Below are 115343 nucleotides of genomic sequence, written 5' to 3' on the forward strand. Positions count from 1 at the left end.
CTTGCTCAAACCGGCGGCCTGGATTGCGGCGTGGGGTTCCCCGGTGGCGCTGCGCATGGGTCGTTCCCTTCCCGGACGGCGAATATCACTGCCGACCAGGCTTCCCGGCGCACCTGAGGAAAAGGTACTCCCACTCCCCCCTCGGCACCAGCCTCACCGTCGGCGTCCCGGCGGTCAGGAGATCTTGCGGCGGTAGGTGATCGTGGCGAAGAAGTACGCCACGACGAGGAGACCGGCGCACCAGGCGAGCGCGGTCCAGATGTCGGTGCCGACCGGACCGCCGGAGAGCAGGGCACGGAGGGCGTTCACGATCGAGGTCACCGGCTGGTGCTCGGCGAAGGCGCGTACCGGGCCGGGCATCGTGGCGGTGGGCACGAACGCCGAACTGAGGAAGGGCAGGAAGATGAGCGGGTAGGAGAACGCGCCCGCACCGTCCACGGATTTCGCGGAGAGACCGGGGATCACCGCCAGCCAGGTCAGCGCGAGCGTGAACAGCAGCAGGATGCCGGCCACCGCGAGCCAGGTCGCCACTCCCGCTCCCGAGCGGAAACCCATGACGAGGGCGACGCCTATGACGATCACGAGTGAGACCAGGTTGGCGACGAGCGAGGTCAGTACGTGTGCCCACAGCACGCCCGAACGCGCGATCGGCAGGGACTGGAAGCGTTCGAAGATCCCGCTCTTCAGGTCGGTGAAGAGTCTGAGCGCGGTGTAGGCGACACCCGACGCGACCGTGATCAGCAGGATGCCGGGCAGCAGGTAGTTCACATACGAGTCCGTTCCGGTGTCGATCGCACCGCCGAACACGTAGACGAACATGAGCATCATGGCGACCGGCATCATCGCGGTCGTGATGATGGTGTCCATACTGCGCGTCACGTGTTTCACCGAGCGTCCCAAAAGGACGGTGGTGTCGCCGAAGAAGTGCTTGTTCATCGTGTGCCCCCTACTTGTCCGCGCCGACGATGGCCAGGAAGATGTCCTCCAGCGACGGTTGTTTCTCGACGTACTCCACCTCGGCGGGCGGGAGCAGCCGCTTGAGTTCGGCGAGGGTGCCGTTCACGATGATCCGTCCTTTGTGGAGTATCGCGATCCGGTCGGCGAGCTGCTCGGCCTCGTCCAGGTACTGCGTGGTCAGCAGCACCGTCGTGCCACGGGCGGCGAGTTCCTTCACCGCGGCCCACACCTCGATACGCGCCTCGGGGTCGAGCCCGGTGGTCGGCTCGTCGAGAAAGATCACCGGCGGATTCCCGATGAGGCTCATGGCGATGTCCAGCCGCCTGCGCATGCCACCGGAATACGTCGAGACCTTCCGCGCGCCCGCCTCGGTCAGCGAGAACCGTTCGAGCAGGTCGTCCGCGACCTTGCCCGGCTGTTTCAGATGCCTCAGCCTGGCGACGAGTACGAGATTCTCGCGTCCGCTGAGGATCTCGTCGACGGCGGCGAACTGACCGGTGAGGCTGATGACCTCCCGCACGCTCGCCGGGCGAGTGGCGACGTCCAAGCCGTCGACACTCGCCGTCCCCGCGTCCGCCTTGAGCAACGTGGACAGGATCCTCACCACCGTGGTCTTGCCCGCCCCGTTCGATCCGAGAAGGGCGAAGATGCTGCCCCTTTCCACATCGAAATCCACCCCTCGCAACACATGCAGTGTCTTGTACGACTTCTCCAGGCCTCGCACCCGGATCGCCTGAGCCGGCGTCGCCATCAGGCCACCCCCTTCCGCACTACTCAGCATCACTGACTACCGGTACATAGTAGCGCTGACTACTACCGGATGCGCAAGCCCCGTGTAGTGGTGCCGTCAAAACAGCACAGTTCGGCATGCGAAGGCCGTCAGCGGTTCTTCAGCCGGCGGCTTCGGCGAGTTCAGCTGTCGGGATGCGTACCGCACGGCGGATCCCGGTCTCCGCCTTGATCAGTCGCTCGTTTCCGTGTTGCTCATGGTCGCGTGCTTGTCCCGGGGTGTCAGTGCGGCATCGGGTTCACCCGATTCGGTGTCAAGAACCCGTCAACGTGCTCGAACCGAAGACGAGCGGAACCCCACGCTGACGGCGTGATCACGACACTCACCCGTCCCGAGAGCGGAACCGGCCGCTCCGAACGCCACCGCCTCTCCGTCGTCGGCGGGCTCGCCGCACTTTCCTTGGACGCGATGGCGTCGGTCGCCTACGGACCCGAGGCCATCGTCATCGTGCTGGCCGTCGCCGGCGGCGCGGGACTGGGCTTCACCCTGCCGGTCACCCTCGCGATCGCGGTACTGCTGGGCGTGTTGACGCTGTCCTACCGCCAGGTGATCGCCGCGTTCCCTGACGGCGGCGGCGCCTACGGGGTCAGCCGGACCTACCTCGGGCGCCGGGCCTCACTGGTGGCGGCGGCATCGCTGATCGTCGACTACGTGCTCAACGTCGCGGTGTCGGTGGCGGCCGGGGTGGCCGCGCTGACGTCGGCCTTCCCCGGCCTGCTGCCGTACACGCTGTGGTTGTGCCTCGGCGTGCTGGCGCTGGTCACCGGCGTGAACCTGCGTGGCATCGCCGAGAGTGCCCGGGTGTTCGTCGTGCCCACCGTGATCTACGTCGGCGCGATCCTGACCGTGATCGTCGCCGGCCTGTTCCGTTCCGGCCCTGCCGCGGCGGTCGTCGCGCCGGACCACGCGCGGAACCTGCAGACGGTCGGCGTTCTGTTGCTGCTCAAGGCTTTCGCGAACGGCTGCGCGGCGCTGACCGGGGTCGAGGCGATCGCCAACGCCGTACCGTCGTTCCGCAAGCCCCGGGTACGGCGCGCGCAGCACGCGGAGATCGCGCTGGGCGGCCTGCTCGGCGTGATGCTCCTCGGGATCGCCGTGCTGATCGGGAAGTTCGCCATCCATCCGGTGGACGGCGTCACCGTGCTCTCGCAGGTGACGACCGCGGCACTGGGCGACGGTTTCGGCTTCTACCTGGTGCAGTTCTCGACCGTGGTGCTGCTCGCGTTGGCCGCGAACACCTCCTTCGGCGGCCTGCCCGTGCTGGCCCAGTTGCTCGCCAAGCACAACAAGCTGCCGCACGTGTTCGCCCTGCGCGCCGAACGCCAGGTGTACCGCTACGGCGTCGGCTTCCTCGCGATCACAGCGGCCGTGCTGCTCGTCATCACCGACGGCGACATGAACACCTTGGTCCCGCTGTTCGCGATCGGGGTGTTCGTCGGATTCACCCTCTCCCAGGTCGGGATGGTCCGGCACTGGCGGCGCACCCGCCCGTCCGGCTGGCGGGGCAAGGCCACGCTCAACGGCTTCGGCGCGCTGCTCACCGGAGCCGCGGCGATCGTGGTGACGACGACGAAGTTCGGCGAGGGCGGCTGGCTGATCGTCGTCGCGCTGCCACTGCTGGTGGCGGCCATGGAATGGGTGGAACGCAGCTACCGCCGGATCGGCGAGCGGCTCGGGCTCGGCCTGACCCCCGCTCCCCCGCGACCGCACCGTTCACTCGTCATCGTCCCCGTCCACACCGTCTCCCGTCTGACCCGCGACGCCCTCGCCGCCGCGCTGTCGCTCGGCGACCAGGTCGAGGCCGTGCACGTCGTCCACCCCGACGACGAACACGCGGCGCGGGATTTTGTCGCGGACTGGGAGAAGTGGCACCCCGAGGTGACGCTGATCCAGCTCCACGACGAACGCCGCCGCCTCGGCGAGCCGCTGGTGGAACACCTCCGCACGGTCGGCGACCGGCACGTCTTCGTGCTGATCGCCGAGGTCGAACCGGAGCATTGGTGGCAGCGGATCCTGCAGAACCAGCGGGGCGGCGTGCTCGCCCGCGCCCTGCGCCGCCGCTCGGACGCCGTCGTCTGCCGGATGCGCTTCCGGTTGACCACCCGGTGAACGATGCCGCGGAAGGAATCCGTAAAACCGGATCGGCCGATCTTGCTCCCCGGCCGCGGACGCGTTTGGCTGGAGTCATGGGCAGAGGGCACGCGTGGGCCGTGCGCCACGACGACCGGCCACCTCATCCGGTGCCGGTCGGCGATACCTCCGATACCGGCGATTCCCCGGCCGGCCGTTGATCTTTCCGGCCCCCGGGCGCGATCGAACGCGCCCATGAGTCCTTTGTGGATGGACCAATGAACGAAAGTCCCACAGTCCTGCTCACCGGAGCATCGGACGGCATCGGTTTCGAAACCGCCCGGCTGCTCCTCGCCGAAGGCTGCACGGTGATCGCCCATGCCCGCACCCGCGAGGAAAGCGACGAATCCGGTGCCCGGCTGGTGAAATCCGGCGTCGACGCGCGGCGGCTCCGGCCCGTCGTCGCCGACTTCACCGATCTGCGTCAGGTCATCGACCTCGCCGTCGCCGTCACCGAGTCCTGTCCCCGCCTCGACGTCCTGGTCAACAACGCCGGGATCACCGGACCGCACGGGCGGGTGCTCACCAAGGACGGTCACGAACAGACCGTGCAGGTCAACTACCTCGCCCCGTACCTCCTGACCCGGCTGCTCGAGGACGCGCTCGATCGCTCCGAGGTGAGCCGTGTGGTGAACGTGTCCTCCTCGCTGCACCGCGGCGGACGGATCAACTGGAACGACCTCAACTGGAAGCGCCGTTACAACCGAGGCGCCGCCTACGCGCAATCCAAACTCGCGCTCACCATGATGACCACCGCGCTGTCCGAGTTCCGGCCGAAGGTCCGGCAAGCCGTCAGCGTGCACCCGGGCATCATCGCCACCGGGATGCTTCCGGGCTACAGCTACCGCGGCCGTCCGGTCGTGGAAGGAGCCGAACCCGTCGCCCGGCTGGCGAACCCCTGGGCCAAGGTGCTCAACGGCGGCTACTACGACGGCCGGTTGCCCGCGAAAGCCGCGGCCGCCGCCGTCGATCCCGTGGACGTACGGAAGCTGTGGTCGCTGAGTGAACGTCTGACCCTCTTCGACAAGCGACAGCTCTGAACAGCGGTAAGGCAAAGGTGTCTTGTCGGGTGGCAAGTCCGTGAAGGTGGGTGGCGGAGCCCCGGGAGGTGTTGCGAAAGCCACTTTCACAACGTTCAAGGTTGCGAAAGCCACTTTCACAACATCCGGAGCCGGCGGGTGAGCATGACACCTATGCCTTACCTCTCGATAACCGAGCACTACGCGATCCGCGCGCCGCCCTGCGCGGGCACCACGTCCGTCCACTTCGGACGGCCGGTGACGACGAACGTCGTCTGCTTCGCCAGCGACACCGCGTGATCGGCGAACCGTTCGTAGTACCGGCTCAACAAGGCCGCGTCGACGGCCTTCGTGGTGCCATGGGCCCAGTTCTGGTAGTCGATCACCGTGAAGAGCGTCCGGTGCAGGTCGTCCATGTCGTCGTCGACGCTGATCAGCGTGCGGGCCAGTACGGCGTCACGGCTCTGGACGGCCTGCCCGGCCATCACCGCCAGCCACACCGCGATGCGGCCCATTTCGACGAACCGCGGCACGAGCACCTGCGGCACCACCCGGGCCGGGTACCTGCGATGGACGGCTTCGGCGACATGGATAGCCAGCCGTCCCATCCGGTCGAGGTCGCCGACGGCGTGGATCGCCGCCAGGACGACCCGCAGATCGGTCGCCACCGGCGACTGCGACGCCAGGATCGCGTGCGCATGTCCCTCCGCCTCCGTCTTGACGCGGTCCAGGGTCGCGCCGTCGGCGATGACCTCGCGCGCCAGCTCGCCGTCGGCTTCGACCAAGGCCGTGCCCGCCCGGTCCATCATGTCCGCGACCAGCCGCGACGTCCGCAGCAGCCGGGTGACGAGCCGGTCGAGTCGTTCGTGGTACGAGGTGCGCATACACCCGATCCTCGTGCGCAGGGAGCCGCTTCCCGGTGACACGGGACCGAATTTCACGGGAACAGTACGCCGATCGCCCTGGCCCCGATCTCTTGTTGACGCCTGTCGTCAGCCGACGTGGATTCCGGGTCGCCAGAACGGCAGCAGGTTCTCCAGCATCGCGACCGATCCCTGGCCGTGCGGGCTTTCCTTCGCCACGCGCCGGTACATCGGCAACATGCCCAGCAGCGTGAGCGCGACGATCAGCAACGTCGCCAGCGGTGACAGCGCGCCCGCGGCCAGCGCCGCGATACCGGGCAAATACGACAACGTGGAGAAATAGTCCACGCCGGTCAGGCACATGACCTTCCACCACGACTGCGGTGTCGTGTGGTCCTCATGACTTTCCGGCCCCACCGGCTGGACCCGGTGCTCCATCAGCCACCGGCCGGCCTTCCCCGTCGGCGCCGCCTGCCGCACCGGGCTGTCCACCCGCTCCGGAACGGCGAATTCCGGTACCTCGGTCATACCCTTGTCCTCCCCCGGATCTTCTGTGCGCGGACACTAACGATCCGGGGCGGGAATCGCCGATCCGGCCGTAAAGAAAACGTCAATGTCGCTCTGTCGTACCGGGCTTGCCGCTGATGGACTCCTGATAGGCGTCCGCGTAGGTCGGCGTGTCCTTGATCAAGTCGTCGCAGAAGGCGGCGACGTCTTCACCGATGAGTTCCAGCACGCCCTTGCCGGACGCGGCACCCTCCTCGAAGAAGTCCACGATCCCGGAGAGCAGCGGGCCGTCGGCCAGATCGATCGGCCCCACCTTGAACAGGTACTTCTGCATCTCCTTGTAGACGATCTGATAGTCCGGCGGGAGCGCCTTGACCCGTGCCACGTGCGCACGCCACTGCTTCTTGCCCTCGATGATGTCCTGGATGCCCACGTCAGCCTCCCAGCTGCTTCAGTTTCCTGGCGACATTCCGGTTCAGCTGTCGGCGCCAGCGGTCGCGATAGCCGCGGCCACGTTTCTCCCCGGCCAGCGCCGCGCAGAAGCCCTCGATGTCGTCGCCCAGCACGTCGTGCACGCTCTGCCCGTCCGCGGCCGTTTCCTCCAGCAACCCCAAAGCACCGTCGAGGATCGGCATCAGGTTCCGGCCGGTGAAATCCGAATAGGACGAAAGATGCCCCGTGATCTGCTCCCACGCCGCCCGGTGGTCGGCGGGCAACGCCCGCGCCCGCGCTTCGAACGCCTTCCATTCCCTGGTGAGGTCACTGCCGGTGACGGTCTCCCAGAAGTTCATTTCCCGCCCTCCTTGAGCTTGTCGATCCGCGAAGTGACGTACTCCCACTTCGCCCAGAACCTCGCGAGCTCCGCGCGACCCGCGTCGTTGAGCGCGTAGAACTTGCGCGGCGGCCCCTGCTCGGACGGCCGTTTCGTCACCAGGACCAGACCGTTCTTCTCCAGCCGCAGCAGGATGGCGTACACCGTCCCCTCGACCACCTCCGCGAAGCCGAGCTCGTTCAACCGACGCGTGATGGCGTACCCGTAGGTCTCCTCGCCGCCGACGATCTCCAGCACGCAACCCTCGAGCGTGCCCTTCAGCATCTCGGTCAAACCGTCCATGGTGCCCCTTCGACTGCCCAGTACCCAGTACTACAGAGTACTGCAAGTACGTGAAGGCCCCCTTCCCTCGGCTGAGCCGAGGGAAGGGGGCCTTCACGTACTTGGCCCGACGGCTCAGGCGACGGCCTTGGACTCGACCTCCGTGTCCGCCTTCTCGCGCAGGTCGACGCCCCGGGTTTCCGGGAGGGTGAAGACGACCAAGGCGCTGATGACCATGAGCACCATGCCGTAGACGACGAACAGCGACGGTTGGCCGTTCTTCGCAAGGAGCGTCTGCAGGTACGGCGCGGTACCGCCGAAGGACGCGACCGCGATGGAGTACGGCACGCCGACGCCGATGGTGCGGATACGGGTCGGGAAGATCTCCGCGTAGACCGCGGGGCCGATGGAGGAGAACCCGGCCATGAAGACCAGGGCGATCGACATCGCCAGGAACAACTGCCAGGCCTGGTCGCCGACCATCGCGTTCAGCGGGAAGCTCAGCACGAGCAGCCCCACGATCGCGATGAACAGGACCGGTTTCCTGCCGATGCGATCGGACAGCCTTCCCCACAACGGCAAGGCGATCAGGAAGACCACGTTCGCGAACACGCCCGCCCACAGCGCACCGGTCGGGTCGACGCCGCGCACGGTGATCGCGTACGACGGCGCGGCGACGGCCCACATGTAGTAGATGACCGTCGCCCCGACGGTCAGCCCGACGACCTGCGCGAGCAGCTTCGGGTTCTGCTTGATCGTCTGCCAGATGCGGCCCTTCTCGGCCTTCTTCCCGGCGGCGCCGTCCTTGGCCGCCTCGGCGAGGAACACCCCGGTTTCCCGCATGCGCAGCCGCATGTAGAGCGAGTAGATCCCGAAGACACCACCGAGCACGAACGGGATCCGCCAGCCGAAGGAGAGCATTTGCTCGTGGCTCAGCGCACCGGAGAGGACCGCGCCCAGCAGCGTCCCGGCGAGCACGCCGCACGTGCCCGAGAAGTAGATCAGGCTCGACCACAGCCCACGCCGGGCCGGCGGCGCGACCTCGGCGATGTAGGTCTGCGCCGAAGGCAGCTCACCGCCGTGCGCGAGGCCCTGCGCCAGCCGTGCCACCACGAGGAGCACCGACGCCCACACGCCGATCTGGCCGTACGTGGGGGAAAAGCCGATGACGAGGCTGCCGCCGGCGGCGATCGCGACCGTCAGGGTCATCGACAGCTGACGGCCTTTGCGGTCGGCGATCCAGCCGAAGACCAAACCGCCGAGTGGCCGGGCGGCGAAGCCGACCGCGAAGACCGCCAAGGTGCTCAACAGCGCCGAAACCTCGTCCTGCGCGTTGAAGAACTGGGCGGCGAAGAACGACGCGAACGTCGCGTAGATGTTCCAGTCGAACCATTCCATCGCGTTGCCCGCGCCGAGCCCGAACAGGGTGCGGCGGCGGTCCTTGCCCGCGGTCACGCTCATCGAGTGACTCCTTCGGCGAAACGGTCGAGACGGCGGACGGCGAGTTCGGCGTAGACGGTGGCGGCCCTGGACAGCACGGACGGATCGAAGTCGGCGTACGGGCTGTGGTTGTTCGGCGCGGTGTCCGGCTCGAGCCCGGGCATCAGCGCGCCGAGGCCGAGGAACGTGCCCGGTACCTCGGCCAGCACCCGGGAGAAGTCCTCGGAACCGGCCACCGGATTGGGCAGTTCGGTGTAGTACTGCTCGCCGATCGTTTCGCGGACCACCTCGGCGCCGAACGCGGTCTCGTCGACGTCGGTGACGGTGACCGGGTACTCGCTTTCGAACACGACGTCGGCGGTGACGCCGTGCGCTCGCGCGACGCCGTCGATCGTCTCGTGGATCGCCGTGTCGAGCAGCGCGCCGGCGGCGTCCGAGAAACAGCGGACGGTGGCCTCGAATTCGGCGGTGGCGGGGATGACGTTGCGCTTGGTGCCGCCGCGGATGACTCCGACCGTGATCACCGCCGGGTCGAAGATGTCCAGGCGCCGGGTGACCATCGTCTGCAGCGCGGTGATCATCGCCGCCGTCGCCGAAATCGGGTCCTTGGCGCGGTGCGGCATCGACCCGTGGCCGCCTTCGCCGTGCACGGTGACGAGCAGCCGGTACGACGCCGACATCAGCGTGCCGGGACGACTGGCGAACTGCCCGCTGGGCAGCATCGACGAGAAGACGTGCAGCCCGTAGGCCGCGTCGGCGCGCCTGCCCGCGGCGTCGAGCACGCCTTCCCGGAGCATCACGCCCGCGCCGTCCCAGCCCTCCTCGCCGGGCTGGAACATCAGGACGACGTCGCCGTTGATGCGATCGCGGTGGGTGTGCAGCAGCCGGGCCGCGCCGACCAGCGACGTGGTGTGCAGATCGTGGCCGCAGGCGTGCATCGCGCCGTTCGTGGCGGCGAAGTCCAGGCCGGTCGCTTCGGCCACCGGAAGCGCGTCCATGTCCGCGCGCAGCAGCACCGTCCGCGGCCGGGCCGAATCCCGGGCCGTGCCCTCGCCGCGCAGCACCGCGGTCACCGAGGTCGTGTCCGTCCCGGTGGAGACCTCCAGGCCGAGCCCGTCGAGTTCACGCAAGACCCGCTCCTGGGTGCGGGGCAGGTCGAGACCGATCTCGGGCTCGCGGTGCAGGTCGCGCCGCAACCGGACCAGCTCGTCCTGCAGGCTTCGAGCGTCGTCGTGAAGGTCCACCGGTCGATCTCCTCTTCGTCGGACGTCGGCGTCTTGGTCGTCGAGTGTGCGAATCCGCGTCCGATATCGGGCTAGAATTGTCGGAATCGCTCAACGATCAGCCCTTGGAAGCGCAAATGATGCTCGATTCGCTGGATGAGGAGGACTTTTCGCTCATTCACGCTCTGCAACTGCGGCCTCGGGCGTCCTGGGCGCAGCTGGGCGAAGCCCTCGGTTCGTCGCCGGTGACGCTGACCCGACGGTGGGAACGGCTGCGCGACGGAGGCGGGGCCTGGGTGACGGCTTATCCGCGCGTGCCAGGACGGTCCCGGATCCAGGCCGCGTACGTCGAGATCCGCTGCGCGAGCGGCCAGGTGCGGGCACTGATCCGCGAGCTGTCCACCTGGCCGTCGGTGGTCAGCATCGAGGAGGCTTCGCGCGAGTACAGCCTGGTGCTGACGGTGTTCGGTCTCGGCATGCACGACCTGTCGACGCTCCTGCTGGACGCGATCCCCGGGCTGCCTGGTGTGCTGAACATCCGTTCGCATCTGGTGTCGCGGTTGCACGTCGAAGGCAGCTCGTGGCGGGTGGGCGCGCTGGACCGGGGGCGTGTGCAGGCGTTGTCCCAGCTGCCGCCTTCCGGCGGCGCGGGCGGGCGGCAGACGGCGATGCGGCCGTGGCAGGAGCCTTACGCCGCGCTGACCGCCGCGCTGGGCGAGGACGGCCGCCGCACCGCCGCGGACCTCGCCCGGCTCACCGGCCGCCCGGTGTCGACCGTCCGGCGCCAGCTCGGCCAGCTGATCGCCGCCGACGCGCTGACTTTCCGATGCGAGATCGCGCAGGGGCTCACCCCGTCGCCGATCGTCGTCAACTGGTGGTGCCAGGTGCCCGTCGCGCACGTACCGAACTGCGTGGACCGGCTGCGGGCGAACCCGGCCATCCGCCAGATCGCGAGCCTGCCCGGCCCGGCGAATCTGCTGGTGACCACGTGGATGCGCTCGATCGAGGAATCGATGCGGATGCAGGAGCATCTGGAACAGGACCTGGCGCCGCTGTCGATCGTCGACTCGGCGCTGATCCTGCGGACGGCCAAACGGATGGGCTGGCTGCTGGACGATCTGGGGCGCAGCACGGGATTCGTCGTCACCATGCCTGCTCGCCGGGAATGAGGCTTGGGCTCGGCGAGGGTGGCGTGTTGCGAAAGCCACTTTCGCAACGTTGAAGGACCTGATCTGCCCAGGCGGTGAAGGCCTCCTTGCCTACGCTGAAGGTAGAGAAGGGGCCCTTCACCACCTTTCGGGCGGGCCGTGTGGCCTGACGTGTTGCGAAAGCCACTTTCGCAACGTTGATGGTTGGGAAAGTGGCTTTCGCAACACGTGATGTCGCTGTTGGTCAAGCCAAGGCCGGGGTCGAAGAAGCGTCCACAAGGGACGTTCCACATCGTCCGACTGTCCGGTTCATGCCTGTATATGCGATTTCGACTGGGGGTCGTGAGTGATAAAGGCTGTTAGAACGACCATTACCACTCACGACCCCGCGCGAAGCGCCCAAACCAGGCACCCTGACGAGAATCAGTGTCCCTTGTGGACATTTGACGTCTTCGCCGTGTCCCGAAAGTGGCTTTCGCGACACGGCGCGGGCCCGCCTCGGCGTCAGGTCATCGCGACCAGCGTCCGCCGCTTCCCCGTGAACGGCTCCCGCCCATGCGCCATCAGCATGTTGTTGATCACCATGATGTCCCCCGGCTGCCACGGGAACGCGTAGCTGACCTCGTCGTACGCCGCCTTGATCGCGTCCAGATCCGACTGCGGGATCGGCGAGCCGTCGGCGAAGAAAGCGTTGCGGGGCAGGTCTTCCACGGGGTACAGCTCCAGCAGCGCCTCGCTGACCTCCTCCCCCAGGCTCGAAACGTGGAACAGGTTGGCCTGGTTGAACCAAACGGTCCCGCCGGTGTGCGGTTCCGTGACGAACGACGGGCGCACGTGCCGCGTGCGCAAGCCTTCGTCGGTCCACTCGTACGTCTGCCCGTTGGCGATGCAGTAGTCCTCCACCGCCTGCCGGTCTTCGGTCTGGAACGCCTCCTGCCAGCTCAGCCCGAGGCCTTCGCGGAACGCCCGCGTGTAGGTGACGCCGCCCGCGAACCGTTCGCGCAGGTCTTCCGGCAGCAGCCGGTACATCGCGCGGCTGTCGGCGATCGGCGTCGCGCCGCCGGTTTCGGCCGCGATGTCGCACAGGAAGAAGAGGCGGTCCGGCCAGTGCGCCGAGTACGAGCTCTCGTTGTGCATCGGGATCGACTCCGCCGGCGGGTACTCCGTCGAGGTGTAGATGTTGCCCGAGACCGCCGAGCGCGGGGTCGACCGTTCCGTGTAAGTCAGCAGCGAGCCGCCGATCTCCTCGGTGACCTGGTTGAACACCGTCAGGTCGGCGGGCATCCCGCGCAGCAGGATCGCGCCGTGCTCGCGCAGCCGGTCCTGGAGCGTGTCGCGGTGCGCGCGCACCCAGTCCAGGCCCGTGGCCGCGTACACGGTGAGCTTCGTGTGTTCGTTGCCCTCGATGTGCCCGAGGTTCGCCGTGAGTTCGGCGGTCATGACTCCTCCAGTTCGAATCGGATCAGCTTGGCGGCCTCGGCGTGCAGCGCGGCGAGGTCTTCGGTGTCGGCGAATCCCGCGGCGAGCACGTTCACCGCATAAATCTCCTGGTCGTCGGTGAGCAGCTGGCCGGGGCGCACGATCGTGACGACCTCCAGCACCTCGGGCAGGTCGGCGACCTCGTCGGTGCCCTCGACGCGGACCAGCCGCCCGGCGCCCTCGGCGTAGAAGATGAGGTAGCCCACCGGCACCGGCAGGCCCTTGCCTCGCGCGGGCGGAGGCGTGCCCAGTGCCAGCGACACGGCCTCGGCGATGACGTCGATGCCGGTCGCGAGCTTCAGCAGGACCGGCTGGGCACCGCCGGCCGGGCGGCCCGCGTTCACCTCGACGATCGTCGGGCCGAGTTCGGCGTCGTCGATCAGCTCCAGATGAGCGCAGGTGTTGTCCAAGCCCAGCGCGAGCGCGGCGGCCGTCGCGGCCGCGAACAGCCGTTCGGTGTCCTTTTCGGACAGTTCCAGCGGCGGGCAGACCATGCCCAGCTCGAACTTGCGCTCGTCGATCAGCGGCTTCTCCACCACGGCCACCGGTTCCGCGACGCCGTCGCGCACCAGGACGTCGACCGCGTACTCCGGGCCACGCAGCAGGCCTTCCACGAGGAACACCTTCAGCGGATCGACCGACCCGACGAGCCGGTGATACCGGGCGTCCTCCGACAGCGGCAACCGCTCGGCCAGCAGCCGGTACGCCGCCGCCAGTTCCTCCACAGTGGACACAGTGCGCACGAGGTTGCTCGCCGCGCCGTTCACCGGTTTGACGATCGCCGGGAGCCCGACCGCCTCGGCCACCGACGCCGCCTCGGACTCGGCCGAGATCAGCGCGCAGCGCGGCCCTGGCAACCCTGCCGCGGCCAGCGCCTGTCGGACCGCGAACTTGTTGTGCGCCATGGTGAACACCGACGCCGGGCAGCGTGCGACGCCGAGCAGCTCGGCCGCACGGGCGACGCTCGCGACGATCCCCTCGGCAGCGGTCACCAGCCCGGCCGGAAGCGGCGTCCGCGCCCGGATCGCCTCGGCCACGGATTCGGCGTCACGGACGTCGCCGACGACGATGAAGCCGTCCACCACGTCCGCCAGCCGCGTCAGCTCGGCCGGTTCGAGGGGCTCGGTGACCAGTTCGGCCCGCAGGCCGGTCGCGCGCACGGCGGCCACGACCTCGGCGATCCACTGTCCTGCGGTCTCGCAGACCACGAACGCGGTGTTCACACATCCTCCAGATCCAGCTGGACGAGCTTGCTCGCCTCCGCGTGCAGGGCGGCGAGGTCGTCGTGATCGGCGAACCCGGCCACGACGAGGTTGACCGCGTAGGTCTCCTGTTCGTCGGTGAGCACCTGCCCCGGCGAGACGGTGGTGACGACGTCGATCACCTCGGGCAGGTCGGCGATCTCGTCGAGCCCGCCGATCCTGGTCAACCGGCCCGAGCCGGACGCGTAGAGGATCAGCATGCCCAGCGGGATCGGCAGTTTCGCCGGTTCCCGCGCCGGCGGCGGGGCGTCCACCGCGAGCGCCGCCAGCTCGGCGAACACGTCGATACCGGTACGCAGCTTCGCCAGCAGCGGCATGATCGATCCGGCGGGCCTGCCCGCGTTGACCTCGACGATCGTCGGGCCGCGGTCGACGTCGTCGATCAGCTCGACGTGGGCGCAGGTGTTGTCGAGCCCCAGCGCGCGGACGGCGGCGACGGCCGCCGCGGTGACCAGCTCGGCCCGGTCGGCGGTGAGCCCGGCGGGCGGGCACGACAGCGCCAGCTCGAACTTCCGCTCGTCGATCAGCGGCTTGTCGAGGATCTCGACCGGTTCGGCCACCCCGTCGCGGATTAGCACGTCCACCGCGTACTCCGGGCCGCTCAGGAAACCTTCGACGAGAAACGTCGCCGACGGGTCGAGTGTCCCCAAGGGACGGTGGTAGCGCGGATCCGCGGATTCGGGCAGCCGCGCGGCCAGCAGCTCGTACGCGGCCGCCAGTTCGTCCACAGTGGACACGGTGCGGACGAGGTTGCTGCCCGCCCCGTTGACCGGTTTGACGATCGCCGGGAACCCGACCGCCGCGGCGACCGACGCCGCCTCGGCGACCGATGAGATCAGGGCGTACGCGGGGCCGGGCAGCCCGGCCGCGGCGAGGGCTTCCCGGACGGCGAACTTGTTGGCGCACAGGGCGAACACCGACGCCGGACAGCGCGCCACCCCGAGCAGTTCCGCGGCGTGGGCGGTACTCGCGATGGCGCCGTCCGAGCCGGTGAAGATCCCGGCCAGCGCGCCGCCGTCGATCTCCCGGACCTTCGCCGCGACGGCTTCCGGGTCGTGGACGTCGTCGAGCGCGACGATGTCGTCCACCACGCCGTCCAGCGACGCGCGCTCGGCCTCGTCCATCGGCGGGGCGAGCAGCACGACGCGGTGCCCGGCCGCCCGCATCGACGGCGCGACCTCGCCGACCCAATGCCCCCGGGCCTCCCTAACCAGCACTGCCGTACTCATGCGGCTTCCTTCCCCGCGAGCTTGCGCTCCCGTTCCTGTGCCCCCACCAGATCGTCGGGCAGCGAATCGGGTACCTCGGTGTCGAACCGGCGCAGCCGCCGCAGCGAGAACCCGCCCACGTTGATCAGCAACAGGATCAGCGCGAAGACGACGTAGGCGAGCCCGATCCCCCGGGTCTCCCCGGTGCCGAGCACGGCGCCCACCGACCCGGTCAGCGCTCCGCCCGGCGCCAGCAGTGGCGAGAACCAGCCGACGGCCAGCGGTGCCAGCACGGCGAACCCGATCGGCAGCGTCGACCACGTGATCGTCTGGTTGATCGCGAACACCCGGCCGTGGAACCGCTGCGGCACCTTGACCTGCACCAGCGTCGCGTAGATGCCCTGCGACACGGCCATCGCGGCGGCCAAGAGGAACACCCCGGCCGCGACGACGATCAGCGACGGCCGCAGGCCCATCACCAGGCTGCCGAGCGCGATCCCGACGTTGCCGGCGAGCACACCGACCATCCGCCGCTGCCGCGGTCCGCCCCACAGCGCCATCCCGATGCCACCCGCGACCGCTCCGAGCGCCTCGGCGAGCGCCACCTGCGCGACGTCGGTGACCGAACCGAACGACAGCACGAGCGGCGAGAGGAGCACCAGCGCGGGGGCGAGGAAGACGTTCGCCAGCGCGAAGTACAGCAGCATCGTGCGGAAACCGCGGTGGTTCCACGAGTACCGCAGCCCGCCCGCGATCGCCGTCAGCAGCGGTTCGCGCGGGCGCCAGCCCATCATGTCCGGGAACCGCACCAGCAGCAGACCCACGATCGCGAACACGTAGCTCGCCATGTCGAGGATCAGGATGCCGGACAGCTCGATCGCCGCCAGCAGCCCGGCCGCGAGCACCGGCATCAGCAGCTGGGCGAACCCGTTGGACAGTTGCGCGAGGCCCATCGCGTGCCCGAGGTACTGCTTCGGCACCAGCTGCGCCACCGACGACTGATAGGCGATGCGCTGGAACGACGAGGCCACCGATCCGAGCGGGATCAGCACGTAGAACAACCACAGCTGGACTTGCCCGGTGAGCAGCAGCAACGCCAGGATCAGCTGGATCCCGCCCGCGATACTGCTGGCCGCGATCATGATCCGCCGCCGGTCGCCGCGGTCGACCAGTGCGCCCGCCACCGGCAGGACCAGCACGCCGAACAGCAGCGCGAGCGCCCACAGCAGGCCGAGGTCGGCGACCGAGCCCGTGCGGGTGTAGAGCCAGATCGGCACCGCGAACGACGTCAGCGCCGAGCCGGTCGAGGACACCAGCTGCCCGATCGTGATCGTGACGAACCGGCCCATACTCGGCCGGACCTTGGGTTTGTCGTCCACGACCGCCCGATGGGTCTCATGTACCGCCCACGCCGCGTCTTCGCCGCGGACCCTGACGTCGAGCTCGCCGAGGTCGTCCAGCGCCGGATGCACGCGCGTGACGATCTCCGCGAGTTCTTCGGCCCGGTAACGCAGGAAGAAGTGCCCGGCCTGGTCGAGCACCACGAGCGCGGTGGTGTCGGTGAGGAACTCCCATTCCCGGTACCGCTCGGCGTAGTAGTCGGTAACCGGATCCTCGGAGCCGACCACCGACACGATCGGCGCGCGCAGTTTGGCCACGCGGGCGTCGAGCAGACCGCTGAAGTACTCCTCGGCGGCGCGGCTGTCGGCGCGCATGTTCGTGATGATCCGGTCGGCCTGCGCCGGGTCGAGGTCGTCGGTGTCGACGCCCATGCCCTTGAGCCAGTTCGAGTAGTACCGGTTGCTGCGCAGCTTCTCCAGCCGGGTGCGGAGCGTGCCCACCGCGCCCTTCATCCGGGCGAACGGGAAGATCGCGCCGATGTAGACGACCTCCAGCTCGCGGCCGCGCTCTTCGAGCAGCCGGGCGACGGCGACGGCGAGCGCGTTGCCGACACCGCAGTGACCGTAGATCGCCAGCGGTCCGTCGATGCGGTCGAGGATCTCGTCGGCCAGCCGCTCGACCAGGTCGTCGAAGGGCAGGGCCTCCTCGGACAGGCCGACGTCGTGGCCGGGGATGGCGACCGAGTAGAGCGAGTGGCCCTCCGGGAGCGCGTCGGCCAAGGGCTGGTAGACGATCGCGCTGCCGCCTCCGTAGGGGAAGCAGACGTAGGTCAGCGTCCGCTGCTTCGCCGGTTTGGTCAGCTCGTACAGCAGATGCCGCGGCCGGTCGGCGTCGTCACCGTCCATGAAGGACGCCAGCTCGCGGATCGTGCGGTGCTGGAACAGGTCCATGACGCCGACCTGTCCGGCGCCCGCCTTGCCGATCCGCGCCACCACCTGGGTGGCCAGCATCGAATGGCCGCCGAGGTCGAAGAAGTCGTCGTCGACGCCCAGCTCGTCCACCTTGAGCACGTCGCGCCAGATTTCGGCGAGCAGGGTCTCGACCGGGGTCGACGGCGCGACCAGTTCCTTGGTCGCGTCCCGGGACGCGACCGGCGCGGGCAACGCCTTGCGGTCGAGTTTGCCGTTCGGGGTGAGCGGCAGCTCGTCGAGCGCGACGAACGACGGCGGGACCATGTAGTCCGGGAGGCTCTGCTTGAGCGCCGTCCGCAGCGTGCCGGGCTCGGCGTCACCGACGACGTACCCGACCAGCCGCTTGTCCCCCGGCGTGTCCTCGCGGACGATCACGGCCGCGTCGCGCACGTCCGGCTGGGCGCGCAAGGTCGTCTCGATCTCCCCCAGCTCGATACGGAGACCGCGCAGTTTGACCTGGTGGTCGATCCGGCCGAGGAACGCGATCGTCCCGTCCGGGCGCCAGTGCGCGAGGTCGCCGGTGCGGTACATCCGTCCACTGTGGAACGGATCGTCCACGAACCGCTCGGCCGTCAGCTCCGGGCGATTGTGGTAGCCCAGGGCCAGGCCGACGCCGGCGATGTGCAGCTCGCCGGGCACGCCGACCGGGCAGGGCCGCCCGGCCCGGTCGAGCACGTAGATCCGGATGTTCTGGATCGGCGCCCCGATCGGCACCGACGCGACGTCGGTGAGCGCGGCGGGCGTGCAGTGCCAGGAGGTGACGTCGATGGCGGCTTCGGTCGGGCCATAGAGGTTGTGCAGCTCGCAGCCCGGCAACCGCCTGGTGAACTCGCGGGCGGCGTCGAGCGGCAGTTCCTCGCCGCTGCACACGACCCGCCGCAACGCCGTGCACGTCTCGACGCCTTGCTCGGCCAGGAAAAGCGTGAGCATCGACGGCACGAAATGCGCGGTGGTGACGCTTTCCGACGCGAGCAGCTCACGCAGGTACGCGGCGTCCTTGTGGCCGCCGGGTTCGGCGAGCACGAGCCGCGCACCGGTGATCAGCGGCCAGAAGAACTCCCAGACCGACACGTCGAAACCGGCCGGGGTCTTCTGCAGTACCGAATCGGTGCCGTCGAGGCGGTACGCACGCTGCATCCAGTCGAGCCGATTGACGATGCCGCGGTGACCGTTGGGCACGCCCTTCGGCTGACCGGTGGAGCCCGAGGTGTAGATGACGTACGCCGGGTCTTCCGGGCCGGCGAGCGCTTCGGGCGGGGTGCCCGGTTGCCCCGTGGTCTCGGAAGGGTCGTCCAGGACGACGACGCTCGCATCCCCCGGCGGCAGCGTTTCGCGCAACGCCGCCTGCGTCAGCACGACGGGCGCGGCCGCGTCCCGCAACATGAACGCCAACCGGTCGGCCGGATACTCCGGGTCGAGCGGGACGTACGCGCCACCGGCCTTCAGCACGCCGAGAAGCGCGACCACCAGCTCGAACGACCGTTCCGCGAACACCCCGGTGAGCACGCCCGGTCCGACGCCGAGCCCACGCAACCGGTGCGCGAGCCGGTTGGCCCGCTCGTCCAGCTCGCGATAGGTCAGCGACGCGCCGCGGAAGGTCACCGCGGGCGCGTCCGGCGTCCGAGCGGCCTGCTCCTCGACGAGCGCGTGCAGCGTGGTCTGCGGGAACTCGGTGGTCGTGTCGTTCCACCGCTCCAGGACGAGTTCACGCTGCGCGGCGTCGAGGATGTCCACGTCGGACAGTCGTCGGTGCGGGTCGGCGACGATCGACCGCAGCAGGGTGACCAACCGTCCGGCCATCCCCTCGACCGTGCCCGCGGTGAACAGCGCGGTGTTGTACACGAGCTTGCCGATCAGCCCGCGTTCGAGCTCGATCGCGTGGAATTCGAAGTCGAACCGGGTCGCGGGCAGGTCCATCGGCAGCCAGCGGAAGTCCACTTCGGACTCGCCCGCCTCGCCCATCCGGCCCATCTCGTAGTTCTGCAGCACGAACATCGCCTGGAACACCGGCGAACGGCTGACGTCACGGGGCACGCCGAGCGCGTTCACCAGCCGCTCGAACGGGACGTCGGCGTGCTCGAACGCGTCCAGCACGTGCCGACGGGTGCGTTCGAGGAGTTCGGCGAACGTCGGGTCGCCCGCCAGCTGGGCACGCAGGGGCAGCATGTTGATGAACATGCCCGCCACGCCCTCCAGCTCGGGGAGACCACGCCCGGCCGACGACGAGCCGATCGCGAAGTCCTCCTGGCCGGAGTACCGCGAAAGCAGCACCTGGTAGGCGGCCAGCAGGGTCATGAACAGCGTGACCCCGTGCTCGCGGCTCAGCTCGCCGAGGGCGCGGGCGAGCTCGCGCTCGACGAAGAACTCGTGGATCGCGCCGTCGAAGCTCTGCTTGGCGGGCCGGGGCCGGTCGGTGGGCAGTTCCAGGGGCTCGACCCCGGCGAGCTGCGCCTTCCAGTGCTCCAGCTGCCGGTCGAGTTCGCCGCCGGTGAGCGTGCGGCGCTGCCAGTGCGCGAAGTCGCCGTACCCGATGCTCAGCGCGGGCAGCTCGGCCGTGCCGCCGGTGCTCAGGGCGTGGTACTGGGCGGCGAGGTCCCGCAGCAGCAGGTCGACCGACCAGCCGTCGCCCACGATGTGGTGCGTGCACAGGACCAGCAGGTGTTCCTCGTCGGACACCCGCGCCAGCGTCGCCCGCAACAGCGGACCCGTGGCCAGGTCGAACGTCTCGGCCGCGGCGGCGTCGACGGCCGCGCGGGCAGCTTCTTCACTGCCAGCATCCACAACGGACAGCTTGACGGTGACCGAGGGTTCGATGTGGACGGTCGGCTGTCCGTCGTCCCCTTCCGGGAACCGCATCCGGAGCGCCTCGTGCCGCGCGGGCAGGGTGTCCAAAGCGGACCGGAGCGCGGCAACGTCGAGCCTGCCGGTCAGCCGGATCGGCACCGGGATGTGGTACGACCCGGTGCCCGGCGCGAACTGCTCCATGAACCAGACGCGTTCCTGCTGATACGACAGCGGGACGACGGCATCGGCAGGACGCGGGGTGATGGTCGCGGCCGGCTCCGCGCGCCGTCGCAATCGCCGTTCGAGCAGGGCTCGGCGCGCGGCCGCGCTGGTTTCGTCGATCGCGGTCATGAGTTCTCGCCTTCGGCCAGCTGACGCTGGACCTCTTCGTCGCTGAGCTGGTCGAGGTCTTCCTCGAGCCGCCGCTCGATCTCCGCGGCGAGCCCGGCGACGGTGGTGAGGGTGAACAGTCCCCGCACCGGGATGTCGACCTCGATCTGCTTGCGGAGCCGGGCCATCGCGCGGATCGCCAGCAGTGAATTACCGCCACGGGCGAAGAAATCGTCGTGCGCGCCGAGGTCACCGATGCCGAGCAGCTCCCCGAGCACCTCGGCGACGAGCTCTTCGGCGGCGGTCCGGGGTGCGACGTACGCCGGAGCCTCATCGAGTTCGGGATCCGGCAGCGCGGCCCGGTCGAGTTTGCCGCTGGCCGCCATCGGCAGCGCGTCGAGTGATACGAACCGGGTCGGCACCAGGTACTCCGGCAACGTCTTCCGCAGTGCTTCGGCCGCGCCGTCGGTACTGCCGACGACGTAGCCGACGAGCGCGTCGCCGCGGACCGCCACGGCCGCGTCCCGCACCTCCGGCAGTTCACGCAGCGCCGCTTCGACCTCGCCGGGCTCGATCCGGTAGCCGCGCAGCTTCACCTGCTCGTCGGCGCGGCCTAGGTAGTCGAGCGAGCCGTCGCGACGCCAGCGGACGAGGTCGCCGGTCGCGTACATCCGGCCGGACGGGCCCTCGATGAACTTCTCCGCGGTCAGGTCCGGCAGGCCGAGGTAGCCGCGGGCGAGCTGGCGCCCGGCGACGTACAGCTCGCCCGGGACGCCCGGTGGCACCGGCTGCCCTCGCTCGTCGAGGACGTACGCGCGGGTGCCGGGCACCGGGCGGCCGATCGACACGGGTCCGGACGGCAGCGCGTCCCCGGGTTCGATCCGGTGCACGACGCAGCCCACCGTGGCCTCGGTCGGGCCGTACTCGTTGACGACGAGCGTGCCCGGGTGGCGCTCCCGCCACGGCTGGACGGCCTCGGCGGTCAGCGCTTCGCCACCGAGCACCAGCTCACCCGTCGGGAACAGCTCCTCGGCGAGGATGGCGAGATGCGTCGGGGTCGCCTTGACGAACGTCGGGCGGCCGCCGTCGACGACCGCGCCCCCGGCGGTGAGGGTGCCGAGCAGCGTCGTCACGGTGAGGTCGAACGACGCCGAGGTGTGCAGCAACGCCCGCCCGGCCAGTCCGGGGTAGGCCTCCCGCGCCCACGCCAGGTACGTGTCGACGGCCCGGTGTTCGACCTCGACACCCTTGGGCCGACCGGTCGAGCCCGACGTGTAGATCACATAGGCGACGTCGCCCGGCCCGGCCGCGGGTTCCGGGTCTTCGGTGGCCGCGGCCGACCACTCGGCCGGATCGTCCAGGGCCAGCGTCTTGGTGTCCAAAGTGGACTCACCAGTGACGAGCACGAACGGGACGCCCGCGTCGGCGAGGATCAGCGCCTGCCGGGGAGCCGGGTTGGCCGGGTCGAGCGGAACGTAGGCCGCGCCGCTCTTCAGCACCCCGAGCACGCCGGTCAGCAGGTCCGCCGAGTTCGGCACGCAGATCCCGACGACCGTGCCGGGACCGGCGCCCAGCTCACGCAGCCGGTGCGCGACGCGGTTGGCTCGCGTGTTCAGCTCGGCGTACGTCAGGCGGACCCCGCCGAAGTCGACGGCCGGCGCGTCCGGACTCCGCCGCACCTGGTCCTCGAAACGGGCGTGCACCGTCTTGGTGTCCGGAGTGGACAGTTCCGTCGGGTTCCACCCGTTCAGGACCAGTTCGCGCTCGGCGTCCGACAGCAGCGGCAGATCCGCGACCGACCCGGCCGGATCGGCCAGCGCCGCGGCGAGCAACCGCACGTACCGTTCGGCGATGGCTTCGGCGGTCTCGCGGTCGAACAGGTCGGTGCGGTAGACGAGCCTGCCGTCCACCGAGGTCAGGTCGATCGCGATGTCGTCCTTCGCGGTGGCGGACCGGATCGGCTCCAGCCCCGAGTCGGGCAGGAAGTTGAAGCCGAGCTGGTACAGCGCCTGCACGCCGGGATCGCGCTCGGCCCCGACCGCCTCGGCTACCGCCTGGAACGGCACCTGGCTGTGGTCGATCGCCTCCAGCAGCGTGGTCCGGACCCGGCCGACCAGCTCGGTGAACGCGGGGGCACCCGAGCAGTCGATCCGCACGGCCATCTGGTTGACGAACATGCCGATCAGGTCGGCCAGCTCCGGCAGGTCGCGGCCGGCGACCGGGACGCCGACGACGATGTCGTCCACTCTGGACAGTCGCGAGATGAGCGCCGCGTAACCGGCCAGCAGCACCATGAACGGCGACGCCGACAGCTCCCGGCTCAGCTCGCCGACCCGGTCGATCAGACCGTCCGGGAGGGCGAAGTGCACCTGGTCACCGGCGAACGTCAGCTCCGACGGGCGCGGCCGGTCGGTGGGCAGGCCGTGCACCGGCGGCAGCCCGGTGAGCTGCTTGCGCCAGTAGTCCAGCTGCTCACTGGACGTTTCGAGCTGCCCGCGCTGCCAGGCCGAGAAGTCCGGGTACTGGATGGCCAGCTCGGGCAGCTTCGGCTCGCGGCCCTCGAACACGGCGTCGCACGCCTCGCCCAGCTCCGTGCCCAGCACCAGCACCGAACCGGCGTCGAACACCGTGTGGTGCACGACGAACGTGAGCACCCACTCGTCGTCGGCCATGCGGCACACCTGGGCCCGCCACGGCGGCGGCGAGTCGAGCGGGACGGCCTCACGTGTGACGGCGCCGACGAGTTCGGCGAGCCGGGCTTCGCGGGCGTCGGCGGGCAGGTCCCGCAGGTCGTGCACCTCGGGCTCGATCGGCACCTCGGCGTGCACCACCTGCATGAGCGCGCCGCCCTCCATGCGGAACGACGTGCGCAGCGCCTCGTGCCGCCCGACGATGACGCCGAGCGCGGCACGCCACTGCTCCGCGGTCAGCGGGCGGTCGAGCCGGGCCTGGCAGTGCAGGTTGTACACCGGGGACGCCGGGTCGAGCTGGCCGGACAGCCAGATCCGCTCCTGCCCGAACGAGGCCGGGAACGTCCATTCCTTCGTGTCGCTCATGATTTCCTGTTCAGTGAGAGGTCACGCGAGAGTGCCGCGTCGGTCCAGGTGGTCGTGAGTGGCGTTTCGGGTTCTAACCCGAAACGCCACTCACGACCCACCGCACGGCTCAGCGCTCGAGCTTGGGGATGGTGGTCCGGGCGGGTTCTTCGGCGGGCGCCTCGGCCTTGCCGGCGCGCAACTCCTCGATCCGCTCGGCCAGAGTGGCCACTGTGGACGCTTCGAACAGCGTCTTCATCGCCAGCCGTGTACCGGTGGCCTTGCGTACCTGGGCGATGAGCTGGATGGCGACCAGCGAGTTACCGCCGAGGGCGAAGAAGTCGTCGTGCACGCCGATCTTCTCCACGCCGAGCAGCTCGGTCCACTGCCGGGCGATCTCGGCCTCCAGCTCGGTGCGAGGGGCGACGTAGTCGTCCTCCGACACCGCCACCGCTGCTTCGCCGGGTTCCTCCAGCTCCTCGGCACTGACCTGGCGCTCGATCAGCTCCCGCACCGGCAAGGTGGTGATGACCACGTGCCCACCGAGGCCGGGGGCCAGCGCCCGGACGAACGCCTCGGCACCATCGACCGGCCGGATCCCGGTCGAGGATCCAGCAGTATCCACAGTGGACACAGCGGACGCCGAGGTCAGGCCACCGCCGACGGCGGCCTGATCGACTTGGCGCAGCACGAAATCCTCGATCGTGACGAGCACGCGGCCGGTCTCGTCGCACAGTGCGAGGTCGGCCGCCACCACCTGATCGCCACCGGAGTCGCGGTAGCGCAGATGACTACGGAAACTCGCCGGGAGCACGTCGTGCACGACGATCCGGCCGTAGCTCATCGGCAGGTAGGTGCCGCTCCCCCGGCCGCGGCCGAACGCGGTCGCGACGTCCAGCAGTGCCGGGTGCAGGCCCCAGGCTCCGACGTCACCCGCCGCCGCGTCGGGAGCCGTGATCGTGGCCAGCTCCTCCTCCGCGCCGATGCGATGTTCGCGCAACGCCGCCCAGCGCGGGCCGAAGGTGACCATGCTGGTGCGGCCGGTACCGAAGCCGTGCCCGTCGTCGATCGGCTCGGTCCGCCCGGTCACCGCCGCGATGTCCACAGTGGACACCGGCTCGGCCGCGACCCATCCGGCGGATCCGCGCACGTGGGTCCGGCTCGCGCCGGCGACGTGACTGGTCACGGTGAAGTCGTCGCCGTCGAACTCCACGCGGTACTCCGAGGTGGCGCCGTCCGGGACGCCGAACGGCTCCAGGAAGGCGACGTCCCGCAGCTCGACGACGTATCCGTCACCGGGCTTCGGCAGCGACGCGGCCACCGCCGCACGGACGGTCTCCAGATGTCCCGTGCCCGGGACCACCGGCACCCCGGCGATCCGGTGCTCGTCGAGCAGCCAGTGCGTGGCCGCCGAGACGAGTCCGTGCGCGCCGTCCTCGGTGCGCGTGGTGAGCACGGGGTGCTCGACCGGGCCGAGCGCCCGTGATCGGGTGGTGCGGATCGTGGTCGGCGCGGCCACCTCCGCGGCCATGCCGACCTCGTCCCAGCCGCCCCAGGCGTGCGACACCAGCCGCGCCTGCCAACCGTGGCCGCCCCGCGCGTAGGCGTCGAGGAAGTTGTTGGCGGCGCAGTAGTCGACCTGCCCGATGCCGCCCACCGCCGCGGTGATCGACGAGCACAGCGCGACGAAATCCATCGGCAGGTCGGCGAACGCCTCGGCCAGCGCCAGTGTCCCGGCGATCTTCGGGGCCAGCACGGCCTCGGCCGCGGCCCGTTCCTTCACCTCGGCGACGCCGCCGCCGGGCAGCCCGGCGGCGTGCACGATCCCGTCGAGACCACCGAACTCGCGCTCGGCCAGCTCGCGCACCTCGCGCAGCCGCGCCGGGTCGGTGACGTCGGCGGCGACGACGTGCACCACCGCGCCCGCGGCCTCCATCCGCCGCACGGCGAGCATCGCGCGCCCGGCGCGGTCGGTGCCGCCGTGCGCGGCGAGGTGCGCGTCCCACTCCGCCCGCGGCGGCAGCCCCGCGCGGGTGAGCAGCACGAGCTTCGCCCGTACCCGGCGGGCGAGATCCTCGGCGAGGGTGATGCCGATACCGCCGGTCCCGCCCGTGATGAGGTACCGGCCGCCGTCGCGCAGCACCGGTTCGGCGGCCTCGGGCAGGGCGAGCTGGGTGTAGTCCAGCACCCAGCGACGGCCGGCCCGCAGCGCGACCTCGGCCGCCGCGTCCGCCGGGCGGAACAGCTCGGCGATGGCGTCCTGCACACGATCGGTGTCGATCCGGCGCACCACCGTGCCCGGCGCCTCCAGCGGCACCACCCGGGCGATGCCGGCGAGGGTCGCGTGCTCGGGCCGGGTCAGATCGGTACCGGTGACGTCGGCGGTGCCGGTGCTCAGCACGTCGACCCGCACCGGCTCGCCCCAGGCCTGGACAAGATTGAGCACGCTGAAGAACCCGCGGTCCTGTGCGGCCATGCCGCGCTCGTCCCCGGCCAGCGTCCAGGCGTGGACGACCCGCTCGGGCCGGGCGGACAGCGCGGCGACGAGCGCGTCGTAGTCCTCGCGGACCCCAGGCCGGACGGTGAATCCGGTCTCCGTCGCGGCGAACCCGTCGCCGGGACGCACCTCGGTGACCGCCACCCCCGCGTCGCGGAGCAGACCGGGCAGGACATCGTCGGCGGTGAAGACGAGCGCGTTCGCGAAGGGCTCGCGTCGCAGATCCGGTTCCACCTGCCGCCACGCCGGGACCGCGAACCACTCGGACAGCGGCAACGGACCGGTCGACCGCACAGGCCCGGTCGCCGTCACCGGGTCCGGGTCGACCCAGTACCGCTTGCGCGCGTACGGGTAGCCGGGCAGCGGGACACGGCTCCCTGGGGCACCGAATGTCCGTGGTTCCAGGGAAACCCCGTTCGTCCACAAAAGACCGGCCGCGCCGTACAGCGTTTCGACGTCGCCGATGCGCTCGGTCCTGCCCGGCAGGCTCGGCTGCGGCGCGGGCATGCCCTTGGGCACCTGGCCGCGGGACAGCCCGGACAGCTGGTGCCCCGGACCGCATTCGACGAGCGCCCAGCGGCCGCCGCGCGCGAACAGGTTCTCGACGCAGTCGCCGAACCGGACGGCCTGACGCAGATGCGAGGCCCAGTAGGCCGGGTCGGTGGCCTGGGCGTCGGTGATCCAGTCGCCGGTGACGTTCGACAGGAACGGCCGTGTGGGCGCGGTGCGGGCGACGGCGGTGACGGCCGCGGTGAACTCGGCGAGGATCGGATCCATCATCGGCGAGTGGAACGCGTGCGAGGTCACGAGTTCGCGGCACTGCACGCCACTGGACTTGAGCGTCGCCGCGAACTCCGCGACCGCGTCCGACGGTCCGGCCACGACACACGTGCCGGGCCCGTTCACCCCGGCGATCGCGAGCGTGTCCGGCAGCCGCGTGGCGACGCTCTCCTCGTCGAGCTGGACGGCCAGCATCGCCCCGGCGGGCATCGACTGCATGAGGCGGCCGCGCGTGGCGACCAGGTTCAGCGCGTCCGGCAGGGTGAAGACCCCGGCGACGGTGGCGGCGACGTACTCGCCGACCGAGTGCCCGATCATCGCCGCGGGCCGCACGCCCCAGCTGAGCCACAGCCTCGCCAGCGCGTACTCGACGACGAACAGCGCGGGCTGGGTCACCCGGGTTTCCCGCAGCGCCTGCTCGCCACCGGGCCGGAAGATCAGGTCGCGCAGCTCCGGCAGCTCGGCTTCGAGCAGCCGCAGGCACTCGTCGACGGCCGCGGCGAACACCGGCTCGGCGTCGTACAGCTCGGCGCCCATCCCGGCGTACTGGGAACCCTGCCCGGGGAAGAGGAACGCCACGTTCGTCTCCCCGGCCTGTGCGGACACGAGGCGCCGGGGATCGCGCAGCCCGTCGACCGCGTCCTCCGGATCACGGGCGACGACCACCGCGCGGTGCGGATACTCGGTACGCCCGGCGGCGAGGGTGTACGCCACGTCGGCGAGGTCGAGGTCGATGTCTCCGGCCAGCCGCTCGGCGAGCTGGTCGACCGCGGCCGAGAGCGCCTCCGCGGTGTTGGCCGACACCCGCAGCAGATGCGCCGGGTGCGGCGTGCGAGACCGTTGCGGGCTCGGCGCCTCCTCCAGCACGACGTGCGCGTTGGTGCCGCCGACGCCGAACGAGCTGACGCCTGCCCGCCGTGGTACCCGGTCCGCCTCCCATTTCGTCACCTCGCGTGCGGGGTAGAACGGGCTCGCCGGGAAGTCGATACCGGGGTTGGGTTCGTGGTAATTGATGGTCGGCGGGATCAGCCCGTGTTCCATCACGAGCACGGCCTTGATCAACGAGACCACGCCCGCCGCCTGCGACAGGTGGCCGATATTGGACTTCACCGAGCCGATCGCGCACCAGCCGGTGTCCTCGACCCCGTTTCCGTACACAGTGGACAGTGCGGTGATCTCGATCGGGTCGCCCAGCGCGGTACCGGTGCCGTGCGCCTCGACGTAGCCGATGGTGCGCGGGTCGACCCCGGCCATGCCGACGGCCTGCGCGACCGCTTCGGTCTGCCCGGACACGCTGGGCGCGGAGAAGCCGACCTTGGTGGCGCCGTCGTTGTTGATCGCGTTGCCCAGCACGACACCCCGGATGTGGTCGCCGTCCTCGATCGCCTGCGACAGCCGCTTCACCAGCACGACTCCGACGCCGCTGCTCCAGACCGTGCCGTTGGCGCCCGCGTCGAACGCGCGGACGTGGCCGTCCGGTGAGGTGAAGCCGTCGACGCCCATGTAGCCGACGCCGTGCGGCATCTCCACGTTGACCCCGCCGGCCAGCGCCATGTCGCACTCGCCGTTGCGCAGCGCCTCGCAGGCGAGGTGCACCGCGACCAGCGACGTCGAGCAGGCGGTGAACACCGCGAGGCTCGGGCCACGCAGGTTGAGCTTGTACGACACCGAGGTCGTCAGGTAGCTCGGCTGGTTGCCGGTCGAGATGCCGATCCCGCCGTGCTGCGAGGCGAGGAGCCGCTCGTTGCGCATCAGGTTCTCGGTCAGGTATCCGGTGCCCCCGGACCCGCCGTAGACGCCGATCGCGCCGTCGAAGCGAGCCGGGTCGTAGCCCGCGTCGGTCAGCGCGGCGTGGCACGACTGGAGGAACAGCCGATGCTGCGGGTCGGTGATCTCGGCCTCGCGGCTGGTCATGCCGAACAGTTCCGCGTCGAACTCGTCGAAGCCGTCGACCACGGCGGTGGCGTTCACCCAGCTCGGATCGTCGACCGTGTCCGGTGTGGCGCCGCGGGCGATCATCTCCTCGCGGGTGGCGGGCACGATCGACTCGACGCCGTCGACGAGGTTGCGCCAGAACTGCCGCGCGTCACGCGCGCCGGGCACGCGCACGTCCAGTCCGACGATCGCGATGGGTTCGGCTCCGGGATCGCCGGTGCCGGTTTCGGGAAGGTGGGTCACGGTGGTGCTCCTATCCGGGGCCGGCCGGGCCGGCGGTGCGACGGGGTCTTCTGGTCTGGGTGCGGCCGCGGCGGGCGGCGACGCGTTCGGCGGCACGCGCCAGCTCCGGGCTGGCGGCGTCGCCGGAGTGCAGGTGCGCCGCGAGGGCGCGGACGGTGGGATGGGTGAACAGGTCGACCATCGGGATCCGGCGGGCGAGCCGGGCGGTGACCTGGGCGTGCACCCGGGCGAGGGCGAGCGAATGCCCACCCACGTCGAAGAAGTTGTCGTTGTGCCCCACTTCGGCCACGCCCAGGACGTCGCACCACGCACGCGCGATCACGGCCTCGGTCGCGGCGAGCGCCGCCGGATCCGCGACCACCGGCGCCAGGCGTGCCCTGACGCGGCCGGCCGCGGCGGGAGCGGCGGTGCGGACATCCGCCCGCGGTAGCTCCGGCACGCTCGTCCCGACCGGCGCGTCCGGCGCCGCGGCAAGCGCGCCGAGCAGGGCGACGTAGTCCTCGGCGAGCCCGGCCATCCGGGTGTGATCGAACAGATCGGGGTTGTACAGCAGTTCGACGCCGTCGTCGTGGACGTACACCGTGAGGTCGAACGGCGATCCCGGCTTGTCGACCGGCAGCCACGCCGAGGTCACACCGGGCAGGTCCAGCCTCGGCTCGGCGAAGTTCAGCACGTTGAACATCACCTGCACGAGCGGGGCGCGCGCGGGATCACGGGGTACGCCGAGCGCCTCGACGAGCCGCTCGACCGGGGCGGCCGGATGCGCGGTCGCGGCGAGGAGTTCCGCAGCGCCGTCGCGGACGTGCGAGGCGAAGTCCGCGGCGTCGTCGGCCCGCAGCCGCACCGGCACGATGTCGACGAAGAACCCCGCGACCTCTTGGCATTCGGCGAGCTGCCGGTCGGCGACGACCGTGGCGACCAGATGATCGCTCGCCCCGGTGAGCCGCCGCAGCAGCTGGCCGAACGCGGCGAGCAGCACCCCGGCGCGGGTCGTGCCGGTGCGGGCGGCCAGCGCCCGCACCGCGTCGGCGACACCGTCCGAAAAGGACTGACGCAGGCTCGCGCCCCGGTAGGTCTGCACGGCCGAGCGCGGCCGGTCGCGCGGAAGGTCCACTGTGGATGGTGCACCGGCGAGCCGTCCGGTCCACCACGCGACATCCACCGCTTCCCGGCGTTCGTCGCGTCCGGCCCGCCACACCGCGTAGTCCGCATAGGACGCCACCGGCGGCGGCAGCGGCTCGCCCCGGTAGGCCGCCGAGAGGTCGGCGCACAACAGGTCCTGCGACCAGCCGTCGAACACCGCGTGATGCAGCGTGAAGCCGAGCACGTGCTCCGTCTCGCCGAGCCGGTAGAGCCGCACGCGCCAGGGAGCCTCTCGGTCCAGGTGCACCGGCGTCGCGGCGTCGGCGGCCAGCCGGGCCCGCAGACCGTCCTCGGTCACCGGCGTCACCGGCAGCGGAACGTCCGACGGCGGCAGGCGATCCGCCACCGGCGCGCCGTCGACGGCGCGGATCCGCCAGCGGAGCACGTCGTGCCGCTCGGCGACCGCGCGCAAGGCGTGGCGCAGCGCGTCGACGTCCAGCGCGCCGGTCAGCCGGAACGCCATCGCGATGTTGTACGGCGCGGCGTCCGGGGCGAGCTGGTCGAGGAACCACAGACGCCGCTGCTGCGGCGACAGGGTGGGCGCGTGCCCGGTGGTCAGGCCCGGCCCGGTCAGCGGCGACGCGGCCGCGACCCGACGGGTCAGCCCGTCGAGCGTGCCGGTGGCCAAGACGTCCTCCGCGGCGACGTCCGCTGCCAGCTCCGTGCGCAGCGCCGCGACCAGGCGCATCGCGGCGATCGAGTTCCCGCCCGAGGCCAGGAAGTCCGTCCCCGCGCCCGCGCCGAGCACCCGCCGCCAGATCGCCGCGACCGCGCGTTCGGCCGGGGAGCCGAGCGGGCCGAGGTCCTGTTGGCCCGCCAGCGCCGCTTCGGCAAGCTCGCGCAGCGCGGGCCGGTCGATCTTGCCGGTGAGCGGGTTGACCGGCAAACGGTCGAGCACCCGGATCGCGGCCGGGCGCATCGCCGCGGTGAGCCGGTCCCGGCCGAGTTCGTCCACATCGGACGGTGCCGACGCCGGTGCGAGGAAGGCCACCAGCCGGGTGCCCGCCGGGCCGGGGACCGCCGTCACGGCGGCGGCGTCGACGTCCGGGTGGGTCGTGAGCGCGGCCTCCACCTCGCCCAGCTCGATCCGCTGGCCGCGGACCTTCACCTGCCGGTCGGCGCGCCCGGCGAATTCGAGACGCCCGTCGGGGAGCTCGCGAGCCAGGTCTCCGGTGCGGTAGAGCCGTTCTCCCGGCGTGATCGGGTCGTCGACGAACTTCTCGGCGGTCAGCTCGGGGCTGCCGAGGTAGCCGAGCGCGACGCCGGGGCCGCCGATGAGCAGCTCGCCGATCTCGCCGGGCGCGACCGGCCGCAGCCCGGCGTCCACGACGTACGCCCGGTGGTTCGGCGTCGGGCGGCCGAGCGGCAGCGGATCGGCGGGGATGCCGGTGACCTCGTCGGTGACGACCACGACGGTGGTCTCGGTCGGGCCGTAGGCGTTGAAGAACCGCCGTCCCGGCAGCCAGCGCGCGGCGAGCTCCGCGGGCACCGGCTCACCACCGCAGGCGATGACGCGCCAGCCGGGCACGGTCGCGGGGTCGATCATGGACAGCAGTGTCGGCGTGACGAAACCCCACTCGACGTCGTGCTCGACGAGGAACCGCCGCAGCCGTTCGGGGTCGGACCGGTCGGCGGTGCCGGTGAGCTGCACCGATCCGCCGTGCGTCAGCGGGACGAACACGTCCATGGTGAAGGCGTCGAAGGCGAGGGACGAGATGCCGAGCGCGCGGGCGCCGGGCCGGATCCCGAGGGCGGCGGCGAACCCGGTCACGAACGCGACCACGTTGCGGTGACTGGTCAGCACGCCCTTGGGACGGCCGGTGGAGCCGGAGGTGTAGAGGAGGTGGACGAGGTCGTCCGGCCCGGCGGGGCAGTCGACAGGCCCGTCCGCGGGCTGGGGCACGTCGAGCGCCTCGATGCCTTGCGCGGCACCGAATTCGGCCCGCGCGCAATCACCTACGACGAGGGAGACCTCGGCGTCCGCCGCGATTTCGGCCAGCCGCGCCTTCGGGCCGCCGGGTTCGAGCGGCACGTAGGCGGCCCCGGACAGCAGCACCCCCACGACGGTGGAGATCAGCTCCGGCCGCCGGTCGGCGCAGACGCCGACGCGGGTGCCGGGCCCGGCGCCCCGGGCCCGCAGCAGCCGGGCGACGCCGGTCGCCGACGCGACCAGTTCGCGATACGTCAGCCGGGCGTCCCCCTGCCGGACGGCGACCGCGTCGGGGGTGCGCGCGGCCTGGGCGAGGATCAGCCCGGTGAGCGTGGTGTCCGGATAGGACAGTGGCGGGCCATGGCCACCCACGACGGGCAAGGTGTCGGTCACCGAGGGGTCTCCTGGTCGGTTGTGTGCTGGGGCGATGGGTCGATCCAGTGCCGCTCCCGCTGGAACGGGTAGCCCGGCAAGGGGACGCGGCCGGGATCGCCGTCCGCTGCCCACTCGATGTCGCCGCCCCCGGTCCACTGAACGGCCAGGTCTCGCTCTGCCCCGGCGGGGCCCTCGACGTCGGTTCCGTTCGCCAGCACCGCGTCGAGCGCGGCCACCGCCGCCTCGACCGAGTCGGCCACCACGGCGGCCCGGCACGCGAACGCCCGGCGGACCGACAGCGTGTACGCCACGTCCCCGAGGTCCGGCGCGTCCGTGGAAAGCCGTTCGCGCAGCAGGGAAACCGCCTCACGCAACGCCTTCGCGTCACGCGCGGACACCGGCAGGACGAACGGACCGCTCGCCTCCGGCCGTGGCGGGACGGCGGGGGCCTCCTCCACGATCACGTGCACGTTCGTGCCGCCCATGCCGAACGAGCTGACCCCGGCCACCCGCCGGTCGCGGTCGGGCCAGTCGGTGGCCTTCGCCGGGACGTACCAGGGGCCGCCCGCCAGGTCGACCTCCGGATGCGGGGCCGTGAAGTGCAGGCTCGGCGGGATGACGCCGTGCCGCACCGACAGCACGGCCTTGATCAGCCCGGCGATACCCGCCGCCGTGTCGAGGTGCCCGATGTTCGTCTTCACCGAGCCCAGCGCACACGTTTCCGGCGGCGTGTCCCGGTAGACGCGGTTGAGCGCGGCGACCTCGATCGCGTCGCCGAGCGGGGTTCCGCTGCCGTGGGCTTCGAGCAGCGCGACCTCGTCCGGGGCGACGTCCGCGAGGGCCAGCGCCTCGGCCACCGCGGCCGCCTGCCCGGCCGGTCCCGGCACGGCGTAGCCCGCGCGGTCCGGGCCGTCGTTCGTGATCGCCCAGCCGGGCAGCACGGCGTAGACGTGGTCGCGGTCGGCGACCGCGTCCGCCAGCCGCCGAAGCACGACCGCGCCGGCGCCCGAGCCGAATCCGGCGCCCGCCGCGGCGACGTCGAACGCCCGGCACCGGCCATCCGGCGAGACGAGCCCGCCACTGCGATAGCGCGGCCACGTCACGCTCGCCCCTCCGGCCAGCGCGACGTCGCACCGGTAATCCAGCAGGCTCTGCGCGGCCAGCGCCACCGCCGCGAGTGAACTGGAGCACGCGCTCTGCACGGCCACCGCCGGCCCGGTCAGCCCGAGCCGGTACGCGACCTGGCCGGGCAGGTGGTCGGTGAGCTGGCGGCCGGGCAGCCGCCCCTCCCAGTCGTCCGGGTCGACGTCGCCGGTCACCGCCGGGTTGCCGAACAGGTGGAACAGGAAGTAGCGGTTCACCGAGGTGCTCGTGAACACCCCGACCGGTCCGGTCTCGGCGGCGGGGTCGCGACCCGCGTCCTCCAAAGCCTGCCAGGCCGTTTCGAGGAACAGCCGGTGTTGTGGGTCGGTCCGCGCGGCTTCGTCGGCGGTGAATCCGAAGAACCCGGCGTCGAAGTCTTCGACACCTTCGATCCGGCCGCCCGCTCGAACGTAGGCCGGGTCGGCACGCAGGCCCGGCCCGATGCCCAGCGCCGCCAGCTCTTCGTCGGTGTAGTCGTGGATCGAGTCGACGCCCGCGCAGAGGTTCCACCAGAACGAGGCGGCGTCCGGGGCGCCGGGGAAGCGGCAGGCCAGCCCGACGACGGCGATGAGGTCCCCGGTCTGTTCCTCCGCGGTGACCCGCGGCTGAGTGTCCGAAGTGGACTCCGTGAACCAGGCGGCCTGCCCGGCGATCGTCGTACGCTCGAACAGGGCGAGCATCGGGACGTCCACCCCGAACTCGTCGGCCAGCCCCGCCTGCACGCGGCCGAGCCGCAGCGAGTCGCCGCCGGCGTCGAAGAACGCCTCGGTGCGCCCGATCCGGTCACGGCCCAGCACCGCGCACCAGATCCGGTGCACGCGTTCCTCGTCCGGGGTCAGCCGCTCGGCCGGGACGGTCGCGGCCGTCCGCGGGTCCGGCAGCGCCAGTTCGTCGAGTTTTCCGGTGACGGTCAGCGGAAAAGCGTCCAGCACGGCGACGGCGGCGGGGACCGAGTAGCCGGGCAGGACGTCTGCCAAGGCGGCCCGCAGCGTCCGGCCGTCCGGTCGCGGCCCGGCCGCGGTCACGTAGGCGAGCAGGTCGCCGTCGCGCACGATCGCGCGGGCCTCGGCCACGCCGGGCTGTTCGGCGAGCCGGGCCTCGATCTCGGTCAGCTCCACCCGGAAACCGCGGACCTTGACCTGCCGATCGATCCGGCCGAGGCAGACGAGGTTCCCGTCCGGCAGCAGCGCTGCGAGGTCGCCGGTCCGGTAGCGGCGGCCACCGTCGGCCGTCACACCGAACGCCGGGCTGGGCTGGTCGAGGTAGCCGTCGACGAGGTGCCGCCCGCTCACTTCGAGTTCCCCGCCGGCCAGCACGGTGAGCGTGAAGCCGGGCAGCGCGCGCCCGATCGGCAAGGGTCCCTCGGCGTCCGGAGGCAGTTCGTCGGCGGTCGTCCGGTAGTGCGCGGCGAAGGTCACTTCGGTGGCGCCGTAGCCGTTGACGAACACGCACTCCGGCGCGAACCGGCCCCTTCGGACGTCGGCGTGGGTCGCCTGCTCGCCGCCGAGCAGCACGGTCCGCACGGACGGGAGGCCGGTCTCGCCGAGGACGTCGAGCAGGTGCCGGTAGACCGTGGGCGTCGAGTGGTAGACGGTGACTTCGTGCCTGGTCAGCTCACGCGCGGCGTGGGCGAGACCGTGCGCCCGCAGGTCGACCGGCACGACCGCGGCCCCGGTGAGCAGGGCCGGGTACAGGTCCGGGATCGCCGCGTCGAAGCCGAACGACGCGAGCAGGCTGAGCCGGTCGGACGCGGTGATGCCGAGCGCGGCGATCTGGTTGTCGACGACGTGCAGGAGGTTGCGGTGGGTCTGCGCGACGGCCTTCGGCCTGCCGGTGGACCCGGACGTGAACAGCACGTACGCCGGGCTGTCCGGGTCGGCTTCGGGCACCGGAAGCGGCGCGGTCTCCGCACCCGAGCGCACGAGCCGCGCGGAACCGGTGCGGCACAAGGACTCCGCGAGCTCGACGTACTCCGGATCCGCGAGCACGGCGGTCACCCGCGCGGCCGCGAGCTGGTGCTCGAGACGCTCGCGGGGGAAGGTCGGGTCCAGCGGGACGTAGGTGCAGCCCGCGGCGAGCGTGCCGAGGATCGCCGCGATCGCGGCGCTTCCGTGCCCGGTGACGAGCCCGACCCGCTCTCCCGGCCGGACACCGGCGTCGCGCAACCGCGACGCGCGACCGCCCGCGAGCCCGGCGAGCCGGTCGTAGGTGATCCCGGTGCCGTGCTCGAAGACCGCGATCCGGTCCGGTGATCGCCGGGCGTGCACCTCGAATCGGCCGACGCAGCCGTCTTGTCTCATCGGGCGTCGGACAGTCGCTCCGAGGCTTTTCGGGCGCGCGACAACAACGGCGTGGACTTCATCTTGCTCCCCAGTGACCATGCAGGTGAAGAATTACGCAAGGTTAAGACGGCAGGCCGCGACGAGGAATACGATTTCCATCGATTTGGTCCGAATGGCGCACTGATCTTGGACCACAAGACGCAGCAATCCACGTCTTCCAGCCCAATCCGGCACCTTGACGGCTTTTGTGACCGATTCGCCGACCACCATCGACACTCAGTCGATTACTTTTGGTAATGCGTCGGATATTAACCGACACCGTACCGAGGAATGCATTCACCAAAACAAAGTGGACAATTTTCCGCAATCGATTCAGAAATACGCGGAGGACGGTCACCGTCCTCAATGGACTAACCCAACGTGACCGGCCGTGTTCGCCGCAGACCCGCCGGAACCGCGAGCGTCTCCGGCGAGTCCCAGTTGAGAACTGGACGCACGACGACTACAAGGGAATGAATGAAGACGCTACTCAAGAAGGCGACGATCACCGCCGCGGTGAGCACGCTCCTGCTCGGCCTGACCGTGGTGGGCACCGCCTCCGCTGAGGCCGCGGCCATCACCTGTGACACGAAGTCCAGCGGCAAGGACGGACCCTTCTACCACGGGGAATCCGCCTCCTACGCCTACGACAACCGGTTCAGCAAGAGTCATCCCGTCCCCGCGCTGGCGACCAACGTCCCGCAGGGCACGGCGACCTGGTCGAACTGGGACGGCTCGAACGACCTGATCCTGGTCTCCTCGTACGAGTCTGGTCACCGCAGCGCCATCATCATCGGCATCGACGCCAAGACCGGCAAGCAGATCGGCCAGGCGCTGCTCGCGTACTCGCACGTCGGCGGGATCGCCGTGTTCGAGAAGCAGGGCTGGGCGTTCGTGTCGGGCAAGGGCGACACGATCCGCAAGTACTCGCTGGCGAAGCTGAAGAACGCGATCAAGAAGTCGCTGCCCATCGAGCAGGAGGGGACGGCGCAGACCGTCTACGCCTCCTCCTTCCTCACCAGCCACGGCCCGACGAACACCCTGTGGGCAGGCAAGTTCGAGGACGCCAAACGCGGTCTGATGCACTCGTACACCGTCGGCGCCGACGGCAAGCTGAGCTACCGGCCGGGGTCGTGGGAGGTGCCGACGAAGACGCAGGGCCTCATCGTCACCAAGGACCTGTTCATCTACAGCACTTCGCACGGCAGGAACAACCGCAGCAACATCTACGTCGTCCGGCGCGGCGCCGGCGACAAGGACCTGGACACGGCCAAGAAGCACTGCTTCCGCGCGCCGAGCATGTCCGAGGGGCTGACGGTCTACGGCAGCAACGTCTACCTGGCGTTCGAGTCCGGCGCGCACTACTACAGCAAGGCCGCGGACAAGCCGAGGAACATCATCTCGAACCTCCACAAGGCGCCACTGTCCTCTTTGGAGGCACTCGCGCCCCGGTGACGGAACGCGGCGAACGGGCGAGGACGGTTTCGAAACCGTCCTCGCCCGTTTGTCACGCCTCGCTACCGGAGTGGCTCGCCTGCTGCTCGGCGATCCAGTCCCGGTACACCGTCACGTCGGTCCAGATACCCAGACCGCTGGCGCACTTCGGGTCCTCGTCGCCATCGCGGCTGGTGGCGCCGACGAGTTCCCACTCGCCCGGCCTGCCCTTGATCTGCGGCCCGCCCGAGTCGCCGTAGCAACCCATCGCGTCCGGTGTGTCGGAACCGGTGCAGATCTCCTTGCCCGCGGCCAGATTTCGGCAATCCTCCGCCGGCCTGACCTTGGTGTCGAGCTCCTGGAGGATCTCCGGCGCCCCACAGGTCTGGTCCGCGCAGTGCTCGCCCCAGCCGAGGATCCGGGTCGCCGTGCCCGCTTCGCCCACCGCCCCGGCGATCTTGATCGGCTTCTCGCTCACCGCTTTGTCCAACCGCACCAACGCGATGTCCGCGCCCGGCGGGTTCTGCCCGACGAAGTCCGGATGCACGATGATCCGGCTGACACCGGTCTCCGTGCCCCCGCTGTTGTGCTGCCGCGCCCCGATCCTGGTCCTGATCTCCCCCGGCTGCGCTCCCTTCACACAGTGCGCCGCGGTCACCACCCAGTTCTCGCTGATCAGCGAGCCGCCGCAGAAATGGTTGCCGCCCTGCTGCAGCGACACCATGAACGAATAGTCCTCGGTGGCGTCGTGCCCGCCGATGACGAAGGGCGTCGGCCCCTCGGCCGCCGCCGCGGCGACCCCCGGGATCAGCAGCGCTCCCGCCGCGGCCAGCCCGACCGCCAGTACCCCTGTTTTGCGAAGCATTATCGTGATCTCCCCGTAGACGACGAATTACTTACCGTCGTCACACTATGAGGCGAAGATCATGACCGGATCGGCTCATCGGCCGGGGCGCCATTGGCCGAATGGCCGACCCAGCGTGACCGCGTCACACGATAGGCGTCCAGGGTCGGAGTCGGTACGGTGCTGGTGACAAAAGGGTTCCCAGCTGTCGACGCATTGTGAGGTGAGGGGTGTCCGTGCAGGGTGAACGGGTTCCAGAGGGAGTCGACGTCCGATTGCCCAGCGCGGCCCGGGTCTACGACTGGCTGCTCGGCGGCAGCCACAACTTCGACGCCGACCGCGCCGTCGGCGAGAAGGTCGTGGCCGTCCTGCCGTCCGGGCGCCGGGTCGCCGCGTCCAACCGGGCGTTCCTGCGCCGTGCCGTGCGGTACATGGTCTCCCACGGCATCACCCAGTTCCTCGATCTGGGCTCGGGGATCCCGACCGTCGGCAACGTGCACGAAATCGCGCAGGACATGGACCCCGGCTGCAAGGTGGTCTACGTCGACTACGACAAGGTCGCCGTCGCCCACAGCCGCCTCATCCTCGACGGGAATCCGAACGCCACCGTCGTCGAGGCGGACCTCTGCCGGCCGGAGGAGGTGCTGAACTCCGCGGCGACGCAGGAGATGCTGGACTTCGATCGGCCGATCGGGCTGCTCATGGTGGCCGTCTTCCATTTCATCCCGGACAGTCTGCGCCCCGCCGAGATCGTCGCCCGGTACCGCGAAACGCTGCTGGCCGGCAGCCTGGTCGCGCTGTCGCATTTGACCGCCGACCACGCGCCCGAGGCGATGGCGGCGGTCACCGAGGCGATGAAGAACAGCCGGGATCCCATGTATTTCCGCCCTTACGCCGAGGTCGCCGCCCTGTTCGACGGACTGGACCTGGTCGAACCCGGTGTCGTGAGCGCGCCGTTGTGGCATGCGGAACCAGGTCTCCGCGATATCGAACCGGACGACGTCTACGCCGGCGTCGGGCGCAAGATCTGAGGGCCCGACGCCGCTCCTCGTGGCTCAGCCGACCTCCCCGAGCGGCACCGAAGTGTCGGCGAGCCGGTCGGGGTTCACCGGTCGTCCGCCGCGGATCAAGGCCGCGATCGGGTCGGTGACGTCCCAGACGTTGACGTTCATCCCCGCCAGCACGCGGTCTTCCTTGAGCCAGAAGGCGATGAACTCCCTCGCCCCGACGTCGCCGCGGAAGACGACCCGGTCGTGACCGGCGTTGTGGCCGAGGTACTCCATCCCGAGGTCGTACTGGTCGGTGAAGAAATACGGGAGTTCGTCGTAGGTTTCGTCCTTGCCGAGCATCCCGGCGGCCGCGACGGCGGGCTGTTTGAGCGCGTTCGCCCAGTGCTCCACCCGGACCGGATGGCCCAGGAACGGGTGATCCGCGTTGGCGACGTCACCGGCGGCGAAGATGTCCGGGTCGCCGGTGCACAGGTGCGCGTCGACGCGGATGCCGTTGTCCACGGTCAGTCCGGCGGCTTCGGCCAGCGCGGTGTTCGGGATCGCGCCGACCCCGACGAGGACGGCGTCGGCGTCGACACGTGTGCCGTCGGCGAGGCTGACGTGTTTCGCGCCCGCTTCGGCCACCTTGACCCCGAACCGCAGGTCGACGCCGTGTGCGGCGTGCAGGTCCGCGAACACCCTGGCCACGTCGGCTCCCAGCGCGGGCAGCAGCGGCAGCTCGAGTGCTTCCAGCACCGTCACGTCGAGACCGGCCTGCCTGGCCGCCGCCGCGGCTTCGAGACCGATCCACCCGGCGCCGACCACCGCGAGCCGGGACCCGGTCTCCAGTACCTGCCGCAGCCGCTCGGAGTCGTCGAGGCGGCGCAGCGTGAGCGCGTCCTCCGCGCCGGGCAGGACGCGAGGTTCGGCACCCGTCGCCAGCAGCAGCTTGGTGTAGCCGACCCGGGTGCCGTCGGCGAGCTCGACCTCGTGGGCCGCGCGATGGATCGCGGTGACGCGGGCGCCGAGCCGCAGCTCGACCTCGTGGCCGGAGTACCAGCCCCCGTCGTGCACGAAAGCGCTGTCCGGCCCGGCTTTGCCGGTGAGCATGTCCTTCGAGAGCGGCGGCCGTTCGTACGGACGGTGCCCCTCGTCGCCGAGCAGCACGATCCGCCCGTCGAATCCCTTGTCGCGTAAAGCTTCCACGGCCTTCGCACCGGCCAGGCCGGCACCGATGACCACAAACGTCGGCGATTCCACTTGTCAGCTCCTCATGGGTCGGGTTACCGCCCTTTTCGCCAACGAAGTTTGGTCTTATTCTCGTCGGCGGTCAAGTCCGCAGGTAGGCAACACCCGATCGGAGTTGATCCAACGGGTGACGGTGTTATGGAGGGACGGGCTCCGGCCCGCGGGACTACTCGGCGTGGCCGTGGGCGCGTGAGTGCTACGACGGGTGAGGGGTGTGTGGATATAGGGACGCTCAATGTCCCTATATCCACACACCCCTCAGTGACCGGACCGGTCGAGCCGTTCGAAATCCTCTTCGACGGGCCGAAGGCTCCCTTCACCGCGTCTGATGCGGCGAAGGGAGCCTTCGGCCCGTTTGGTGTCACACGATGGCGCTCGCCTAGTCGGGGCGGCCGACCTGGGTGTTCGACAGGTCGAGACCGATAGCGAAGTCCGCCGTGTAGCCGGTCCCGCTCTGCTGTGGACGCAGCAGCATCTGCGATCCGCCGTTGCGGTAGATCGCGTCCCGGCTGTTGGTCGTGTCGGCCGGGCCTTTCCGCCGGTACGGGTCGGTCCGCAGATAGGCCGCGCCGAACTCGGGCGTGAAGTAGAGCTGCGAAGTGAACTCGTACGGACGGCCGTTGGTTCCGGTGGTGCGTATTTTGACGTGGATATGCAGTGTGCGTCCGGTGTACCAGCCGGGAAGAATGGTGGTGAACCGGGCCGTGCCCGCCTGGTCGGTGTTCTGATAACCACGCAGGAAACGGCGCCCCCGACTGCCCTGGGACGGAATGTCGGAGTACAGCCCGAACGCGTCGCACTGCCAGAGATCGATCATCGCTCCCGGCAGCGCCGTGCACTGCTGCTGGCGAACCTGTTGAACGGTGAAATTGATTACCAGCGCGGTGCCGGGAACCAGTTGTCCGGTGGACGGCTCACTGCGGATATCGGAGCGGTTGAGCCGCTCGTCCACGAAGTACGGACCCTCCATTTGCTCTGGCTTGACCACGCAATCCAGCGTGCATACCTCGGGAGTGCCCGCGGCGGGAGTGGCGGCGCTCGCCGCCGCGGAGCCCGCGGCGGCGAGTGTCGCACCGGCGGCACCGAGCAGAATCAACGCCTGCCGCCTGCCGAGCACCCGGCCTACCGGTTCGTCATCGTCATGCATAAGGTTCCTTTTCGCCAAATGATGGGAGCAGGGAACTGAGCGCAACAGAAGGATTTGCTCGCAGGGTGCCGCGCGGATCCGATTGTCCGTGCAGGCCCGTCCACTGTCGAGAAAGTTCACTCGCGCGCATCATACTTCGAAGCGAGCACCATCATTTTATGACCCGAATTCTCGAATACCGGTTACGGCATTTCGCCGCCGCTCGGGTCGCGTCCGCCAGGGGCAGGCGTCCGCATCGGCTCCAAACCGTTACCTGAACTCGCGGCAGGTGGGGAAACGCCGGGGCGGCGTCGCGCGACTAGTACAGCGAGTGACCAGCACGCTACGCACCACCGAGCCGCACCACCGCCCGACGGGGGAGAAAATGCGCCGGACCTTCGTCGTCACCGACGTCGTTCATCCTGCCGGGTACGAGGACCGGCTCCGGACGGTGCTCAGCGACCTCCACGACGGCGTCGGGCCGACACTCGCCGTGGCCCTGCTCGGGCTGCGCGCGGCCCGTGATCTGCTCGTCCGCGACCGAGCCGGGGCCGAGCGTCTCCTGTCCCGGCTCGAGGAGGAGCTCTACGGCGCCATCACCGAACTGCGCCGCATCGTGACCGACGCGCGGCCGCCCGCGCTCGACGACGCGGGCCTCGTCACGGCAGTGCGCCGGTACGCCGGACTGCTCGCCGACCGGGTCCCCGCCGAGCACGGGCCGCTCGCGGTGACGGTCGAGGTCCGCCGTGAGCTCCCGCCGCTGTCGGCCGCGGTGGAGGTCGCCGCGTACCGGATCATCCGCGAGGCGCTCGTGAACATCGCCCGCCACTCCGGTGCCCGGCAGTGCACGGTGCGCCTCTGGCCGCTGGACGGCGATCTGCGCGTGGAGATCGTCGACGACGGGGTCGGCACGGGCGCGGAGCCGCTGCCCCCGGTCGGCGGGACCGGGTTGCGTTCGATGCGGGAACGCGCCGCCGATCTCGGCGGCGGCTGCGTGGTCGAGCCGGTGTCCTCGGGCGGCACCCGGATCGCCGCCTGGCTGCCGCTCGCCACCCAGGAGTGAACGTGATGTTCCCGCCCCTGCGCGTCCTCGTGGTGGACGATCATCCCGCCTTCCGGACGACGATCTGCGCGATGCTCGACGGTACCCACGGCATCGACGTCGTCGGGCAGGCCGCCGACGGGCTCACCGCCGTCGCGGAAGCGGGAAGGCTGGAGCCCGACGTCATCCTGATGGACCTGAACCTGCCGGACCTCGACGGCGTCGAGGCGACCCGCCGGATCGTGAAGGCCTGCCCGCACACCGGTGTGCTCATGCTGACCATGTTCGAGAACGAGGCCGCCGTGTTCGCCGCCATGCGCGCGGGTGCGCGCGGCTACCTGCTCAAGGGGGCGCGCAACGAACAGGTCGTCCGCGCGGTTCGGGTGATCGGCGACGGCGAGGCGATCTTCAGCCCGGCGATCGCGACCCAGGTGCTTTCCCTGCTGAGCACCGAAACCCCGCGCGACGAGTCGTTCCCGAAGCTGACCGCGCGCGAGCGGGAGATCATGCGGCTCATCGCGCAGGGCATGGGGAACGCCTCCATCGCCGACCAGCTGGTGCTCAGCCCGAAAACCGTGCGGAACCACGTGTCCCACATCTTCCGCAAGCTCCAGGTCACCGACCGGGCCCAGGCCATCGCCAAGATCAGGAAGGCGGGCGTCGCTCGATCGGAGTAGCAAAACGGGACATATCGGGACTCCGGATCCCTGTTCGCGAAACCCCGTCCGCACGATCCTTGGAATGACGGAACACCGTTCACGGGAGGGGTTCATCGATGCTCGTCGACCAGATCCCGGTGCTGCTCCATGCCACCGACACCATCACGCACGCGGGTGTCACCGCCGCGCTGCGCGCACGCCCTGAGATCCGTTTCGCCGACGACACCGATGAGCCGGCCGTCGTACTGGTCATCGTCGAGCGGCTGAACGAGGAGGCGCGGCAGTTGCTGCGCAGTCTCCATTGCGCCGGCTGCGCCGGGGTCGTCCTGGTCGCCGGGGAGGTGGACGACTCGGAACTGCTGGACGTCGTGGGCAACGGTGTCTCCGCGATCATCCGGCGGGCCGACGCCACCCCCGACACCCTGGTGCGGCTGGTGAAGGCCGCGGCCGCCGGGGAGGGCGCGCTGCCGCCGGATCTGCTCGGGCGCCTGCTGTCCAGGGTGTCCCGGTTGCAGCGGGACGTGCTGCAACCGAACGGCTGGGATCTCGCCGGGATGTCGCAACGCGAGACCCAGGTGCTGCGGATGGTCGCCGACGGCTTCGAGACGAAGGAGATCGCCGACCGGCTGAGCTATTCCGAGCGGACGGTGAAATCGATCCTGCACGACATCACCAACCGTTTCCAGCTCCGCAACCGCGCGCACGCCGTCGCGTTCGCCTTGCGCGAGGGATTGATCTGATCGGCGTCTATTCGACGCGGCCGGAGAAGGAGACCGACGGGGTGCACCGGCTGCCGCCTCCCGGCGTCTGGCAGCTGACCGCGAGCACGATCTTCTCACCGGGGGCGAACCGCCAAGCCTGCAACCAGTGGTGGTCGAGGTCGCGGAAGTTCGCGAGACCGACTTCGAGCAGGACCGTCTTGGTGCCACCGGAATCCCGCAGCAGCCGCAGGGTTCCGTTGTCACCACGCGGGTTCTGGAGAATGAGGTCGGTGACGACCAAGGTCTTCGAGGGATCCGGCATGGCGTAGGGGAATTCGGCGAAGCGGTTGACGTTCGAGTCGACCGCCGCGTCCGCCGCCACGCGGAAGTCGGTCGGTGTCCCGTTGGCGTTTCCGGCCGGGTTCGGTACGCCGTTCGACGCCCTGGGACCGGGAGCCCCGCCCTCCACGGGCGGGGTCAGCCCGACGGCCTTCATCGCGTCTTCGGAGTTCTGTTTGGCCTGATCGGCGTCCTTCTTCGCCTCCCCCGCTGCGCCACCGGCGTCCTGGGCGGCCTTGATCACCTCCTGGTTCTGTTCCTGAGCCGCTTCACGGGCGGCCGATTTCACCGCGGGCCTCAGCACGGTGAACCACAGTGCCACCAAGGCCAGCAACAGCACCAGGAGCGCGGCCAGCGCCGGCAGCAACCACTTCGGCAGCAGCTGCCGTTGCACCATGGTGGCTTCGGTCTTGAGCGGTTCGGCATTGTCGGCGATGACGAGCACCTGGAAGCGATGCCGTACGGGTTGCCCGCGCAGGAACCGTTTCCGCGGCCGGGCGCGCAGGCGGACGAACGCGGCCGTGCCCGGCGCGAGATCGGCGCGGTTCCGTTCGAGCTGGAAGTCGAGCTCGTCCTCGGGGTCGAGCGCGCTCAGTTCGACGGCGACCGGGTGGTTGCCGCGGTTGTCGACGGCGACTTCGAAGTCGGCCTTGGAACCGGCCTCCACCTTCGACGGGACGACTTCGGCGGTCACCTCGGTGAACGCGCCGAGCTGGAGGGTGCCCTCCTCGACCACCGAGCCCGCCGGGTCCTCGCTCGAGAAAACCCTGACACCGAAAGGAATCAGGCCCGCCCGGACGTCGGACGACCGCGGCGGCGCGAACCGGACGACGACCGTGCCCGCCTCGCCCGGCAGCAGGTTCACCGTCGCCGGTTCCGCGGTGGCCCAGGCTCCCGGGTCGCCGACCACCGCGATCGCGAACTGATCGACGACCCGGCCGGCATTGCGGATCGTCACCGAGCAGCTGATCTCCTGGCCCGGTTCCGCGACCAGACCCGCCTCGGACAGCGTCGCCGTTGCTCCCATACCCGGAAGTCTGCGCGTCCGGCGTCGCGACCGGCACCAGCGGACGGGTGTGCGGCCGTGCGCCGGTCGTTGCCCATAGGGGCAGTGCGCTTGGACGCGGTCTGAGCGGTTTCATGCTGTCGCGAGTCCGGACACTGCCCGTGATTGGCGTTTCCGGCTACAGGCGCGGCGTGAGCGAAGGCGTGACTCGCGTGATCAGGGACGTGACTCGCGTGATTGCAGGCAGAACTCGAGTGTTCCGCCGCTGATCACGCGAGTTCCGGCTTCAATCACGCGAGTTCCGGCTTCAATCACGTGAGTGCGGTGTAGCGACCCCCTCAGCCCCGGGTGATGAACGGAGGTTGCAGGGTGCGGAGCACGACCAGGATCGGATTCGACCCCACTGCCCCGAATTTCACGCCGCCCACCGAGGTCACGTTCACCGTGCGCGGGCCGATCAGGTCGTGGTGGAAGATCAAGAAGTGCGCCTCGAACCTTCCGTCGGGGCCGACCCTCACCAGCCCCGGCGCGGAGATGCCCGTCGACCAGGCCAGCCGGACCATCGCACCCGGCGGGAAGTCCGTTCCCCGCACCCGCGGGACGAAGCCGAGCGTGCCGATCTTCGGATCCACCTCGACCACCGGCTGCCGGACCAGCACCCGTGCGGTCGCCGTGTTGTCCCCGGCGTTGTTGTCCGGTCCGGTGGTGCTCACCGTGCCGGACACCTGGCCGTCGAAAGCCGCCTTGGCGGCCAAGGAGATCCGGACCGTCACGGTCTGCCCCGGCCCGACCGTCCCGAGCGCGCAACTTCCGGGCACGCAGCCGGGCGCGGCCGAAGTCGCGGGGAGCCCGGGTGGCAGCTGGGTCGTGAGCCGGACGGACGGCATCGGTGCCTGGGAACCGTTGTGCACCAGGTAGGTCAGCACCACGTCGTCGCCGCCGACGAACAACGGGACCGCCGAGACCGACATCCCGACCGACAAGGATCCGGGAGTCACCGGTGGCGCCGGCTTCTCGCCGACCGTCACGACCGCGGTCGCGGAGTCGTCCCGCGCCTCGGCGTCGGGACCGGTCGTGGTGACCGTGCCGGTCGCCGCCTGCGTTCCGGCGGCAAGGCCGGTCGCGCCGAACCGCACCCGGACCTCCTCGCCCGGCACCAGCGTGCCGAACGCGCACACCAGTTCCGGTGTGCAGGTGCCCTTGGTGGGGAGCACCGCCCCCGGTCGCAGACCGGCGGTCAGCCGGACGAACAGCCCCACCCCGGGCGACGCGGTGGCGCCGCGGTTGGTGACGACGAACTCGAACGTGGTGAGTCCTTCGAACGGGATCGCGGCCGGTACGGCGTTCGCGCTCACGGCGAGGTCGGGAATCCGCTGGAACGTGGGCTGCGAGGCCCCGCCGGGACCGTCGATCAGGATCCGGCCGTCGCCGCCGGTGAACGGCACGACCGCGATCCGTGGCGAGGACTCGCCCGGCGAGTTCGTATAGGCGACGAGCCCACCGTCCGGCGACCAGGCGGGATCGTCGACGAAGCCCGTGCGCTGCACCAGGATCCGGCCCTGGCCACCGTCGGCGGGCGCCACGCAGACCAGCGCGTTGCCGCTCTGGAACGCGAGCGTGGCTCCGTCCGGCGAGACGTCCGCCGCGCCTTCGGCACCGGCACCGCAACCCGGGCCGAACCGCGACGAAAGGTCACGCTGATCCCCCGGCACGACGACATCGGGTGAAGGCTGGGTCAGGGTGACCTGCCACAACTGCTTGCGCCGGTCTTCTCCCGGCGGGGCGACGGCCATGACCGCGGTCTCGACGGCGGTGCCGTTCTTCCCTCTCGCCGTGCACGTCACCGTGGTGGCACCGACCGGGAACAGGCTGCCGGACAACGGTGTGCAGCTCGGCTCGAGCGGGCTGCCGTCCACGTCCACCGCCGTCGCGGGATATTCGATCACCATGGGGCCGGTCCCGGTCACCGTCCGGTCGTGCAGCGTGATCAGGGGCAGGGCCGGATCCTTGACGCGCACGGTGACGTTTTCGGTGTATCCCGGCCGCACGGTGGACTCCCCGTTCAACCGGAATTCGACACGGCAGCGCAGGAAAGCACCCACCACGGCCGTCTGGGACACCGTCACCGTTTCGGTGAACCGCGCGTTCGTGCCACCCGGAACACTCTGCGGGCCCGCGGGATCGAACGTCATCGCGAGGCCGGGATCGCAGAAGCTCACCGGCTGCACGCTGACCGGGAGATCACCGATGCCCGCGATGATCGCCTCCGAGATCCGCCCGGCGTCGGTGTCGGGTGTGAGGACACCGCTGGTGGCGCTGGTGATGGCGGTCGCCTGTCCTCGCGCGTCGAGGCCGCGGTCGGGATCCGTGCTCGACCCGGTGACCGCGGGAACGGCCACCACGCTGATCTTCGCCGCGTTCAGCGCGGCGATCACCTCCGCCCTCGGCGGGGTCTCGTGGCTCGCCGCGTCGCCGACCAGGACGACGACCCGGCTGCTGCCCGGACGGAAGGTGATGGCTCCGGTCGCGACCTTCCGCAAGGCCAGAAGCCAGTCCTCGGCGGTGTCCCCGCCGCCCGTCGCCTCGATCCGGGCGAACGCGTCGGACAGCAGCTTCCGCTCGGCCTCGGTGCCCGCCGGGGTCAGCGGCTGCTGCACATCGAACGGCCGCGGCTCGGGGTCGCCCGCGTCGCCGAAGGCAGCGACGGCGAAGTGCGCTTCCTTCTCCCGCTCCCGCACGCTGTCGATGACCGTGCCGAGATTCGTCTTGACCTGTTCGATCACCCCGCCCATGGAGCCGGTCTGGTCCATCAGCAGGACGACGTCCGGCAGGGGCCGGATCCGGTCGGTCTGCACCGTCTTGGCGATCCGCGCCGACCCGCCGCGCCCCATCGGAACGTCCACCGTCGCGGGGTCCACTCTGGACGGTCCCGGCGGCCCGATCCGGGTAGCGGCCCGGGTGAGCGTGATCTTCGTCCCGTCCGCCGACCACACGGGCTGCGAGTCGTCCCCGCGCAGATGCGCCGGGATCGGGATGTCGCCGAGGACACGGCCGTCGGCGACGCGCACGATCCGGACGAAGCTGTCGGAACCCTCGCCGATCGACACGGTCCGGGTGAACGCGATCTTCGTCGCGTCCGGCGACCATGCCGGATGGCGCTCCCGTTTGCCGTCCTCGGCACCGGTCAGCGATCGCGGCGCGCCGCCGTCGGCGTTCGCCACGACGATCCGGCTGGTCCGGACCTCGCCGGTGCCGAATTCCGTGTAGGCCAGCGAAGTCCCGTCCGGGGAGAAGGCGGGATCGGCTTCGTCCGCGTCCGGCCGGTTCGTGAGGTCGCGGCGGTCGCCGCCGCGCGCGTCCGCGCTCCAGATGTCGGTGGTGGCCCCGCCGCGGAGCTGGGTGAACACCGGCTGCCCGTCGGCGCGGAACGTCGGTTCGGTCTCGCCGACGCCGGACAGCGCGGAGATGACCGAGACCTGGCCACCCGCGACCTGTTTGACGTCACCGAGCGGATCCGGCTGACGAGTGGTGAAGGCCAGCCGCGTGCCGTCCGGCGACCACGCCGGCTCGGAGGAGTCACCTGGTTCCGGCACCGCCCGGGTGACCGCGCCGCCGGTGTCGGCCACGACCACGACATCCCCGCCGGGGTCGAATCTGGTGGTGGTGAACGCGATCCGGGAACCGGTGGGGGCCCAGGCGGGCTGGGTGTCCGCGCCGGGGTCGGCGGTCAGGCGCGTCGGCGCGCCACCGCGCGAGGGCACGGTGTAGAGGTCACCAGCCGGATCCTCGCCGGTACCGCTGAACACGAGACGGCCGCCGTCTGGCGACCAGCTCGGCGAATCGTCCGCAGCCGGTCCGGAGGTCACCTGGCGCAGCCCGCGGCCGTCGACGCCGATCACGAAGATGTCCTTGCTGCCCATGCGTTCCGAGACGAACGCGACCGACGAACCGTCGGGTGACAACGCCGGATGCGTGTCGGTTGTCGCGTCGTCGGTCAGGCGCACCGGAACCCGGGTGCCGTCGCGCAGGTACCAGAGCTCGCCGTCGCGCTCGGCCCGTCTGCTCACCCACACCAGGCCGCCTTTGCCCGCGGACGCGTCGGAATCGACGCTTCCGACGTCCGGCGGCAGAGCCGCCACCACGCCCGCACCGGAGACCTGGAACAAGCCGGTGGTCGCGGCGCTGACGTAGCCGACGCGGTACGGCGCGGCGGGAGGCGCGGGCTGCTGCGCCGCGGTCGGCGCGAGCACCCCGGTGATCGCCGCTCCGCCCAGCACCGCGACGAACGCGATCGCCGCCACCGCTCGGTTCGGGCGCATGGTCATCCAGTCCTTCCTCAGCCGGCCTCGAACAGCTCGATCTCGGAGATCGCCACGTCCATGCCGTCCAGCGAGCGATGCAGCCCGACCACGTGCAGCTCGACACCCGTCGCACCCGCGCTGTTCTCGATCGGGATCTCCTGGGCGTCCGGCGTATCGGCCAGCACCATGTCGTAGGTCTTGCCGGTGGAGAACACGAGATGCAGGGTCTTCGGCCGGTGCGCGGCCTGGAAGTTCGCGCCGTTGCCGGAGTGCACGATCGCCTTCCGCAGATCCACTGGACGGTCGAAGGTGAACACCAGTACGGGTTCGCCCTGGCCGGCAGCCGCCCAGAAGGTGTTCTTCGCGTTGTCGCTGACCAGGCTCCCCGGATGGCCGGGCGACTGCGCGCTCGCGGTCACCTTGCTCGGGCGTACCGGGTTCAGCTTCGTCTCGAAGATCCCCGTCACCTGACTCCACAGGCCGACCGCGGCGGTGTTGATCGCTCCCCGGAACGGTTGGTACAGCGCGTAGATCAGCGCCGAGAGCACCAGCATCACCGCGATCACCCGCCGGACGGCCTTACCCACCTGGCGGCGCGCGGCACCGGCGCGGCCCACGCGACGGCGGACACCGTCCTTCCCCGGCCGCTCCCCCGCCTTGTGTTCCCGGGGGCCGCAGCGGAACAGTCGCCGCCACCACGACGTCTTCACGACCTCCGATTCGGCCAGCGACGCGCCGCAGCGGCCGCAGAAGTTGCGAGTGGGCACGTTGCCCTTGCCGCATCTGCCACAGATCAGGTCCCCCGGGTTGAGGACCTGCTCCTCGACCGTCCGCTGCTGCGGCTGCCGGACCGGCGCGAGCGGTTCGGCGGGCTGCACGACCTGGTGCTGGGCGACCGGCCGGCTCACCGCGACGGATTCCTCGTCGTCCCATTTCAGGTACCGCCCGCATTCGCCGCAGAACTCGACGTCGGCAGGCCCCTGATGCCCGCATTCCCGGTAGATGACCATCCGCTACCCCTCCACCACTTCCACCGTGACGCGCACGTGGGCGGGCACCGCGTCCACGACCGTCGCCGTCAGCCGCCGTTCGTCGATCCGGCTCCGATCGGGCACCCGCACGCGTACGTGGACCCACGGCGGCCCCGGATCCGGGAGCGGCGCTCCGGGCTCCGGCGACGCCACGACACCGCCGCTGTCGGTCACCTCGACCGCGCCACCGGTCAGCAGCCGCACGTGCTCGGCGAGCCCGCGCTGTGTGCCGCGCCACCGATGCAGTTCGACCGACCGGGTCACGAGTTCGCGCAGCCGGACCGGGCTCCAGCCTTCGTCGACCCGCAGCGCCACCCAATGCGCCAGCCAGCCGACGAAATCCTCCGGTGCCAGATTCGGGTCGAGGTAACCGGAAAAGTTGTCCAGCGTCACGAAAACCGGTGCGAGCACTTCGTCGAGCGCACCGGTGAAGCCCTGGACGAACCGGTCCTCGGCGTAGACCGAGGGCAGTTGCTCGCCGATCGGATGCGGGCTCGGCAGCCCGGGCACGGCCGCTCTCATCGGTCACTCTCCCGGACCCGGACCTGGTGCCCGAACGAGAACGCGAGCGCGTGGGGCGGCAGGTCGAGCCGGTCGACCTGCTCACCGCGTTCCCGCGTGACCGGGTTGGCCGCGAACAGGCGTACGTCCTCCACCATCTCGACCCCAGGAAGCCGTTGCAGCACCGCGAAAACCTCACCGGACTGCACCGGACGCCCGAACGGCCAGCCGTCGCCGTCCGGCCCGCCGGTGAGCGGGTTGAAGTAGTCGTAGAGCGCCTGCGTCGCCCGCGGGCCGAGGGTGCCGGGGCTGGTCCGGCGGCGCGACCGCAGCCGGGCGACGACCGTGACCCCGTGGTAGAACGGCGCTTCCACGGACACGAGGGCGCCGACACAGCGGCGTTCGTCCAGATAACGCTCGATCCGGGTCCGCATCCCGGGGTCGAGCATCAGCGTCGCGAACTTCAGCTCGCCGGTGTCGGGGACGGCGGGCACGACGAGGACGCGGATCGCGCCGGTCTCGCGGCCGTCAGGGCCGTGCGCAGGTACACAGCGCACCCTCGCCGCCTCGGGTGCCGCTTCGCGGGCGAGCTGTTCGTAGTCCTCGGCGGTGACGGCGCGGTCGCGGGTGCGCAGCAGCAGCGGGCCGCGGACCGCCGCGTCCCGCACCGACTCGCCGTCCACCCCGCCGGTCGCCGGCCGCCGGTTCACCACGCTGCTGACGAACGGGATCGGATCCCGTTGCACCTCCAGCACTTCACGGGCGACGTTCCCGCGCCGGCCGCCTCCCGCCCGGTACGACGGCACCCGGATCGCGGCGGCCTTGGCCGGAACGGCGCCGTAGTACCGGACGCCGCCCTCGGGCTGGCGCACGGCGGGACCGAACGCGATCTCACCGGCGACCCGGTCGAGCTGGACGTGCCGGTCGTCCGGGCCCGACTCGGCGAACGAGGACACCTCGGTCCATTCCTGCCAGCCGTCGGGACCGGACACCTCCACGATCAGCTCGTCCCCGCCGGCGACCACCGGACGCCTGCCGAGCGGGAACCGCTGCCCGGGCAGACCGTCGGAGGTGCCGACGATCTCGCCGTGCACGATCTCGGCGTGCACCGCGCCGACCGTGCCGCCGATGGTCGACACCTCGACCGAGCGCAGCCGCGGCGACCGCTGGAAGAACGGCTGGTTCTGCTTCGGTTCCGTCAAGCGGCAACGAATCCAGCCCGCGTGCCGCCCGGCGAGCACCGACGCCGTATGCCCCGGCGGCACGTGCAGCACGACGTCCCCGGGCCGGTTGAACGCGCCGGTGCTGTCCCGGTCGATCTCGCCGTCGGCCCAGCCGTGCCCGTCCCAGGCCTCCCACACCCACGGCGGGTCGTGCGGATCGACGCCCTGCCCCTCGACCTCGCAGTCCATCCGCAGCAGCACCGCGCAGCCGGGCACGGCGTCCGACAGTCCGAAGTAGACGGCGTCGCCGGGCGCGGGGTTTTCGGCGAAACACGCGGGTTCGCCGCCGACCAGCAGCCCGTCGGTGCGGTCGACCGGCGGCACACCGGGGTCCGCGTCACCGGTGGCCAGGCCCGTGAGCGAGCACGGCACGATCGTCAGCGTGCGCTCGACGGTGAACACGACGGGATCCTCGACCTCGTCGCGCACACTCGCGACCTGTTTCCCCGCGGAGACGACCACCGGGACGTCGCGTGCCGCGGAAAGCCAGAACGTCACGTCGGTACGCGCGGCGGTCGGCGCGAACAACCGCACGCCGATGAGATCGAGGAACCGCAGGTAGTGCAGGTCCGGCACCCGGTTGAGCCGGTAGAGCACCTGGTCGACCATCTGCGCGAAGGTCTCGATCAACGTCACGCCGGGGTCGGAGACGTTGTGATCCGTCCATTCCGGACAGTTGCGCTGGACGAGGTACTTGGCTTCGTCGACCAGGTCCTGGAAGCGACGGTCGTCGAGGTTGGGCATGGGCAGTGACATCACGCACCGTCCTCAGTGGACTCGTGCGGTGGGATGACGTAGAACGGGAACACCAGATTGCGCGGATCGTTGGTCCCGCGCAGGTGGTATTTGATGTCGATCAGCAACGTGCCGCGCTCGGCCTCGGAGAAGCCGACCACGACGTCGGTGAGCGTGATCCGCGGCTCCCACCGCTCCAGCGCGGTGCGCACCTCGTAGGCGATCTGCCCGGCGGTGGCCGAGTCCGCGGGCGCGAACACGAGATCGTGCACCGCGCAGCCGAACTCGGGCCGCATCGGCCGCTCGCCGGGGGCGGTGGCCAGGATCAACCGGATGCTCTCGACGACCTCGCGCTCCCCGCCGACCAGGGCGATCGACCCCGTCGCGTCGGTGCGCACCGGGAAAGCCAGCCCCCTGCCCAGGAAATCCATGTCACCCTCCGATCAGGACGGTCGGGCAGCCCAGGACGATCGGCGCGCCACAGGCGGCCATGTCACCCATGCGGGCCGCGGGCAGGCCGCCGATCAGCACCGTCGGGCAGCCCGGCGGCGCGATCGGCGTCGGCGGATGCACCGCGGGCGGCGGGAACGAGCAGGTGTGCGGCGTGCCGACGGTGGCGGCGGGCACCCCGCCGATGAGCACGGTCGGCACACCGGGCCCGACGATGACGCCCGGATGCCCGGTCGGGTCGCCGACCCTCGCGGCTGGTGGCATGCCCACTCCCCTCAGTTGATCTTGACCACGCCGCCGCGCACGGTCACGACACCGCTCGCGCTCAGCTCCGCCTGGCCCTGCCCCTTGACCGAAACCGTCGCGCCTTCGACGGTCACACCAGCCGTGCCCGAAAGCTTCAGGCTGCTGCGCGCCTCGACGGTCGCCTCGGTCGCCGACTGCACGGACACCTTCTGGCCCTTGAGCTCCAGCGGACCGCTGCCCGCGTCGATGCTCACCCCGTTCCGCGCCTTCACCGTGACGCCCTTGCCGCTGGTCACCTCGATCATCTGGTTCTTCTGGTCGAGCTTGACCACGAGCTTCCCGTCCCCGGACGCGACGACGATGCCGTCCTGTTCGGCGAATTCGAGCTTGTGCCCCTTGCGGGAGACGAAACCCCGCACGGCGATCTCACCGCTGTTGCCGTCGATCGGCGACGCGGTGAACTTCGGCACCGCGTCTACGCCGTTATACAACCCGCCGAGCACGTACGGCGCCTCGAAATCGCCTTGCTCGAAGCCGACGAGCACTTCGTCGCCGACCTCGGACATCACCATCGCGCCCCGCCCGTTCCCGGCACCGGGTTGCACCGTGCGCGCCCAGTTGCTGGTGAAGTTCTGATCCAGCCAGGGAAAGGTCAGCTTGACCCGGCCGAGCCCCGCCGGATCCTTGGCGTCGCTGACCACCGCGGGCACCACTCCTGGCCAAGCCGACGTCCTGGAGCCACCGGCGACCAGCCCGTAGAGAGAACGTTCCTGCCTGCCGGAGACGGCGAACTCGGTGGTGTAGCCGACTTCCGCGTTGAACAGGTGCCGGGTGCTGGTGAGCGTGTACTTGCCGGCGAACGGTTTGCCGACCCCGGTCAGCGTCACCGCCGCGCCCGCCCGGAGCTTCGGGTTGCCCTTGGCCACCCCGTCGAGTTCGGTGCAGGCGCCGCCGAGCCGTTCGGACAGCGCGACCGCCGCCGCCTTGGTCTCGGCCTGGGTCCGCCGCGGCGTATCCGCCGAGACGTACTTGGGGCTGGCGAACTTTTTCGCGAGCGAGACCGGGTCGACACCTTCGACCTCGGTTCCCGCGTTCTTCGGTTTCTCGGTTGCCGACAGGGGCTGCTTCCTGGTGATGTCCCAGCCGCGGGCCTCGACCTCGGGCACCTGCTCGGCCGCGGTGACACTGGCGCGCAGGCTGACCAGCGTCCGGTGTGCCTCCAGCACCAACGGATCGGTGTTGGCCTTCGCGGTGGTGGCGGGTGCGGCCGACGGCTTCTCCGTGAGGCGGAAGTTCAGCGCGCCCTCGCGCACGACGATCTGGGCGCCGACCGACTCCGCCAGCCGGGACAGGAAATCCCAGTCGCTGACGTTGTCCTGGCTGAATTGCGTATGCGGACGGCCGCCGACCCCGGGTACCGGATCGATCTTGCCGACCTTCAGCCCGGCGCGCTGCGTCACCTTGGTGACGACGTCCGCGAGGCTCATCCCCGGATAGACCGCGACCCGGCGGCCACGGAACAGCCGGTGCGCGTGGTCGTAGCCGCGGACTTCGGTGAAGGTGCCGATCCGGTCGAGGTCGATCGCGACCGCGGTGACCTCGCCGGAAAGCAGTTCCTGCGGGGCTTCGGGATCGGAGGTCTGCACCTTCAGCTTGATCGGCGCGCCGACGGTGAACTTCCCCTTGTCCAGCACCACGTGCCCGGAGTCGCGGAACCGCAGGACGAACATGTCCGGCAGGTTCCGGCTGTCGTCGACGTAGGCGTAGGAGAGCAGCGTCTTCACGTCGTCGGGAAGCGGGCCCCCGGCGACCTCGACGACGAGGTTGTTCGCGAAACTCTCGTTAGCCATCGAGTTCCTCCAGCGCCGGCACGAGCAACCGGGTGCCGGGCCGCAGCCGCATCGGGTCGTCGATGTCGTTGGCGTCGGCGATCTCGCGCCACTTCCCCGCGTCGCCGTAGGCACGGAACGCCACCGCCTGCAGGGAATCACCGGCGACGAACACGTGGGTGTCCCGTGCCGCCAGCGCACCCGAGGTGGGGTTCTGCCCGCTCAGTTCGCCGGAGATCTCTTCAAGGTTCACCGTGCAGACCGCGCGCACCGGGGTGCCCGACGGCGTGAACAGCGTGTACTTCGCGGTCACACTGGCGACGTACGCGGGGAAGCCGGTCATGCCGCCCCATTTGAAGATCACCCACGGCGGCGAACCCTTGCCGTGCTGGCGGCTTTCCTCCGTGGCGACACAGCAGGTGAAGAGCTGCTCGACCTTCTTGACGACGGCGTCGTCCATCTTGTCGGTGGCGTCGAGGAACATCTCCAGCGCGAGCTTGCACGGGTCCGAGCCCTTGAACTCGGGCGGTCCGCTCTTCTTCGCGTTGCGCTGCGGATCTCGGGCCCATTTGGCGTTCTTGGTGAGCGAGAGTTCCTTGGGGTTGAACTGGAACTTGATCTCGAACAGCTTCGCGCCGGGCTGCCCGGTGCCGCCGGACTGCGGGGGTTTGCGGACCTCCAGCAGTGCGCGCTGGAGGTTGTTCGGCGCCGGTTCGCCGGAGCCGTACGCCGCGGGCGGCTGGGATCCAGCGGAGGTGAACGTGACGGGTGAGGACATGGTTAGCCCTTCTTCGCCGGGCTGAGAAAGCCGTGATGGGCCAGTTCGAGCGTCTCGGTGGCGACCTTCGGCGAATCGGGCGAAAGCTGCGGACCGCTCCAGCGCACGGGGACGACACCCTCCAGCGACCAGCTGGCGATCACGGTGCCTTCGAGGGTGCGCGCTTCGATCGTCGCGGTCTTGCGCTCGATGCCGCCCGCCATACCGGCGAACCACTTCGTGATCTGCGAGCTGGCTTCGGTGACCGGGCGGGACAGTTTGATGTTGGAGTACTTGATCCGCGTCGGAAGCTGCCAGACCATCCCGTTGTTTCCGCCCTCTTCCCGCTGCTCCATGACGAACTCGCAACCCAGCCCGTCGCAACTGCTGAATGCGCCGAGGTTGCCGAGGTTCTTGTCGTCGAGCTTGACGACGTAACAAACGGCGACGGCTTCTTCCGCGTCCGGCATCGGCTTCTCCTTCAGTGCGGGCGATCGGTGAGCGCGCCGCGGCGCTCACGGTCGAGACGGAGTTCGGTCTTCAGCCGCCGCAGCAGCGGGTCGAAGAGCTTCTTGACGAGTTCCTCGGTCTCGGGCTGCGCGGCCGGTGCCGCCATCGCGGACACCGGCGCCGCGGGTGGCGGTGCGACGGGCTCCGGCGGTGGTGGCGTTTCCGGCTCGCGCTGGACGACCGGGGTTTCGGGCTGCCGCGGCACGACGACGGACGGCAGGTTGAGCACGAGACCATTGCTGTCGGGGGCGGCCTCGCCGGACACACTGCGTTGCACGGTCCGCGGGAAGTCCATTGTGGATCGTGGTTCGGCGGTTCTCGCTACGGGAAGCGTCGTCGTCGGCTGATGGGATTTCAGTTGAACGACCGCCTTGGCCGTTCGCGTCTCTGGCACGACCCGGGCGGACGGCAGCGGGCTCTCGATCACGCGGGACACGGGTGGTTCCGGTAGCGGGGCCACTCCGTGATCGATCCTCAAGGCGGTCAGCGTCGGACGCTGGTTAGCCACCACCGGTGCGGACGAGGTCGCGGCCGGGCCGTCGACGACTCGTGCCACCGGCAGTGGTGACGTCGAGATCACCGGTGCCGGTGGCGCGCTCCCCGAGCCGCCCGGCGTTCCGGGTGGCCCGGGGATTCCGGTTGTCCCGGACCGGATTCGTGGTGGTCCGGGCGAGTGGAAGGTGGTGCCGGGCGAAGAGCGCGACGAGGTGACCGTCGGCAGGCTGGGCGGCGGTTCGACCGCCCGGGAGACCGGGAGCAGCGTGTTCTCGAGGGTTGCCAGCGGCTCGCGTGGCGATTCGTCGCGCAGGCGCTGCACCGGCCGCGGCTCATCTCGCAGGCGCTGTACTGGCCTTTGAACCGGTGTCGGTCCCCCTGGTGATTCATCCCGCGAGCGCCGCACCGGTCGCTGAACCGATGGCGGCTCTCCCTGCGCCACGTCCCGCAGGCGCTGCACGCGTCGCCGAACCGACGGCGGCTCGTCCTGCAAGGTTCGCCGAACCGACGGCCGCTCCCCCGGCGACTCATCCGGCAAGCCCTGTACCGGCGCCGACTCCACAGGCGGCTCGTCCCGCAAGCGCTGCACCGGCGCCGACTCCACCGGCGATTCATCCCGCAGGCGCTGCACCGGCCGCTGAACCGACACCATGTCATCCCGCACACGCTGCACCGGCGCCGAATCCCCAAGCGACGCATCCCGCAACCGATCCACCGGCCGCCGAACCGGCACCACCTCATCCTGCACACGCTGCACCGGCTCCCGAGCCGGACCCCCGGCCCGCGACACATCCCGGCGTTCCGGTGACGGAAGCCCCCGAGCCGATTCGACGACCGAACTCTGCACGGCCACTGGCAGGGAGGCCCGGGACTCGGACGGCGTCTCCACCGACATGGCCGGAGGTTTCGACTCCGCCCCAGCCATCCGGGCCACCGGCCGCGGCGCCTCGTCCGGCACCGAGCCGGCCGGAACGGTGGGCAGCACCGAAGTCTCGACGTCGCCCGCCAGCGGTGCCTCCACCTCGGCGATGTCGTCTTCGGACACCACCGGCGCCTCGGCCTGGACCGGGTCCGGCAGGATCGGCGCACCCAGCCCGAGCCGCCGCGGCGCCGCCTCGGCCTGCTCCGTCCGCTGGACGACCGGTAGCGAAGGCTCGACCGGCCGAGGGGTCGCCACCTCCGCGGCGAGCGGGACCGGCACGTTCTCAACGCCGACCGGTTCGGGCTCCGGCGCCATCGGGCTGGGGCCAGGTGCGAGCGCGGAAGCAGGCTCCGGCGCCGGGAGCGGAGCACCTGGCGTCTCCGAGCGGATCGCCTGGACCGTCCGCACCGGCGGGCGCGCCGAGACCACCGACGGGCCGGCGGACGTCAACGGCATCGGTGGCCGGTCGGCTTCACGCGACGACGCCGCGAGGGCCGGCAGCACGAGCACGGCCGTCGGCTCCACCGCGGCCGTCGGCTCGAAAGCCCGCGCCGGCTCGTCGTGCGCGACCGCGGACACCGGTGCATCCGGTTCGGTAGTGACACTTACCGGGGTGTCCGGCTCGGCGGCACGCTGCACCGACGTTCCCCAAAGGCGTGACAGCACGCCACGTTTGCGGGCAGACCGCTGCACCACCGGCATGTCCGGTGGTGGCACCGGCGCCCGCGCGAGACCGTCGATGACCCCCGAGGGCTCCGCCGGGCCGACCAGGTGGCCCAACGGCTCCAGGTAGGCCGGGCTCCGCCAGGACGCCAGCGAGGAACTGAACCGCTGTACCGGATTGATCAACGGATGCCCGGCGACGACGCGCTGAATGGGCGGCAGGCTTCGCCACTCGGCACGGGTCACCGGCAGCGTGGCCGGTGACGGCCCGTCCGGGGGCGTGCCCGGCTCCTTCCTGCGCCACGTCCACATCGAAGCGTCACCGTCCCTCGCTCATCCGAGTGTTGATCCGGGCGATCTCGGCGACGTAGGTCAACCGGTCGTGGTGTTCGAGGTCGAGGATGTCGTCGAGCGACCAGTGCAGGTGATAGGCGACGTACGCGACTTCCTCGTGCAGCCGTCCGGCCGCGTACGTCACGATTCCCCCAGGCGGCCGCCGGCGACGTCGACGACGAACTCGTGGCCGCACTCCGGGCAGCCGACACCCGCCCGCGTATGGCCTTCGCTGTTGATCCGCCGGTACATGTCCTGCAGGAACGCCAGATCCGAAGCGAACAGGTTCTCGATGACGCCGGCGTGCACATCGGTGACGTCGCCGATCCGGGTGATCACCCTCGCCAGCAGCACCACCGTGAGGAACGCCGAGTTCTCGCGCACCCGGTCGTCCCGCAACGGGACGAGCTCGTCCCGCGCGGTCGCCAGCCGCATCACGCCGGAGTGATGCACGTTCCCCGCGTCGTCGACGTAGCCGCGCGGGAGTTCGAACGCGAACTCGGTCCGCAACTTCGGCCGCGCCTGTTCTTCCGGCACGACAGGAGCTTCTTCGGCCGGCGCCGACGCCATCACCCTGCGCATGGGCTCACTCGACTTCCATCTGCTCGTAGGTGACGACGAGCTTTTCGGTGAGCACGCTGGTGTCGCCCGCCTTCAGCGCGCCGATCTCCAGGCTCTTCGGCCACGCGTTGGTGAGCTTGTAGCGTTTGATCGGGGCGCCTTCGTAGTCGTAGACGATGATCGCGCCGCCCTTGCGAGCGGAACCCATTTTGCCGAAGTGCGCGTCCTTGACCCATTTCTCGAAGCTGTTGTCTTCGGTCAGACCGCGGCTCAGCGTCACCTCGCCCGCTTTCGGGCGACCGGGGAGCTTCTTGATGACGTACTTGCCGTCCACGGTGTTCTGTTTGAGCTCGATGACGTCCTGCTCCATCTTCAGTCCGGAGACCTCGGAGATCTGCTTGATCTGAACGCCGTCGATCTCGAGCCCGAAGGAGCAGCCGACGGCCTTGTCAAGATCGGGAAGTGCCATTTCGGAGCCCTTTCACTATTCGTTGACCAGGCTGGTGCCGCCGGACATCTGGGCCAGCCGGAAGATCACGAACTCCGCCGGTTTGACCGGCGCGATGCCCACTTCGCAGATCACCTGGCCGAGGTCGATGCCCTCGGCCGGGTTCGTCTCCCGGTCGCATTTCACGAAGAAGGCCTCGTCGGGCGTGAGGCCGAAGAGCGCGCCCTTTCGCCACTCCATCACCAGGAAAGCGCTGATCGTGCGCCGGATGCGGGCCCACAACGCGTCGTCGTTCGGCTCGAACACGACCCACTGGGTGCCGTTGAGGATCGATTCCTCGAGATAGTTGAACAGCCTCCGCACGTTGAGGTAGCGCCACGCGGGGTCGCTCGACAACGTGCGCGCTCCCCAGATCCGGATCCCCTTGCCCGCGAAGGAGCGCACGCAGTTCACGCCGATCGGGTTGAGCAGTTCCTGCTCCGCCTTGGTCAGATGCGTTTCGAGCGCCAGCACGCCGCGGACGACCTCGTTCGCCGGTGCCTTGTGGACACCGCGGGTCGCGTCGGTGCGCGCCCACACACCCGCCATGTACCCGCTCGGCGGCACGTAGGTGTTGGTCCCGCTGGCGGCGTCGAGCACCTGCACCCACGGGTAGTACAACGCCGCGTACTTCGAGTCGTACCCGGCCTGGTCCATCCGCCAGGAGCGGACCTCCTGCGGGTTGAGCCCGGGCGGCGGGTCGACGATCGCCATCCGGTCGCCCATCAGCTCGCAGTGCGCGATCATCGCCAGCTGCACGGCCTTGACCCCGTCGAGGTCGATCAGGTCGCGCTGGTGGGCGGCCATCAGATCCGGTACCGCGACCATGGTGATCTCGTCGATCGCCTCCAGTCCACCGAAACCGGTGCGATCGGCGACGTCGCCGACGTAGTCGTCGGCCGCGATGCGACGCGGGACCGGCGGCGGCTGCGGCGGCTCGGTGAGCACCGCGGTGCCACGGTCCGGCTTCGCCACCGCGCCACCGGTCGCGAGCTCTTCGATCGTGATGAAGCTGGACTTCTCGCGCACCAGCGTGACGACGTTCTCCTTGGTGCGCTTGGTGGTCACGTTGTGGGTCTCGACGACCTTGCCGTCCTTCTTGACGAGCACGGTGAACCGGTCGTCGCCGGGGTTCTCACCCGTCGGTTCGGCGACCTCGACGGTGAGCTCTCCCGGTTGTCCACCGCTCGTGAGCTCTTTCGCGACGAATCGGTAGCCACCGAGCACGGCCTGGCGTGTCGCCGCCTTCGACGTCTCACCGTTCTCCTGGCCCCGCGGACCGCCGATACGGACGATGTAGCAGTTGGCGCCGCCGTTGAGGAAATAGCCGTAGACCGACTGGGCCAGATAGCAGCCTTCGACGAAGTCGCCGAAGGTCTGGGTGAACTGGGTCCAGTTGGACACCAGGGTGGGCGTGTTGAAGGGTCCGTCCGCCGCGAAGCCGACGAAGGCGGCGACGGCGGTGCCCACACCCTCGATCGGCCGGGCGCCGGCCTCGATCTCCTCGACGTACACACCCGGCGTGAGATAGGTGGGCATGCGTGCCTCCCCTTTTCGGCGCACTCGCTGACATCGGCGATGCTCCTGGGTGAGCGTTCGCGGCGAAACGACCAAGCGGCTAGGTCCGCGGGAACCAATCTCTGCCCGAAAAGGCAGCTGCCCGTTCGGGCAGCGGTGCCCGCCCCTCCGGCTGTTGGCAACCGGCCCGGCGAAGCCGAAAGTGGAGGCATGCCGGCGGGCCGGGACAAGGCGACACAGGCCCCGGCCGCGCAACCCGCGCGGCCGGTCAAGCCCGCGCGCCGGGCCACCCCGCCCGCGCTGCTGCGGTTGCAGGCCGCCGCGGGGAACGCGGCGGTGGCCCGCCTCGTCGGTTTGCAGCGCAGCAGCTGTCCCGCTCCCCCGGTCGCGCCGACCGGCGTGACACCCGCGTCGGACCCGAAGTTCGGTTCGCTCAAGAAGGACGTCAGTGGGCAGGCGAAGGCGGCCAAGGCACATCCGCCGGCGTCCGCGGAGGTCAAGAAGGCGCAGGACGCCGCCGTCGCACCCGCCGACGACAAGGAAGCCCAAGCCAAGGCGGCGCAGGCCGACAAGATGGCCGCCGCCAAACCGGCGGGATTCGACAAGGCCGCCTTCGTCGCCGCGGTGAACGCCGCCGTCGCCAAACAGGCGCCGAAGAATCTCGACGAGGCCGACAAGTTCGCCTCGTCCGGCAAGGCGGACCAGATCAAGTCCGAAGTGATGGGCAAGGTCACCAGCGGCAAGGACGCTTCCGCCAAGGACGTCACCGACCGCACCAAGGAAGCGCCGGACACCAGCAGGGCCACGGAAAAGCCGGTGAAGCCGCTACCGGAAACCCCGCCGCCGCCCGCGTTGTCCCCGCCGGACCCCCGCAAGGCCACTCCGGACAAGGCCCCGCCCGCCCAAACCGACCTTCGCGCCGACCAATGCGAAACCCACGGCAAGATGGCCGAGGCCGGGGTCACCGACCAGCAGCTGGCGCAGTCCAACGAGCCCGAATTCACCGGCGCGCTCGCGGCGAAACAGGAAGGCGAACAGCACACGGCGTCGGCGCCCGCGGCGGTCCGCGAGTCGGAGGCGGGCCGATTGGCCGCCGTCACCGGTGCGGCGCAGGCGTCCGGGCAGGCCGCGATGGCGGGGATGACCGGCGCGCGGTCGTCGTCCGGGCAACGCGGACAGGCGGCGAAGTCGGCCACGAAGGCCAAGGACGAGCAGGACCGGGCGCGGATCACCGCGGAGATCAAGGCGATCTTCGAAGAGACGAAGACGAAGGTCGAGGGGGTCCTCGGCGCCCTCGACGACCAGGTGGCCAAACGGTTCGAGACCGGCGAAGCGGCGGCGAAGGCCGCGTTCACGGCCGACCACCAGGCCCGGATGAAGAAGTACAAGGACGAACGCTACGACGGCGTCACCGGCGCGGCCCGCTGGAGCTACGATCTGTTCGCCGGCCTGCCCGCCGAGGCGAACAACCTCTTCCTGGAGGCCAAGAAGGTCTACGAGTCGAAGATGCAGGGCGTCATCGGTGAGATCGCCGATTTCGTCGGGCAGCAGCTGACCGAAGCGAAACGGTTGATCGCCGAAGGCCGCGAGCGAGTTCGGCAAAAGGTCGACTCGCAGTCCCCCGCCCTGCGCAAGATCGCGGGCGAGGCCGCCAAGGAGTTCGGCAGCCAGTTCGACGAACTCGAGAACTCCGTCGACGAGAAGCAGCAGTCGCTGGTCGAGGACCTGGCACAGAAGTACAGCGAGGCCCGCAACGCCGTCGACGAGGAGATCAAGGCGCTGCAGGCGGAGAACAAAGGCCTGTGGGACAAGGCGAAGGAGGCGATCGGCGGCGCGATCGACACGATCCTCAAGCTGAAGGACATGCTGCTGAGCGTGCTGGCGCGGGCGGCGAACGCGGTCGGCCTGATCATCGCCAAACCGATCGAGTTCCTCGGCAACCTGGTCAACGCGGTCAAGACCGGCGTCGTGAACTTCGGCGCGAACATCGTGCAGCATCTCAAGGACGGCCTGAAGGCCTGGCTGCTCGGAAACCTGGCCAGCGCGGGTATCGAGATCCCGGAAACGCTGGACGCCAAGGGCATCCTGAAGATGATCATGTCGCTCCTCGGCCTCACCTGGGCGAGCGTTCGCGCGCGGATCCTCCGCTTCATCCCGGAACCCGTGCTCGCCAAGCTGGAGCAGACGTTGGAGGTGGTCAAGATCCTCATCACCGAAGGCGTGCCGGGGCTCTGGCGCTGGGTGGTCGAGAAACTGGGCGACCTCAAGGAACTGGTGCTGGGCCGGATCAAGGAATTCGTGATCGAGAAGATCGTCAAAGCGGGGATCACCTGGATCATCTCGATGCTCAACCCGGCGGCCGCGTTCATCAAGGCCTGCAAGGCGATCTACGACATCGTCATGTTCTTCGTCGACAAGGCCGCGCAGATCAAGGAGTTCGTCTCGTCGGTGCTGGACTCGGTCGAGTCGATCGCCCGCGGCGGAGCGGGCGCGGTGGCGGGGCTGATCGAGCGCACGCTGGCGAAGGCGCTGCCGATGGTGCTCGGGTTCCTGGCGAGCCTGCTCGGGCTGGGCGGGATCTCGGAGAAGATCAAGTCGATCCTGGAGAAGGTCCAGGCCCCGGTCGGCAAGGTGATCGACACGGTGGTCGGGACGATCGTCAAGGCCGGGAAGAAGATCTGGTCGAAGCTGAAGGGCAAGAAGGAGGACAAACCTCAAACCACGGGCGCTCCTGTGGTCAAGACCCTTTCCATGCGCGGCCACAGCCACACTGTCACCTTCAAGCCCGACGCCGCAGTCACCATGGCGAGCAGCGAAGGCGGTCTCATCGCCAAGGTACTCGCCCGCCAGAGCGCCATCAAGAACGACGACCCCAAACCGGTCGCGGAACTGGCGGCGCTCCAGGACATACTCGACAAGGCTCGCCGAAGCCAGGAGCTGTTCCGAAAGAAAGGCGTCGACGACCCTGGCTTCAGCCGATCATGCGAAGAGGTCATCGTCGCGATCTCCAGCTACGGCCAGAACTTCAACAAGGAGGACATCGATCCCAAACCGAAATCGGAGGACGAAAAGGGGCGCTGGGAGCAATGGGATTCCATGGCCAAAGCACTCGGCTTCCAGACGACCAACTACAAGTCACACGGCGCCCCTGTCTACCGCCAAGGCAGCAACCGGTATATTACGCCTGACGTCGACTCCCACATCGGAGGGGTATGGAAGATGGCCACCAGCGTGATCAACCTCGGTTCGAAACGGACTCGCATGGGAACCTACGACGCAAATCTGAAGAAAATCGGCGACTGATGCCGGACCATCAATGGCGGATCACGAAGTATGACCCCGCACTGCGCTCCGATTCCGGACGATTCACAGGGAACACGTGGACGAGCGTCTGGGACATCGGAAAGTCTTTCGACGGCAAGCTCACCGTCGAAGAGTACCTGCGAGTCGAATCCGCTTATGCCAAGAGCGCCGCTTCTTTTTCGGTCGAAAGCAGCGCCTTCCAGGTCACGATCGCCGATTTCGAGGTCTCCACCTCAAACCAGGCCGAGCTAACCGCACTTGGCCTACCCGAGATTCCATGGCAACCCCCGGAAGAGGGTTCCATAATTCCTGTGAACAGAATTCAGGACCTTGTCCGAATCGCACTTCGCGAGATCGCCTGGTTCAAGATCCAGACACACTCCTTCTTCATCCACTTCGGACACGACTTCTACATGTACATCGGCAGCGACACGGCGTGTGACAGCTCCCGAGATCTGGCCCGGCTCCACGGACTCTTCGTCGAGGACTTCAGGTCGCCCTATTCGTAGCAGATGACCGCCAGTCCGGACGCTAAGCCTCTTCTTCGGTCTCTTCCTCGCGCTGCACGTACGTCTGCGCCATCTTCTCCTCTTCGCCTTCGTCGGCTTCAGGAGCTTCCTCACGCTGGACAGCGGCAGAATCCTCGGCGGAGTGCCCGCCGTCCTCACACCGCTGGACGGCGGGGGTCGGCGCGGGTGCCGACATCAGCCGGTCGGCGTTCGCGACGGCCTCGCGCTCGAACCGATCCGAGGGATCCGAAACCTTCACGCCGCCACCCGCGTCCGTGCCGTCGACCGGGCCACTGCGCTGCTGGACGACATGCGTCAGCTCGTGCGCGAGCATATGCTTGCCCGAATCCGAACCGGGGTCGTACTTGTCCCGCTGGAACACGATGTTCGACCCCACCGTGTAGGCCTGCGCGTTGACGGATTTCGCCGATTCGTGCGCGGCGCCGTCGGTGTGCACCCGGACGTCGCCGAAGTCGTGCCCGAAGCGGCCTTCCATGTCCGCACGCGTCGCGGCGTCCAACGGCGCGCCGCCGCCGGAGCCGACGACGTCGTGCACCGGCGAACGTTCTTCTTCGACCAGCGTGTTCACACCCGCGTTTCCCACGGCGCGCTGCAGGTCCAGCAGGCCGGCGGGGCCGAGGACGTCGGTGCGCCCGGCCGCGGCGGCGCGGCCCAGCAGGCCGCCCTCGTCCCGGTCTGTCCGGTCGCCCTTCGGCCGCAGGCTCGGTTCAAGGTCGTTGTCGTGACTGTGCCCGCGCATGGTCCGCTCCCTCGGTCGCTACGCCGCCCGTCCAGCTTGCGCCGTCACCGCGCCGTGCGCCAGGCTGCGACGCACGGCCGGAAGGGCGGCATCGGCTGCCCGAACGGGCAGGTCAGCCCTCGGTCACCAGCGCCAGGTACGGCCCGAACTCGCGGTCCAGGCAGAGTCTGCCCAGCTTGCGGTACTCCCTCGCGACCGCGCCGACCAGATCCGTCATCGCCACCGGACGGCCTGCCTCCGCGGCCAGATACGCGCCGGTCACCGCGGCCGAGCGGATGTGCCCGCCTGCCAGCTCGAAGGCCTCGGCGAGGAACCCGAGGTCCAGGTCGCCGGCGCGGGGCATCCGGGTGCCGAGGCAGCGGTCCCACAGCTGACGCCGCAGTTCGACGTCCGGCAACGGGAAGTCCACGATCACGTCCAGCCGCCGGGTGAAAGCCTCGTCGAGGTTCGCTCGCAGGTTGGTCGCCAGCACGGCGATGCCGTCGAAGGTTTCCATCCGCTGCAGCAGATAGGCGCTCTCGATGTTCGCGTACCGGTCGTGCGCGTCCCGCACCTCGGACCGTTTGCCGAAGATCGCGTCCGCCTCGTCGAACAGCAGCACGCCGTTGACGCCGGCGGCCTCGGTGAAGATCCGTTCCAGGTTCTTCTCCGTCTCGCCGACGTACTTGTCGACCACCGTCGCCAGGTTCACGGTGTAGAGATCCAGTCCCAGCGAGGCGGCGATGACCTCGGCCGACATCGTCTTCCCCGTCCCCGAATCCCCGGCGAAAAGCCCCGTCACGCCCCGGCCGCGGCCGCCGCCCGGCCGCATCCGCCACTCGTCGAGCACCTGGTCCCGGTAGCGTGCCCGGGCAGCCAGTTCGTCCAAAAGGGACAGTACGCCCGCGGGCAGCACGAGGTCGTTCCAGCCGACCACGGGTTCGATCCGCCGGGCGAGCCGCTGCAGACCGGCCGCGTTCTGGCTCCGCGCGCCCGCGCGCAGATGGGACGTCCGCACCGGCCCGCCGTCGGCGAGCGCCGTCACCGACGCCGCCTTCGCCGCGCGGGCGATCTGCCCCGGTCCCAGCACGAAATGCGCGGTCGCCTCCCCCGGATCGACATCCGGCGCGAGCACCCCGTCGAGATGGCTGCGCCAAAGATTCACCCGGCTCGCCGCGGGCAGGGGGAAGGCGTCCAGCTGCAGCGGCGGGGTCGCGCTCCATCGGGGATCCCAGGCCCCGGTGCCGTGCACGACGAACGGGACCGCCGGATGAGCGAGCGTCTCCAGGCGCGGCGAGTCGTCGACCGGGCCCAGCACCAGCCCCGCACCGCGCAGCAACGCCTCCCGCACCAGCGAGCCGGTGAGTTCGCCGTGCCGGGACTCCGCCTGCCATCGTGCCGCGTCGACCACGAGCGCGGGGAAGCCTGCCTCGGTCAGCGCCGCGACCCCGAGTTCTTCGGCGCCGCCGCCGGGATGCTCCCTCAGATAGACCAGCCCGACCTGCCCTCGGATCGCCCGGGCGAGCCGATCGGCACCGGCCACGTCGGTGGACTTCGTGCCGAGGCGTGCGCACCCGGCGAGTTCCGGGGCGAGCCGGTCGTCGCCCAGGAGGTGGTTCACCACCCGGTCGGGCACCCGGAGCGTGCGTGACAGGAAGGGGCGTTCCTCCTCTTCCATGGCGAGCAGGCCGCAGGTGATCAGCGGGGCGTCGGCGTCGAGGCGCGCCCGGCCGGTGGCCGACGCCTCGGGGACACCGCAGAGGCGCAAGGCCAAGCCCGCCGTCGCCCGCCGGCGGGTCACGTCGTCGTTGAGGTAGCCGTAGAACTGCTCGAACCGGCTGTCGAGGTCGGGCGCGAGCGCGACGAGCAGCAGTTCGACGTCGACGCCGGTGAGTCCCGCGCGGTCCGCCAGCGGGTGCAGGCGGCCGCCCGGCACGGAGTCCGTGAACGGCGGGAACGGCTCGCGGTGGCCCTCCAGCAGCGCGTCGATCGTCTCGTTCGACAGGTACAGCCCGCGGAAAGGGTCGTCGGGGTTCGGGTCGGCGGCCCGGCGGCTGTCGACCGCGTCCCGGATCCGCTGTTCGAGCCGCGCCAGCCGCTCGAACAGGTACTCCAGGCTCATCGGGACTTCCGATGGGTGCGCGCCATCGCGACCCGGCGCTGCCCCTCGACCGCCCCGCTCTCCACCACCTGGTGGCCGATCAGCCGGTCGTCGCCGGTGTCGAGCTTCAGGCCTTCCTCCGGCGGCCGTTCGGCGGGGTACACGCGTCCACTGTGGACCGGCGCGGAGATGACGACGTCCAGCGACGGTTTCAGCTCGCCGCCCAAGGCGGTCCAGACGTCGGCGAAGGCGCGGTCCTCGGGCGGCGGCAAGGCGACCGTCATCGGCACCGGCAGGCCCATCTCGGCCAGCGACCCGGTGAGCGCCGACTCCGGGACGGCGTCGTGGGCGAGCAGGCCGAGCAGCAGGTCGGACAGCACGCGGTGCTCGTCTTCCGGACGCTGCGTCCACGCGGTGACCAGATAGGACAGCTTGATGTGCCGGGGCGGCAGGTGCCGCGCCGAGACCTTGCCGAGCTGGTCGTACTCGTTGAGCAGGCCCCGCGAGCGGCGTCGAAGGTCCTCGCGTACGTCGTAGAGATAGACGTTCACCGTGGGGGCGTTGCGCCGCGACGCCCATTCCTTGTTGGGCGCGTCGAACGCGACGTCGATCTCGCTGCCGCGCCGGGTCTCGCCTCGTACCAGCCGCCGCAGCGCCTCGTCGACCTCATGGATCACCGCGGACCTCCTCGGACGGGCGGTCATCCCACGATGCTCGGGGCGACGCCGGGCGACCACCCGCGCAGTGGCAGACCTTCGGGTACGCCGGGCTGCCCATACGGGCAACGGGGCCACCGTCGGTTACGCTGCCGGGCGTGCCCCAACAGACATGGTCACCCGCTCCAGGGACACCCGTGGTCGAGTACCGGTCCAGTCGATGGTTGTTCATCGGCGGACTGGCCATGCTGGTCTTCTTCGGACTGGCCGCCCTCTTCCCGGAAGCCGGGGGCTCCTCGTCGTCGCGCAGGATCAAGATGCCCGAGGAACCCGCGGCCTTCATCTTCGGCGCGCTCGCGGTGGGCGGTCTGCTGACGGCGATCGGCTCGGTCCCCCACATGATCCGCTTCGCGGCCGACGAACGTGGTCTGTGGTGGCGAGCCGGTCGCAAATCCGATCTGATCGAATGGGACGAGGTGCGTGCGGTGCGCGGCCAGGAACCGCGCCCGCGGCCCCAGGGCGACCCGAACGCGAAGGTCATCCTGTCGGCCCTGGTGTTCACCACCAAGGACCCGTTTTTCGAAAGCCGCCACGCGAAACTGTTCACGCGCCCGTCCACTCCCGGTCCCGAGGTGGAACTGAGACTGCCGAACAGCACCATCGTGCGGCAGCTGACCCAGGAGATCGCGAGAGTCCGGCCGGACCTGGTCACCTAGCATCGCAAGTCCGTATCCGCCCGGGCCGAAGGCTCCTTTCGCCGCATCAGACTCGGCGAAGGGAGTCTTCAGCCCACCGTCGCCCCGCGAACACCGGCGTCACCGAAGACCGGCGAACGTGATCGGACGGCCCGCGACCGGAGCCGGATCGAGGGTGCCGCTGCGAGCGAAGGTCGCCCACACGGCGCGAAGCGCGGTCCCGAAGGCGTCGACCTCCGCCCACGGGACCTCGCCGAGCATCGGGCTCTCCCGCCAGGCCTGCCGGGTGCCGAGCAGCAACGGCAGCTCCACGCAGTGGGTGGCGCCGAACTCGGACCCCTCGGGCCGCCAGTCCAGGCGATACGACCAGACGCCGGCTCCGGCCCCGCGCAGCCGGTCGGCGAAATCGGCCAGCGGGCCGGCGTAGACCTCGTCGGTCCCGGCGGCGCCGGGGAACGCGGTCATGTCGTCGGCGTTCCAGCCGTACAGCACATCGAGGCCGCGCACGTTGTCCACGAAGGACATCCGGTCCGTGGTGTCCACCGGAACGAACGCGGGAGCCATCGGGTCGCCGCTGAGCCGCAGGTTCGTCAGCGCGGTTTCCCTTTGCGCGGCAAGGATTTCTGTGATCCCGGCGGTCCGCGGGTCGGTGCCAAGCGCGTCGGCGAACACCTGGCCGAGCTTGTCCGCCTGCCCGCGGGGCCGGGTGGCGAGGCCGAGCGGCGCGCTCTGCAGGATCGCCCGCCGGAACAGGCCGCGTGCCTCGGGCAGGTCCATCAGCAGCCGGATGGAGATACCGCCCGCCGACTGCCCGGCGACCGTCACGTTGTCCGGATCCCCGCCGTAGGCCGCGATGTTGGCCCGTACCCAGCGCAGCGCCTCCAGCTGGTCGGCCAGCCCGAGGTTGCCGGGGCTGACGCCATCCAGGTACAGGTAGCCGAGCGCGCCGAGCCGGTAGTTGACGCCGACCACCACCAGGTCGCCCTCGGCGGCCAGCGCGCCACCGTCGTACCAGTCCAGCAACCCGCCACCGCTGGAGAATCCGCCGCCGTGCAGCCACACCAGCACGGGTCTGCGCCCGGCGTCCAGGCCCGGGGTGCTGATCGTCAGGTTGAGACAGTCCTCGCCCTGCGGCGGCCGGTCGTGTGGCGGCCCCATCACGCGGTCCAACCGGGACGGCGGCTGCGGGCTGATCTCCCCACTCGACGGTGCCTGCCCCGAAACGGCGACCGGCGGCGCGAACCGGGCCGCCGTGGCGTAGCGAATCGGTCCGGTTCGGACAATCGTGGTCATACGCATCTCCCGGGTAGGATCGGCCGGTGATCTTGCCTCGCCTGCTGGACGGCCGACTGAAGTTCCGCCATCTCGTCCTGCTCGACGCACTGGCCAGGCAGGGCACCGTGGTCGGGGCCGCCGCCGAGTTGCACGTGACGCAGCCGGTGGCGACCCGAAGTCTGCACGAACTCGAAGAAATCCTCGACGTCCGGTTGTTCGAACGCGGCCCGCGCGGTGTCACTCCGACCGTGTTCGGCGAGGCGTTCACCGGGCATGCCCGCGCGGTGCTCGCCCAGCTCGAACAGGCCGGGCGGCACGTCGCCGAGCTGGCCGACGCGGAGCGCGGCACGGTCGTGGTCGGCACCCATCTTGCGGGGTCGAACATGTTGCTGCCGCGCGCCATCGCGGCGATCAAGACCGAGCGTCCGTACCTGACGATCGTGGTCCGGGAGGGTTCGCCCGAAGCACTGCTGGTGGAGCTGGAGGCGGGCCGGGTCGACCTGATCATCGGCAGGCTGACGGCGCCGTCGGACGAGCGGATCGAGCGGCGCAAGTTGTACGACGAGTCGGTGGATCTGGTGGTGCGGACCGCGCATCCGCTGGCGGGCGCGACCGAGGTCGCGCTGGCCGACCTCGCGGAGTACCCGTGGATCCTGCCCGGCGCGGAGACCGCGCTGCGCCGCGAGCTGGAACAGTTGTTCACTCGCAACGATTTCCCGCTGCCGGCGAACCGGGTGGAGACCACGTCGTTCCTCACCGTGCGGCAGTTGCTGCTGGAAACCGACGTGATCGCCGCGCTGCCGAGCCTGATCACCAAGGACGACCCGAGGATCACCAGGATCGCGCTGGCACTGGAACCCATCGGGCACAGTGTCGGGCTCACCCTGCCCGCTCGGCGCACGCTCAGCCCGTCGGTGGACGCGCTGATCCGCAGCCTCACCGACGTCGCCTCCGGAATGTCGCATTAGGACAGGAACCGCTCGGCGTTTTCGCGGGTGATCAGCCGCCGCTCGGGTTCGGTCAGGAAACCGCTCTTGCGCACCACCTCGCCGACCGGGCGTTCGCCGAGCGGGTACGGGTAATCGCTGCCGACCATCACCCGCTCGGCGCCGAGGGTGTCCACGAGCAGCCGCAGCGCCCGCTCGTCGAAGACCACCGAATCGACGTGGAACCGGTCGAGATAGTGCGACGGCGGGAACTCCGAGGTGCCGATGACGTCGTTCCGCCGATGCCAGGCGTTCTCCATCCGGCCGAGCCAGAACGCGAACGACCCGCCGCCGTGCGCGAAACAGATCTTCAGGCTCGGGTCGATCCGGTCGAAGACGCCGCCGAGCACCAGCGCCAGGATCGACAGATGCGTTTCCGCGGGCATCGCGGTCAGCCACCGCGCCATCCACCGGTCCAGCCGGGGTGAACCGTCCATGTCCCACGGGTGCACGAAAACCGGGACCCCGAGCGACGCGCAGTGCTGCAGGAAGGTCTCCACTCCGGCACTGTCCAGATCGCGGTCGCCGACGTGGTTGCCGATCTCCACTCCCCGATGCCCCGCGGCCAGGCAGCGTTCCAGCTCACGGCAAGCGGCGTCGGTGTCCTGCAACGGAACCTGGCAGAACGGGATCAGCCGGTCCGGCGCCGGTGCGACGATCTCCAGTGCCAGGTCGTTGAAGATCCGCGCGATCCGCGCCGCCTGCTCGCCGGTCCGGCCGTAGTTGAAGAACGCGGGCGTCGGGGAGACCACCTGGGCGTGCACGCCGTCGGCGTCCATGTCCAGCAGCCTGGTCTCCGCGTGCCAGCAGTCCGCGCCGATCCGGCGGAACTCCTTGTCCCCCATCATGATCATCGCCTCGGACTCGGTCTCCACGCGCAGCCACGGCGCGTCGGGCCCGGCGTCCGCGCGCAGATCCGGCCAGCCGTTCGGCACGTAGTGCGTGTGGATGTCGATCAGGCCGGTCATCTCAGCCCTTTCCGGGGTGGAGGGCGCCGCAGCTTCCGCAGGTGCGGGCCTGTTCGTCGCCGTAGAACGCGGTGAAGACCGGCGGCAGGTCCTCGACGATGTCGCGCACCTGGAGTTCCACCTCGTGCACCAGCGCGTCGCATTCGAGGCAGTACCACTGGAACTTCTCCAGCGTGCCCTCCTCGCGGACGCGCTCGATGACCAGGCCGATCGAGTCCGCCTCCGGACGCTGCGGCGAATGCGGGATGTCACCGGGCAGCAGCCAGGTGTCGCCTTCGGAGATGCGGACGGTCTTCTGGCCTTCGGCGGTCATGATGTTCACGTGCATGTTCCCCTTGAGCTGGTAGAACCATTCCTCGTAGGGGTCGACGTGGAAATCGGTGCGCTGGTTCGGCCCGCCGACGATCTGCACGATGAAATCGTTGCCGAGCGCCATGGTCCGGTTGTTCACCGGCGGCTTGAGCAGATGCTCGTGCTCCGCGATCCAGGCCTGGAAATTGACGACCTCGGGAATGCCGGTCATCGTGGGACCTCCATGTTTTTCGGTAGTTGGGCGATCGCCTGGATTTCGATCAGCAGATGCGGATGCGGCAGCTGATGCACCGCGACCGTGGTGCGGGCGGGGCCGGTTTCGTCGAAGTACTCGCCGTAGATCTCGTTGTAGCCGCCGAAATCGTTCATCGAAACCAGGAACGTGGTGATCTGTGTGATGTCGGCGAGATCGGCGCCGACCTCGCGCAGGATGCCGCGGATGTTCTCGATCACCGCGCGGGTCTGCGCGCGGATGTCCAGGTTCGTGGTGCCGAGTTCGTCCACTTCGACGCCCTCGAACGTGTTGTCGGGACGCCGGGAACTCGTCCCGGACACGAAGATCAGGTCTCCCGCGACCTTCACATGCGGGAACCGGCCCCTCGGCTTGGCCAGCCCGGAGATCACCCGCCCGTTCATGCCAGCCCCCGCACCGAAACCCGGCCCAGCCCGGCGATGTCCGCTTCGGCGACGCCGGGCGCGAACGGCACCGCCTCGGTCGCGGCCCCGGCCAGCACCACCTGCCCGGCCCGCAGCGGGATGTCGCGTTTCCGGCACAGCTCGACCAGCGCGTGCAGCGCGCGCACCGGATCGCCGAGGATCGCCGCCGTCGAGCCGACCACCTCCCGACCTCCGGAGCGCAGCCGCACCGCCCGGTCCGCCACCTCGCCGAACGCCTGCCACGGGCCGAGCACGTACCCGGCGGCCGAGGTGTTGTCCGCGACCACATCGGTGTGGGTGAACCGGAAATCCCGGTACCTGGAGTCGATGATCTCGATCGCCGGGGCCATCGCGTCCACGGCGGACTCCACGTCGAAGGCCGGGTCGTCGAGGTCGACATCGCGAGCCAGCCGGTACGCGATTTCGGGCTCCACCTTCGGATGGATGAAACGCGCCAGCGAGACCTCGCCACCATCGGCGACCCGCATCGCGTCGGTGAGCCTGCCGGCGATCACCTCGGACACGCCCATCTGCGCCATCTTCGCCTCGCTGGTCAGCCCCAACTTGACCCCGAGCACCCGCTCGCCACGGGTTTCGCGGCGGGCCACCAGCGCGGCCTGGATCGCGTACGCGTCGGCGATGTCCAGCTCGTGGTCGTCGGCGAGGCTCGGGGTGTCCGCGCACGTCGTCTGCGCGAGGTCCAGCCGATCGGCGAGCGCCGAGATCTCCGCGACGGCCATCATGTGCCGCTCCGTACCAGGTCGAGTGCGATGTCCACGATCATGTCCTCCTGCCCGCCGACCAGCTCGCGCCTGCCGGCCTCGGTGAGAATCCGCCGGGTGTCCAGTCCGTACCGGGCGGCCGCGCGTTCGGCGTGCAGCAGGAAACTCGAGTACACGACCCGCCGCAGGTCACCATGTTCACGTTCGGCGCGGAGAGGGAGCACCGGGGTCAGGTCGATCATCAGCTTGCCGGCGAATTCCGGCAGCCCGACGAGGCCGTCGATACCCGCCATCGCAGCCATCCGCAGCGTCTTCGACAACCGCCGCACCTTGATCATCAGATCGGTGCCGATATTGCCGGAGCCGATGACGGCGACCGGAACCGTCGCCGTCACAGCCGCACGCACACATTCGTCGGCTCGGTGTAGAAGTGCAGCGAAGACGCTCCGCCCTCCCGGCCGATCCCGGAAAGCCCCATCCCGCCGAACGGCGAACGCAGGTCGCGCAGGAACCAGGTGTTCACCCACGACATGCCGACGTGCATCGCCTGCGCCACCCGGTGTCCCCGGCGAAGGTCCTCGGTCCACACCGAGGCCGCCAGCCCGTATTCGGTGTCGTTGGCCAGCGCGATCGCCTCTTCCTCGGTGTCGAACGGGACCAGCGCGGCCACCGGGCCGAAGATCTCCTCCCGCACCGGCCGGTCGTTGTTGGTCAAGCCGGTCCACAGCGTCGGCTCCAGCCACGAGCCGCCGTCGAGTTCCGGCCCGAGCTCGGGGATTCCGCCGCCGGTCAGGGTTTTCGCGCCGGCCTGCTCGGCCAGCGCGAGGTAGTCCAGCACCTTGCGCCGGTGCTCCGGCGAGATCAGCGGGCCGGTGGTGGTCCGCTCCGCCGTCGGGTCGCCGAGGCGCAGCCCTCGGGCCCGCTCCACCAGTCCGGCCGCGACGTCCTCGAACACCGGGCGCTGCACGTACACCCGCTCGGTGCACAGGCACACCTGCCCGGTGTTCGCGAAGACCGACCGGGTCAGCCCGGCCAGCGTCTCGCCGAGATCGGCGTCCTCGAACACGATGGCGGCGTTCTTCCCGCCGAGTTCGAACGACACCGGACGGACCCGGGGTGCGACCGTGCGCATCACCTCGGTCCCGGTGGCCGACGAGCCGGTGAACGTCACCCCGTCGATACCGGGATGCTCGGTCAGGTACTGCCCCGCCGAATCGCCGCCGAACCCGTGCACCACGTTGTAGGCACCCGCGGGCAGCCCGGCCTCGGCCAGCACCTCGGCCAGCAGGGTCGCGGTGGACGGGGTCTGGTCGCTCGGCTTGACCACGACCGCGTTGCCGCAGCCGAGCGCGGGCGCGACCTTCCAGGTCAGCAACAGCAGCGGCAGGTTCCACGGCACGATCACCGCGACCACGCCGAGCGGTTTGCGCACCGCGTAGTTCAGCGCCTGCGCCCCGCCCGGCAGATCGGTGACGAACGATTCCTGGCCGGCGGCCGCGATCACGTCGGCGAACGTGCGGAAGTTCGCCACCGCGCGGGCCACGTCGAGTTCGCGGGCCTGGGTGACCGGCTTTCCGGTGTCCGCGACCTCGGCCGCGACGAACTCCTCGAGCCGGGCCTCGATCCCGTCGGCCGCGCGGCGCAGCAACGCCGTCCGCTCCCGCACCGGGGTGTCCGCCCAGCCGTCGTGCAACGCGGCGCGGGCGCCGGTGACCGCGCGGTGCACCAGCGCACGGTCCGCCTCGTGCACCCGGGCGAATTCCGCGCCGGTCGCCGGATCGACCGCCGGAAACCCCGGCCCGTCCGGCTCGGCGAACTCACCGTCCACGAAGTTGCGGATCCACCGCACTGACTGCGTCATGCCGTCCACTGTGGCCCGCCGAGCCATGCGGAACAAATGCGTATCCGCGCTCTTACTATCGCTGAATAGACATATCGCAGGGTCAGGCCTTCGCTCGCCGAAGACGTTCGGCCGCCTGCGCACGGAGGGCGTCGTCGACGCCGGGAGCCTTGTCGTGCAGGGCTTCCCAGCGGACGTCGTGCGCCGCCGTCCACAGGCCGGCCGCCCACGCGACCTCCTGTTCCTCCTCGGTGAACCGGCGCCCACGATGCTCCTGGTATGCCGTCAGGAACGCGGCGGAACTCTCGATCGGCGGCAGCATGGCAGGCCCGGTCGTGGGGAACACGCCGCTCGCGCCGTCCTCGCGCGCCTTCACTACGACGTCTTGTCCGCCTGCCAGCTGCAGGCCGAACACCGTCGACATCGACCGCAGCGCGAACCGCTTCGCCGCTCTCCCTCGCCCATGCTGCGAAAGCCACTTTCGCAACCTTCAACGTTGCGAAAGTGGCTTTCGCAACACCTCGGCCTCGCAGGGGCATCTCTACGAATGCCGCGCCAGCTATGCCTAGACGGGCATAACAGACTGTCGATTCGGCATTTGTGGCCTATGCCTCACGGTGTCAGGCTTCTGCCCAATCGCCGGCAGCCGCGCTCGGCTGACGCCCGACTCGATTGGGTTATCGCAGATGAACGCACCCGCGCCCCGCAAGATCGCCGCCGCCACCCTCGCCGGAACCACCCTGGAGTGGTACGACTTCTTCCTCTACGGCACCGCGTCCGCGCTGATCTTCAACAGGCAGTTCTTCCCCTCGCTCAGCCCCGCGGTCGGCACCCTCGCCGCCTTCAGCACCTTCGCCGTCGGCTTCATCGCCCGCCCGCTCGGAGCTCTGGTGTTCGGCCACTTCGGCGACCGGATCGGCCGCAAGTCCACACTGGTGGTCTCGCTGATGCTGATGGGCGTCGGCTCCACGTTGATCGGGTTGATCCCGAACTACCAGGCGATCGGGATCTGGGCGCCGATCCTGCTGGTCGCGATGCGGATCGTGCAGGGCATCGGGCTCGGCGGCGAAGGCGCGGGAGCCACGCTGATGTCGATGGAACACGCGCCCGACGGCCAACGGAACCGGTACGCCGGATTCCCGCAGATGGGCACGCCCGCCGGGCTGGTGCTGGCGAATCTGCTGTTCCTCGGCAGCAGCGCGGTGATGCCCGCGAGCGCGTTCGCCGCGTGGGGCTGGCGGATTCCGTTCCTCCTGAGCTTCGTGCTGGTCGCGATCGGCCTGATGATCCGGCTGCGGATCACCGAATCACCGTCGTTCACCCGGGCGGCCCAGAACGACAAGGTGGTCCGGTTCCCGCTCGGCGCGGCGTTCAAGGTCGGCTTCCGCAGGCTCGCGCTGACCCTGCTGGTCGGCGTGGCGAACTCGGCGGTCGCCTACGTGTTCATGGTCTTCACGCTGTCCTACGGGACCCAGAGCCTCCACTACGACCGGCAGTTCCTGATCCTGTCGGTGACCGGATCGGCGGCACTGTGGTTCGCCACCATCCCGATCTGGACCCGGATCGCCGACCGCCACGGCAGGCGCACCATGTTCGTCGCCGGGTCGGCCGCGCTCCTGCTGTGGTGCCTGGCCTTCTTCCCGTTGCTGAACACCGGCAACACCGGGCTCGCGATGCTCGCACTGGCGGGCATGGGCCTGGTCGTGCCGATCACCCACTGCGTACAGGGCGCGATCATCGCGGACACCTTTCCGGTCAACGTCCGGTTCTCCGGTATGTCACTGCTGTTGCAGGGCGGCGCGATCCTCGGCGGCGGGCTCGCCCCGATGATCGCCACCGCGGTGCTCAACGCCACCGGCTCGACCACCGGCATCACCTGGTATCTGGCCGCGATCTGCGGCGTCAGCATGATCAGCGCGATGGCCCTGTTCCGCCTGGTCCCGTCCAGCGCCACGGAATCCACAATGGACGGGACTCGCGGCGGAGACGCGGTTCCGGCCATGACTCGGTCGAGGGATACATAAAGGATTAATATAAAGCCCGCGACATGAGCCTGACGTCCGCCGCCACCTTGGCCACCCTGGACAAGACCGGTCCGCGACGGATCACCGAGCTGGCAGTGGCCGAGGGCGTCACGCAGCCCGCGATGACCGTTCTGGTCCGGGTGATGGAGGAATCCGGGCTGGTCGAGCGGAAGGGCGATCCGTCCGACAAGCGGGTCACGCTGGTGTGCCTGACCGAAGCCGGCGCGTCGTACGTCCGGACGCGACGCCAGGCCGGCATCGACGCGTACGCGCGGTTGATCGGCGAACTCACCGATGACGAGATCGACGCCTTGGCGGCGGCCCTTCCGGCGCTGTCGCGTCTGGCGGAGCTCTCATGATCGATCCGCGAGGCGGATTCACTAATCCGACACTGGAGGTTTCATGCCCAAGGGTTACTGGGTCAGCGTCTACCCCACCATCGCGGACTCCGGGGAGTTCGCCGTCTACAACGAACTAGCCGGTGTGGCCGTCAGGGCCGCGGGCGGGCGGACAATCGCCCGCGGCGGCAGCCGGGTCGTCGCCCACGAAGCCGGAATCGCCGAGCGCGTCGTCCTGGTCGAGTTCGACAGCTTCGAACAGGCGGTCGCGGCGTACGAGAGCGCGGCCTACCAGAAGGCGCTGGCCGCACTCCCCGACGGCTTCGAGCGAGACTTCCGCATCATCGAAGGCCTGGGCTGACGATCGACCCTGAGGTCACCGCTTGCGCATCAGGCTCACTCCGAGGCGGCTCGCACGAAATCCGCGAGTGCCGCCGGGGTCGGGTGAGCGAAGACGTCGGCGAGGCGGACCCGCACACCGGTCAGGTGTTTCACCTGCTGGGCCAGCTTGGCCGCCAGCAGCGAATGCCCACCGTGCGCGAAGAAGTTCGTGCCGGGCCCGACGTCGCCACGGTCGAGCAGCTCCCGGAACAGCGCGACCACGTCGGCGGTCACCGGGTCGAGTTCCCGCTCCTCCGCGGGTGTGGTGACGCGCTCCGCGGCAAGGTCCGCCGCGCGCCGCACGAGTTCCGGATAGTCGACCTTGTCGTTGCCGGTGAGCGGGATCCGGTCGACCACGACGAACTCCTGCGGTACCGCGGACTTCGGCAGCAAAGCCCCGGCGTGCGCCCAGAGGCGGTCCACCAGGCCGGGTTCGGTGTCCGCCTCGACGTACGCGACCAGTACCTCGTCGGCCACGACCACCGCCGCGCCCGCGACCTCGTCGTGGGCGAGCAGCACCGACTCGACCTCCGTCAGCTCGATCCTGTTACCCCGCAGCTTGATCTGCCGGTCGGCCCGGCCGAGCAGCTCCAGGGTGCCGTCCTCCAGCCAGCGGGCCAGATCCCCGGTCCGGTAGAAGCGGCCGTGGCGGGGATGCACGGCGAAACGCGCCTCGGTGAGCTCCGGCCGGTCGTGATAGCCCTCGGCCAGCCCCGCACCCGCGATGCACAGCTCGCCGGTCACGCCGATGGGCACTTCCCGGCCGTTCGGGTCCGCCAGGAACACCGTCGTGTTGCCGATCGGGGCACCGGCGGTGATCCGGCCGGTGCCGCCGTCGTGCACCCGGCCCGCGGTGGACCAGATCGTCGTTTCCGTCGGGCCATAGACGTTCCACAGCTCGCATCCGGTGTCCACCAGCCGCCGCGCCAGCGACACCGGCAGCGGTTCGCCGCCGCACAGCACGGTTTTGCCGGTCAGCTCGCCGGACACGTCGTCGACGACCAGCCGCCACGTGGTCGGGGTCGCCTGCAGTGTCGAAACCTCGTGGCGGTCCAACAGTTCCTTCAGCGCACCACCGTCGACGCGCGCTTCGTCGGGCGCGACGACGAGCCGTCCGCCGGTGGCCAGCGGCAGGAACAGTTCGAGTGCCGAGATGTCGAAGGAGAACGTGGTCAGCCAGAGCGTTCCGGCTTGGCCTCGATGGCCCAGTTCGTCGGCGAAATGGCTGATGAGGTTGGCCAGCGCCGGATGCCCGACGACCGTCCCTTTAGGACGCCCGGTGGAGCCGGACGTGTAGATGAGGTAGGCCGGTGCGCCGGTGACGGGAAGCGGGGACGCGGGCCTGGACGGGACCGAACCGACCGGGGTCAGCGCGAGCGCCCGGCAGCCCGTCCCAGCCGGGATCGCCGCGTCGGAAAGCGCGACCTTGGCACCGGAATCCGCCAGCTGGTAGGCGATGCGCTGTTCGGGGTGGTCCGGGTCGAGCGGCAGGTAGGTGGCGCCCGCCAGCCAGACGCCGAGTGCGGCCGCCGCGAGTTCCGCGCTGCGCGGCGCGACCAGCGCGACGACCTCACCGGGTGCGACGCCGGTCTCGCGCAACCGTTCGCAGGTTGCGGCCGCGGTGTCCCACAGCTGCCGGTAGGTCACCGCGCGGTCGCCGTCCTCGACGGCCACCGCGTCCGGTGCCGCCTCGACGGCCGCGGCGACGGCCGACGGCACCGAGGACCACGCGACCGGTTTGCCGGTGCGATTCGCCTTCCCGATCACCGCGTCGTCCTCGGCGCTGAACGCGCGGGCGTCGCCGACCGGGCGATCGAGATTCTCCGCCAGTGACGACAGCAACGCTTCATAACGCCGTACGAACGCCTGCACGTCCGCCTGTCCGAGTACTTCGGTGTAATACGCGGCGCGCACCCGGATGCCGTCCGTGGTCGGCAGCAGGAAGAACTCCAGATCGAACTTGCTGAACCCCGGCTCGGCCGCGAGCGGTTCGGCGGGCAGGCCGCCCAGCCGGAACGACGGCACGCCGGTTTCGGGGATGTAGTTGAACACGTGCCGGAAAACGGTGTGCCGCCACGAAGAACCCGTGCGCGGGATCTCGGCGAGCAGGTTGTCCACCGGGACGTCCAGATGGGTGAGCGCGCCGAAGAACACTTCCCTGACCCGCCGGACCAGACCGCGGAAGTCCTCCGCCGGATCGACCCGCAGCCGCAGCGGCGTCACGTTGACGTGATAGCCGACGGCTCTCGCCGTCTCCCGCCCCCGGACGTTCATCGGCGAGCCCACGACGAGGTCGGGGCCGGCACCGTGGGCATGCAGCAGCAGGTAGTAGGCGGCCAGCAGCACGACGGCTTCCGGCACCCGCAACGCTTTCCGGAGTTCCCGCACCACCTCGACGGTCTCCGCGGCGAACTGCCACGTCACCTGCGCGCCCGCGAGGTTCGGTTCGGCGACGTCCGGCCTGCCGCAGGACAGTTCGAGCTCGTCGGGCCGGACCTCGCGCAGCTGATCACGCCAGAAGGCCAGGCTCTCCGGTTTCGGCTCCACCTCGTCGAGGGTCGCCGCGGTGCCCTCCAGTTCCGGCGGCAAGGCATCACCGGCGGCGAAAGCGTTGTACACCGCGACGAACTCCTCGTGCAGCACCGCCGCGGACACCGTGTCGAAGTTCAAGTGGTGCACGACGACGCAGCACACGTCCTCACCCGGGCACCGCAGCCGCAGCGCGCGCAGCAAGGCACCGCCGTCGAGTTCGAAAGGCTCGGCGACGAACTCCGCGAGACGCGCGTCCACCTCGTCCGCGGAACACTCCCGGTCCTCGAAGGCGACCGGAAGGTCGTCGTGGACTTCCTTCGACAGCCCGGTCTCGCCCGCGCGGAAAACGGTCCGCAGCGCCGGATGCCTGCGCACCAGCACCGACAGCACCCGGTCGAGCAGCACGAGATCCAGCTCGCCGGACACCCGGAAGGCGAGGTGCAGATTGTTGACCCCGCTGCCCGGCACCAGCCGCTCGAGCAGCCAGAGTGCCTCTTCCTTGCGGGTGGCCGATCGCATCACGCGGATTCCTTCACGGTCGATGAGGCACTCAGAGCTCGGCCAGCACGAACAGGTTGCCGAACGGGTCCTTGAAATGCGCGAACCGGCCGCCCGCCGACTCGGTCGGCTCCAGCTCGAACTCGACGCCCTTGGCCACCAGCTCTTGGTGCAAGCCGATCAGGTCCTGGCATTCCAGGACGACCCGGGTGAAGACGCCCGCCTTGTCGTCGTGGTGATCCAGCCAGGTGTACGGCGTCAGCACGGTTTCCGCGCCCGGCGGCGCGACCTCGATCCACCTGCCGCGCTCGACGGGGACGTCGACCCGCTTTTCGAAACCGAGGACGCCGACGAAGAACTCGACGGCCACGTCCTGGTCGGTGACCGGTACTCCGATGGAAGCCGCCCTGGTGATCACTGCTCGGCCTTTCCGTTCAGCCGGACCGGCAACGACCGGAGTCCGTGGATGAGTGTGCTTCGGGTCCACGCCAGGTCTTTCTCGTCGACGGCCAGCGCGATCTCGGGGAAACGCTCCAGCAGCCTGCCGAGCGCGATACGCCCCTCCATCCTGGCCAGCGGCGCGCCGACGCAATGGTGGATGCCGTGCCCGAAGGCGAGGTTGGAGGTCTGCGGCCGGGACCAGTCGAGGACGTCGGGCCGCTCGAACTGGGCCGGGTCGCGGTTGGCGGCGATCAGGGAGATGAGGACCAGCTCGTCCGCCGGGATCACCACGTCGCCCAGCGGGAGATCCGCCGTGGTCGTCCGGAAGGTGCCGTGGCTGCTCGGGCTCTCGTGGCGCAGCAGCTCGTCGACGGCCCGCGGGAGCAGGGAGCTGTCGGCGCGGAGCCGCTCCAGCTGGGGGCGATCACGCAACAGGGCGTACACGCCGTTGCCGATCAGGTTGATCGTCGTCTCGTGCCCCGCGATGAGCAGCACGAAGGTGATCGGCACCAGCTCCGCGTCGGCGAGCTGGTCGCCGTTCTCGTTGGCCCGGATGAGTTCGGAGAGCAGATCGTCCGAGGGGTCGGCGCGCTTCCGGGCGACCAGATCGGTCAGGTACGCGCCGATCTCCTCCGAGGCGGTGGCCATCTCGGCGGGCGAGGCACCGGAGACGAGCCCCTTCGTCCACGATCGGATGGCGTCCTCGTCGGTGGCCGGGATGCCCAGCAGCTCGCAGATGACGATGATCGGCAGCGGTGAGGCGTAGGAGACCAGCAGGTCGGTCTCGTCGACGCCGTCCAGCCGGTCGAGCAGATCGCCGGTGATCTGCTCGATCCTGGGTTCCAGCCGCTGCACCGCACGCGAGGTGAACGCCTTGTTGACCAGCTTGCGCAGCCGGGTGTGGTCGGGCGGGTCGGCGTGCAGCAGGTTGCGGGACAACGCGACGGAGAACGCTCCCCGGCTGTTTCCCGCCCCGCCACCGAAGAAGCGGGCGGTGCGCTGAAGGTCGTTGCTCAGCCGCGGGTCGGCGAGCGCGGCTCGCGCCTCGCGGTAGCCGGTGACCAGCCACACCGGCAGCCCGCTCCACGGCCCCGCCCCGGGCGGCATGATCACGCGCTGCACCCCGGCGCCCGTTTCGTGCAGGCTCCGGTACAGCTCGTGCGGCCGCTGGGACAGCGAGTCGTCCAGTCGCAACGCCGGTTCGGCGGGACGCCCTTGGAGTGCCGACACAGTCAGGAACCACCTTCCTCAACCTGTGGGTGCGTGCTCGTCCCCAGCGCGTTTGCACAGCTCAGAGCCTCAGAGAACGGCTCGACGCTAACAGCGGCCACCGACGGCGAGGCACCCCTAACGTGCCCTTACCGCGGCCGTCTTCGCCCCGGTGACCGACCTCCCCGGGGGCAAATAGTCTTTTTGGACTATACTGATCGGACTCGATCGGAGAAGTGTCCATGCGAACCCTCACCATCCTCGGGCTGGCCGTGCTGCGACTGCTCAGCCAGCGACCCCAGCACCCCTACGAAGTCCGGCAGCGCCTGCGAGAACAAGGACTCGATCACTTGATCAAAGTCACCCACGGCGCGCTCTACCACACATTCGACGTGCTCACGAAGGCCGCGCTGATCGAAATGGTCGAGACCACCCGGGAGGGCAAGCGCCCGGAACGGACGGTCTACGCGATCACCGACGAAGGGCGCGAGGTCGCCCTCGAACGGCTGCGGGAACTGCTTTCCACGCTCCAGCCGGAGTACCCGACCTACTGTGCCGCGCTCGCCTTCATGTCACTGCTCTCCAAGGAGGACGCGGTCGCACAGCTGGAGCAGCGGGCCGTGCTCCTGGAGGCGTCGCTGGCGTCGGCGACGACGGGGAGCGACGCGCTCGTCAAACGCGGCGTGGCGGCGATCGACATCGTCGAGATCCGGCACCTGCAAGCACATCTGCGCGCCGACCTGGACCTGACGCGCGCGATCGTCGAGGACATCCACGAGGGACGCCTGGACTGGCGGACCGGCGAACAGTCAACCGAAGAGAAAGCGGACGGATGAGCAAACTGCGGGGGAATCCCTGGGCCGTACTGGTGGCCCTCTGTCTCGGGTTCTTCATGACCCTGCTCGACACGACGGTCGTCGGCGTCGCGATCCCGAACATCGTCGAGCGGCTGGGCACCTCCTACAACGAGGTGCTCTGGGTCAGCAACTCCTATGTCCTGGTGCTGGCGGTCTTCCTGATCACCGGCGGCAGGCTCGGCGACCTGTTCGGCAAACGCGGCGTCTACCTCGCCGGGGTCGCGGTGTTCACACTGGCGTCCCTGCTGTGCTCGCTGGCGCAGGATCCCGGCCAGCTCATCGCGGCGCGCACACTGCAGGGCCTCGGCGCCGCTTTGCTGATCCCACAGACGATGTCGATCATCATGAGCGTCTTCCCGCCGGAGCGGCGCGGTGCCGCACTGGGCGTCTGGGGCGCGGTGGCCGGCGTCGCCACCATCACCGGGCCGCCACTGGGCGGCCTCCTCGTCGGCGCCCTCGACTGGCGCTGGATCTTCACCATCAACGTGCCGCTGGGCATCCTGATCCTGGTGTTCGCGCCGATGATCATCCCGGCGGGGGCCAAGCCGCCGAGGACCGGCCGGTTCGACGTGCCCGGCGCGGTGCTGGTGATCCTCGGCCTGTCCTGCCTGGCTTTCGGCCTGCAGGAAGGGCAGCGCTACAACTGGGGGACGATCTGGTCGTTCGTGAGCATCCCGCTGCTGCTGATACTGGGCGTGGCGCTGCTGATCGCGTTCGGCTTCACCCAGCGCAGGCCCGGCACGCGCACGCCCATGGTGCCGTTCGCGCTGCTGACCAACCGCAACTTCAGCCTGATGAACGCCAGTGCCATCGGCTTGTCGGTCGGCATCATGAGCATGGCGATCGGCTTCCAGCTCTACGCTCAGTCGGTGCTGGGCTTCTCGGCGCTGGCCGCGGGCATGATCAGCCTGCCGATGTCGGCGATCTCCGTGGTGCTCGGCCCGTACGCGGGCAGGCTCAGCGACAAGGTGGGCGGCAAGCCGATCGTGGTCACCGGCCTGCTGCTGTTCGGCATCGGCCTGCTGATCTTCTCCCTCACGTCCACTGTGGACAGTACGGTGTGGACACTGCTGCCCGCGATGATCGTGATGGGTCTGGGGCTCGGCGCGACGTTCGCACCGCTGACCACGGTGGCCATGTACGACGTGCAGCCGATGATGGCGGGCTCGGCGGCAGGCGTGCTGAACGCGACGCGGCAGATCGGCGCGGTGCTCGGCACCGCCGGTTTCGGTGTGCTGCTGCAGAACCAGCTCGTCGGCAACCTGGTGACGCGCGCCGAGTCGGTGGCCGCGACGCTGCCTCCCGAGGTGCGCGGGGAATTCGTCGACGGCGTGCGGCGTGCCACCGGCAGTGGCCTCGACTTCGCCGATCTGCAGGCGGGCACGGCGGTGCCGGCCCCGAGCGGGGCCGCCCCGGCGGTCGCCCAGCAGATCTCGGCGGCGGCGAACGAGGTGTTCTCCGGCGGTTACGTCGCGGCCATGCACGGCGCGATGGTCCTGCCGATCGCCGCCGTGCTCCTCGGCGCGGTCTGCGGTCTGCTGGCCAAACGCAGGCAGCCACCGGCGCCTGCCGCGCCGTCGGCCAAGGAACAGTCCGTGGCGTCCAAGGCATGACCGAGCCCGTCGACGGGCCGCTGCGGCTGCCCCAGCCGAGGACCTGTCCGTACGGTCCGCCGACGGCGTATCGCGAACTGCACGCCCGGCGGCCCGTCTCGCGGGTCACCCTGCCCAACGGCGATTCCGGTTGGCTGGTCACGGGTTTCGCCGAAACCCGTGACCTGCTCGCGGACCGGCGGGTCTCGGCGGACCGGACCAGACCGGGTTTCCCCGCGCTGCTCCCCTCCCCCGCCGAGGGCACGCCGCTGCGGACGCTCGCCGGGATGGACGACCCGGAGCACCACCGCTTCCGCCGGATGGTGACCTCCTGGTTCACCGTCCGGCGCGTACGGGAGATGCGCCCGGCGCTGCGGCGGCTGGCGGGCTCGCTCGTGGACGACATGGCGGACGGGGCCCGGTCCGCAGACCTCGTGGCCGCCTACTGCCTGCCCCTGCCGTCGATGGTGATCTGCGAGATGCTCGGGGTGCCCTACACCGACCACGAGTTCTTCCAGCACCGCACCCGCACGATGATCACCGCCGACGACCAGGCCGAAGTGGTGCGGGCCGCGACGGAATTGATCGGCTATCTCGGCGAGCTTGCCGAGGCGAAGGCCGATCGCCCCGGCCAGGATCTGATCAGTCGTCTGCTGGCCGAGCAGGTGTCGCCCGGCCGGATGACCAGGGCACAGCTGGTCAACATGATGGTGCTGCTGCTCGGAGCCGGGCACGAGACGCTGTCGAGCAGCATCGCGCTCGGCGCCGCCCTGCTGGCCGGTGACGCGGAACGGCTGGCCGCGCTCCGCACCACACCGGAGGCCGCGGTGGAAGCGCTCGTGCGGCACACGTCCGTGACCGACACGGTCGTCAACCGGATGGCGACCGCCGACATCGACGTCGCCGGCGTCCGGATCCGGGCCGGGGACGCGCTGATCTTCTCCACCGCGGTCGCCAATCGCGACCACCGCGAGCATCCCGACCCGGACCGGCTCGACCTGAGCGACGGCCACCGGAGGCACGTCGCCTTCGGGTTCGGGGTGCACCAGTGCCTCGGGCAGAACCTGGCCCGTCAGGAGCTCGAAGTGGCTCTGACGGTGCTTTTCGAGCGGTTGCCGGAATTGCGGGTGGCCGTCCCGGCGGCCGAACTGCCGATCAAATCGTCGCCTTTGGTCAACGGGCTCAAGGCTTTGCCGGTGCGGTGGTGAACGACGCCGTCACCACCGCACCGGCAGCTCCCGCAGACCGCGGACCACACGATCGGTATGCCAGTGCAGTTCTCCGGGCGGCACGGCCAGCCGAAGGCCGGGTACCCGCTCCAGCAGCGCGGTCAGCGCCACCACGAGTTCCATCCGGGCCAGTTGCGCGCCCAGGCAGAAATGCGGGCCGTGACCGAAGGCGAGATGCGGCTGCCCCACCCGGTCCAGCCGTAGCTCGTCGGTGTCGTCGTACACCGCCTCGTCACGATTGGCCGAATCCAGATCGACCAGCACCGCTTCACCAGCGCGGATGGTGACACCGCCGAGCGGCACGTCTTCGGTGGCCACCCTGGTGAACCCGGCGCTGGTCGCGATCGGGGTGAAGCGCAACATCTCCTCGACCGCGCCCGGCAGCCTGGTGAGGTCTTCGCGCAGCCAAGCCATCCGCTCGGGACGGCTGAGCAGGTGCCAGGCGAAGTTGCCGATCTGGTTGGTCGTCGTCTCCAGGCCGGCCAGCAGCAGGGTCACGCTGATCCCGACCAGTTCCTGCTCGCTGAGCCGATCCCCCTCGTCGCGCGCGGCGACCAGGACGCTGAGCAGGTCGTCGCGCGGTTCCCGGCGGCGCTCGGCGACCAGGCCGGTCAGATAGCTGTCCAGTTCGCCGATCGTGGCGAGGATCTCGGCGGGCGCCAGCCCGGCGCCGCTGACCATGATTTCGGCCCAGCCGAAGAACTTCTCCTCGTCGGTGGCGGGCAGTCCGAGCAGATCCGACATCAACGCGCTCGGCAACGGCTTGGCCAGATCACGCACTAGGTCGGCGGGTTGCCCCGCGTCCAGCATGCGATCCACCAGCCCTTCGGCCAACCGCACCGCGCGGGGGCGCAGCGCCTCGATGCCACGCGGGCTGAACGCGGGGGCGACCAGCCGCCGCAACCTCGTGTGTTCCGGCGGATCCATGGTCAGGATGGTGGTCTTCGTCATCACCCGCGGGGTCACCCTCGGCACGTCGGCACCGACCAGCGCGGCCCGGCTGAACCGGCGGTCGGACAGCACGGTCTTCACCTCGTGGTGCCCGACCACGAGCCATCCTTCGCCGCCGTACGGCAGCGTGACCCGGCTGACCGGGGCCTCTCGACGCAGCGCGGCGGACCGCGGGTCGGTTTCGAGCCGCTCCGCCTGCTGGAACGGATACGGGCAAGCGCCGCTCTTCCCGCTCACCGCCGGCCCGCCTTCGTGGCGGCCAGCACCGCGGCGCGGATCAGGTTCACCGGCGCGTACAGGTCTTTGCCGACCCACAACGGCGGATGGGGATCCGTCGTACCGGTGCGTTCGAGGTGAGCGACCCCGCCCGCGATCGCGTCCTGGTGGTCTCCGGGAACCGAGGCCAGCAGCAGCACGGCGTACGCGGTCTCCTCGGCCGTGCCTCCGCGTACCCCCCACGAACCGTCCGCGTGCTGTCCCGCCCGCACCATCGCCACGGCCCGGTCGAGCGGTTCACCGATACCGGCGGCGGACAGCGCGGCTCCGCAGGAAAACGTCGCGTAGTAAGGAGAAACATGCCAGCGGTCGTGCCAGGCGCCGTCGGGCCGCTGGTTCTCCTCCAGGTAACGGGCGACACGCGCCACGGCGTCGGCGTAGCGATCGGCGTCCGGCGGGTCCTGCCGCCGGTACCGGTCGAGCACTTCGAGCACGCGGGCGTTGCTGATCACCGACGGCGCGCCGACCGGCACGGTGGTGAGGAAATGCGTGTCCCGGTCGTACTCCCACAAGCATTGTGGCTCGGCCATCTCGCCGGTGCGATCGGCCTCGGCGAGCAGCAGCAGCGCCGCGGATTCGGAGTCGGCCGCCGCTCCCGGCGCGGAGGGCGCGCCCGTCCGGCCGACGTCGCCGGGCAGACCGGCCAGCAGTGGCGCGATGGCCTCCGGTTCCTCGCCTGCCGCGGCCAGCACCCGATAGGACCACGCGCGCTCGAAGTACGTCATGGAGGTCAGCCCGGCGACCGGACCGTCCAAAAGGGACTGGGTGCGCACGAGGAAATCCGCGGACGCGTCGCCCGGCTCCGGGGCCTCGGGGCCGAGCCAGGCCGCGGTCGCCGCGGCCGAGCAGCCGATCACGCCGTTCACCGGGGTCACCGCGGCCGAGCCCACGGCGGCGGGCCCGACGATCTCCAGATAGAAGGCCGACACCGGATTCCGCCAGCCGTCGGTGCGCAGCGCGGTCAGCGCCGCTGGGTCGAGACTCTCGGGCAGGACGAGGCGTTCGTGACCGAGGCGCGCGTTGATGTCCGCGACCAGCGCGGGCACGATCAGGAAGGGGATCAGCGTCTCCGGCAGGCCGTCGCGTTCCACCTCGGCCAGCAGGCGGGTGGCGGCGGCCAGCCCCTCATCGACGACGGCGCCGCTCTGGCCGGCGGCGAGCAAGGCCTCCACCGCGCTGAGCGTCGGGACCAGCGCGACCGTGCCCGGCCCGCTCCACGCCCCGTCCGGTTGCTGCGCGGAGCGCAGGAATTCGATCCGCCGGTCGTGCCCGGCCAGCCACGGCGCCAGCGAGACCAGCCGCCCCGTCTCGTACACCGAGGGGTACAGACCACCGCCGGGATCGGCGACGAGGTCCGCGACCACCTGGCCGGTGGTGTCGTGCAGCGCGTCGATGCCGGTCACCGTGCCACCCTCCCCTTCGCGAGTACCTCGGTGGCGGCGTCCGCGACCGCCGTCGTGCGCAGCAGATCGGCGTGCTCGACGTCGAAGCGCAGCTCGCGGTCGGTGAGTTCCGCCCGTGCGACGGGGTCGAGCGGATTCAGGCCGCTGGTCGGTGTGGCCGAGCTGAACACGTACGCCCCGGCCCAGCGCTTCCGGTGATCCGCCTGCGACGCCGCGGTGAGGTAGCGGACGAACGAGCGGTAAGTGCCGGTGAGCTCGTCGACGTATTCGTCCTCCAGGCCCGCTTCGGCGCACGCGGCCCGCGCGGCGCCGACGAAGATCCGGACGAGCGCCGCGCCCACCTGCTCGACGCCGTCGGCCTCGGCCATGGCCCGGTCGCCGTCCGCGACGGCGGCCGCGGTCCGTTCCGCGCCGAGCACCGCCGCCAGGCTCTCCACCACCTTGCGGTACTGGTAGTACATGGTCAGCGGTGTCGGCGATTCGGGATCGAACAGCAGCAGCGGCACCGCCCGGCCGTCACGCTCGGACAGCCGGGCGGCGAGCTCTCCCGCGAACGCGGCACCCGCGCAGTAGCCGAGCACGGCCTCGACGGGCCGGTCGGGGATCTCCGCGACCCAGCCGTCCACGTAGTCGGCGAGATCGAAGCCGTCCTCCGCGCCGAGTGGCGGCTGCACCGTCTCCCACACCGGGTGCCCGACGGCGAGATCGCCGAACGCGGCCTCCGGGCGGCCGGTGGCCGCGTAGTCCACCGCGAGCACGATCGGCCCGCCGGGATCGGGGCCGAGGCTCCGCCATGACGGCATCGTGGTCATTTCGCTCCTCCGGTCGCGGGCAGCCGCCCGAGGTAGTGGAAGACGGGGTACACCGCGGTCACCGGCCCGTCCCCGGCGTGCGCGGTCAGCTCGGCGGCCAGTTCCGCGGCCACCTCCTCGCGCCGGGCGGCCGGCACCAGTTCCCAGTACACGCGCAAGCCGTTGGACCAGGTCCAGTCGATCAGCGCCTGCGCGGTCGGCGCCGTGAGCACCACGTCGTGGCGTTGTTCGGAGACCTCGGTGAACCCGGCTGCGCGCAGGGCGTCGCAGATCCGGCCGGGCCTGCCGAACGGGTACTCGCCGTAGAGCGCGGCCACTCGGGGATGCGCCGCGGCGAGCGCCGCCGGATCGGCCGCGGCGATGATCCGGTCGACCCGCAGCGCGCCAAGGTCCCATTCGGACAGGGCCGGCGGCGGCACCGGCCCGGTCATCCCGATCCCGCCGCCTGGCCGCAGCAGCCGCGCGTAATTCACCGCGGTGGCGAACGGATCCGGGAAATGCGCGGCGCTCATGCTCGCCGTGATCAGATCGAACGACGCGGCGGGCAGCTCGGGGGCGATGCCGTCGAGCACCTGGACCTCGACGTGGTCGAGGGCCCGCGCCGCCACGTCGGCGGCGGTCGCGGTGACCATCGCCTCCGCGATGTCGATCCCGAGTACGTACCCTTCCGGGCCGACGGCGGCCGCGGCCGGGAAGAGCACCGCGCCCCGGCCGCATCCCACGTCGAGCACGTGCTCCCCCGGCCTCGGGCCGAGCAGTTCGAGCAGCTTGTGCGCGATCGGGCCGAAGAACTCGACGCCGGTGTTGTCGTACTGCCCGGCCAGTTCGTCGAACACGATGGTGCGCTCCGTCGACTTCACCACGCGACCGGCACCTCGTGGACGCCGTAGATGTTCGCGCCGACCTTGTAGCGCAGGTCGTCCACCGGTGCGGTCACGCGCAGGCCGGGCAGCCGCTGGAACAGCGTGCCGAACACGACCTCCAGCTCCAGCCTGGCCAGATGCAGCCCGATGCACTGATGGGCACCGTGCCCGAAGGCCAGGTGACCGCGGGCCTTGCGCCGGATGTCCAGCCGCTCCGGCTCGTCGAAGACCGACGGATCCCAGTTGGCCGCCCCGGCCAGCGCGATCACGCCTTCACCGGCGGGGATCGTCACGCCGCCGATCTCGATGTCTTCGAGGGCGACGCGGGAACCGGCCGGGTCGGAGACGCTGAAGTAGCGCAGCAGCTCGTCGACCGCGCTTCCGGCCAGGCCCGGGTCTTCGATCAGCAGCTCCAGCTGGTCGGGGTTCTCCAGCAGCCCCAGGGTGCCCATCGAGATCATGTTGGCGGTGGTCTCGAACCCGGAGATGAGCAGGAACGCCGCCACGCCGACGATCTCGTCGTGGCCGAGCACGCCCAGCTCGACGTTGCGCCGCACGATCCGGCCCAGCACGTCGTCCGCCGGGTCGGCCTCCTTGGCCTTGATCAGCCCGTCGAGTTTGCCGAGCACGTCGAGGTTGGCCTGCAGACGCTGCTCGACCGTGCTGGACTGGTCCACCATCGTGGTCGTCCGGTCGAGGAAGTACTGCCTGTCCTCCTGGGGGACGTCCAGCAGTTCGCAGATGACGCGGGACGGCACCGGCAGCGCGAGCGCCGACATCAGTTCGGCCGGGCTGCCCTCCGCCACCATCTCGTCCAGCACGTCGTCGACGATCTCCTGGATCCGCGGCCGGAACGCCTGTACCCGCCGCACCGTGAATTCCGGGACGACCAGCCTTTTGCGCTCGGCGTGTTCGGGGCCGTCGACCCCGAACGCCCGCCCGATGACGGCGGACCCCTTCTTCATCTGCTCGGTCTGCTGCGCCGCGGTCTGCACCCGGCGGAACTGATGCGGGAATCCGCCGAGGAAACGGTTGGCACTGACCCGCGGATCGGTCAGGATCTCTTTGACCAGCTCGTGACTGGCGACCAGCCAGACCGGTTTTCCCGACGGAAGAACCGCTCGGCTGACCGGCCGCCGCGTGCTCATGTCCGCGTATTCCGCGGGCGGGTGCAACGGGCAACCCCGGGCCATCGGATACGCGGGGAATTCCGCCGGATCGACGTTATCGGTCGTGCTCACGAGGCAAGGCCCCCAATTCCGGGAACGAAAGGTGGCAAATTTCCGTACGAGATGTCGAAGCACTGCGGTCGCGGCGCGACACGGCCGTTACCGGAAACGATTATGTCGCCGCCACCGCGTCACCGTCACCATTCCGGCCGCCCCTAGACGACCCCTACCCGACTCCTATCGGCCCTGCGGTGACGCGGGCGGAGCGGGTCATTCGGACGAAGGGAGCTTTCCCCGCATCGCATGCGGGGAAAGCTCCCTTCGCGTCACTTGAACGCCCGATATCGGCGGATTTCAGCGCCCGAACCTCCGGCGCAGGCCACCAGCCGGCTCCTATCGGCCCTGCGGCGATGCGGCGGAACGGGCATAGGCCTCCACCCGGCTCTGCAGATCGCGCCGGGTGGAAGGCCCCGCCTGTGTCGGCAGGCCGAGGTCGGCGGGCAGATCACTCCGGCTCACGTTGAGCTTGCGGTAGACACGGGTGAGGTGCTGTTCGACCGTGCTGATCGTGACGTGCAGGCTGCGGGCGATCTCCCGGTTGGTGTTGCCCCAGGAAGCCAATTCGGCCACGAGCCGCTCGGCGTCGCTGAGCGATTCCAGTCCCTGTTCGGCACCCGTGGCTCCGGCGCGGGCGGGCCGTTGCTGTCCGGTGAGCCCGGAGACCAAGGGCTCGGCACGGCACAACGTGGCCAGGTGCAGCGCCCGGCGGGTGACCATCCGTGCCCGGCGGCCGTCCCCGGAGGCGCGGTGGGCGTCGCCCAGCACGGCCAGCGCCTTGGCCAGTTCCAACCGGTCCTGCGCCGCTTCCAGATGCTCGACCGCCACCGCGGCGGTCCGCGCGCGGCTCCGGTCTCCCCGATCCGTGTTGCTCGCCCGGATACGGGCTTCGACCCCGCGCAGCTTGCCGCAGTCACCGCCGGGCAGGCTCGCCTGCTCGTCCAGCAGCCGCACCACTTCCCCGCCCTCGCCGAGTTGCAAGTGGACCTCGGCGGCGTCGGACCGCCATGGCAGCAGGACCGGGCTGTCCAGCCCCCATTCGGCCATCAGCGAACCGATCGACCGGAAGTCGCCGAGCGCGGCACGGAAACCCCCGGTGTGGAGGTAGTAGTAGCCGCGCGCACGCAGGTATCGCAGGCCCCACACGGTGCGGAACATCGCGGCGGGCACCGGCCTGCCGAGTTCGGCGGCCGCGTCCTCGAACCGGCCCATCCCCACCAGCGCGGCGACGAGCACGCCCAGCGGGCCGCCGATGGCGGTGCCCCAGCCTTCCGCGGGCAGGACTTCGAGCGCCCGCCGGGCGTGCGTCTCCGCCGCGGGCAGATCGCCCGCGGTCAACGCGATATGCGCGCGGGAACCCAGCAGTGTCGCCTCCAACGACAGGATCCCGCGCCGCTCCGCCTCTTCGAGCAGCTGATCACACCAATGCGCGGCGCTGCCCAGCTCGTCGGCGTAGACCAGGGACAGCAGCGCGAACAGGCACGGTTCGAGCGGCATCCGGCGCAGGGCGCAGACTTCCAGCAGGCGCAACGCCTCGCGCACCAGGTCTTCGCTCGGGCCGTTGACGATCACGGCACGCAGGACGTGCATCGAATGCAGCAGCGCGTCGCTGGCCCTGGTCACCACGTCGTTGCGGGCCTGCTCGGGATCGACGGAGGCGAGGTGGCCGGTCATCCCCGGATGGGTGATCGCGATGTGCAGCGAGAGGGTCTGCACATCCGCGGCGTCGTCCGGGGCGAACTTGTCCTCGTTCGTGGCCAGCCAGTCGAGGATCGGGCCGGCCTCGTCGTACCAGCCGTGCCAGAGGAGCTGCCCGGCCAGCATGATCGCCTCGCGGGCGGTGAATCCGCCGTTTTCGACGGCCTCGACGGCACCGCCGAGCCAGCGCGGCACGGTCGCCGGATCGAGCAGCCAGCCCAGCGAGATCGCGCGGGCGTCCACACCGGACGACTCGCGGCCGGGACGGGGATGGGCCGCCAGGTGCAGGTATCGGCGCGCCAGCTCGACATCGCCTTCGTCCAGGCAGCGTGCCGCGGCGTCGAACAACGCGGTGACCCCCCATTCGTCCGGCGCGCAGCCCGCTGCCAACAAGAGCGCCGCGACCTCGCCGTCGTCCGCGCCGCGCGAGCGCAGCGCGGAAGCCGTGCGGACACGCAGATCGGTGGCGCGGCCGGCACCGACCACGGACCGCACGGCGGCGGCCAGCCCCGGCGACCGGAACGCGGGAACGTCCCCGTCGGCGAACAGTCCGATACCGCCCAGGGCGCGCACGAGCGCGGGCAGCGAGGCCTCGTCGACGCCCAGGACGGTGGCGAGCACGGCCGGATCCGTCGTGTCGCCGAGCACGGCGACGCACTCCGCGAGCTCGGCCGCCTGCGGCGCGATCCGGCCGAGGCAGACCGACACCACCTCGCGGAAGGCGTGGCCCGGTGCCACCGGCAGCCGGTCCTCCGCGTCCACCGCGAGCAGGTCTTCCACGAGAGCGCGCACCAGCAGCGGGTTTCCGGCGGTCATGGCGTACACCTCGTCGACGAGCCCGGGGTCGCCGGGGCCGTCCAGGTGGCCGGACAACACTTCCAGCACCCCGGACGGCGTCAGCGCCGGCAGTCTGATCGACCGGAAACCGGGCAGCCGCAACAGTTCCGCGTACATCGCGGCCCAGGACGGCGTGGCCTCGACATCACCGGCCAGCACGACCAGCACACCGAGGGCGCTCAACCGCGCCGCGGCGGCGGGCAGTTCCACCGGCGCGGCGCCCACCCGGTGCAGGTCGTCCACGAACACGGCCAGCGGCCCCTGCGCGACCAGTTCGGTGAGCGCCGCCATCGGGTCGGCGCCTCGATGCCCCGCCGCGGCGGCGACCTCGGCCGTCAGATTCCAGTGCCGCGTACCGCTCGACGCGGCCGTGACCGTGACACAACGCACTCCGCCCTCGGCGGCCAGCCGGGCGAATTCCGCCAGCAGCACGGTCTTCCCGCTGCCGATGGAACCGCGCACCGTCACGACACCGCCGAGGCCGGCCTTCACCATCCCTTCCAAGGTCGTCAATTGCCGATTACGTTCGACCAGCGCAACCACAAAGACCCCCACGGCACATTTATTTTGCACAGCGGAGTCAGACCGGCTTAATCGCCGGCCAAGAGACCCCAGGCACACCCCAGTCATCGGGAAATGCGATCCAGTCCCGATGCTTCGTGTTGATCACGATACCAGAGGAGTAGCCGGGATGTCAGGTTACACAGAGCAGTCTCGCTTATCACCCATTTGAGCTATTGATATGCGGCAGTCGATTCACGCCCGTCGACTAAAGCGTCCGTGTTTACCCCATTCATGAATATTTGGGAAACGGGTTGTGCTTTTCCAGTGCTTCTGCCATGCGCACCGAACTCTCGGTGCCCCGTGCCCGAAATGCCTTCGCTTGGGCGGCCATGTCCCGTGGTGTCTTGTTCTGCCCCAGCTTGAAGATGCCGTCGATCCGGCCGATGAAGATCTCGAAGCCCTGGATGAGTTGCAGATACTCGTCGAAAAGCTCCGAGGACTGACGAGGCAGCACGAACGGTTCTTTGGGAGCCAAACGAGCCTCCTGATCGGCGATCAGGTCGGTCAGCTGACGCACCGTCCTCGCGTCGTCGAGCAGCCGTGGCCGCCCCTTCACGTGCACCGCCGCGTAAGCCCAGGTGGGGAAATGCGGTTGGCTTTCGTAGTGGTCGGGCGAGATGTACGAACTCGGACCGGTGAAAGCGACCAGCACCTCGACGTTCTCGGACAACGCTTTCGCGATGGGATTGCCCCGTGACAGGTGACCACGCAGCTTGCCGTACGGCCAGGAGTCCCGGTCGAGTACGAACGGGAGATGCACGGCGGCGGGCGAACCGAACATGGAGAGCGTGAGCAGACCGAACGGGTACTCCTCGATGAGGTCGTGCTGCGCCTCCAGATCGGGGGCGCGGAAGTACTCGGGCCGGTACATCAGTCCTCCACCAGTGCGAAACCGTCCAGTGCGGACAGATAGCCGAGTACCGCCTGCGCGTCGTCCGCGGGCGCGATGAGACCGATGTAGCCGTCCGGCCGCACCAGGACGAGCCGGTCGTCCGGCGCGGCGTACGCCTCGGGATGTTCGGTCAGGAGGACGGTCCGCACGTCGCCGGGCTGCCGGTCGGCCACGGTGGCGAGCGCCGGCGCGGTGCTCGCGCCGACACCCACCAGGGTGAAATGCGGGCCGCGGAAGACGTCGAACAGCGTGCTCGCCCCCGGGCACGGCGAATCGGGCGCCCGGTCACCCGCGCGGAGCGCACCGCCGTCGACGAGGTCGCGGCTGAGCGGGCCTTCGCGGTAGTTCAGGCCGAGCTGCAAGGACTCCTCGGTCAGCCCCTTTTCGGCGCCGCCCTTGCCTGCCAGCATGGCCTCGAAGATCAGGTCGCCCGCGTCACAGGCGGTCTTGAGCGTCCACTCGGCGATGGGCACCCGCTCGCGCTCGTAGGTGTCGAGCAGCCCGTCGTCGGCACCATCGAGGACCCTGGCCAGCTTCCAGCTCAGGTTGTACGCGTCCTGCACTCCGGTGTTCGCGCCCAGCGCGGCCGTGACCGGGTGCACGTGGGCCGCGTCCCCGGCCAGGAAGACACGATCCACGCGCAGGGTGTCGACCATCCGCACGTTCCGCTTCATGGTCGACATCCAGGTCGGGTTGCCGAGCCGGATCGGCATCCCGGTGATCCGGTCCACCGCGGACTGCAACGCCTCGAGTGAAGGACCCATCGGCGTGCCGTCGGCGTCCATCGGCGGCGACGCCTGGATCTGCCAGGTGCCGGTGTCCGCGAGCGGGCACAGCAGGAGGATGCCGCGCTCCATGTCGTACCACTGGTACCAGGCGTCCGGCTCCAGCCCGTCGACCTCGACGTCCCCGACGAGCAGCTTGCGGTCCTCCTCGGTGAACCCGCGGAACTCCAGCCCGAGCGCCTTGCGCACGGTGCTCGCCCCGCCGTCGCATCCGACCAGGTAGTCGGCGGTGACCTCTTCGGATCCTTCCGCCGAGCCGAGCGTCGCCTTCACCCCTTCGGGGCCCTGCTCGAACCGCAGCAGTTCGACCCCGGACTCGACCGTGTGCCCGGTTTCCGCGAGGCGATCCCGGAGGATCCCCTCGACCAGTGACTGGCGGACGAACAGCAGCCGCCGGTACGGCGCGTCCGGCCGCGGATCGTTGGCCTCGTACGGGACGGCTTCACTGACGATCCGATCGCGGTGGTACCGCCGGAACGGCAACCGGGTGGTGCCCACCCGCATGACCTGGTCGACGATGCCGAAGTCGTCGAACACTTCCTGGGTTCGGGGCTGGATCCCGGCTTTGCCGCGGGACGCGGTGGTGAACTTCGCGTCCCGGTCGATGATGCGCACCGGGACACCTCGCCGAGCGAGGTCGTAGGCCAGTGTGAGACCGGTGGGACCGGCGCCCACGACAAGAACATTGACAGAATTCATTGTTATTCCACATCCAGAATTCATGAGATCTCGCCGACAAGGAGAATCGCCTCAACGATTCACTCACGTTAACCAGCCGCTGAATCCTCCCCCACCCCTAGCCGACCCTTACGGTCGTCCCCGGAACCCGCACCACCGCGGATTCCACTGTGGCCTAATGGATTTCGGCCAGCACTCGTTCGCCGTCGAGAGCCGCCGGGAGCGGCTGGGCGTGCACGACGTGAAGCCTGCTCACCGCACGGGTCAGTGCCACGTACAACCGCTGGAGCCCGCGGGGTTCCGCGTCGACGATGCGGCTCGGTTCGACGACCAGGACCGTGTCGTATTCAAGACCTTTCGCCAGGGTCACCGGGGCGAGTGTCACGCGTTCCGCCTCCAGGACATCCCCGCCGAGGACCGTGTGCGTGATGCCTTCGGCGGTCAAGATCGCATGCAGTTCCGGAATCTCTTCGTCGGCGGCGATGAGGCAAACGGAACCTTCCCGCGACAGCGCGGTTTCGCACGCTTCGACGAGCGTTTCGGTCCGCCTGTCCGCGCTCGTCCGGGTCACGTGCAGCGCGTCCGCGCTGTGCCGGAAGGAGGTCGGGCCCGTCAGATCCGGGGCGATATGCGGCAGGAGACGGGCCGCGTAGTCCAGCACCTCGGCGGGCACGCGATAGCCGCGGTCGAGGACTTCGATCCGCCCGCCGGGACGGTCGAGATGGGCGAGCACCTCCGACCAGTCGCGCACCGCCGAGGGGCTCGTCGCCTGTGCCAGGTCTCCCAGCACCGTGCAGGCACCCGCGACCCGGCGGGAGATCGCCCGGAAATGCATCGGGCTGAGATCCTGGGCCTCGTCGATCACGATATGCCCCAGCCGGACCGGCCGATCGACCAGGCCCGCGGCTTCGTCGAGCAGGGCGAGGTCGAGCGTCGACCAGACCATCGCCTTGACACTGCGCGGACGCGGGCTGAGCAAGATCGTCCGCTGGTGTTCCGGCGACAGGACGCCGTCGGCCGCGGCGGCCAGCCGGTCCGGATCCGTGAGGAGGTCGAAGACCAGGCGCGCGGGGTCGATGGCAGGCCACATCCCGCGGACTGCCTGGCCGATCGCCCTGTTGCGGCAAAGCTGGGTCAGCGTGGTCCCCGCGCGGCCGACCCGTTCCATCTGCCGCAGCACGCGGTGCGCCAGGCGCTGGACGAGCAGTTCGCGGCCGGCGCCGTAGCCGGTCCGCCTGCTGAGCACGTCCTCGAGCTCGTCGGCCTGCTCCTCGACGGACACCCGCCAGGTGCGGTGCTGGTGTTTGAGCTCCAGCGGCTCCGTCGGCCGGGTGATCTGCGACCACAGGTGGCGCCGGAGCACCTCCGCCATCTCCAGGCCGCCCTTGATATGCGCCGCGGCCGGGTCGTCGACGCGGCCGACCGTGCGGCCCGCGCCGGTGAGGTCGTCGATGGTGACCTGGGAGACCTCGATCTCGCCCAGGGCGGGCAGGACGTTGCGGATGTAGGCGAGGAACGAGCTGTTGGGGCCGATGACGGCGACGCCGCCTTCCTTGCGCAGCCTGTCCCGCTCGGCGAACAGCAGATAAGCCAGGCGATGCAGGCCCACCGCGGTCTTGCCGGTGCCCGGCGCGCCCTGGATGCAGAGCGTCTGATCGACGGCGGCGCGGACCAGGCGCATCTGCTCGGGCTGGATCGTGGCCACGATGTCGCGCATCGGCCCCTGGCGGGGGCGCTCGATCTCCGCCGCCAGCAGGCCGCCCCCGTCGCCGGAGCGGACCTCGCCGGTGAGCGGTTCGTCCTCGTAGGCGGTGAGCACCCCGTTCTGGTCGAAGCCGTACCGGCGGCGGACACGCACGCCCATCGAGTCACCGGAGGACGCTTCGTAGAACGCGCGCGAAAGCATCGCGCGCCAGTCGATCACGATGGGCTCGCCGTCTTCGTCGCGGACACCGCGACGGCCGACGTAGACGAGGTCGCTGTCCTCGGTGCGCGTGTGGGAGTCACCGCCGCGGACCGAGTCGGCCTTGATGTCGAAGACGTCGCCCGCCGGGTAGTCGAGGCGGCCGAAGAACAGCGGCACGTCGTCGAAGCCGGACAGGTCCTTGACCACCTGCTTGCGGAACTCGCGCAGCGCGTGGTTGAAGTACTTGTCCGTGACGGCGTCGCCCTCGGCCGCGCCGCTGTCGAGCATCGCGGTGACCTCGCCGCGCATGCGGGTCAGCTTCGCGCGGCAATGCTCCATGAAATCGCGCTCGACGCGGATCTCCGCGTCTTCCTGGTGTCCGGTGGGGAGCTTCACGTCCCGCGCAGCCATGTCCGTCGCCCCCTGAAGCCGTCCGAGCAAAATAGTACAATCAGACTATACTTGCCGGACCAAGTCACGGGAGCAGGAGTGCGGACTCTCACTGCGCTGGGCCTCACGGTGCTGCGCCTGCTCACCGATCGGCCGCAGCACGCCTACGAGCTGCGGCAGCGGATGCGCGAACAGGGGCTGGACCAGATCGTCAAGGTCACGCACGGCGCGCTGTACAACACGGTGGACACCCTGGCGAAGGCCGGGCTGATCGAGCCGGTCGAGACGATTCGGAACGGCAGGCGCCCCGAACGGACCGTCTACTCGATCACCGCGCCGGGCCGCGAACTCGCCCGCGAACGGTTGCGCGAGCTGCTGGTCACCCTCACCCCGGAGTACCCCGTCTACTGCGCCGCACTGGCGTTCATGTCCCTGCTGACAGCGGAGGACGCCGCGAGCAGGCTCGAACATCGATGCGTACTGCTCGAAGGCAGGCTCGCGGCGTCGCAGGCCGAGTACGACGCGCTGACCGGACGCGATGTGCCGCGCGTGGCCTTGGTGGAGATGCGGCACCTGCGGGCCCATCTGCGGGCGGATCTCGACCTCACGCGGGCCCTGGTCGACGAGATCCACAGTGGGCGGCTGGAGCTGAGCGGTTCCGCCGCCGTGCGGTGAAGGCTTTGGCGGGAGTCGTGGCTCAGGTCGCCCGGTTGATGCCGACTTGACCGATCACCCAAGTGCGTGAAGGCCCCCTTCACTGCGCTGGACGCAGTGAAGGGGGCCTTCACGTACTTGGGCCGGGTCAGGCGGGCGGCGCCACCTCCGCGACGGTTACGCGGTCGACGAGCATCGTCGTCGGGAAGGCGGCGGGGTCGGGTTCCCCGGGCATGACCGGACCGCCGGGGCTGCCGACCACCACGAGCAGGCCGACGAAGACCTCCTGGTTGAACAGCCAGCCCTTCGGCGTGGTGTCGGCCGGGGTGAGCCGCAGGTACTCGCGGCCGTCGAGGTACCAGGTGATCGAGTCCGGGTCACGGGTCCACACGACGGAGTAGGTGTGGAAGTCCTCGCTCAGCGGCCGCCCGTCCGGCGTGGCGGTGGCGGTGCCCATCCCCAGTGACGGCAGCTGGTGGCACTCCGGCGAGTGCACGACGCCGTACACGTTGGCGGGCTCGGAGTTGACCACTTCGAAGATGTCCAGCTCGCCGGAGAGGTACCAGCCCTGCAGCGGCTCGGTCTCCCCGAGGTGACGCATCCGGTTCGCCCACGCGAACATCGCGCAGTCGAGGCCCAGTCCCGGAGCGGTCTTGACCACGGCCTCGATCTTGAGCGCGCCGCCCGGCGCCGGGACGAAGTCCTCGCGCACCGTCTCGATCCAGGCCGAGACGTAGCCGTCCTCTTCGCTGTGCGTGGCCGTCATCCGCAGGTGGCCTTCGCCGTCCAGGCTCAGGTGGCCGGTGTCGTCCGCGTAGGACTCGATCCCCGCCGCCCACGGTTTGCCGGTGATCACCTTCCAGCGGTCGCGGTCGAGCGGCGCGCCCCGCGGGCCGTCGAAGTCGTCCTGCCACAGGACCTTCCAGTCCGTCGAGGTGGGCTGCGGACCGGGCGAGTTCAGCGTGTCCATGATTCCTCTTCCTTCTTACGGGGTGGCCAGCTCGGCACGCAGGTAGCGCATGAGCTCGAGGGGGGTCGCGTGGTCGAAGACCAGCGTCGGCGCCAAATCCAGACCGGTCGCGGTGGCCAGCCGGTTGCTCAGCTCGACCGCGGTCAGCGAAGCGAAGCCGAGGTCGAGCAAGTCGGCCTCCGGCGGCACCTCGTCCGGTGAGTCGTGGCCCAGCACGGCCGCGATGGCCGCCCGCAGCAGATCCAGCACCGCCTTGTCGCGGCCGTCGTGGTCCAGTGCGTCGAGCTCCTGGCGGAGATCGGCGACGACGACTTCTTCCGGCTCGACGGCCGGGCCGACCGCGGCCGGCTCGGCGTCCAGCCAGAAACGCTTGCGCTGGAACGGATAAGTGGGCAGCTCGACGCGACGGGCCGCGGACCCCTCGAGAACCGCGGGCCATTCCACGCCGACGCCGCGGACGTGCAGGGCGCCGAGCGCGGCCAGCACCGATTCCGGTTCGGGCCGGTCGGCCCGCAGCAGCGCGGTGGCGCCCGGTGTCAGCGCGGAAAGTGGCCCGTCCGGGCCGATCTCGACGAAGGTCGTCACGCCCGCGGCCTGTGCCGCGGCCACGCCGTCGGCGAACCGCACGGTCTCGCGCACGTGCCGGACCCAGTATTCGGGTGAGCGCAGCTCCTCGCCGCCCACCTGGCCGGTCAGGTTCGACACGATGGGCGTCGACGGCTCGCGGAACTCGACGTCGTCGAGCACGCGGCGGAAATCGGCCAGCATCGGCTCCATCAGCGGCGAGTGGAACGCGTGGCTCACCCGCAGCCGCTTGGTCCGGCGGCCCCAGGCGCGGACGGTCTCGGCGATCCGGGAGACCTCCCCGTCGGCTCCGGAGACGACCACCGCCGAGGACCGGTTCACCGCGGCGAGACTCACCGGCCCGGTGAGCAGGGGCACCACCTCGGCTTCGGTGGCCTCGACCGCGACCATCGCGCCGCCTTCCGGCAACGCCTGCATCAGCCGCCCGCGGGCGGCGACCACCCGGCAGGCGTCGGCCGTCGACCAGAGCCCGGCGACGTGGGCCGCCACGAGTTCACCGATCGAGTGACCGGCCAGCATCTTCGCCCGCACGCCCCACGATTCGAGCAGCCGGTGTAGCGCCACCTCGAACGCGAACAGCGCGGGCTGGGCGAATTCGGTGCGGTCGAGCAGCTCCGGCTTTTCCCACACGATGTCGGCCAGCGGGCCGAACTCGCCGCAGAGTTCGTCGAAGGCCTTGGCGAACACGGGGAACCGGGCGGCCAGTTCCCTGCCCATACCGGCTCGCTGGGAACCCTGACCGGAGAACAGGAAACCGACCGCGCCGGGTTCGGGCACGCCGACGCGGACCTGCGCGGCCGGAGTGCCGGTCGCGATCGCGGTCAGGCCGCGCTCCAGATCGGCGCGGTCACGGGCGATCACCACCGCCCGGTGGTCGAAGAGGGCCCGGCCGGTCGCGGACGACCACGCGATACCCGCCAGGTCCTGATCGGCCACGAGCCGGAAGCGCTCGGCCTGCGCACGCAAGGCCTGCTCGCTCTTCGCGGACAGCAGCACCGGCACGGCCACGTCGTCGCGCGGCTCCGGCACGGTGACGTCGGCGGGTGGGGCTTCGAGGATGACGTGTGCGTTCGTACCGCTGATGCCGAAGGACGACACCGCGGCGCGACGCGCTCGGTCCACCTCAGGCCACTCCTGCCGGCGGGTGAGCAGGGCGACCTCGCCGGCCGTCCAGTCGACATGGGAGGACGGCTCGTCCACGTGCAGGGTCTCGGGCAGCACGCCGTGCCGCATGGCTTCCACCATCTTGATGACCCCGGCGACACCTGCCGCGGCCTGCGTGTGCCCGAGGTTCGACTTCACCGAGCCCAGCCACAGCGGGTGTTCGCGGTCCTGGCCGTAGGTGGCGAGCAGCGCCTGTGCCTCGATCGGGTCACCCAGCGTGGTGCCGGTCCCGTGGGCTTCCACGGCGTCGACGTCGCGGGCGGCCAGGCCCGCGCTGTCGAGCGCCTGACGGATGACTCGCTGCTGTGACGGGCCGTTCGGCGCGGTGAGGCCGTTCGACGCGCCGTCGGAGTTGACCGCGCTCCCCCGCACCACCGCCAGCACCGGATGGCCGAGACGCCGGGCGTCCGACAGCCGTTCCACCAGCACGGCACCCGCGCCCTCGCCCCAAGCGGTCCCGTCGGCGGCTTCGGCGAAGGATTTGCACCGGCCGTCCACCGCGAGTCCTCGCTGGCGGCTGAAGTCCACGAACGCCGCGGGCGTCGCCATCACCGTCACGCCGGAGGCGATGGCGGAGTCGCACTCCCCCTGCCGCACGGCCTGCGCCGCCAGGTGCAGTGCCACCAGCGAAGACGAGCAAGCGGTGTCGATCGTGAGCACGGGGCCTTCGAGCCCCAACGTGTAGGCGAGCCTGCCGGACGCGACGCTGCCCGCGTTGCCGCTGCCCAGATAGCCCTCGACGTCCTCGGGGACGACCAGGAGACGGGCGGCGTAGTCGTGGTACATCATCCCGGTGAACACGCCGGTCCGGCTGCCGCGCATCGAGCGCGGGTCGATCCCGGCGCGCTCGAACAGCTCCCAGGTGATCTCCAGCAGCAGCCGCTGCTGGGGATCCATCGCGATGGCTTCGCGCGGCGAGATGCCGAAGAACGCCGCGTCGAACTCGGCCGCGTCGTGCAGGAACCCGCCTTCGCGGACGTAAGACCGGCCGCGGCGGTCCGGGTCGGGGTCGTAGAGCCCCTCGACGTCCCACCCGCGGTCCGCCGGGAAGGGCGTGATCGCGTCCCGGCCTGCCGCGACGAGGTCCCACAGTTCCGACGGCGAGGTGACACCGCCCGGATAGCGGCAGCTCATCGCCACGATGACGACCGGATCGTCGTCCGCAGGCGCCTGGCGTGCCGTCACCACACGCTCCGGCGCGGTGCCGTGCAGTTCGCCGCGCAGATGTTCGGCCAGCGCGGCCGGCGTCGGATGGTCGAAGACCAGCGTCGCGGTCAGCCGCAGGCCGAGGGCGGCGTTGAGCTGGTTGCGCAGCTCGACGGCGGTCAGCGAATCGAAACCGAGTTCCTTGAAGGCCCGGTCCGGGTCGATGGCGTCCGCGCCGCCGTGGCCGAGGACGGCCGCGACTTCGGTCAGTACCAGGTCCAGCAGTTCGGCTTCGCCGGGAACGCCGGTGGGGCGGGGTGCCGGAGTCCGGGCCGGAACCCGGACCAGGTCCCGGACCACTGGGTGGGGCTCGGCCTGGTCACGCAGGACGGTGAGGTCGAGCTTGATCGGGACGAGGGCGGGGTGGTCCGATGCGAGCACGGCGTCGAAGAGCGTGAGACCTTCTTCGGCAGTCAGCGCGGCGGTGCCCCCTCTGGTCATCCTGGCCAGGTCGTTCGCCCCGAGGCCGCCTGCCATCCCGCCCTGCTCCCACAGGCCCCAGGCCATGGACGTCGCCGGGAGGCCGCGGGCATGGCGGGACTGCGCGAAAGCGTCGAGGAAGGCGTTGGCCGCGGCGTAGCCCGCTTGGCCCGCTCCGCCGAAGACACCGGCGGCCGAAGAGAACACCACGAATTCGGTGTCGTCGTCGGTGAGCTCTTCGAGGTGCAGGGCGCCGTCGACCTTCGCGCGCAGCACCCGGTCGACCTGGTCCGAGGACAGGCCGCCGACAACGCCGTCGTCCAGGATCCCGGCCGCGTGCACCACCATGCCGACGCGTCCCACCCGGGACAGCGCGTCGGCCAGAGCCGCGCGGTCGGCGACATCGCAGGCGATGACCTCGACGTCGGCGTCGATGCCCTCCGGCACGGTGCCCGTGCGGCTGAGCAGCACGAGGTCGCGGATTCCGTGCTCGGCGGCCAGATGCCGGGCCACCAGCAGCCCGAGGCCACCGGTCCCCCCGGTGATCAGCACCTTGCCGCGCCGTTCGCGGCCGCCCGGGTCGCTCGGCAGGACGGCCCTGCTCAGCCGTGGCACCAGCACCGCGTCGCCGCGAACCGCCAGCTGCGGTTCGTCCGAAACGGGCACGGTCCCCCGCTCGTCGAGGTCGACGAGCCGGAACCGGCCCGGATGTTCGGTCTGCGCCGACCGGACCAGGCCCCAGACCGCGGCGTTCGTCAGATCCGGCCGGTCGTGCGGTCCGGTGGAGACCGCGCCGCGGGTGGCGAACACGAGCCGCTCGGGCCGGTCCTCGGCCAGCCAAGCCTGGATCAGGTCCAGTGCGCGTCGAGTCGCCGCGTGGATCTCTCCGACGGTGCCGTCACCGGCCGGGAACTCCTCGACGACGGTGACCTGTTCCGCTGCTTCGCCGAGCCGCGCGGGCTTCCATTCGAGGGTGAAGAGCGAGTCGTGGCCGGCGGGAAGCGGCCGTGGGACCAGTGAGCCGATCGACAGCACCGGACGTCCGCCCTCGTCGGTGGCGAGCAGCGAGATCCCTTCCGGTGCCGACGGCGTGATCCGGACCCTGAGCGCGGTGGCGCCGGTCGAGTGCAGGGTCACCCCCCGCCAGGCGAACGGCAGCCCGCTGCCCGCGTACTCCGCCAGCGCCGCGGCGTGCAGCGCGGCGTCGAACAATGCCGGATGCACTCCCTGGCCGCCGTTTCGCCCGCCGGGCAAACGGATTTCGGCGAAGATCTCCTCGCCGCGCGTCCATATCGCTTCCACACCGCGGAAAGCGGGCCCGTACTCGATGCCGTGGTCGGCGAAGCGGCCGTACATCTCGTCGATGTCCGCGGGTTCGGCGTCGCGCGGCGGCCACTCGTGCATCGCGTCGAAGGAGGAAGAATCTCCTGCCGCCGTCAGCGAACCGGTCGCGTGACGGGTCCATGGCCCGTCACTCTGGCGCGCGAAGAGGTTCAGCTCGCGGCGCCCGGATCCGTCCGGCTCGTCCGCGGTCAGCTGGAGTTCCACCACTTCTTCGGAAGGAACCACGAGCGGGGCTTCGAGCACGAGGTCGTGGAGCCGGCCCGAGCCGATCCGGGCCGCGGCCTGCAGCGCGAAGTCGACGAGTGCCGTGCCGGGCGCGACGACCGCTCCGTGGACGGTGTGCTCGCGCAGCCAAGGCTGCCCGGCGAGCGAGAGTTCACCGGTGCACACGAAGCGATCGCGGCCGGCGATCTCCACCACCGAGGTGAAGGTGGCGGGTTCGGCCGAGCCGTCCCGCAGCCAGTAACGCTCGCGCTGGAACGGATACGTCGGGAGGTCGACGCGGCGGGCGCCGTCGAACAGCGGCGCCCAGTCGATCGGCACCCCGCGGACGAACAACCGTCCCAAGGCGGCCATGAGCGCGGGGGCTTCCGGGCGATCCGCGCGCAGTGCCGCGACGGCGCCCTCGTCCGCCATCGCCGTCAACGCGCCACCCGGCCCGATTTCCAGGAAAGTGGTCACCCCGCGAGCCCTGGCCGTGGCGACCCCGTCGGCGAACCGGACGGGCTCCCGCACATGCCGGACCCAGTACTCCGGCGAGCACAGCTCCTCCCCCGCCACCACACCCGACAGGTTCGACACGAGCACCTTCGACGGCGCCCGGAACTCCACACCCTCAAGCACACGACGGAATTCGGCCAGCATCGGCTCCATCAACACCGAATGAAACGCGTGACTCACCCGCAGTCGCTTCACCTTGCGACCGAGCGCGGCGAACTCCGCGGCGACCGCCAGGGTCGCTTCTTCCCCACCGGAGATCACCACAGACGAAGAACCGTTCACAGCGGCGATACCGACACCCTCGGACAGCAACGGAACCACTTCCGCCTCCGAAGCCTGCACCGCCACCATCGCACCACCCGAAGGCAACGCCTGCATCAACTTCCCGCGAGCCGCCACCACCCGGCACGCGTCATCCAGCGACCAGACACCGGCCACATACGCCGCAGCAAGCTCACCGATCGAATGCCCCACCAGCACATCCGCGACGACACCCCACGACTCCAACAACCGGTACAACGCGACCTCGAACGCGAACAACGCCGGCTGCGTGAACCCGGTGAGATGCACGTCCTCCGAAGACCACACGACTTCCCGCAACGACCCGAAACGGGAACACACCTCATCGAAAGCCGCACCGAACACCGGGAACCGTGCCGACAACTCACGACCCATCCCCACCCGCTGCGAACCCTGGCCCGCGAACAGGAAACCCAACCGGCCGTCCGTGATCGCGGTTCCGATGGATCCGCCGCCGGCGATGGCGTCGAGCCCGCGCAGCAACTCGTCCCGGTCGGCGGCGACGAACGCGGCCCTGCGTTCCAAGCCCGCTCTCGTGGTCGCCAGGGAGAAGGCCACGTCGGCGGGCTCCAGGTCCCGCACGGCCGCACGCACCTGCCGCGCCGACTCGCGGACCGCCGCGACGTCGCGGCCGGACAGGATCACCGGGAGGGGTACCGGGGCGGCAGATTTCCTCGGCTCCGCTGCGGGTTCTTCGACGGCTTCGAGGATCACGTGCGCGTTGGCGCCGCTCACCCCGAACGACGACACCCCGGCCCGGCGCGGCTCGGTGGTCTCCGGCCAGTCGCGTGCTTCGGTGAGCAGCCGGACGTCCCCGGCCGACCAGTCCACGTGGGTGGAGGGCCGGTCGACGTGCAGTGTCTTCGGCAGCAGGCCGTGCCGCATGGCGAGCACCATCTTGATCACGCCCGCCAGCCCGGCCGCGGCCTGGGTGTGGCCGATGTTGGACTTCACCGATCCCAGCCACAGCGGGCGTTCGCGGTCCTGCCCGTAGGTGTCGAGGATGGCCTGCGCCTCGATCGGGTCGCCGAGGGTCGTGCCGGTCCCGTGCGCCTCGACCGCGTCGACCTGGCCGGCGGTCAACCGCGCGTTCGCCAGTGCCTGCCGGATCATCCGTTGCTGCGAAGGGCCGTTGGGCGCGGTCAGCCCGTTCGAGGCGCCGTCGGAGTTGATCGCCGAGCCGCGCACCACCGCCAGCACGGGGTGCCCGTTGCGCCGGGCGTCGGAAAGGCGTTCCAGCAGCAGCACTCCCGCGCCCTCGGCAAGGCTGGTGCCGTCGGCGGAGTCGGCGAACGTCTTGCACCGGCCGTCGGGGGCGAGCGCCTGCTGGCGGCCGAATTCGGCGAACGTGCCCGCCGTGGCCATGACCGTCACCCCGGCGGCCAGCGCGAGGGTGCACTCGTCCTGTCGCAGCGACCGGCACGCCAGGTGCAGTGCGATCAGCGAAGACGAGCACGCCGTGTCGACGGTGAGGGTCGGGCCTTCGAAGCCGAAGGTGTACGACACCCGGCCGGAGGCGATGCTGCCCGCGCTGCCGTTGCCGACGTACCCGGCCACCCCGGGCGGGATCGACCGCAGCCGCGAGCCGTACTCGTTGTTGAGCACGCCCGCGAACACGCCGGTCCGGCTGCCGCGCAGGGTGCGGGGATCGATCCCGGCGCGTTCGAGCACCTCCCACGACGTCTCCAGCAGCAACCTCTGCTGGGGGTCCATCGCGAGCGCCTCGCGCGGGGAGATCTCGAAGAACGCGGGGTCGAAATCCGCCGCGTCGTAGAGGAAACCACCGTGGCGGACCTCGCCGGTGCCGCGCCCGTCGGCGCCCCAGCCGCGGTCGTCCGGGAACTCCGAGATGGCGTCGGTCCCGCCGGCCAGCAGGTCCCAGAACTGCTCCGGGGAGCGCACGCCACCGGGGAACCGGCAGCTCATCGACACGATCGCGATGGGCTCCTCGGCCGTGGCGGTGAGCTGCCGGAGCCGTTCGGTCTCCTTGAGCGAGGCGCGCAGGGCCTCGACGATCTTCTCCTGCGATGTGCTCATCGGCCGGCTCCCGCTTCCAGCGCCAGGTCGACCAGACCGGCGACGTCCAGTTCGTCGATCTCCGCCGCGGCGTCGCGCACGGGTGCCGTCGCGGGGGCGGGCTCGTCGGGGAACAGCCGCTGCCGCAGGAAACCGGCCAGTGCCGCGGAAGTCGGGTGGTCGAAGACGAGGGTCGCCGGCAGGCGCAGCCCGGTCGCCGTGCCGAGCCGGTTGCGCAGTTCGACGGCGGTGAGCGACTCGAAGCCCAGATCCGTGAACGCGCGGCCGGATTCGATCTCGTGGGGCGACGAGTGCCCGAGCACGCTCGCGACGTGCCCGCGCACCAAGTCGACAAGTGCCCACTCTCGCTCGGCCGGGGGAAGCCCGGCGAGCCGCTGTTTCAAGCCGCCGTCGACGGCCGCGCCCGCCGAGGCCCGGCGCACCGGTGCCCGGACGAGGTCACGCAGCAGTGCCGGGACGCTTTCCGGGCGGGCACGCAGTTCGGCGGTGTCGAACTTGACCGGCACCAGCACCGGGTGCGCCGAATTCAGTGCCGCGTCGAACAACGACAGTCCGTCCCGCGAAGCCAGCGGGATCATGCCGCCCTTCATCATCCGCGCGACGTCGGTTTCGCCGAGGTGCTCGGTCATGGCGCTGCGTTGCGCCCACAACGCCCACGCCAGCGAAACGGCGGGGAGCCCTTGTGCGCGGCGGTGGTGGGCGAAGGCGTCGAGGAAGGCGTTGGCGGCGGCGTAGTTCGCCTGTCCCACACTGCCGAACGTGCCGGCCGCCGAAGAGAAGAGCACGAACGCCGAGAGCCCGGCGTCCTTGGTCAGCTCGTGCAGGTTGACCACGGCGTCGACCTTCGGAGTGAACACGCGGTCCACCCGGTCCGGGGACTGGGCGGTGACCACGCCGTCGTCCAGGACGCCCGCGACGTGCACGACCGCGGACAACCGTCCCTCCAGCCCGGACAGCACCTTCGCGAGATCGGCGCGGTCGCCGGCGTCGCAGGCGAGGATCTCCACCTTCGCCCCGAGCCGCTCCAGTTCCTCGGCCCCTTCGACGGCGCCGCGACGGCTGAGCAGCACGAGGCTCCGCACCCCGTGCGTCTCGACGAGATGCCGGGCGACGAGCCTGCCCAGCGTCCCGGTCCCGCCGGTGACCAGCACCGTCCCGGTGAGATCGACGGGTGCCTCCTCGGCGGGCGAGACCGCGCGGGCCAGCCGCGGAGAAAGGATCTCCCCCGCGCGGATCGCCAGCTGAGGCTCACCGGTCGCCAGCGCGGCCGGGAGCGCCGACGCGGACGCCGGATGCTCGTCGATGTCGAGCAGGACGAACCGGCCGGGATGCTCGGTCTGCGCGGTCCTGAGCAGGCCCCATACCGTGGAGGCGGCCAGATCCTGGCCGGGGTCGCCGGTTCCGGTGAGCACGGCGCCGCGGGTGCAGAGCACCAGCGTGCTCTCGGCGAGCCGGTCTTCGGCCAGCCACTGCTGGACCAGCTCCAGTGCCTGTCCGGTGATCGCACGGGCCTCGGCCGCCAGGTCTCCGGTCCCGCCTGCCAGCGTGGCGAGCACGATGGCGGGCGATGACCCGGCCGCGTCCGCCGGGGAGCCGTGACGCCCGATGCGCGGGCCGGCGTGCACGGCCAGCCCGAGGTCGTCGCGGAGCACGCCGATCGTCCGATCGTGCGGCGGATTCCCTTGCCGGACAGGCTTCCACGCGATCTGGAACAGTGAGTCGTGGCCGGTGCGCAGCCGGTCCTTGGTCACCGGACGGACCGTCAGTGCCTCGACGGTCAGCACCGGCGCACCACTCTCGTCGGTCAGCGCCACCGCGTAGGTCTCCGGCCCGGTCGCCGCGACCCGCACCCGGACCGCGGCCGCTCCGGCGGCGTGCAGTGTCACGCCCTGCCACGAGAACGGCAGGTGGGCCTGGCCCGGCTGGGCCGCGGTGAGCGCGACCGCGTGCGAGGCCGCGTCGAGCAGCGCCGGATGCAGACCGTAGTGCCCGGCGTGACCGGTGTGCTCTTCGGGCAGGCGGACCTCGGCGTACACCTCGTCGTCGCGGCGCCAGGCGGCACGCAGGCCCTGGAACGCGGGCCCGTGACCGTAACCGCGCTCGGCGAACGCGGGGTAGAAACCTTCGACCGGAACGGGTTCCGCGTCCGGCGGTGGCCAGGCCGCGACCGTGTCGAACCCGGGTTCGCCGGGTTCGGGGCTCATCAGGCCGGTGGCGTTGCGCACCCATTCGCCCGCGTCGCCGTTGCGGGTGTGCACCTGGAACGCCCGGCCGCCGTCCTCGCCCTCAGGGTCGGTCACCACCTGGATCTGCACCCCGTCGCTCGCCGGAAGCACCAGTGGCGCCTCCAGCACCAGCTCGTCGACCCGCCCGCAACCGGCGAGGTCCGCCGCGTGCACGGCGAGTTCGACGAACCCGGTGCCGGGCAGCAGCACCGAGTCGAAAACCCGGTGTTCGGCCAGCCATCCGTGGTCACGCAAGGAGATCCGGCCGGTGAGGACCAGTGAGCCGTCCGGTGTCTCGACGGCCGCGCCCAGCAGCGGGTGTCCGGCCGGGCGCAAACCGGCCGACTCGAGATCCGCGCCCGTCGAGCCCGATACCGGGAGCCGGTGCCGTTGCCGTTGGAACGGATAGGTGGGCAGATCGACGCGGTGCGCGCCGGTGAAGGCCGGTGTCCAATCGACCTCGACACCCTGAACGTAGGCCTCGCCGACCGAGAGCAGGACACGGTCCAGGCCACCTTCGTCCCGCCGGAGGGTACCGACAGCCACCGCGTCCTCGGCCGTCTGCTGAATCGCCATGGTCAAGACCGGGTGTGCACTCGTCTCCACGAAAGCACCGAAACCCTGTTCCGACAACGACTTGATCGCGTGCTCGAACTCGACGGTCTGCCGCAGATTCCGGTACCAGTACCCGGCATCCAAACCCGAACCGTCGACCAACTCGCCCGTGACGGTGGAGAACAACGGAACCCGGCCCGCCGTCGGGCCAACCGCGCTCAACACCTCCATCAACTCGGCACGGATCTGTTCCACCTGAACCGAATGCGACGCGTAATCCACCGGAATCCGCTTCGCCCGAACCCCATCCCGCTCACACGCGACCATCAGCTCATCCAGCGCCACGGGATCACCCGACACCACCGTCGCGGACGGCCCATTCACCGCGGCGATCGACAACGACTCGCCGAGCCGGACGCGCACCTCATCCACCGGCAACGCGACGGAAACCATCCCACCCTTGCCCGCCAGAGCCGTGATCGCCTTGCTGCGCAAAGCAACGACTCGCGCACCATCGGCCAGGGACAGAGCACCACTCACACACGCGGCCGCGATCTCACCCTGCGAATGACCGACGACGGCATCAGGGCGCACACCGTAGAACTCCCACACCGCCGCCAACGAAACCATCACCGCCCACAACACCGGCTGAACCACATCAACCCGCGCCAAAGCGACCTCATCACCGAGCACATCCAGCAACGACCAGTCCACAAAGGACGACAGAGCCCGGGCACACTCATCCAACCGCGCCGCGAAAACCGGAGAAGACTCATACAACTCCAGCCCCATCCCCGCCCACTGCGAACCCTGACCAGGGAACACGAACACGACCTTGCCCGGGTCGGCCGCCACACCCCGCACCAGACCGGCGACCTCCTTGTCGTCGGCCAGTGCCCGAAGCCCCTGCTCGGCCGAGCACTCGTCGCGGGTCACCAGAACGGCGCGGCGCTCGAAGCCGGAACGCGTGGTGGCGAGCGAGAATCCGACGTCGGGCAGACCGGTGCCCACAAGTGGGGCGAGCTGCCAGGCCGTCTCGCGCAGCGCGGGCTCGGTCTTGGCCGAGAACACCAGTGGCACGAACGAGTCCACAGTAGAGGGTTCGATTTCCTCGGCCGGGACGTGTTCCAGGATCACGTGGGCGTTGGTGCCGCTCACGCCGAACGACGACACACCGGCACGGCGCGGACGATCCGCCTCCGGCCACGGCCGTGCCTCGGTCAGCAACGACACGTTCCCCGCCGACCAGTCCACATGCGACGAAGGCTTGTCCACATGCAAGGTCTTCGGCAGCAGGCCGTTCCGCATCGCCAGCACCATCTTGATCACACCGGCGACACCGGACGCGGTCTGGGCGTGGCCGATATTGGACTTGATCGACCCCAGCCACAACGGCGTCTCGCGGCCCTGCCCGTACGTCGCCAGCAACGCCTGTGCCTCGATCGGATCGCCCAGCGTGGTGCCCGTACCGTGCGCTTCCACGGCGTCGACCTGGTCGGCCGAGAGCCGGGCGTCGACAAGGGCTTTCCGGATGACCTCCTGCTGGGAAGTGCCGTTCGGCGCGGTCAGCCCGTTGGACGCGCCGTCCTGGTTGATCGCCGAGCCCCGCACGATCGCCAGCACCGGATGCCCGAGACGGCGTGCCTCCGACAGCCGCTCGACGAGCACGAGGCCGACCCCCTCGGCCAGGCCCATCCCGTCGGCGGCGTCGGCGAACGCCTTGCAGCGTCCGTCGTGGGCGAGCCCACGCTGCCTGCTGAACCCGGTGAACGAGGCGGGCGTGGCCATCACCGCGACCCCGCCCGCCAGCGCGCGTTCGCACTCGCCTGCCCGCACCGACTGGACCGCGAGATGGAGCGCGGTCAGCGAAGACGAGCATGCCGTGTCGATGGTGACCGCAGGGCCCTCGAGTCCCAGGGTGTAGGCGATCCGGCCGGACACCACGCTCGGATTGCTCGCGGTGACCACGTAACCCTCGTAGCTGTCCGGCGCCTGCTTCAGCAGCACACCGTGGTCTTGGTAGTGACAGCCGACATAGACGCCGGTGCGGCTGCCCTTGAGCGACAACGGGTCGATGCCCGCGCGTTCGAAGGTCTCCCACGCGGTCTCCAGCAGCAACCG

At 70.2% G+C, this 115343-nt stretch carries 78 protein-coding genes and 2 pseudogenes (1 of these 80 running past the window's edge); 19 read left to right on the forward strand and 61 right to left on the reverse strand.

Features of this window, described 5'->3' with window-relative positions; genetic code table 11:
- Positions 1–174: 174 nt before the first annotated feature.
- Positions 175–936 (reverse strand): ABC transporter permease, encoded by a 762-nt coding sequence (locus tag AVR91_RS32105; protein WP_063273419.1) that lies wholly within the window; start codon positions 934–936, stop codon positions 175–177.
- 10 nt (positions 937–946) lie between these two features.
- Positions 947–1708 (reverse strand): ABC transporter ATP-binding protein, encoded by a 762-nt coding sequence (locus tag AVR91_RS32110; RefSeq protein WP_063273418.1) that lies wholly within the window; start codon positions 1706–1708, stop codon positions 947–949.
- Positions 1709–2056: 348 nt separating this feature from the next.
- Between AVR91_RS32110 and AVR91_RS32115 the strand changes: the two genes are divergently transcribed.
- Entirely contained in the window at positions 2057–3856 is a 1800-nt protein-coding gene (locus tag AVR91_RS32115) for an APC family permease (protein ID WP_063273417.1), read from the forward strand.
- A gap of 239 nt (positions 3857–4095) precedes the next feature.
- Positions 4096–4917, forward strand: a complete 822-nt coding sequence (locus tag AVR91_RS32120; RefSeq protein WP_063273416.1) for an SDR family NAD(P)-dependent oxidoreductase — start codon at positions 4096–4098, stop codon at positions 4915–4917.
- A 179-nt stretch (positions 4918–5096) separates the two neighbouring features.
- On the opposite strand, the gene phoU is transcribed toward AVR91_RS32120, so the two are convergent.
- The 7 genes and pseudogenes from phoU to AVR91_RS32155 all read right to left on the reverse strand — a co-directional run bounded on the left by phoU (position 5097) and on the right by AVR91_RS32155 (position 10043).
- Positions 5097–5780, reverse strand: a complete 684-nt coding sequence (gene phoU / locus AVR91_RS32125; protein ID WP_063273415.1) for a phosphate signaling complex protein PhoU — start codon at positions 5778–5780, stop codon at positions 5097–5099.
- A gap of 114 nt (positions 5781–5894) precedes the next feature.
- Positions 5895–6287, reverse strand: a pseudogene (locus tag AVR91_RS32130) (amino acid transporter); the annotation flags it as partial.
- A gap of 82 nt (positions 6288–6369) precedes the next feature.
- A complete protein-coding gene (locus AVR91_RS32135) occupies positions 6370–6699 on the reverse strand; it encodes a DUF1048 domain-containing protein (protein WP_063273413.1) in 330 nt (109 codons plus the stop codon).
- A 1-nt stretch (position 6700) separates the two neighbouring features.
- Positions 6701–7057 (reverse strand): DUF1048 domain-containing protein, encoded by a 357-nt coding sequence (locus AVR91_RS32140; protein ID WP_063273412.1) that lies wholly within the window; start codon positions 7055–7057, stop codon positions 6701–6703.
- The gene (locus AVR91_RS32145; RefSeq protein ID WP_063273411.1) at positions 7054–7380 is read right to left on the reverse strand and encodes a PadR family transcriptional regulator; all 327 of its coding nucleotides are present in this window, start codon (positions 7378–7380) and stop codon (positions 7054–7056) included. Before AVR91_RS32145 ends, AVR91_RS32140 begins: the two co-directional genes overlap by 4 nt.
- Positions 7381–7494: 114 nt before the next feature.
- Entirely contained in the window at positions 7495–8820 is a 1326-nt protein-coding gene (locus AVR91_RS32150) for an MFS transporter (RefSeq protein ID WP_063273410.1), read from the reverse strand.
- Positions 8817–10043 (reverse strand): M20 metallopeptidase family protein, encoded by a 1227-nt coding sequence (locus tag AVR91_RS32155; protein ID WP_063273409.1) that lies wholly within the window; start codon positions 10041–10043, stop codon positions 8817–8819. Before AVR91_RS32155 ends, AVR91_RS32150 begins: the two co-directional genes overlap by 4 nt.
- A 116-nt stretch (positions 10044–10159) precedes the next feature.
- Here AVR91_RS32155 and AVR91_RS32160 point away from each other — a divergent pair, with 116 nt between their 5' ends.
- Positions 10160–11191 carry an AsnC family transcriptional regulator gene (locus AVR91_RS32160; RefSeq protein WP_228709403.1) on the forward strand — a complete coding sequence of 344 codons (1032 nt, stop codon included), beginning with the start codon at positions 10160–10162 and terminating at the stop codon, positions 11189–11191.
- Positions 11192–11674: 483 nt separating this feature from the next.
- Here the strand turns inward: AVR91_RS32160 and AVR91_RS32165 are convergent, their stop codons facing one another.
- From AVR91_RS32165 to AVR91_RS32200, 8 genes are all read right to left on the reverse strand, one after another.
- Positions 11675–12610, reverse strand: a complete 936-nt coding sequence (locus AVR91_RS32165) for a TauD/TfdA family dioxygenase (protein ID WP_063273408.1) — start codon at positions 12608–12610, stop codon at positions 11675–11677.
- Complete coding sequence (locus AVR91_RS32170; RefSeq protein WP_063273407.1) at positions 12607–13872, reverse strand: ATP-grasp domain-containing protein; 1266 nt, start codon at positions 13870–13872, stop codon at positions 12607–12609. Before AVR91_RS32170 ends, AVR91_RS32165 begins: the two co-directional genes overlap by 4 nt.
- Positions 13869–15140: an ATP-grasp domain-containing protein gene (locus tag AVR91_RS32175; protein ID WP_063273406.1), complete on the reverse strand. Its 1272-nt coding sequence runs from the start codon at positions 15138–15140 to the stop codon at positions 13869–13871. Before AVR91_RS32175 ends, AVR91_RS32170 begins: the two co-directional genes overlap by 4 nt.
- A complete protein-coding gene (locus tag AVR91_RS32180) occupies positions 15137–20566 on the reverse strand; it encodes a non-ribosomal peptide synthetase/MFS transporter (RefSeq protein WP_063273405.1) in 5430 nt (1809 codons plus the stop codon). Before AVR91_RS32180 ends, AVR91_RS32175 begins: the two co-directional genes overlap by 4 nt.
- The gene (locus AVR91_RS32185; RefSeq protein ID WP_063273404.1) at positions 20563–23601 is read right to left on the reverse strand and encodes a non-ribosomal peptide synthetase; all 3039 of its coding nucleotides are present in this window, start codon (positions 23599–23601) and stop codon (positions 20563–20565) included. Before AVR91_RS32185 ends, AVR91_RS32180 begins: the two co-directional genes overlap by 4 nt.
- 109 nt (positions 23602–23710) lie before the next feature.
- Positions 23711–29035 carry a type I polyketide synthase gene (locus AVR91_RS32190; RefSeq protein ID WP_063273420.1) on the reverse strand — a complete coding sequence of 1775 codons (5325 nt, stop codon included), beginning with the start codon at positions 29033–29035 and terminating at the stop codon, positions 23711–23713.
- 10 nt (positions 29036–29045) lie between these two features.
- On the reverse strand, positions 29046–32501 hold the full coding sequence (locus tag AVR91_RS32195; protein ID WP_063273403.1) for a non-ribosomal peptide synthetase: 3456 nt from the start codon (positions 32499–32501) through the stop codon (positions 29046–29048).
- The gene (locus AVR91_RS32200) at positions 32498–35926 is read right to left on the reverse strand and encodes an AMP-binding protein (protein WP_063273402.1); all 3429 of its coding nucleotides are present in this window, start codon (positions 35924–35926) and stop codon (positions 32498–32500) included. Before AVR91_RS32200 ends, AVR91_RS32195 begins: the two co-directional genes overlap by 4 nt.
- A gap of 498 nt (positions 35927–36424) precedes the next feature.
- Between AVR91_RS32200 and AVR91_RS32205 the strand changes: the two genes are divergently transcribed.
- On the forward strand, positions 36425–37402 hold the full coding sequence (locus AVR91_RS32205; RefSeq protein WP_063273401.1) for a hypothetical protein: 978 nt from the start codon (positions 36425–36427) through the stop codon (positions 37400–37402).
- Between the two features lie 52 nt (positions 37403–37454).
- Here AVR91_RS32205 and AVR91_RS32210 read toward each other — a convergent pair whose 3' ends face one another.
- Positions 37455–38246: a S1 family peptidase gene (locus tag AVR91_RS32210; RefSeq protein WP_083715647.1), complete on the reverse strand. Its 792-nt coding sequence runs from the start codon at positions 38244–38246 to the stop codon at positions 37455–37457.
- Positions 38247–38455: 209 nt separating this feature from the next.
- Here AVR91_RS32210 and AVR91_RS32215 point away from each other — a divergent pair, with 209 nt between their 5' ends.
- Positions 38456–39256 carry an SAM-dependent methyltransferase gene (locus AVR91_RS32215; RefSeq protein WP_063274539.1) on the forward strand — a complete coding sequence of 267 codons (801 nt, stop codon included), beginning with the start codon at positions 38456–38458 and terminating at the stop codon, positions 39254–39256.
- Positions 39257–39280: 24 nt separating this feature from the next.
- Here the strand turns inward: AVR91_RS32215 and AVR91_RS32220 are convergent, their stop codons facing one another.
- Both AVR91_RS32220 and AVR91_RS32225 read right to left on the reverse strand, forming a co-directional pair.
- Positions 39281–40474, reverse strand: coding sequence for an NAD(P)/FAD-dependent oxidoreductase (locus AVR91_RS32220; RefSeq protein ID WP_063274540.1), 1194 nt, complete (start codon positions 40472–40474; stop codon positions 39281–39283).
- Positions 40475–40841: 367 nt separating this feature from the next.
- Positions 40842–41609, reverse strand: coding sequence for a dioxygenase family protein (locus tag AVR91_RS32225; protein WP_063274541.1), 768 nt, complete (start codon positions 41607–41609; stop codon positions 40842–40844).
- A 364-nt stretch (positions 41610–41973) separates the two neighbouring features.
- Here AVR91_RS32225 and AVR91_RS32230 point away from each other — a divergent pair, with 364 nt between their 5' ends.
- The 3 genes from AVR91_RS32230 (at position 41974) to AVR91_RS32240 (ending at position 44029) form a co-directional block, all read left to right on the forward strand.
- Complete coding sequence (locus tag AVR91_RS32230) at positions 41974–42651, forward strand: sensor histidine kinase (RefSeq protein WP_063274589.1); 678 nt, start codon at positions 41974–41976, stop codon at positions 42649–42651.
- 5 nt (positions 42652–42656) lie between these two features.
- Positions 42657–43307 (forward strand): response regulator, encoded by a 651-nt coding sequence (locus AVR91_RS32235; RefSeq protein WP_063274590.1) that lies wholly within the window; start codon positions 42657–42659, stop codon positions 43305–43307.
- A 98-nt stretch (positions 43308–43405) separates the two neighbouring features.
- Entirely contained in the window at positions 43406–44029 is a 624-nt protein-coding gene (locus AVR91_RS32240) for a response regulator transcription factor (RefSeq protein ID WP_063274542.1), read from the forward strand.
- Between the two features lie 7 nt (positions 44030–44036).
- Here AVR91_RS32240 and AVR91_RS32245 read toward each other — a convergent pair whose 3' ends face one another.
- The 15 genes from AVR91_RS32245 to AVR91_RS32310 form a co-directional block, all read right to left on the reverse strand.
- Positions 44037–45356, reverse strand: a complete 1320-nt coding sequence (locus AVR91_RS32245; RefSeq protein ID WP_063274543.1) for a COG1470 family protein — start codon at positions 45354–45356, stop codon at positions 44037–44039.
- 317 nt (positions 45357–45673) lie between these two features.
- Complete coding sequence (locus tag AVR91_RS32250; RefSeq protein WP_143254173.1) at positions 45674–49660, reverse strand: VWA domain-containing protein; 3987 nt, start codon at positions 49658–49660, stop codon at positions 45674–45676.
- A gap of 11 nt (positions 49661–49671) precedes the next feature.
- Positions 49672–50646 (reverse strand): NADase-type glycan-binding domain-containing protein, encoded by a 975-nt coding sequence (locus AVR91_RS32255; RefSeq protein ID WP_063274544.1) that lies wholly within the window; start codon positions 50644–50646, stop codon positions 49672–49674.
- A 3-nt stretch (positions 50647–50649) separates the two neighbouring features.
- Entirely contained in the window at positions 50650–51189 is a 540-nt protein-coding gene (locus AVR91_RS32260; protein ID WP_063274545.1) for a phage tail protein, read from the reverse strand.
- Positions 51186–53147 (reverse strand): putative baseplate assembly protein, encoded by a 1962-nt coding sequence (locus AVR91_RS32265; protein WP_063274546.1) that lies wholly within the window; start codon positions 53145–53147, stop codon positions 51186–51188. Before AVR91_RS32265 ends, AVR91_RS32260 begins: the two co-directional genes overlap by 4 nt.
- Positions 53147–53557, reverse strand: coding sequence for a GPW/gp25 family protein (locus AVR91_RS32270; protein ID WP_016333598.1), 411 nt, complete (start codon positions 53555–53557; stop codon positions 53147–53149). Before AVR91_RS32270 ends, AVR91_RS32265 begins: the two co-directional genes overlap by 1 nt.
- A 1-nt stretch (position 53558) precedes the next feature.
- Positions 53559–53840, reverse strand: coding sequence for a PAAR domain-containing protein (locus tag AVR91_RS32275; protein ID WP_063274547.1), 282 nt, complete (start codon positions 53838–53840; stop codon positions 53559–53561).
- A gap of 11 nt (positions 53841–53851) precedes the next feature.
- Positions 53852–55672, reverse strand: a complete 1821-nt coding sequence (locus AVR91_RS32280) for a VgrG-related protein (protein WP_063274548.1) — start codon at positions 55670–55672, stop codon at positions 53852–53854.
- Positions 55665–56429: a CIS tube protein gene (locus tag AVR91_RS32285; protein WP_063274549.1), complete on the reverse strand. Its 765-nt coding sequence runs from the start codon at positions 56427–56429 to the stop codon at positions 55665–55667. Before AVR91_RS32285 ends, AVR91_RS32280 begins: the two co-directional genes overlap by 8 nt.
- A 2-nt stretch (positions 56430–56431) precedes the next feature.
- Positions 56432–56878: a phage tail protein gene (locus tag AVR91_RS32290; protein ID WP_063274550.1), complete on the reverse strand. Its 447-nt coding sequence runs from the start codon at positions 56876–56878 to the stop codon at positions 56432–56434.
- 11 nt (positions 56879–56889) lie between these two features.
- The gene (locus AVR91_RS32295) at positions 56890–59310 is read right to left on the reverse strand and encodes a hypothetical protein (RefSeq protein WP_063274551.1); all 2421 of its coding nucleotides are present in this window, start codon (positions 59308–59310) and stop codon (positions 56890–56892) included.
- A gap of 7 nt (positions 59311–59317) precedes the next feature.
- Entirely contained in the window at positions 59318–59476 is a 159-nt protein-coding gene (locus tag AVR91_RS42950) for a DUF6760 family protein (RefSeq protein WP_016333592.1), read from the reverse strand.
- A complete protein-coding gene (locus AVR91_RS32300) occupies positions 59473–59913 on the reverse strand; it encodes a hypothetical protein (RefSeq protein WP_063274552.1) in 441 nt (146 codons plus the stop codon). Before AVR91_RS32300 ends, AVR91_RS42950 begins: the two co-directional genes overlap by 4 nt.
- A gap of 4 nt (positions 59914–59917) precedes the next feature.
- Positions 59918–60361 carry a phage tail protein gene (locus tag AVR91_RS32305; RefSeq protein WP_063274553.1) on the reverse strand — a complete coding sequence of 148 codons (444 nt, stop codon included), beginning with the start codon at positions 60359–60361 and terminating at the stop codon, positions 59918–59920.
- A 15-nt stretch (positions 60362–60376) separates the two neighbouring features.
- Positions 60377–61918: a phage tail sheath family protein gene (locus tag AVR91_RS32310; RefSeq protein WP_063274554.1), complete on the reverse strand. Its 1542-nt coding sequence runs from the start codon at positions 61916–61918 to the stop codon at positions 60377–60379.
- Positions 61919–62107: 189 nt separating this feature from the next.
- Between AVR91_RS32310 and AVR91_RS32315 the strand changes: the two genes are divergently transcribed.
- Positions 62108–65200, forward strand: coding sequence for a toxin C-terminal domain-containing protein (locus tag AVR91_RS32315; RefSeq protein ID WP_063274555.1), 3093 nt, complete (start codon positions 62108–62110; stop codon positions 65198–65200).
- Positions 65200–65709 carry a hypothetical protein gene (locus tag AVR91_RS32320; protein ID WP_063274556.1) on the forward strand — a complete coding sequence of 170 codons (510 nt, stop codon included), beginning with the start codon at positions 65200–65202 and terminating at the stop codon, positions 65707–65709. The genes AVR91_RS32315 and AVR91_RS32320 overlap by 1 nt, the downstream gene beginning before the upstream one ends.
- A 22-nt stretch (positions 65710–65731) precedes the next feature.
- Here the strand turns inward: AVR91_RS32320 and AVR91_RS32325 are convergent, their stop codons facing one another.
- The 3 genes from AVR91_RS32325 to AVR91_RS32335 form a co-directional block, all read right to left on the reverse strand.
- On the reverse strand, positions 65732–66469 hold the full coding sequence (locus tag AVR91_RS32325; RefSeq protein ID WP_063274557.1) for an eCIS core domain-containing protein: 738 nt from the start codon (positions 66467–66469) through the stop codon (positions 65732–65734).
- 112 nt (positions 66470–66581) lie between these two features.
- A complete protein-coding gene (locus tag AVR91_RS32330; RefSeq protein WP_063274558.1) occupies positions 66582–68570 on the reverse strand; it encodes an ATP-binding protein in 1989 nt (662 codons plus the stop codon).
- Positions 68567–69226, reverse strand: a complete 660-nt coding sequence (locus AVR91_RS32335; RefSeq protein WP_063274559.1) for a DUF4255 domain-containing protein — start codon at positions 69224–69226, stop codon at positions 68567–68569. Before AVR91_RS32335 ends, AVR91_RS32330 begins: the two co-directional genes overlap by 4 nt.
- A 137-nt stretch (positions 69227–69363) precedes the next feature.
- Between AVR91_RS32335 and AVR91_RS32340 the strand changes: the two genes are divergently transcribed.
- On the forward strand, positions 69364–69921 hold the full coding sequence (locus AVR91_RS32340; RefSeq protein WP_063274560.1) for a hypothetical protein: 558 nt from the start codon (positions 69364–69366) through the stop codon (positions 69919–69921).
- A gap of 99 nt (positions 69922–70020) precedes the next feature.
- Here AVR91_RS32340 and AVR91_RS32345 read toward each other — a convergent pair whose 3' ends face one another.
- On the reverse strand, positions 70021–71193 hold the full coding sequence (locus tag AVR91_RS32345) for a carboxylesterase family protein (RefSeq protein WP_211282799.1): 1173 nt from the start codon (positions 71191–71193) through the stop codon (positions 70021–70023).
- A 26-nt stretch (positions 71194–71219) separates the two neighbouring features.
- Between AVR91_RS32345 and AVR91_RS32350 the strand changes: the two genes are divergently transcribed.
- Complete coding sequence (locus AVR91_RS32350; RefSeq protein ID WP_063274562.1) at positions 71220–72143, forward strand: LysR substrate-binding domain-containing protein; 924 nt, start codon at positions 71220–71222, stop codon at positions 72141–72143.
- Here the strand turns inward: AVR91_RS32350 and AVR91_RS32355 are convergent.
- From AVR91_RS32355 to AVR91_RS32385, 7 genes are all read right to left on the reverse strand, one after another.
- On the reverse strand, positions 72140–73129 hold the full coding sequence (locus tag AVR91_RS32355; RefSeq protein WP_063274563.1) for an amidohydrolase family protein: 990 nt from the start codon (positions 73127–73129) through the stop codon (positions 72140–72142). The genes AVR91_RS32350 and AVR91_RS32355 overlap by 4 nt on opposite strands.
- A 1-nt stretch (position 73130) precedes the next feature.
- Positions 73131–73652 carry a 3-hydroxyanthranilate 3,4-dioxygenase gene (locus tag AVR91_RS32360; RefSeq protein WP_063274564.1) on the reverse strand — a complete coding sequence of 174 codons (522 nt, stop codon included), beginning with the start codon at positions 73650–73652 and terminating at the stop codon, positions 73131–73133.
- Positions 73649–74077 carry a RidA family protein gene (locus AVR91_RS32365; protein ID WP_063274565.1) on the reverse strand — a complete coding sequence of 143 codons (429 nt, stop codon included), beginning with the start codon at positions 74075–74077 and terminating at the stop codon, positions 73649–73651. Before AVR91_RS32365 ends, AVR91_RS32360 begins: the two co-directional genes overlap by 4 nt.
- The gene (locus AVR91_RS32370) at positions 74074–74841 is read right to left on the reverse strand and encodes a 2-keto-4-pentenoate hydratase (protein ID WP_063274566.1); all 768 of its coding nucleotides are present in this window, start codon (positions 74839–74841) and stop codon (positions 74074–74076) included. Before AVR91_RS32370 ends, AVR91_RS32365 begins: the two co-directional genes overlap by 4 nt.
- Positions 74838–75215 carry a hypothetical protein gene (locus AVR91_RS44550; protein ID WP_063274567.1) on the reverse strand — a complete coding sequence of 126 codons (378 nt, stop codon included), beginning with the start codon at positions 75213–75215 and terminating at the stop codon, positions 74838–74840. Before AVR91_RS44550 ends, AVR91_RS32370 begins: the two co-directional genes overlap by 4 nt.
- Complete coding sequence (locus tag AVR91_RS32380; protein WP_063274592.1) at positions 75212–76681, reverse strand: 2-hydroxymuconic semialdehyde dehydrogenase; 1470 nt, start codon at positions 76679–76681, stop codon at positions 75212–75214. The genes AVR91_RS44550 and AVR91_RS32380 overlap by 4 nt, the downstream gene beginning before the upstream one ends.
- An 82-nt stretch (positions 76682–76763) precedes the next feature.
- Positions 76764–77084, reverse strand: a complete 321-nt coding sequence (locus tag AVR91_RS32385) for a hypothetical protein (protein WP_063274568.1) — start codon at positions 77082–77084, stop codon at positions 76764–76766.
- 262 nt (positions 77085–77346) lie between these two features.
- On the opposite strand from AVR91_RS32385, the gene AVR91_RS32390 reads away from it, so the two are divergent.
- The 3 genes from AVR91_RS32390 to AVR91_RS32400 are packed head-to-tail and all read left to right on the forward strand — an operon-like array spanning position 77347 to position 79383.
- Positions 77347–78684, forward strand: coding sequence for an MFS transporter (locus AVR91_RS32390; protein WP_063274569.1), 1338 nt, complete (start codon positions 77347–77349; stop codon positions 78682–78684).
- 23 nt (positions 78685–78707) lie between these two features.
- Positions 78708–79043 carry a MarR family winged helix-turn-helix transcriptional regulator gene (locus tag AVR91_RS32395; RefSeq protein ID WP_063274570.1) on the forward strand — a complete coding sequence of 112 codons (336 nt, stop codon included), beginning with the start codon at positions 78708–78710 and terminating at the stop codon, positions 79041–79043.
- A gap of 43 nt (positions 79044–79086) precedes the next feature.
- The gene (locus AVR91_RS32400) at positions 79087–79383 is read left to right on the forward strand and encodes a DUF1330 domain-containing protein (protein WP_063274571.1); all 297 of its coding nucleotides are present in this window, start codon (positions 79087–79089) and stop codon (positions 79381–79383) included.
- A 35-nt stretch (positions 79384–79418) separates the two neighbouring features.
- Here the strand turns inward: AVR91_RS32400 and AVR91_RS32405 are convergent, their stop codons facing one another.
- The 3 genes from AVR91_RS32405 to AVR91_RS32415 are packed head-to-tail and all read right to left on the reverse strand — an operon-like array spanning position 79419 to position 84104.
- Positions 79419–82454: a non-ribosomal peptide synthetase gene (locus tag AVR91_RS32405; protein WP_063274572.1), complete on the reverse strand. Its 3036-nt coding sequence runs from the start codon at positions 82452–82454 to the stop codon at positions 79419–79421.
- Positions 82455–82485: 31 nt separating this feature from the next.
- Complete coding sequence (locus tag AVR91_RS32410) at positions 82486–82851, reverse strand: VOC family protein (RefSeq protein WP_063274573.1); 366 nt, start codon at positions 82849–82851, stop codon at positions 82486–82488.
- A complete protein-coding gene (locus AVR91_RS32415) occupies positions 82848–84104 on the reverse strand; it encodes a cytochrome P450 family protein (protein ID WP_228708311.1) in 1257 nt (418 codons plus the stop codon). Before AVR91_RS32415 ends, AVR91_RS32410 begins: the two co-directional genes overlap by 4 nt.
- Before the next feature lie 221 nt (positions 84105–84325).
- Here AVR91_RS32415 and AVR91_RS32420 point away from each other — a divergent pair, with 221 nt between their 5' ends.
- The 3 genes from AVR91_RS32420 to AVR91_RS32430 are packed head-to-tail and all read left to right on the forward strand — an operon-like array spanning position 84326 to position 87740.
- Positions 84326–84919, forward strand: a complete 594-nt coding sequence (locus AVR91_RS32420) for a PadR family transcriptional regulator (protein WP_063274594.1) — start codon at positions 84326–84328, stop codon at positions 84917–84919.
- The gene (locus tag AVR91_RS32425) at positions 84916–86553 is read left to right on the forward strand and encodes a DHA2 family efflux MFS transporter permease subunit (RefSeq protein WP_063274574.1); all 1638 of its coding nucleotides are present in this window, start codon (positions 84916–84918) and stop codon (positions 86551–86553) included. Before AVR91_RS32420 ends, AVR91_RS32425 begins: the two co-directional genes overlap by 4 nt.
- Positions 86550–87740, forward strand: coding sequence for a cytochrome P450 (locus AVR91_RS32430; protein ID WP_063274575.1), 1191 nt, complete (start codon positions 86550–86552; stop codon positions 87738–87740). The genes AVR91_RS32425 and AVR91_RS32430 overlap by 4 nt, the downstream gene beginning before the upstream one ends.
- A 9-nt stretch (positions 87741–87749) precedes the next feature.
- On the opposite strand, the gene AVR91_RS32435 is transcribed toward AVR91_RS32430, so the two are convergent.
- The 9 genes from AVR91_RS32435 to AVR91_RS32475 all read right to left on the reverse strand — a co-directional run bounded on the left by AVR91_RS32435 (position 87750) and on the right by AVR91_RS32475 (position 101063).
- The gene (locus AVR91_RS32435; protein ID WP_063274576.1) at positions 87750–88949 is read right to left on the reverse strand and encodes a cytochrome P450; all 1200 of its coding nucleotides are present in this window, start codon (positions 88947–88949) and stop codon (positions 87750–87752) included.
- Positions 88946–90391, reverse strand: coding sequence for a prenyltransferase/squalene oxidase repeat-containing protein (locus AVR91_RS32440; RefSeq protein WP_063274577.1), 1446 nt, complete (start codon positions 90389–90391; stop codon positions 88946–88948). The genes AVR91_RS32435 and AVR91_RS32440 overlap by 4 nt, the downstream gene beginning before the upstream one ends.
- On the reverse strand, positions 90388–91203 hold the full coding sequence (locus tag AVR91_RS32445) for a hypothetical protein (protein ID WP_063274578.1): 816 nt from the start codon (positions 91201–91203) through the stop codon (positions 90388–90390). The genes AVR91_RS32440 and AVR91_RS32445 overlap by 4 nt, the downstream gene beginning before the upstream one ends.
- Positions 91200–92066 (reverse strand): class I SAM-dependent methyltransferase, encoded by an 867-nt coding sequence (locus AVR91_RS32450; protein WP_063274579.1) that lies wholly within the window; start codon positions 92064–92066, stop codon positions 91200–91202. The genes AVR91_RS32445 and AVR91_RS32450 overlap by 4 nt, the downstream gene beginning before the upstream one ends.
- Positions 92060–93307 carry a cytochrome P450 gene (locus tag AVR91_RS32455; protein WP_228709404.1) on the reverse strand — a complete coding sequence of 416 codons (1248 nt, stop codon included), beginning with the start codon at positions 93305–93307 and terminating at the stop codon, positions 92060–92062. Before AVR91_RS32455 ends, AVR91_RS32450 begins: the two co-directional genes overlap by 7 nt.
- A 321-nt stretch (positions 93308–93628) precedes the next feature.
- On the reverse strand, positions 93629–96322 hold the full coding sequence (locus AVR91_RS32460; protein WP_063274580.1) for a helix-turn-helix transcriptional regulator: 2694 nt from the start codon (positions 96320–96322) through the stop codon (positions 93629–93631).
- A 298-nt stretch (positions 96323–96620) separates the two neighbouring features.
- Positions 96621–97262, reverse strand: a complete 642-nt coding sequence (locus AVR91_RS32465) for an FMN-binding negative transcriptional regulator (RefSeq protein ID WP_063274581.1) — start codon at positions 97260–97262, stop codon at positions 96621–96623.
- On the reverse strand, positions 97262–98791 hold the full coding sequence (locus tag AVR91_RS32470) for an FAD-dependent oxidoreductase (protein WP_323807903.1): 1530 nt from the start codon (positions 98789–98791) through the stop codon (positions 97262–97264). Before AVR91_RS32470 ends, AVR91_RS32465 begins: the two co-directional genes overlap by 1 nt.
- A 130-nt stretch (positions 98792–98921) precedes the next feature.
- Positions 98922–101063: a HelD family protein gene (locus AVR91_RS32475; RefSeq protein ID WP_083737805.1), complete on the reverse strand. Its 2142-nt coding sequence runs from the start codon at positions 101061–101063 to the stop codon at positions 98922–98924.
- A gap of 78 nt (positions 101064–101141) precedes the next feature.
- Between AVR91_RS32475 and AVR91_RS32480 the strand changes: the two genes are divergently transcribed.
- Positions 101142–101717, forward strand: a complete 576-nt coding sequence (locus tag AVR91_RS32480) for a PadR family transcriptional regulator (protein ID WP_063274583.1) — start codon at positions 101142–101144, stop codon at positions 101715–101717.
- A 127-nt stretch (positions 101718–101844) separates the two neighbouring features.
- Here AVR91_RS32480 and AVR91_RS32485 read toward each other — a convergent pair whose 3' ends face one another.
- The 3 genes and pseudogenes from AVR91_RS32485 to AVR91_RS32495 all read right to left on the reverse strand — a co-directional run.
- On the reverse strand, positions 101845–102666 hold the full coding sequence (locus AVR91_RS32485) for a glycoside hydrolase family 16 protein (protein ID WP_063274584.1): 822 nt from the start codon (positions 102664–102666) through the stop codon (positions 101845–101847).
- Positions 102667–102717: 51 nt separating this feature from the next.
- Positions 102718–110421: pseudogene (locus AVR91_RS32490) on the reverse strand (SDR family NAD(P)-dependent oxidoreductase); the annotation flags it as partial.
- 17 nt (positions 110422–110438) lie between these two features.
- A protein-coding gene (locus AVR91_RS32495) for a type I polyketide synthase (protein WP_076857480.1) crosses the window boundary here: on the reverse strand, positions 110439–115343 show its 3' portion. 372 nt of this gene lie beyond the right edge of the window; the window shows 4905 of its 5277 coding nt (coding positions 373–5277); its start codon lies beyond the right edge, outside the window — the gene reads right to left on this strand; the stop codon is at positions 110439–110441.

Origin of the sequence: Amycolatopsis keratiniphila subsp. keratiniphila (assembly GCF_001620365.2) — a bacterium.
Classification (GTDB): Bacteria; Actinomycetota; Actinomycetes; order Mycobacteriales; family Pseudonocardiaceae; genus Amycolatopsis; species Amycolatopsis keratiniphila.

Coding starts and splice junctions, on each gene's coding strand:
- AVR91_RS32370 (WP_063274566.1), bottom strand. CDS start 74,841: ATGATGGCCGTCGCGGAGATCTCGGCGCTCGCCGATCGGCTGGACCTC.
- AVR91_RS32290 (WP_063274550.1), bottom strand. CDS start 56,878: ATGCCGGACGCGGAAGAAGCCGTCGCCGTTTGTTACGTCGTCAAGCTC.
- AVR91_RS32150 (WP_063273410.1), bottom strand. CDS start 8,820: ATGAGCGTGACCGCGGGCAAGGACCGCCGCCGCACCCTGTTCGGGCTC.
- AVR91_RS32160 (WP_228709403.1), top strand. CDS start 10,160: ATGATGCTCGATTCGCTGGATGAGGAGGACTTTTCGCTCATTCACGCT.
- AVR91_RS32120 (WP_063273416.1), top strand. CDS start 4,096: ATGAACGAAAGTCCCACAGTCCTGCTCACCGGAGCATCGGACGGCATC.
- AVR91_RS32225 (WP_063274541.1), bottom strand. CDS start 41,609: ATGCATGACGATGACGAACCGGTAGGCCGGGTGCTCGGCAGGCGGCAG.
- AVR91_RS32180 (WP_063273405.1), bottom strand. CDS start 20,566: ATGACCGCGATCGACGAAACCAGCGCGGCCGCGCGCCGAGCCCTGCTC.
- AVR91_RS32270 (WP_016333598.1), bottom strand. CDS start 53,557: ATGGATTTCCTGGGCAGGGGGCTGGCTTTCCCGGTGCGCACCGACGCG.
- AVR91_RS32260 (WP_063274545.1), bottom strand. CDS start 51,189: ATGAGAGCGGCCGTGCCCGGGCTGCCGAGCCCGCATCCGATCGGCGAG.
- AVR91_RS32360 (WP_063274564.1), bottom strand. CDS start 73,652: ATGACCGGCATTCCCGAGGTCGTCAATTTCCAGGCCTGGATCGCGGAG.
- AVR91_RS32265 (WP_063274546.1), bottom strand. CDS start 53,147: ATGTCACTGCCCATGCCCAACCTCGACGACCGTCGCTTCCAGGACCTG.
- AVR91_RS32300 (WP_063274552.1), bottom strand. CDS start 59,913: ATGCGCAGGGTGATGGCGTCGGCGCCGGCCGAAGAAGCTCCTGTCGTG.
- AVR91_RS32465 (WP_063274581.1), bottom strand. CDS start 97,262: ATGTACCGGCCCGAGTACTTCCGCGCCCCCGATCTGGAGGCGCAGCAC.
- AVR91_RS32205 (WP_063273401.1), top strand. CDS start 36,425: ATGAAGACGCTACTCAAGAAGGCGACGATCACCGCCGCGGTGAGCACG.
- AVR91_RS32230 (WP_063274589.1), top strand. CDS start 41,974: ATGCGCCGGACCTTCGTCGTCACCGACGTCGTTCATCCTGCCGGGTAC.
- AVR91_RS32475 (WP_083737805.1), bottom strand. CDS start 101,063: ATGGCTGCGCGGGACGTGAAGCTCCCCACCGGACACCAGGAAGACGCG.
- AVR91_RS32330 (WP_063274558.1), bottom strand. CDS start 68,570: ATGAGCCTGGAGTACCTGTTCGAGCGGCTGGCGCGGCTCGAACAGCGG.
- AVR91_RS32140 (WP_063273412.1), bottom strand. CDS start 7,057: ATGAACTTCTGGGAGACCGTCACCGGCAGTGACCTCACCAGGGAATGG.
- phoU (WP_063273415.1), bottom strand. CDS start 5,780: ATGCGCACCTCGTACCACGAACGACTCGACCGGCTCGTCACCCGGCTG.
- AVR91_RS32105 (WP_063273419.1), bottom strand. CDS start 936: ATGAACAAGCACTTCTTCGGCGACACCACCGTCCTTTTGGGACGCTCG.
- AVR91_RS32210 (WP_083715647.1), bottom strand. CDS start 38,246: ATGCTTCGCAAAACAGGGGTACTGGCGGTCGGGCTGGCCGCGGCGGGA.
- AVR91_RS32485 (WP_063274584.1), bottom strand. CDS start 102,666: ATGGACACGCTGAACTCGCCCGGTCCGCAGCCCACCTCGACGGACTGG.
- AVR91_RS32235 (WP_063274590.1), top strand. CDS start 42,657: ATGTTCCCGCCCCTGCGCGTCCTCGTGGTGGACGATCATCCCGCCTTC.
- AVR91_RS32320 (WP_063274556.1), top strand. CDS start 65,200: ATGCCGGACCATCAATGGCGGATCACGAAGTATGACCCCGCACTGCGC.
- AVR91_RS32355 (WP_063274563.1), bottom strand. CDS start 73,129: ATGACCGGCCTGATCGACATCCACACGCACTACGTGCCGAACGGCTGG.
- AVR91_RS32275 (WP_063274547.1), bottom strand. CDS start 53,840: ATGCCACCAGCCGCGAGGGTCGGCGACCCGACCGGGCATCCGGGCGTC.
- AVR91_RS32395 (WP_063274570.1), top strand. CDS start 78,708: ATGAGCCTGACGTCCGCCGCCACCTTGGCCACCCTGGACAAGACCGGT.
- AVR91_RS32145 (WP_063273411.1), bottom strand. CDS start 7,380: ATGGACGGTTTGACCGAGATGCTGAAGGGCACGCTCGAGGGTTGCGTG.
- AVR91_RS32430 (WP_063274575.1), top strand. CDS start 86,550: ATGACCGAGCCCGTCGACGGGCCGCTGCGGCTGCCCCAGCCGAGGACC.
- AVR91_RS32305 (WP_063274553.1), bottom strand. CDS start 60,361: ATGGCACTTCCCGATCTTGACAAGGCCGTCGGCTGCTCCTTCGGGCTC.
- AVR91_RS32250 (WP_143254173.1), bottom strand. CDS start 49,660: ATGACCATGCGCCCGAACCGAGCGGTGGCGGCGATCGCGTTCGTCGCG.
- AVR91_RS32240 (WP_063274542.1), top strand. CDS start 43,406: ATGCTCGTCGACCAGATCCCGGTGCTGCTCCATGCCACCGACACCATC.
- AVR91_RS32200 (WP_063273402.1), bottom strand. CDS start 35,926: ATGAGACAAGACGGCTGCGTCGGCCGATTCGAGGTGCACGCCCGGCGA.
- AVR91_RS32255 (WP_063274544.1), bottom strand. CDS start 50,646: ATGGTCATCTACCGGGAATGCGGGCATCAGGGGCCTGCCGACGTCGAG.
- AVR91_RS32280 (WP_063274548.1), bottom strand. CDS start 55,672: ATGGCTAACGAGAGTTTCGCGAACAACCTCGTCGTCGAGGTCGCCGGG.
- AVR91_RS32425 (WP_063274574.1), top strand. CDS start 84,916: ATGAGCAAACTGCGGGGGAATCCCTGGGCCGTACTGGTGGCCCTCTGT.
- AVR91_RS32445 (WP_063274578.1), bottom strand. CDS start 91,203: ATGACCACGATGCCGTCATGGCGGAGCCTCGGCCCCGATCCCGGCGGG.
- AVR91_RS32460 (WP_063274580.1), bottom strand. CDS start 96,322: ATGGTGAAGGCCGGCCTCGGCGGTGTCGTGACGGTGCGCGGTTCCATC.
- AVR91_RS32175 (WP_063273406.1), bottom strand. CDS start 15,140: ATGAGTACGGCAGTGCTGGTTAGGGAGGCCCGGGGGCATTGGGTCGGC.
- AVR91_RS32400 (WP_063274571.1), top strand. CDS start 79,087: ATGCCCAAGGGTTACTGGGTCAGCGTCTACCCCACCATCGCGGACTCC.
- AVR91_RS32310 (WP_063274554.1), bottom strand. CDS start 61,918: ATGCCCACCTATCTCACGCCGGGTGTGTACGTCGAGGAGATCGAGGCC.
- AVR91_RS32165 (WP_063273408.1), bottom strand. CDS start 12,610: ATGACCGCCGAACTCACGGCGAACCTCGGGCACATCGAGGGCAACGAA.
- AVR91_RS32285 (WP_063274549.1), bottom strand. CDS start 56,429: ATGTCCTCACCCGTCACGTTCACCTCCGCTGGATCCCAGCCGCCCGCG.
- AVR91_RS32380 (WP_063274592.1), bottom strand. CDS start 76,681: ATGACGCAGTCAGTGCGGTGGATCCGCAACTTCGTGGACGGTGAGTTC.
- AVR91_RS32420 (WP_063274594.1), top strand. CDS start 84,326: ATGCGAACCCTCACCATCCTCGGGCTGGCCGTGCTGCGACTGCTCAGC.
- AVR91_RS32405 (WP_063274572.1), bottom strand. CDS start 82,454: ATGCGATCGGCCACCCGCAAGGAAGAGGCACTCTGGCTGCTCGAGCGG.
- AVR91_RS32345 (WP_211282799.1), bottom strand. CDS start 71,193: ATGACCACGATTGTCCGAACCGGACCGATTCGCTACGCCACGGCGGCC.
- AVR91_RS32365 (WP_063274565.1), bottom strand. CDS start 74,077: ATGAACGGGCGGGTGATCTCCGGGCTGGCCAAGCCGAGGGGCCGGTTC.
- AVR91_RS32185 (WP_063273404.1), bottom strand. CDS start 23,601: ATGAGCGACACGAAGGAATGGACGTTCCCGGCCTCGTTCGGGCAGGAG.
- AVR91_RS32245 (WP_063274543.1), bottom strand. CDS start 45,356: ATGGGAGCAACGGCGACGCTGTCCGAGGCGGGTCTGGTCGCGGAACCG.
- AVR91_RS32315 (WP_063274555.1), top strand. CDS start 62,108: ATGCCGGCGGGCCGGGACAAGGCGACACAGGCCCCGGCCGCGCAACCC.
- AVR91_RS32325 (WP_063274557.1), bottom strand. CDS start 66,469: ATGCGCGGGCACAGTCACGACAACGACCTTGAACCGAGCCTGCGGCCG.
- AVR91_RS32390 (WP_063274569.1), top strand. CDS start 77,347: ATGAACGCACCCGCGCCCCGCAAGATCGCCGCCGCCACCCTCGCCGGA.
- AVR91_RS32110 (WP_063273418.1), bottom strand. CDS start 1,708: ATGGCGACGCCGGCTCAGGCGATCCGGGTGCGAGGCCTGGAGAAGTCG.
- AVR91_RS32385 (WP_063274568.1), bottom strand. CDS start 77,084: ATGTCGACGGTGTTCGGCCTGCAGCTGGCAGGCGGACAAGACGTCGTA.
- AVR91_RS32470 (WP_323807903.1), bottom strand. CDS start 98,791: ATGAATTCTGGATGTGGAATAACAATGAATTCTGTCAATGTTCTTGTC.
- AVR91_RS32295 (WP_063274551.1), bottom strand. CDS start 59,310: ATGTGGACGTGGCGCAGGAAGGAGCCGGGCACGCCCCCGGACGGGCCG.